We start from the raw sequence: 115343 nt of genomic DNA, 5'->3' as shown, positions 1-115343 counted from the left end.
AATGGTCGGCGAACCCGGCTACGACTACAACGTCCTCGCGAGTTTCGCAAAGAACAAGATCAGCTATATCGCCAAGAACACGAACGCGAACACCATCACGCACTTCGTGTCCGAGAAGTCGAAGAACCTCGACAAGTGCCTGAAGGAGCTGAAGGAGCATTTTCACGGAGCGCAGATTTCGACACGCGAGGTTGCGATCGTCAGTGTGATCGGCACGAACATGAAGCTGCCGGGGTTCCTGCATCGCGCCGCGAAGGCGCTGGCCGAGTCGAAGATCAACGTCCTCGCGCTCGACCAGTGCATCCGGCAGGTCAACATGCAGTTCATCATCGACCGGGAAGACTTCGAGACGGCGCAGAAGGCGCTTCACCGCGAACTCGTGGAGCACGAACAGATATAAGGAGAGCGGGCAATGGAAATCTTCGCCGGATCGGTATGGGGCGCATTTCTTCTGACCACGCTGGCCGGGCTGGCCACGGCGGCAGGGGCGGCGGCGGCCTTTTTCACCCGGCGGACCAACACCCGCATGCTTTCCGTGGCGCTCGGCCTCTCGGGCGGCGTCATGGTCTACATTTCGTTCGTCGAGCTCCTGGCCGGGGCGAACCTTTCGCTGCGGGAGGAGTTCGGCGGCAAAACCGGCGCCTTTCTGTCGATGGGGGCGTTTTTCGGCGGCATGCTTCTGGCCGGCATCATCGACCGGCTTGTGCCGGAACCGGCGAACCCGCACGAAACCAAGTCCGTCGAGGAGATGGACAAACAGAATCCGCCCGACTACGCGAAGCTGCACCGCGCCGGAATCCGTTTTGCGGCCGCGATCGCAATTCACAAGTTCCCGGAAGGGCTGGCCGTTTTCGCGGCGAGCCTGAGCGGGCTTGAGCTCGGCATTCCGGTTGCGCTCGCCATGGCGCTGCACAATATCCCGGAGGGAATCGCTGTGTCGGTGCCGGTCTATTACGCGACCGGCAGCCGGGCCAAGGCGTTCTGGTACGCGAGTCTGACCGGCCTGGCCGACCCGGCCGGGGCGCTGCTCGGCTATCTGGTGCTCGCACCGTTCCTGACCTCGGCGGTGCTGGAGATCATCTACGCGGCAGTGGCCGGAATCATGGTTTTCGTGACCTTCGACGGCCTGCTGCCGATGGCGCACAAGTACGGGGAAGAGCATTGGTCGCTGTACGGGCTCGTCGCCGGAATGTTCCTGATGGCGCTCGGGCTCGCGGTGGTGTGAGAAAAGAAACAACCTTTCTGAAGGATAAGACAATATGAGAATGAGTCAACTGGTGGGGCGCCGGATCAAGGAAGATCCGAAAGACGCCAAGACGGTCAGTCACAAATTCCTGATCCGCGGCGGCTATGTCCGCCCGGTCTCCGCCGGGATCTATTCGCTGCTGCCGGTCGGCAAGCGGATCGTCGCGAAGATCGAGAAGATCATCCGCGAAGAGATGAACCGCGTCGACGGCCAGGAGGTCCTGATGCCGGTCGTGCTGCCCGCCGAGCTCTGGCAGGAGTCGGGCCGCTATGAATCGGTCGGTTCGGAGCTGCTGCGTTTCAAGGACCGCAACGACAAGCCGATGCTGCTTGCGATGACCCATGAAGAGGGCATCACCCATCTTGTCCGCACCGAGATCAACAGTTACAAGCAGCTGCCGGTCATGCTTTACCAGATCCAGACCAAATACCGCGACGAGGCGCGTCCGCGCGCCGGGCTGATCCGGGTCCGTGAATTCACGATGAAGGACGCCTACAGCTTCCACACCGACCAGGCGGATCTTGAGAAGTACTATGTCCGCTGCCACGAAGCTTATGTGCGGATCTTCCGCCGGCTCGGCATGAAGAACGTGCTGTCGATCGAGGCGAACTCCGGCATGATGGGCGGCAAGGTGTCGCACGAATTCATGGCGATCTGCGATTGCGGCGAGGATACGGTCATCACGAACTCCGACCATTCGTACCGCGCGAACCGCGAAATCGCGGTCGCGGCGTGGAAGTTCGACAAGGGCGAACCCCTGCCGCTCGAAAAGGTCCATACGCCCGGCGCCAAAACCATCGAGGAGGTGGCGGATTTTCTCGGTGTGAAAGCGGAGAACACCGGCAAGGCGGTCTTCTATCAGGACGCCCGCACCGGAGAACTCGTCTTCGTGCTGATCCGCGGCGACTTCGAAGTGAACGAAACCAAACTCGGCAACGCGGTGAGGATTCCGGAGCTGAAGTTCGCGGACGACGCGGCGATTCTCGCGGCCGGCGCGGTTCCGGGCTTTGCCAGTCCGGTCGGCATCGACGGGAAGAAGGTCCGAATCGTGATCGACCGCTCCGCCGCCGAATCCGGCAACCTCGTGGTCGGCGCGAACGAGACCGGTTACCACTATAAGAATTTCAACTTCGACCGGGACATGGCCGGAGCCGAGTGCCTGGTCGCCGACATCGCGACCGTGCGGGAAGGCGACCCCTGCCCGCTGACCGGCGAACCGCTGGTGTTCTCGCGCGGCATCGAAGTCGGCAACATCTTCCAGCTCGGCACGAAATACACCGAATCGATGCACTGCGAATACCTCGACCGCGACGGCAAGGCGCGGCCGATGGTCATGGGCTGCTACGGCATCGGCGTCGGCCGCGCGATGGCGGCGGTGATCGAGCAGTCGAGCGACGAATACGGCCCGATCTGGCCGCTGTCGATCGCGCCGTACCAGGTGCAGATCTGCGCCGTGAATCCGGGCAAAGACAACGTCGGAGAAGTGTGCGAAAAACTTTATGCCGACTTGCAAGCGGCCGGAATTGAAGTATTGTATGATGACCGCGGCGAAAAGGCCGGCTCGATGTTCAGCGACGCGGACCTGCTCGGAATCCCGTTCCGGCTGGTCGTCTCGCCGAAAACGCTGGCGGACGGGCAGGCGGAGTTCAAACTCCGCGGCAGCCGCGATGCGGAGCGGATCGCAGTCGAGGAGGCGATCCCCCTGCTGAAACGGAAAATCGAAGCAGAGAACGCAAAGTATCTCTGAAGAAAAGAGGAGGGTGGCAGCATGTGGAATTATACCGATAAAGTAATGGATCATTTTCTGCATCCCCGCAATGTCGGGGAGATCGAGAATCCGGACGGGGTCGGCGAGGTCGGCAACGCGGCCTGCGGCGACGCCTTGAAACTCACATTCAAGCTCGATGACCAGGGCCGTATCGCGGACGTGAAATTCAAGACTTTCGGCTGTGCGAGCGCGATCGCGTCGAGCTCGGCGCTGACCGAACTCGTGAAGGGCAAGACGCTCGACGAAGCAGCGAAAGTGACGAATCAGGAGATCGCCGAAATGCTCGGCGGCCTGCCCGAAGCGAAGATGCACTGCTCGGTCATGGGCATGGAAGCGCTGCAGAAGGCGATCAGCAACTACAAGGGCGAGGCCAGTCCGTTCGAGGATGACCACGAGCACGAGGGGCGCATCGTCTGCAACTGCTTCGGCGTGACCGACGTGAAGATCCTGAAGGTTGCGAAGGAGAACAATCTCCACAAGGCCGAGGACGTGACCCACTACTGCAAGGCGGGCGGCGCCTGCGGCGCGTGTCTCGACGACATCCAGCACCTGCTGGACGATATGTGGAAACTGGAGGCAGCCAAGAAATGATGAGCATCGACGAATTGCGTCAGGCGGAAGGCGAGCTCAAGAGCCGGATCGAGCATCTGCACGAGTTCCTGCACATCGACGACCGCAAAGCCGAGATGGCGGAACTTGAAGCGAAAATGTCCGCGCCGGATTTCTGGAACGACAAGGAGTCCGCGCAGAACACGGTCTCCCAGCTCTCCGCCTGCCGGAATTTGCTCGAGCCGTTCCGCAAGCTCGAGTCGGAGATCGAAGATTACTCGGTCGCCCTCGAGCTGGCCGGCGAGGACGAAGAGTTCCTCAAGGAGACCGAAATCGCCTACCGGAGACTGCTGAAGTCGCTGGACCGGATGGAGATCATGAGCTTTCTCTCCGGCAAGTTCGACCGGAACAACCTCTACTTCTCGGTGCATGCCGGTGCCGGCGGCACCGAGTCATGCGACTGGGCCAGCATGCTGCTGCGCATGTACCGCCGCTTCTTCGAACGGCGCGGCTGGAAGGACGAAGTCATCGACCTTCAGCCCGGCGAAGAGGCCGGCGTCAAAAGCGCGACGCTGCATGTGACGGGGGAATTCGCCTACGGCTATATGAAGGGGGAAAAGGGCGTGCACCGGCTGGTCCGCATCTCCCCGTTCGACAGCAACGCGCGGCGCCACACGAGTTTCGTCTCGGTCGACGTCTTCCCGGAGCTCGACGACGACATCGATATCGAGATCGATGAAACCCAGCTGCGGATCGACACCTACCGTTCGAGCGGCGCGGGCGGCCAGCACGTGAACACGACCGACTCGGCCATCCGCATCACCCACCTGCCGACCGGCATCGTGGTCTGCTGCCAGAACGAGCGTTCTCAGCATAAGAACCGCGCCACCGCGATGAAGATGCTGAAAGCCAAACTCTACGAATACGAAGAGGAGAAGCGCCGCAGCGAAGCCGACGCGATCCGCGGCGAAAAGATGGAGAACGGCTGGGGCAGCCAGATCCGCAGTTACGTGCTGCAGCCCTACCAGATGGTGAAGGACCTCCGTACCGAGGTCGAAACCAGCAACACGGCCGGCGTGCTCGACGGAGAGATCGACGAATTCATCGAAGCCTTCCTGAAAGCGAAAAAGTAAGGGAGCGCTGGGCCGGAATGAGAATCTACCGCTACTGGGTCGAAAAATACGGAGAGATCCGGATGCCGAACGGCGGCGTGCCGCAGCCGACCCGGGTGTACGGCTATTCGAACGAGTCGCCGGAAGAGGCCGGACGGCTGGCGGACCGGCTTCTCGCCGACGTGCAGAAACGGATCGACGGCGGCCGGGTCGACTGGGAGTACGACTCCAAGCCGATCCGCGAAGAGATCGTGCGGGAGCTGTCGCCGCAGAACATCGTCACGCGGAACCGGTACGGCGCAGAAGTGCTGAATTCGGAGAATCTGGTCTTCGTCGACATCGACGGTTTCCGGCCGGTGCCGCTGCTGGCCGGGCTCGGCCTTCTGCTGGCCGGCAGGCGGCGTCCGGCGCCGGAGGAGTGGGCGCTCGGCCTGATCCGGAAAGCCGCGGCGCGTCCCGAGTACGCCTCCTGCCTGATCCGGGTCTACCGGACCTGCGCCGGCTTCCGGCTGATCGTACAGGGGAAGGGCTTTACGCCGGGTTCGCCGGAAACACGGAAGCTCATGCGCCGGTTCGGCGCAGACTACCTCTATGCAACGCTCTGCGACGCCCAGAAGTGCTTCCGGGCGCGGCTGACGCCGAAGCCGTACCGCATCCGCCATCACGGCCGCAAATTCATCTGGCCGCGCCCGCCCGAACACGAAGAGGAGACGGCGGAGTGGCTCGCCGCCTACCGGCGGAAGTCCGAACCTTACGCGGTCTGCCGCTACATCGAAACCCTGAACGGAAACGCCAACGTCAGCGATCCCGTAATCCTGTTCCACGACGAAGCAACCCGCGCCCACAGCGGCGGAAAACTGGCTTGATTTTCATGAAACAATTCTGTCGGCACGTCCGGGAAAACACCGGAGCAAACGATCTTCTGTTCGGTTTCATCACCGATACGCACTTCGAAGAGAACAGCGACCTTCGCGGCTACGGCGCGAACTCCCTCGCCCATATGCGGAACTTCGCCGCGGCAGGGCGGGAATGCGGTGCCGCATTCCTGATCAATGCGGGCGACATGAGCAACGGCAACCGGCCGAGAAAGCAGACGCAGCGTGAAATCACGCTCTCCGCCGAAGCGATGCGCTCCGGCGGGCTGCCGGTCTGGTTCGCGCTCGGGAACCACGATGACAACACCTATTACTGCAAGGCCGAACCGGCCGATGCATCGAACGGCTTCAGCGGCGCGGAGTGGCAGGGCCTCGTCTATCCGGACGGCTTCCCGGCCGGAACCGTCGCGGCGCCCGGTGTCAGCAACTGTTTTTACGTCGACTTCCCGGCACAGAAGATCCGGCTGCTGATGCTGAACACGGTCGACCTGCCGTTTTCGCCGCGGCCGGACGGAACGCTCAAATACTACACGATCAACGACCACGGTTTTTCGAAGGCGCAACTCGAATTCGTCGCACATACGGCGCTGGACTTTTCGGAACTGCCCGGCTGGGGGCTGCTGGCGGTCAGTCATATGAGCCTCGGCTTCCTGCCGAACGGCGAAATCATGGTGAAACTGCTGAATGCGTTCCGGACCGGACGGAGTTATCGCTCCTCCGCCGCGGACGTGAAGGAGTGTCCGTTCCGATTCGACCGCCATCCGTGCTTCCCGTCGCCGGCCGATCCGGCCGACCTCGTCCATACGGTCGAAGCGGACTTCACCCGGCAGGGGCCGCGCGACTTCATCGCGCACCTGTACGGACACGAACATTTCGACGAGGTCCGGACCGGGCGCGGCTTTACGGAGATCAGCTTCCTCTCCTCGCTCTGTTACCAGAACGAAACCTTCGCCCCGAAGCGCGAATTCGGGACGGAGAGCGAAGACGCCTGGAGCATGGTTTCGATCGACCGCGCAGCGCGCCGGATCAAGGTGTTCCGCCGCGGCGCGGGAGAAGATTTTTCCGCCGCCTACTGACCACCGTCCCCAACCGGAGGAGAAGGAGAAACGTGAACGGGCAGCGATTCATTTCCACTCCGGTTCCGGCCGCGCCGCAGCCCTGTTCCCCGTGGCTGCGGCTCGCCCACGATTTCCCCGTGGAGGATTCGGTTCGGCTCTTTGCGCAGCCCTGCCTCGGCGACCATGCGCTGCACTATTTCCGGGAGGGCTCCGGCAGCTATGAACTGCGCGGCGAAACCGTTCCGATCCGGCCCGGAATGCTCTTTTTCGTACGCCCCGGCGAAGGTTACCGCTTTACGCTCGACCCCGGCGTGCGGGTGCGGATGTACAACCTGCATTTCGACCTGCGGGAAAACGAACGGTCGTACCGTCCCTTTCCGGTGCCTCCCGAAGCGTGCCGCAATCAGGAGAAGTACCCCGAAACACTGCCGCCGTACCAGCAGCTCGCCAACCGTCCGGCCTACGAGCAGTGCTTCCTGCGGCTGCTTGATGCGGCTTCACGAATCGGCGTCGAAGCCGAACTCGAACGGAAGTCGGAACTGCTGAAGCTCTTCGCCGTCCTGCACCGCAACCTGTCTCTGTCGCCGGGGCGGGCGACCGGCGAATTCCACCGCCGGGCGGTCGAAGCTGCCATCGCAGAGCTGTCGAAACATCTGTCCGGAAATCTCCGCATCAGCGAACTCGCTTCGCGGGTCGGCGTCAGCCGCGCCCTGCTCTGCCGCATCTTCCGCGAAGCGACCGGGGAGAGCATTCAGCGCTATTTCGTCGAGCGGAAGCTTCAGGCGGCGAAATCCGACCTGCTTTACTCCCGGCTCGAAATCAAGGAGATCGCCGCGAAATACGGCTTTGCGGATGTTCCCCACTTCACACGCCGCTTCCGCCAGATCACCGGAACGACACCGGGCCAGATTCGCAAAAAATAGACGAACAGACAAGAATCTGGCATTTTCGCCAAAGAAATTTCCAGGTTGCCGCGGTATTCTATCATTGCACACAAAACCATGGAGGTTGCAATGAATCCGCGTCAACAGCTTCTTCTCCGGAAAATCAAAGAGAGAAACGGCTCCTTCCCGTCCGCGCCCAATCCGATGCTCCGCGACGCGGCACGCTTTCTCGCCTTCACGCCGGAGCGTTCGCTCAGCCAGATTCGCGCCATGACCATATACGAATCGGCAAAACTTATGCCGCTCGCCTTCGACCCGGATTCCCTGCTGGCGGGCGAGCACTTCAACCACTTCTTCGGAGACGACCGGGACGGCGGCGACGAGGAGAAGCAGCGGCAACTGGATGAACTCGGCGACTTCCGGCTCGCGGAGCTCCGCGAAACCGCCCGGCAGCTGCGAAGCTGCCGTTCCGCCGTCTCCCCCGGCGAAAGCACACCGGGAAGCCGGACCGGCATGGCCGGCGGCTGGCCCGCCCTCCCCGCCGGAACCGGCGGAGCAGCGCCGGTCTTCACCGCAGTCGGCTGGGTCGAAAACCACTCGGTCCGCGACTACGGCTTCCTGCTCAAGCATGGTTTCGGCGGGCTCCGGCGCCTGGCCGAACGGCAGCTCGAACGTTTTCCGCTCCACAATTGCGACTATGTCCGCCGCGAGAACTTCCTGCGTGCCGCCCTGGCGGTCTGCGACGCGGGACTCCTGTTCGGACGTCGCCACGCCGAGCTTGCCCGCCAGGCCGGAGCTGCCGAAACCGCCCGGAACTGCCTCGCGGTCGAAACCGGCGCAAAAAGCTTTCCGCAGGCGGTCCAGCTGCTCTGGCTCGGCCACCTGATCGCCTGCGCGGACGACGGCATCAACGCGAACTCGATCGGGCGGCTCGACCGGCTGCTCCAGCCCTATTACGAACATGACCGGGCGCAAAACCTCATCACGCGGGAGGAGGCGGTCGGCTGGATGATCGAACTCGCCGTCAGGCTCTACCTGCCCTACGACGTACAGGCGATCACGCTCGGCGGAGTCGATGCAGACGGGAAGCCGGCGCTCTGCGAAATGAGCCGGATCATCCTCGAAGCGACCGAACGGTTCGGGGAAATCCGCGACCTGTCGGTCCGGATCACCTCACAAACGCCGGACGATTTTCTCATGCAGTGTGCGAAACTCGTGCTGAAGGGCGGCGGCATCCCGTTCTTCTTCAACGACGACTGCTTTATCCCGGCGCTTGCGAACCGCGGCGTCGCGCCGGAGGACGCCCGCAATTACGCGCCGATCGGCTGCGTCGAACTGACCATTCCGGGCAAAGCGAACAGCCATGCGGTTTCTGGTTGGTTCAACCTGCTCCGCGTTCTCGAACTGACCCTCTTCGGAGGCTGCGATCCCCGGACCGGGGAACGGCTGCTGCCGGAGTCGCCGGACCTGGCCGGCATCGGCTCCTGGGACGAGCTGATGCGCAGGCTTGAACAAAACATCGAATATATGGCGTCACGCATGGTCTACCACTGCCGGCGCGAGGAGCGGAACCAGCGCCTCTTCGGCTCGCTGCCGGCCTTTTCGCTGCTGACCCCGTCCTGCCTCGAACGCGGGCGCGACATCACCGACGGCGGCGCGGAATACAACTGGCACTCCATCTGCCTGCTCGGCGTGCCGGACACGGCCGACAGCCTGGCCGTCCTGAAGCGGCAGGTGTTCGAATCGCGGCAGCTTCCGGCCGAAGTCCTGCTCGATGCCCTGAAACACGATTTCTCCGGCGGTGAAGCCCTGCGCGGCCAGCTGCTGGCCGGAACGCCGAAGTACGGCAACGGCGACGACGAAACCGACCGGATCGCCGCGGAGCTGTCGCGCAGCTTCATCGCGCTCATGGACCGCTGGAGCGAAAAGGGGAACCGTCTTTTCGTGCATCTGTTCAGCTTCTACAACAACGTCTATTTCGGCGAAGCCGTCGGCGCCATGCCGGACGGGCGGCGGGCGGGGGAACCGCTCGCCTACTCGCTTTCGCCGCATCAGGGACGCGACCGGGAAGGGGTCACCATGCTGCTGCGGTCGCTCGCGAAGCAGCCGCACCGCGAAGCCGGCGGCGCATCGGCCGCGATCATCGACCTGCACCCGAGCCTGTTCGAGGGTTCAAACGGTGCCGGGCGCTTCATCGCGCTGCTCAGAAGCGCGCTGGCCATGGGCGTCGGGCAGATGCAGTGGAACGTCGTCTCGGCCGAACGGCTCGAACAGGCGAAGCGGGACCCGGAGCATTACGGCAACATCCCGGTCCGGGTCGCGGGCTACTCCCAGCTGTTCAGGCTGATTCCGCCCGAGATCCAGGACCACCTGATCGCCCGCACCAAGCACCGCGCCTGACGGAGATCAGCCGAGCGTCAGCGTCTCGCCGGGACGGATCACGCCGTCCTTTCCGTCGCAGGTGTACCAGACGGCCGTGGCGGACGGGTTCAAAACCATGCGCCCGTCGGCGGAGGTGACGAGGCTCCGGATCGCCGTAAGGTAGCGCCAGACCTCGATATTCGTCGCGTACCAGACGTTCGGAAGATTCGCCATCATGCGGCAGAACTCTTCGATGTCGCACCAGTTGTTGTCGTTGTCGAACTCGTAGGCGTGTCCCCAGATGTACAGGAGCGCGAGCGGATAACGGTCGTTCTGGCGGAAGGCGTCCCCCTTCTCGAGCATTTCGCGGTGGTGGCAGGTCGCATCCCAGGCCATGAACTCCTGCGGGATGCCGAAGCCGCCGCTGGTCCGCGTCGAACGCGAGTAGACGATCCCGCAGCTCTTCGCAATGTCGATGACTTCACTGTTCCAGGTGCCGAACGGATACGACATGCCGATGACCGGATAGCCGCAGAGCTCCTCGAGCCGCCGGCGGTCCTCGTAAATCTCGCGGGCGACTTCGGTGCGCGGCAGCCGTTCGAGGAACGGATGGCTCACGGTGTGGCACGACACCTCGTGGCCGGCGTAAAGCGTCTTCACTTCGGACGAAGCGACGCGGTTGCCGGAGTCGAGAATACCCGAGTTGATATGGAACGTTCCCCTGATTCCGTTCGTATTGAAGAGTCCGATCAGGCGGCGGTCCTGTACGACGCCGTCGTCATAGCTCATGGTGAGCGCCTTAAGCTTTCCCTCCGGATACAAAAAACGAATTCCCATTTCTCTGCCTTTCTGTTTGCGGAATTGCGCACTCCTTAGTATACCGTGACCCCGGCGGAATTGCAAGAGCGTTTTTCGGCCGGAATCCGGGAAATTGTCCGCTCAAACAGCGTCCCCGACTTGATTTTTATGAAAATTCGATTAAATTCAGATGAACAATAATTAATTTTCAGGCGGGATCAGAAAGGGATCGCATGATTCGAGAGTCAGGCAACCTCAATCCCGGGCAGTTGAAACGCCGGGCTCTCTCCGAAATGCACATCCGTTTCGGTTCGAGCTGGTTTCACTCGGAGCCCGGATTTCAGGCGGTGAAAAAAGCGTTTTTCGAGGCGCCGGAGCTGTTCGCCGGCGGCGAGGTGATCTGGAAAACCCGCAACAAAGCGGTCCGCAAAGTTACGCTCCCGGCCGAATACGGCGGCATCACGCTGGCCTTCAAGGACTACGCCGGCATCAAGCCGCTGCGCTATGCGCTGCGCTGTTCGAAAACCGCGCTCGAAGCGGCGAACTACCGGGCCTTCACCGCGCTCGGCATCCCGATGGCAACGCTGCTTTTCGCAGGAGATGACCGAAGGAATTTCCGCCTGAACCGTTCGTTTCTCGCCACCCGGTTCGCGGAGGGCTACGTCGACGGACGGGAGTTCCTGCCCGGCGGCAGCCTGCGCGGAACGCCCGAACAGAAGGAGTTCATCGACCGGAATCTGGTCTACGTCGCGGGGCTCCATTCGATTCACTGCTTCCACAAGGCGGTCCGGGTGTTCAACTTCCTCTGGAAACCGCTCGGGGACGGAAAAATCGACATCGTCTGGATCGACGTCGCCAGTTGCCGTTTTCTGTCGGTTCCGGGCTGTGTGTTCAGGAAATATATGGTGAAAGACCTCGCTATGTTCTTCCGCGATCTCGAACTCCCCGACGAGGAGTTGCGCAATGCGCTCGAAAACTACCGGAAACACAACCCGAACTGTGCGCTCTCCGGCAACGGGCTCTTCGAAGCGGTCCGGGCCGAAGCGGCCCGGCCGCGCTGAAATCCGCATACGCAGCACCGTTTACAGCTCCAGCAGCATCCCGTCACAGGCGATGACCAGACGGCCCCCGAAACGGTTCACCAGCTCCGGATGGGGCGGAACCGCGGCATGGGAGAAGTGAAGGCCGATCCGGGGGACGGAAGAACCTGTCGCCCTTCCCCGGTGCGGAACAGCCGGCCGCCCGGCTTCGTTACGCAGTGATGACCTGAATGAAGATGGTCGCCATGATGACCGGCGCGACGTAACGGACGAGGAGCCCCCAGAGCGTCAGGACGGTCAGACCGGAATTGGCGGAGTCCATATACCGCGGCTCGCCGCGGAAACCGGAGAGCAGCGTGATGAGGTTCTCGTCCGCAAACCCGTGCGTTCCCTCGCGAAGCTCGCGGCCCGCCTTGCGCGCGCCCCAGATCCAGCCGACGAAAATCACGGTCAGCAGCCCGAGCAGCGGCAGCATCCAGTTGGAGGTCAGCTTGTCGAGCAGGTCGAACCAGGAGCCGGTCCGGACGTTGAACACGTTCCGGACGAACCGGTCCACGCCGGGCAGATTGTCCCAGTGGTTCGTGCTGTAACAGGTCAGGAACCCGAGCAGCGTGATGCCGGCGTAGGTGCAGAGCACGGTCGGCACGCGCCGGAACTTGAACTGGTCCATCAGGAAAGTCACGCCGCTTTCGAGCAGCGCCGCCGCGCTGGTCAGTGCCGCAATGGTCATCATGAGGAAGAAGAGTCCGGCCCAGACCCAGCCCATGCCGCCCGGAATCCGGTAGAAAGTGGCCGGCAGCACGTTGAAAATCAGCCCCGGCCCGGCATCCGGTGCGAGCTGCATGGCGAAGACGGCCGGAAAAATCGCGAGCCCTCCGAGCAGCGCGGCCGCAGTGTCGAGCGCGACGACCCAGACCGCCGTGGAGAAGATGTTCTCATCCTTGCGCAGATAGCTGCCGTAGGTGATGGTGATGCCCATGGCCAGGCTCAGCGAGTAGAAAGCGTGGCCGAGCGCTTCCAGGACACCCGCCGTACTGAGTTTCGAGAAATCCGGATTCAGGAAGAAGCGGATGCCCTCCCGCGCGCCGGGCAGCGTCACGCCGCGCACGATCACGGCAAGCAGCAGGAAGAGCAGAAGCGGCATAAGCACCTTCGAGCAGCGTTCGATCCCCTTCCGGATGCCGAAGATGATCATGCCGGCAGTCATGGTCATGAAGATGACCAGTTCAAGAGCGATGCGGCCCGGCTCCGTATCCTGGTAATTGCGGAACACCTCCGCCGCCTCGGAAACCTGCGTGAAATGGAGTCCGCCGGAAAAGGAACGATAGACGTAATCGACGATCCAGGCGCCGACCACCGCGTAATACGACAGAATGATCATCGCCGTGATGAGCGACAGCAGCCCGACCGCCGCGAAACCGAGCCACAGGAAAAGCAGCGCGGCGCCGAAGAGAACCGCCGCGAAGCCGTAATGTCCCGCCCCCGCCAGCGACAGCGACCCGAGCAGCAGCAGGACCGCAATGGCGTCCGCCATCCGGGAACGCTTGACCTGAAGGGCTTTGAACGCCCCGTACGGATTGCGCCCGGTCTTGCGCCCGATCGCAATCTCACAGAGCATCAGCGGCAGCCCGAAGAGCAGGATGCAGCCGAGATAAACCAGCACGAACGCGCCTCCCCCGTTCATGCCCGTGATATACGGAAACTTCCAGATGTTGCCGAGTCCGATGGCGGACCCGGCGGCGGCGAGAACGAAACCGAGTTTGCCGCTCCAACTTTCGCGCGTCTCCGTATCCATTGCGTCGCTTTCCTGAGTTATGGGTTCAACAATAAAAATCCCGATACTATACCACCGGCGGCGGCGCTTTTCAATTTTCTCCGAATCTTTTTTGCAGATAGTTCCGCCGCGGTGTATAGTAAGCGGACAGTCAACTCAGGAGGAGGACTCTGATATGGAAATGGATGCTCTGAAGGCTCTGCTCAACAACGACGACCGATTCTGCCGCTACAACGGCATGCGGATCGACGTCCTGCGCCTCGGATATGCGGAGGCGGTGATGGACATCACCGAAAATTCCCTGAACGGCCTCGGCATTGCGCAGGGAGGCTCGATCTTCACCCTCGCCGACCTCGCGTTTGCCGGGGCGGCCAATTCGCACGGCTTCCGTACCGTCGGTTTGAATTCGAACATCAACTTCATCCGTCCCGGCGTGGGCAGGCAACTGCGCGCCAAGGCGACGGAGGTCAGCCGCGGCCGCCGCACCTGCGTCTACCGCGTCGAGGTCTTCAATGATGACGGCAAAATCGTCGCCCACGGCAGCTCAACCGGCTTCATCACCGAAGAAAAATTTTAAGAATCTGCCGACGAATCAACCGAACACGCCGCAGGAACCGGAAAGGGCACCCGCCCTCTGTCCCCGGGCACAGGGCGCCGGACCGGCCTGACGCTGTCCGCCCGGCACGGATAAGAGGCCGGGCGGAAATCAGACAGTTCGTGCCGCGTCGCCGCGCTTCACCAGAAGATGTGGAGCGGACGGGGCAGCCGCAGCACACACCCGTTCGGCGTCAGCCTGCCGCGGCCGTCGCAGTCGAAGAAAAACACAGTATCGGAGAATTCGTTCGCCGCGCCGAACCACCGGCAGCCGGGCAGGAAGTTGATGTCGCGCGGACTCGAGCCGCCCGAAAGCACCAGATCGAACGGCTTCATGCCGCCCTTTCCGTCGAGCTCGTAAACCGCAATCGAATCGTAGCCGCGGTTCGAAACGAAGAGAAACCGCTCGTCCTGCGAAAGCCGGATGGCGGCGACCTTCGTCGCCCCTTCCTGAAAGCGCGGCAGCGTGGTGACCTTGCCGATGACCGTGAAAACCCCGTCGTCATAGGTCAGCGAAGTCACGCTGTTGCCGAGCTCATTGGCCAGATAGGCGATCCGTCCGGACCGGTCGAAGACCAGATGGCGCGGCCCGTCGCCGGGCGTCATTTTCGACACCTTCGGGTTTGCGGCGTCGATTCCCCGACCGGGGTCGAGCCGGTACGCATACAGCGCATCGACGCCGAGGTCGATAACCACAAGATACTTCCCGTCCGGCGTCATATTCGTGAAATGGGTGTGCGGCCCCTCCTGCCGCGAGACGTTCGGCCCGCGGCCCTCGTGGCGGACCAGCTGCGTCCGTTCGACGATCCGGCCGTCCCCGTCGAGCCGGAATTCCGAAAAGTCCCCGGTCGAATAGTTCGCGCAGTACAGGAACTCCCCGGCCGGATCGGTGATGACGTAGCAGGCGGATTTCCCGCCCGAAGCCATGCTGCTCAGAAACGTGAGCGCGCCGTCCTCGCCGACCGCATACGACGCGACGCCGCCCTGCCCGTCGATGATGCAGGTCGAAAACATGAATTTACGGTCCGGCGAAAAAGCCAGATAGTTCACCCCCGGCATCGGCGTGAAGCCGACCTGTTCCGGAACGGCATTCTCCCGCATCCGGTAACGGTAGATTCCGCCTTCCGGCTTCTCCGACATTGCTGCGATATAAAACTGCGGCGTCATTTCGGTACTCCTTCCCCGTTTCAAGCCCGGACAAAGAGAACGGCGGGAACGGGAAACCGGCCGGCGCCGCCTCTCTGCCGCATACCTTACTGTTCGAGAACCACCCGGCGGAAATTCTTTTTGCCGGCCCGCAGAACGAACGAACCGTCCGCAAAATTCTCCCGCGTGATCTTCGCATTCACATCGGTCACCTTCACATCGTCAATGCTGACCGCACCGCCCTGAATCAGACGGCGGCCGTCGCTGTTGGTTTTGCACAGTCCCGCCAGCACCAGAAGCTTCGGGATCGAAAGCCCGGCCGGGTCGTCGAGCTCCGCCGCCGTCACCGCCGCGGTCGGCAGCTCGGCCTGCACCGAACTGCGGTCGACCTTCGCAATGCCGCTCGTCGTCTGAACTCTGCATTCGGGGTCCGCGAAACCGAAGCGGGTGCCGGCGGTCACAAACGCCTCGCGCGCCGCCTCTTCGCCGTGGGCGAGGCAGGTCGCCTCATACGCGAGAATCTCCTTCGCGCGGTTGATGTTGCCGGCCGGATCGCAGATCCGCCTGATCTCGTCGACCGGAAGCGGGCTGAAGTAAAGCATGAGCTTCTCGACCTGCGAATCGTCGGAATTCCGCCAGAACTGGTAGTAGTCGAACACGCTCGTGCGATTCACGTCGAGCCAGACGTTGTTTCCGCCGGCGGTCTTGCCGAACTTCTCGCCGTTGCTGTCCATCAGCAGCGGAATGGTCATGCAGTGAACCTCCCGGCCGAGTTTGCGCCGGATCAGCTCCGTCCCCGCAACCATATTGCCCCACTGGTCCTGGCCGCCCATCTCGAGCTTGCAGCCGAAATCGCGGTTCAGCACCATGAAGTCGTACGCCTGCAGAATCGAGTAGTTGAATTCGAGGAAGGTCAGCCCGTCCTCAAGGCGCGACTTGACCGATTCCTGCGCCATCATGCGGTTCACGCTGAAAATGGTTCCGACCTCGCGCAGCATATCGATATAGCCGATCTTGCAGAGCCAGTCCGCATTGTTCACGAAATGCGCTTCACCGTTCTCGGTTCTGATGAAACGCGAAAGCTGCTTCTGCAGACAGGCGACATTTTCGGCGATGGTTTCGAGCGTCATCATCGGTCGCGCAGTCTTCTTGCCGGAGGGGTCCCCGATACGGGCGGTCGCGCCGCCGACCAGCACGATCGGAATATGCCCGGCCTTCTGCATGAGGCGCATGGCCATGACCGGCAGCAGATGGCCGACATGAAGACTGTTCCCGGTCGGATCGAACCCCACATAGAACTTGACCCGCTCGGTGCTCAGAAGTTTCTCGATCGCTTCTTCGTCGGTCTGCTGGTAGCAGAAACCGCGTGCCTTCAGTTCCTGAAAAATGTTCATCGTATCCATCTATTTCCGTTAAACGTTGCCCCGACGCCGGACGGGGATAAGGACTTTACTATAACCCATTCTCGCCAAAGTGCAACAGCCGGGGGGCAAGAAAGGCGGGAAAAAGCCTCCTCGCCGCCCGCCGCCGTCAATGGCCGATCGTGTGCGCCAGGCGCGGAATGCGCCGGCAGGCGATATGATGCACCGGCTTGCCTTCGTCATTCCATCGCTGCTCGAAATCGCTCCGGATTCCGGCCAGGTCGGCGATCGCCTCCGGCGCTTCGACGAAAAGCCCCGAAGAGGCCAGGACGCCGCGCACGGCCGTGTAATACGGTTCGTCATCGCTCGAAAAGTGAAAAATCCCGTCCTTTTTCAACACCCTATGCAACTGCGAAACAAAATCGCTGGTCAGCAGCCGGTGGCCGCTGTGCCGCCCCTTCGGCCACGGGTCCGGGCAGAGCAGATGCAGCCGGTCGACCGATTCATCCGGCAGCATGAAAGCAACCAGATGGCGCGCCTCGGTCCGCAATATGGTCATGTTTCCGATTCCCATGCGGCGGCAGCGCTTCACAAGCTTGCGCAGCCGCCCGACCATGACGTCGGCCGCCAGGATCTTCCGCTCCGGATAACGCTTCGCAAGTTCGGCCGTGTAGGAGCCGACTCCGCAGCCGAGGTCGAGTTCGACAACCGCCGCGGCGGCGAGCTCCTCCGCCGGATACAGCTCCCAGGTTCCGGTGAAAAAGCGGATCTCCGCATCTTCGGGGTGGTTTCCGATCCGGTCAGATGGCATCACGGTTCTTCGCCCATTCACGGATTTCATTTTCAAACTTCGGGAATTCGAGCCCCATCATGGTCTCGGCGAACTTCCTGAAATAGAGCGTCATCGCTTCGCGGAACACAATGAGGTTCTGCACGCGCTCGGCAAAGATCTCATCCTCGTTGGTCAGCGCATCGCCTTCCGGCAGCTTGAACGAGCCGAACGCGAACTGGTCCGCATCAAAGGTGCCGCTCCAGACCTGCTTCTCGCGGGTCAGGCTCAGCTTCGCCTTCTTGAGCTTCTTGCCGACCGCAACCGCGGCCTTCGCCTCGGCGCTGCGAAGCGGGGAGTCGCCCTTCTTGACCGTGGTTTCGCCGGCGCCCTTCGCCTCGCCCTCGTCCGCAAAGGTCAGCGGTCCTTCGATCAGGATGTCGAATTCGCCGTACTGCGGATGCTGGAGCTTGCCGATCGTCTCGCTGTAAAACCAGAGCCACATCAGGAAATCGCGGCCGATCGCCGGCTCCGCGCCGCTCCCGGGCAAATTCGCGATATTCAGTACGGGGAAAGTCGCCTCGGTGATCTGGAACGCCCGTTCCAGCATGAGCCCCGGCGTCAGTTGCAGAGGCTCGAGCTTCGTCGCCTGAAAAAAGTTGTCGATGAAAAGATCGATCTGGGTCCGGCTCGTGGCGCCGACGAAAAGCAGTTTCTCATTCGGATCGAGCACCATCGGAATCCCGGAAAGCGCCGGCGGCATCTTCTGGATATGCTTCTCAAGCGCCTCCTCACGGATCTGCTTCTTCATCTTGGCCGACACATATTCGAGCTCGTTGGCCCTCATGTAGGCCTGTTCCTCGCGCTTGCAGATCGCGTTCAGCAGCGCCCCCGGCATCTTGCGGACCGCCTGGCGCAGCGTCAGGAAGTAGCAGCCGCCGAGCTGCGCCGACGCTTCGTCGATCGTCGTATCGAGCAGGTGATGACCGGTCACCCAGCCGAACTGCGGCTCCGAATCGACCGAATCGAGCGGACCGGCCTTTTTCGCGGCGAACAGCCCGAGCAGATCCTCCGGCAGCTCCCCGCTGAGTTCAAACATTGAAAAAGTCACACTACCGCGTTCAAATGGCATAAATCCGTATCCTTTCAGCGCCGCACCGGCGCACTGTATTCGTTACTGCCGCACGTGCGGCTGCATCCTGTAATAATTTCCGCCGAGTTCGAAGGTTGCGAACTCCGCCGCCTTGCGCGGATCGAAGAATCCGGCGACGAAAAGATCGAGGTAGGCAGCCTTGCGGGCCAGGTCGATCCGGCCCGAAAGGCCGCCGTCCTTCAACGGCAGCACCCAGGCGAAAAATCCGGCCTCGGACGGGTTCACCCGCCACTCGCCGCGCGGCTCGAGCCCGAGCTTCTCCGCAAAATCAAGCGCGAATTTCCGCAGCGCCTCCGAACTGCCGATCCACGGCGCCCGGCATTCGTAGATGTCGATCGACGCCGACAGCGCATGCGCCCGGCTCGACAGGAACCGCTCCTCCCACGACAGCGAGAAACGGCAGTTCCGCCCCTCGATGACCGGAACGAGCCGCTCGACGCCGTTATTCCCGACGATGCCGCGGTTCATGACGCTCGAGACGATCCACTGCGCGGATTTGATCCCTTTCGCAATGACGTCGATCGCCACCTCGAAATCGACCTTGTCGCCGCAGGTGAACAGATCCACCGCGGCGTAATCGTGCTCCGGCCAGGCGTGAACCGCGAAATGCGATTCCGAAATCACCACGACCCCGCTGACTCCCTGCGGCTCGAACTCGTGAAAGTTCGCGTCGATCACCGTCGCGCCGGACTTCTCCGCCGCACGCAGGAAAACCGTCTTGACCAGCTCCGCATCGGCCAGCGCCTTCGGATCGCAATCGTAAAACTCAACCGTCATGTGACGTCCCAGGGCGAAACCGCCCTCGCAGCACGTCCCCGGACACCGCTCCTCTATCGATGTGTTGTCAGCCATTTCCTCTCACACCCTCCGGCGGTCAACGCTGGACCAGTTTGGGATCAAGCTGGCACTGGGTCATGAACTCCTCTTCGAAAACACCGATGGAGAGCTCGCGCTTCATATTGCCCAGGCTCGAACGCAGCTGCTCCTTCTTCGACTCGAAATCCTTCATGTCGGCCGGCGTGCGCTTCAGCAGGATCGCAAGCTGCGGGCCGCCTTCGGCCGGAAGCACCTTCGACACCTCGTCCACATTCAGCCGCATCGCGGCGCCGGCGGACGGAAAAAGCTCCATCGGCGGAAACTCCCCGGCCGGGGAGAAACGAAACTCCCTGATCGTGCAGCCCTTGAGCTCATTGAACGCCTTCAGACGGGCAGTGCCGTCCTCGATCGCGGCGAGCGATTCCTCAGCCTTCGCGGCCGCCTCAGTCGCAAGCCGGGTCGCTTCGGCATTGCGGTAATCGGCGGCAACCTGCGCGGAAACCTCGTTGAACGTCGCCGCCTTCTCCGGAATCCGCTCCCGGGCCAGACCGACGAACACGCTCTCACCGGCCGCCACCGGGTTGGTCACCCAGTGGTTATCGAACGCGGCGATCAGATTCTGCAACAGCTCGGGGGAGCTGATCTTGCCGATTGCCGGCGCATTGAAGTCGACGAGACCGGTATCGACCACCTCGGCTTTCTCCTTCGCGGCGAGCTTCCGGAACACCTCGGCCCGGCCGTCGCCGGCTTCGCTGACCGCATCGTACGCGGCCGCAGCAAACTCATACGCATGCCGCATCGCAAGATCGCGGCAGGCGGCCTTGATGAACTCGGCTTTCGCCTCCTTTCTGCAGGCCTCGAACTCCGGCATCTTGCCGTCCTTGGCGAGCTTCACGAAAAGCTGCGGGCGGGTATCGAAAAATTTCTTCACTTCGGCATCGGTCGCCTTCGCCTCGGCCTCTTTCAGATAGCGCGCATTCGGGAACTCCACCAGAAACGCGGCGACCTTGCCGGAGATCCGGTAGTTCCCGGCGTGCTCGTCGAAATAGGCCTTCATCGCGGCCGGATCGTTCTTCACATCCTTCAGGTAAGCGTCAGTGCTGAAAATTGCCGTTTTCACGTCGTACTTGACGTTGTCGCGGCGGTAGAACGCCTCAAGCTCGCCGTCCGTGACCACCCGGTTATAGCCGAGCTGGTTCTGCAGCTTCGCCGACAGGAGAACGCCGCGAAGCGCCTCGACGAACAGCTCATCACTGCCGCCGGCACGGACCAGATTTTCCTTGAACTCCTTGTAACGCGCCGGGCTGTACTGTCCGTTTTCCTGGAAAACCGGGAATTTCTTCACGAAATCGATCACCTCCGCATCGCCGACGGCCAGTCCCTGCCGCCGCGCCGCGACCTCCAGACAATAGCGCTGGAACGCCTCGGAGTAATCCATATCCCGGCCCATGCTCATTCCGGCCCGCGCCAGAACATCGTTTTCGCGCCTGATCTGTTCGAGATCCCCGAGGGTGACCTTCTCTCCGAACGCCGTACCCACCGTCATGCCGCTGCCCGAACCGAAGCCGTCACAGCCGAACTGGCCGGGCGTCAGGAACCCCATGAACGAAATGATGATCACAATCGTAAATCCGCCGAACAGCCAGCGGCTGTGCTTGTGAAACATGGTGTTGAGCTTTTTGATAATCATCTTCGGGGCCATCCTTCTCTTGGTTTAAAATGAACGAATTTATTCCGTGATTTTTATTTTCATCTGAGCCGGGCGGATCTCCTTCACATCCAGCCCGTCGCCCTTCAGGAAACAACCTGCCGAGACCTCGTAGATTCCCGGCTTGTCGATATGCGAAATGTCGAGATAGGGGCGGACCTCGCCCGGAAGCAGCGTCGAAACCGACCCGGCCAGGCCGCGCACGGTGACTTCAACCCGCGACGGCCCCGGAAATTCGGTCTTGAACGGCTTGCCGCCCGGCTGGGTCAGCAACACAACCGGCAGCGACTGGAACGTCCGCTGCTCGTAATTCCGGCTGATGTCGATCTGGCAGGTGACCTTCTCCGGAGAGATGGAAGTCCCGGCCGGCGGTTCGAGCGTCGCAACATACTCGAATCCCTCCGTCACCGCTTCCGAAAGCGGAACCGGGCGGGTCGACACCGATTTCAGGTCGCGGATCAGCTGCTCCGGCCCGGTCACCCGGACCGTCGACGGAATGCAGCTGGCCAGCGAACTCTTGTAATCGTTCGAAAGCCGGTTCGAAAACGTGACCCGCACCGGGACGTCGCGCGTCATGCGCTGCTGCAGATTCAGCGTGATCTCCCGCGGGTCGGCCTGAATGACCCGGACGCCGAGCGGAGAGTCGAACTCCTCCGGCTTCAGCGTCAGGATATACGGCTTGCCCGGAATATAGCGGTTATAGTCGACCTGCGCGCGCCCGCGCAACGCGGAAGGCGACACCCCGGAATTGCGGGTGCTCTTGACTTCAAGCGTCACAAAATGCGGCTTCGGATCCACATCCATCAACTCCGGCGGCAGAATGATGTCGACCGGCACATTGTCGACCTTCTGCGGCGCCCGGATCTCGTTGTAAACGTAAAAATAGAGCAGCAGCGCAAAAAAGAGCGCGATGAGCTTCCGCCAGAAATCGCGGCGGACGAGCATGTAAAGCCAGTTGAAAACGGAACGGCGGCGGCGTTTGTCCATCACGCACCTCCCTTGCCGGGGGTCTTGTCCCGCCGGTCGGCCTGTTCCTCGAGCATCTGGACGGTTTCGGCCAGATCCGTGTCGTCCTGTTCGAGAATGATGAGCTTTTCGAGATAATTCGCCAGTTCTTCGCCGGTCAGGTCGCGGTGAAGAACGCCGCGGCAGGCGACGCTGATCGCGCCGGTTTCCTCCGACACCACCACGGTGACGGCGTCGGTCTCCTCCGACACCCCCAGCGAGGCGCGGTGGCGCGTGCCGAGCCGGATCGAGATATTCTCCGCCCGCGTCAGCGGCAGAATCGCCCGCGCGGCGACGATCCGGTCGTCACGGATGATGACCGCCCCGTCGTGCAGCGGCGAATTCGGGTAAAAGATCGACTCGAGCACCATCGCATTGACCTTGATATCGAGCCGGACCGAGTCGTCCACCAGATTCTGCAGCCCGATCCGCCGCTCGATCACCATCAGCGCGCCGCATTTCCGGCGCGACATGTTGACTGCGGCATTCACGATTTCGGTGATGATCTCACGCCGCCGCTTGCCCTGAAAGAAGCTGAAACTGCCGAGCTGCGCGAACGCCCGGCGCAGCTCGGGCTGGAAGATGATGACGACCGCCGCGCCGAGCGTCCCCCAGATGCCGGTCAGCAGCCAGTTCAGCACGTCGAGATTCAGCTTCTTCGACAGCAGCGTCAGCACCAGCAGCAGAATCGTGATTCCGGCCAGCACCGACGCGCCGCGCGCACCGCGCAGATAATGCAGCGTCTTGTAGATCACCACCGTCAGGATGAAGATCTCAAGAAACATTTTAAGGTAATCGATGATTACCGCATTCGGCACTGAAACGAGCGTATCCAGCATGATACCCGTCTTCACCTCTTATAACGATATCGCATCTCCGTTCAACGGAGCTTATCCCAGACACTCAAAGCGTCGCTCACCTGCCGGACATCGTGCACCCGCAGGATTTCGACCTCGCGGTCCGCCAGGTAGAGCGCCGCGGCCACGGTTCCGCCGAGCCGCTGCATCGGGTCCGGCTGCTCGAGGAAATTCCCGAGAAACGATTTGCGGGACATGCCGGCAACCACGGGGCCGAGCTGGTGCAGCTCGTCGATCCGGCGCAGGATCTCCCAATCCTGCTCCGGCGTCTTCGCAAATCCGAAGTCGGGATCGACATAGATCTTCTCATCGGCCACGCCGGCGGCCAACGCCTTCGCTTTCGCCCCGGCCAGCTCCGCGACGACAGCCGCGACCGGATCGTCGCCGTAGTCGTGGAACTCGGAATTCCTCATATTCTGCGGCGTTCCGCGCGAATGCGCGATGATCAGCGCCGCATCGGACGCCGCGACCACGTCCGCCATATCCGGCGAAAAACGCAGCATCGAAACGTCGTTGATCATGTCGACGCCGCAATCCAGCGCCGCCCGGGCGACCCCGGCCTTGCGCGTATCGACCGACAGAATCGCCGACGGGCGCAGCTTCCGGAGCTCGCGGAGCACCGGAACAACCCGCAGCGACTCCTCGTCCGCCGGAATCACCGCCGCGCCGGGGCGGGTCGATTCCCCGCCGATGTCGAGCAGGTCGGCCCCCTCGTCCAGAAGGGCCAGCGCCCGGTCCACCGCCGTCGCCGGCGAAGAAGCGCCTCCCTCGCTGAACGAATCGCCGGTCACATTGACGATTCCCATCAGCAGCGGACGCGTACGTTCATGCATAATTTCATCGAGACGGGGCATTACTCCTCGCTTTCTCCCGGCTGCTCCGGAACGTCTTCGCCCGGAACTGCCGGTTCTTCCGGCATCGCTGCCGCTTCCGCCAACACATTGTCGGCCTTGTTTTCGATTTCGCCGTCAACCGTGACGGCCGTCTTTTCGATTTCAACCTTGACCAGTTTCGCGACGCCGGTGATCCGGTCGCCGTTATTGAGGTTCATGATCCGGACCCCCTTCGACGCACGGCCGACCGTGCGGATCTCGCTGGCCGGAATGCGGACGAGCTGTCCGCGCTCGGTGGTCAGCAGAATCTCGTCGTCGTCGGTCACCTGCACGACGGCAAGCACATGCTCACCCTCGCGCAGCTTGATGTTCACGACCCCCTTCGCTCCGCGGTTCGTCTTGCGGTAGGTGCTGACGAACGAGCGCTTGCCCATGCCGCCGTCGGTGACGACCAGCACCTCGGGACCGCTGCCGAAGACCGGACCTTCCTCGTCCGTCTCGACTTCGACTTCGACTTCCGTTTCGGTTTCGCCTTCCTCACCGGTCATTTCGGCTTCGGTATAGACATGCTCGCGGATGACCTCCATGCTGACCACGGAGTCGCCGTCGATCTTGAAGCGCATGCCGGTCACGCCGCGGGCCGTGCGGCCCATCGGGCGGATCTGCTCGTCGTCCTGGTCGAAGAGGCACGCCATGCCGAGCCGGGTAGAGAGCAGAATCTCGTTGCCGTTCTCGCTGATGCCGGCGCCGATCAGGTCGTCGTCCTCTTCGATGACGAGCGCGCGCAGCCCCACGCGGCGCAGGTTCTTGAACAGCGCAAGCTCGCTCTTCTTGATGTAGCCCCTGCGCGAGGCCATGACGATGTATTTGTTCGGGTCGTCGAACTCGTCCGGAGAGACGGTCAGCATCGCGCAGATCTTCTCGCCGGGCTCGACCTTGATCATGTTCACGATCGCCTTGCCCTTGCCGGTCCGCGAACCCTCCGGAATCTCATAGACGTTCAGCCAGTACATGAAACCGCGGTCCGTGAAGAAGAAGATCAGATCGTGGCTGTCCGCATTGAACAGGTGCTCGACGTAATCCTCCTCCTTGGTCTCCATGCCGATGATGCCCTTGCCGCCGCGGTGCTGCGTGCGGTAGGTGTCGCTCGGAACCCGCTTGATATAGCCGGTATTCGACACGGTGATCACGCAGCTGTGGCGCGGAATCAGGTCCGCGATGTTCAGGTCGGAGTCGTCGACCGTGATTTCGGAACGGCGCGGGTCGCTGTACTTGTTCTTGATCTCGATCAGCTCCTCGCGGATCACGCCGAGCCGCATGTCGCGGCTGGCCACGAGCTTGCGCAGATAATCGATCTTGACCTGAAGCTCGTCGAACTCGGCCTGAACCACTTCGACGGCCAGACCGGTCAGCTGGTGCAGCCGCATGTCGAGGATCGCGTCGGCCTGAATCTGCGTGAACGCGAAGCGGGCGATCAGGTTCGTCTGCGCCTCCTGCCGGTTGCGCGACTCACGGATGATCTGCACGACTTCGTCGATGTTCGCCAGCGCCTTCAGCAACCCTTCGAGGATGTGGGAACGCGCTTCGGCCTTGTTCAGATCGAAAATCGCGCGGCGGAGCACGACTTCGAGCCGGTGGTCGATGTAAGCCTGCAGCACCTGCGCGAGGTTCATCGTGCGAGGCCGGTTGTGGTCAACCACGAGCATCGTGCAGCCGATCACGGTTTCGAGCTGGGTCTGGCTGTAAAGCTGGTTCAGGATCACGCTGCCCATCGCGCCGCGCTTGACGCCGATCTCGATGCGGAGACCGACGCGCTTGCTCGACACGTCGGTGATCGAAGAGATGCCGGTGATGCGCTTATCCTTCACGAGTTCGGCGATCTTCTCGACGAGCTGCCCCTTGTTGATCGCGTACGGAATCTCGGTGATGATGATCTGCTCGACGCCGTCCTTCTCGATGATGTCGGCCTTCGCGCGCAGCTTTACGCTGCCGCGTCCGGTCTGGTAGAACTGGCGCATCGAATAGCGGCCGCGAATGATCGCGCCGGTCGGAAAATCCGGGCCGGGCAGGTACTCCATGAGCTCGTCGACCGTCGCCTTCGGATTGTCGAGCAGACAGACCGTCGCGTCGATGACTTCGCCGAGGTTGTGCGGCGGGATGCTGGTCGCCATGCCGACGCCGATGCCGGTCGTGCCGTTGACCAGAAGCTGCGGGAAGCTGGCCGGAAGCACCTCGGGCTCCTTTTCCGACTCGTCGAAGTTCGGGATCATGTTGACGGTGTCTTTTTCGATGTCGAAAAGCATCTCTTCGGCGAGGCGCTCCATGCGGCACTCGGTGTAGCGGCTGGCCGCCGCCGGATCGCCGTCGATATTGCCGAAATTGCCCTGCCCCTCGATGAGCGGAGCGCGCATCGAGAAATCCTGCGCGAGGCGGACCAGCGCGTCGTAAATCGCGGAATCGCCGTGCGGGTGGTATTTACCCATGACCTCGCCGACCACGCGCGCGCACTTGACGGTCGCGTGAGACTTGCCGAGGTTCAGCATTTTCATCGCGTAGAGAATGCGCCGGTTCACCGGCTTCAGGCCGTCGCGCACATCCGGGATCGCCCGCCCGACGTTGACGCTCAGCGAATACTGCAGATATGCAGTATGCATGATGTCTTCAATATTGACGGGAATGTCCCTGGTCTCGAAATCGCTCATAACTTCTTCCTGCTTCCATATATGAAATTCGTTGCAATCACGTCATCGGCATCAAATGGAGTAATATACAGCGGCACACCCGTTTTGACAAGCGTTCCGCCTTGATTTGCAAAGGAATATCTGCATTTTTTGCGCCCGCGCGCGCCTTCGCGCGGCCAAGCGGCTGGAGTACATGCGGTTACCCGGCCCGCTCCCGGAGCCTTCCGCCTTTCGGAAAGCCGCTCCTGCGCGGGCCGGCAGGTCAGGACTTCCGGCCCGCGTAAGCAGCAAGTTCGCAGTACGACAGCGGACCGCCGAAGATATCGAGCGCCGAACCGACCGTGTAGGCGATCCGCCCCTTTCCGGCCCGCTCGATCTTGCCGATGTCGCCGAAGTTCGCAATGCCGCCTGCATAGACGCACGGAATCGGGCTCTCCGCCGCAAGCAGCGAAAGCAGCTCCTCGTCGATGCCGGCCTGCTTGCCTTCGACGTCAACGGCGTGAATCAGGAACTCGCAGGCGAAATCGCCGAGAAAGGCCAGCGTATCCGCATGGATCGCGGTCGAAGTGAATTTCTGCCAGCGGTCGGTCACGATATAATATTTCCCGTCTTCGCGGCGGCGGCAGGAGAGGTCCAGCACAAGCCGCTCCCGGCCGGTGATGTCGAACAATTGCTCGAGCCGGTCGATCCGCAGTTCTCCGTCGGAGAAAATGAAACTCGTCACGATCAGCTGCGAGGCGCCCGCCTCGAGCCACTCCGCCGCATTATCGCAATTCACGCCGCCGCCGAGCTGCAGGCCGCCCGGCCAGGCCGCCAGCGCGCGCTTCGCGGCCTCGTCGTTGCCGGGGCCGAGCTTGATGACATGCCCGCCGGTCAGGTTGTCGCTCCGGTAGAGCTCGGCGTACCAGGCGGAGTCGTGCTCCGCCACGAAATTGGTCCGGGGCGACGAACCGGAATCGGTCAGCGTGGAGCCGACGATCTGTTTGACCTGTCCGTTGTGCAGGTCGATGCAGGGGCGGAAAAGACTCATTCGACTTCAGGCTCCAGATGATGCTCGATTCCGTCCGGAACCGAGACGTTGAACTGATACGTTCCGCCCTCCCGGCGCCAGCCGACCGAGATCCGGCCGTGCGGCGTGTCGTGGAACATGCGGAACCAGTCGAGCTGCGGAACCGGGTGCGGCCGCAGCGTCACCGACGAAAATCCCGGGTGCGCCTCGTCCGGCACCAGGCCGCCGAGGTAGCGGAAGCACCAGGCGCTCACGTCGCCGAACATGATGTGGTTCCGCGACGCCTCGCCGTGCCAGTTGCCCCAGAGCGTCGTCGCCCCCTGCCGCAGCCAGTGAATCCACCCCGGATACTCCGGCTGCATGAAGAGGCGGAAAGCGGTTTCGACGAACCCGGCATCGGCCAGCGCGCGCGGAACGGCGCGGCTGCCGAGAATGCCGAAATACGGCTTGTATCCGTTGTCGCGGACGATCCGGGCCAGCCGCTCCGCCGCCGCGGCGCGTTCCCCCTCCGGCGCGATGTCGAACACGAGCGCCATGCCGAGGGCGGTCATTTCGTCATGCGCGAAGCTGCCGCCGCCGTTGTTGTACCTCGCATTCAGCGCAGCGCGCATGCACTCCGCCCGCGCGTCGAGCATCGCGCCCTCCCCGCGCCCGAGCCGCCGCGCGAACTTCGCGGCCAGCCGGTTGCAGTGCATGAGGTAGGCGCTCGAAGTGAATTCGACCGGGGCGATCTTCGCATTGTCGACATGGTTCCAGTCGCCGAGCCCGAACGCCACGAGGTCGCCGGAGGCGCGCGATGCGGCGTAATCGAGATAGCGCAGCATGCCGTCGAAATGCTTTTCATAGGTGCGCCCGCTGCCGGTATACCGGTAAATCAGCTCCGGAATCACGAAAAACGCCGCATCCCAGGCCGGGCCGGAACCCCAGTTGTACCCCCAGCCGCAGGCCGGGGCGATGCCGGGCAGCTGGCCGGACGGGCGCTGGCAGTCAGCCAGCGTATCGAGCCACTGCTCGAGGCTCGAAGCGGCGTCGAAGTTGCAGAGCCCGGTTTCGGCGGCAAGCTGCGTATCGCCGGTCCAGCCGTTCTTTTCGCGGTGCGGGCAGTCGAACGGAATCCCGACGAAATTGCCGCGGTAGCTCTCCTGCACGGCGCGCTGCAGCGCATTGAGTTCCGCATCCGGAGACTCGAAATTCCCGGCGTCCGCAAACGAGGTGTGGACGAACTCCGCCGTAACGGACTCCAGCTCGGGCTCCCCGTCGATCTGGCAGTATTGAAAGCCGTGGAACGTGAAACGCGGCGCCCACTCCTCAACGCCGTCGCCGCGCAGCGTGTAACGGTCGCACTGGTTTTCTCCGGAGAGCACGAATTTGCCGATGTGCTCCTTGTCGACGCGCCCGTCCGGAAACAGCCGTTCGCCGTAGCGCAGTTCGACCGTGTCTCCGGCCTTGCCCCGGACGCGGATGCGGCACCAGCCGGAGAGGTTCACGCCGAAATCGGCCACCGCCCGCGTCGGGGAGAGCCGCTTCAGCGCAACCGGCCGGATGACCCGCATGACCCGGCAGGGCGGCGAAGTCTGCTCCTCGAGCACACCGCCCGGAGGCGCGAGCGGAACCGGGACCTGCCATGTCGAATCGTCGAAGCCGTTCTCCGCCCAGCCCGCCATTTCGAGCCGCGCGTCGTAATATTCGCCGTTCCGCAGGGAGTTGAAGGTGATCGGCCCGGCCGTCGTACACCTCCAGCCGGCGGGTTCGCCGGAGACGAGCTCCGCGCCGCCGCACCGCAGATGCAGCGCGAATTTGCACCGGTCGCGCCAGGCCGCATGATCGAAATTCCAGACATCGGCGTCGACATGGTCATACCAGCCGGTGCCGAGCACGACGCCGACGGTGTTGCGCCCCGGCTTCAGGTACGCCGCGACATCGTAGACGACATAACGGGCGCGGAGATCATAATTCGTCACGATCGGATCGAGCACATGGTCGCCGACCTTCCGGCCGTTCAGGCAGACCTCGTACCAGCCGAGACCGCAGATCGCCAGCGTCGCGCCGGCGACCGTCTCCGCATCGAATTCGCAACGGAAATACGGAGCGCCGCCCTGTTCCGCCGCGCCGAGCCACTTCACCGGTTCAAAATTCATTTACATCCTCAAAGTTCCGGCCATTTCCAGCCGTCCAACGCCTGTTCCGCCTGCGAAAACGGGCGGCTGCCGAAAAAACCGCGATGCGCCGACAGCGGCGACGGATGCACGTTCTCGAACACCCGGTGGCGCGACTCGTCGATCAGCGGCCGCTTCGCTATCGCGAAATTCCCCCAGAGCAGAAAGACAACCGGCTCCGCCCGCCGGTTCAGCGAGCGGATGACCGAGTCGGTAAAACGCTCCCATCCGAATTTCCGGTGGCTGCCGGCCTCGTGCGCGCGGACCGACAACACGCTGTTCAGCAGCAGCACACCGTTCGCCGCCCAGTTCCGCAATGATCCGGAGAGCGGAATCTCCCGCCCGAGGTCCGACGCATACTCCTTGAAGATATTGCGCAGACTCGGCGGAAACTTCACGCCCGGCGCCACCGAAAACGCCAGCCCCTCGGCCTGCCCGTCGTCATGATACGGGTCCTGCCCGAGCAGAACCACGCGGACCGCTTCGGGCGGCGTGAGGCGCAGCGCGGTGAACAGCTGCCCTTCCGGCGGAAACACCTGCAGCCCGGCCGCGCGCTCCGCGGCAACCCGTTCGAGGGTCGCGTCGAATCCGGCGGAATCGAGCTCACCGCCCAGGAATTCACGCCATGCGCACGGCAGAGCTTCCACGGCAGCCTCCTTACAGATTCAGCATGCCGCCGGCGAGGATGATCCGGATGTCCTCCGCCGACAGGCGATGGTTGAAGACGATCTCCTTCTTTGTGCCGTCGGCCTTCGTGAGCTCTCCCCGGACCGGTTCGCCCGGCCTGAGCTGCCCGCGCAGGCTGTGGAAAACCAGCGAATCGTTCTCCCCGATCGAATCGTAGTCGGCCGGATTCGCAAAGACCAGCGGAACGATGCCGAAATTCACGAGGTTCGCGCTGTGAATCCGTTCAATCGCCAGCGCGGCGACGACCTTCACGCCGAGATACATCGGGCAGATCGCCGCATGTTCGCGGCTCGACCCCTGCCCGTAGCTGTCGCGGCCGACGATAATCCCGGCTTTTCCGGAATCGCGGACCGCCGAAGCCCGTTCGGCGAAAGTCGGCCTGCCCGCCTCGTTGAAGCACTCGAAGACGACCTTCGCATAGACCGGAATATTGCTGCGGTGCTTCAGATGGATGCCGGCCGGCATGATGTGGTCGGTCGTGATTTTGTCGCCGACCTTGATGACCACGACGCCGTCGAGCTCGTCCGGCAGCGGCTGGTTGACCGGCGGCGCGCCGATGGTGCGCTTGCGGACGATCTCGCCGGAACCGCCCGGCAGCTGAATCATATTGTCGTTGATCTCGAACACTTCGGGTTCAACCACGTTCGGGTATTCGATTCCGGCGGTGCGGGGGTCGGTGAACTCGCCGGTGAGCGCGATGGCGACGGCGGTTTCGGGGCTGACCAGGTAAGCCTGATCGCCCTTCGTGCCGGTGCGCCCGGCGAAATTCCGGTTGAAGGTGCGGACGCTGACCGTGTCGTCGGCCGGGCTCTGTCCCTGCCCGATGCACGGGCCGCAGCCGGTTTCGAGAATGCGCGCGCCGGAGGCGATGATGTCGGCCAGCATGCCGTTGCGGGCCAGCATCTCGAGCACCTGGCGGCTGCCCGGCGCGATCGAGAGCGTGACCGATTCGGAAACCCGGCGCCCCTTCAGCGTCATGGCGACCATGGCGAGATCGCGGTAACTCGAGTTCGTGCAGGAACCGATGAGGACCTGTCCGACCTTCGTGCCGGCCAGTTCGCGGACCGACTTGATGTTGTCCGGGCTGGAGGGGCAGGCCGCGAGCGGCTCGATCTCGTCGAGCCGGATCTCGATGACCTGGTCGTATTCGGCGTCCGGATCGGCCGCGAGCGGAACGAAATCCTTCTCGCGGTCCTGCGCCTTCAGGAAAACGCGGGTCGATTCGTCGGACGGAAAGAGGCTCGTCGTGACGCCGAGTTCGGCGCCCATGTTCGTGATCGTCGCGCGCTGCGGCACGGTCAGCGTCGCCACGCCGGGGCCGAAGTACTCGACGACCGAGCCGACGTTCCCCTTGGTGGTCAGGATCGACAGGAGCTTCAGGATCACATCCTTCGCGGCGCACCACGGCGAAAGCTTCCCGGTCAGCTTCACGCCGATGACCTTCGGGTACGGAATGCGGAACGGCTTGCCGGCCATCGCAAGAGCGACGTCGAGCCCGCCCGCGCCGATCGCCATCATGCCGATGCCGCCGCCGGTCGGGGTGTGGGAATCCGACCCGATCAGCGTCTTGCCCGGCACGCCGAAGCGCTCGAGGTGGACCTGGTGGCAGATGCCGTTGCCGGGAGGCGAGAAACGGACGCCCTTCGCAGCCGCGACGCTCTGCAGATACAGGTGGTCGTTGCGGTTTTCGGGGCCGTTCTGCATCATGTTATGGTCAACGTAGGAGACCGAAAGCTCGGTTTTGACGCCGGGAACATTCATGGCCTCGAGTTCGAGGTAGGCCATGGTCCCGGTCGCATCCTGAGTCAGGGTCTGGTCGATCCGGATCGCGACGGGCTTGCCGGTTTCGCGGCTGCCTTCCACAAAATGCGCTTCGATGATTTTCTGAACAACGGTCCCTCTGGCCATGGCATGAACTCCTGTGAGAAAAAATTGTAACGGGCAAAATCTCAAGTCCGTAATATATCGCCGGATCGTTTTTTTCGCAAATTCCCGCCGGCTTTTCCCGTAAAAAAATAAAATCGTCTGACTATAAGAATGCCGCGCGCAAATATCTCAGAACTCTTCCGGAAGAGACTGTCGGAAACAGCCGGACTCTTTTCCGTGATAAAAAGATCGGTTCCGCACTTGTTTTCCACAAAGTTTCGTACTATAATAAACAAAACGAAACATCAACCGCTGGAGGATTGCCATGAATCTGATCACCATCCCGCCCGGACTGGAAACGGAGAGCTTCGTGCTCGAAGCGGACGCCTTGCGCCATGCGCCGGAAATCCTGCGCAAACACTGGGGTGCCGGCCCGGATGCGTGGATCGTCGCGGACGAAAACACCTGGACCGCCGCCGGAGAGAAGCTCAACGCCATTTTCGAGGAAGCCGGAATCGGGCGCTGCGCGCCGTATCTGTTCCCCGGCAGGCCGATCCTGCACGCGACGGTCGAACATGTCGACGAACTGCTGGCCGCATTCCCGGAAAACTGCGTGCCGGTCGCGGTCGGCGGCGGGACGGTCAACGATCTGGTCAAACGCGCCTCGGGGGTGAAGGGGGTCCGTTACTGCTGCGTGCCGACCGCTCCGTCCGTGGACGGTTACACCTCGTACGGCGCGGCGCTGAACGTCGACGGACTCAAGAAAACGCTGCCCTGTCCGGCGCCGCTGGCGATCGTCGCGGACACCGCCGTGCTCGACAGCGCGCCGCCCGAAATGTTCGCGGCCGGTTATGCGGACCTCATGGCGAAAATTCCGGCCGGAGCCGACTGGATCGTCGTCGACCAGCTCGGAATGGAGCCGGTCCGGCCGGACGTCTGGGAGCTGGTACAGACGCCGCTCCGCGACAATTTATCCGATCCGGCGGATGTCAGGCGCGTTTTCATGGGGCTGGCGGCGACCGGATACTCCATGCAGCTCTACCGCGACTCCCGCCCGGCCTCCGGCGCGGAGCACCTGATGAGCCACATATGGGAGATGGAGAACCTGACTTTCAACGGCGACTCCGTCTCGCACGGGTTTAAAGTTTCGGTCGGCACGGTCGCCTCGACCGCACTCTACGAAGCGCTCTTTTCGCTGACGGAGAAAGAGGCGCGCCGCTATGCGGAACCCGGACTGCCGCGCGCGGCCCGCGAAGCGGAAATCGACGCGCTGCTGATCCGCGGCTGCTACGGTGCCGAAGCGAAGGAGATCGCGCTGTCCAAATTCCTCGAAGGGGAGAAGCTGGCGGAACGGCGGGAACTCATCTACCGCAACTGGAATGCGCTGAAGGAACGGACGCAAAAGCAGCTCTATCCGCTCGCGGAACTCAAAGCGATGCTGAAAGCGGCGCACTGTCCGGCGTCGCCGGCGGAGATCGGGCTGGAGAGCGGTCAATACGTTCACGGCGTCGCGGCGGCTCAGCTGATCCGCAAACGCTACACGATCCTCGACCTCGTCTACGAACTCGGACTCTCGAAAGCGCTGCTGGCCGCACTGTAGAAAACAAAGCAACCGGGTTCGGGGCCGCCCGGTCCCCACAGGGTTCCAAGGGGCGCGGAGCCCCTTTCCCGCCGCCTTTACGGATGGGCAGACCTGCCGCGCTCCGCTTTTATTTTCCGCCTCATTTCTCCGCCCGCCGGCTTGCAAATGCCCGAATGCACGGTATTTTTACTTCAATCAACCTTCAATCACGGGGATGCTGTCATGATTTCGTGCGATATCGAGAGAAAATGGAGTTCGAATTGGATTTCCGCCGGTTTCTGTCTCAACAACTGGCAGGCTCCGGCCCGGCCCGCACCGTATTTCCGCCGGGCGTTCGAATGGGACGGCCGCGGCGAAGCCGTCGTCTATCTGTGCGGACTCGGCTATTATGAACTTTACCTGAACGGCGAAAAGGTCGGCGACCATGTGCTCGATCCCGTCGTCACCCAGTACGACCGCCGCGCCCGGTATGTAAAGTACGATCTCAGCAGCCGGCTCCGGAAAGGCGCGAACACCTTCGGCGTCATTCTCGGCTCCGGCTGGTACAACCTGCTGACCTCCGAAGTCTGGCACTTCGACAAAGTGTCGTGGAACGACTATCCGAAGCTGATCCTCGAACTCGAAATCGACGGCAAAGTCGCCCTCCGCACCGACGAGAGCTGGAAATGCCTGCGCGAAGCGGGGCCGATCACGTTCACCCAGCTCCGCAACGGCGAATTCTACGATGCCCGGAAGGAGATTCCGGGCTGGTCCGAAAACAGTTTCGACGACTCGGCCTGGGAGAAGGCGAAAATCATCCCGGGTCCCGGCGGCGTCCTCACCGAACAGGTCATGCCTCCCTGCCGGGTGACACGGACTCTCAGACCGGCGCGCGAACTCAAAAGCCGTTCCGGCGGCATAATTTACGATATCGGCCAGCCGGTCGCCGGCTGGGCGCGCATCCGGGTCAGGGGGGAGCGCGGCGCCGTCGTCCGCCTCCGTTATTCGGAACTCATCAACGACGGCGAAGACGACATCGACCAGTCGAACATCAGCAGCTTCATCCTGAGCGGCGAAACCCAGACCGACCGCTACACCCTCAAGGGCGGCGATGAAGAGGTGTGGGAACCGCGCTTCGTCTACCACGGCTTCAACTTCGTCGAGGCTGCAGTTGAAGAGGGGACAGCCGAAATCGTCGCGCTTGAGGCGAGAGTCGTCAGCACCGGCTTCACATCGATCGGCTCCTTCGAATCATCGAACCGCGAGCTGACCACCCTCTTCGAATACACCCGCCGCAGCTTCGTCGGGAACTTCGTCGGAATTCCGACCGACTGTCCGCACCGCGAAAAAAACGGCTGGACCGGCGACGCATCGCTCGCCTCCGAAACCGGGCTCTTCAATTTCGACCTCGCGTCGTCCTATGCGGAGTGGATTCAGACCATCGCCGACGTGCAGCGCCCGAACGGACAGCTGCCCGGCATCATTCCCTCCGGCGGCTGGGGCTTCAACTGGGGTTCCGGTCCGGTCTGGGACAGCGCATTCATCCTGATCCCCTACAACGTCTACCTCTACACCGGCGACCGATCGATCATCGAACGGAATTACGGGCAGATGCGGCAGTACATCCGTTTCCTCGAAACGCTGGCGGACAACCGCATCATTGAATTCGGCCTCGGCGACTGGTGCCATTACGACCATTCGCGGATCGTCGATACGAAGGTCACTTCGACTGCTTACAGCTATTGCGAAACGGTCACCGTCGCCAAGTGCGCCGAGCTGCTCGGCCGCGACGGCGACGCCGCCGAACTGCGGGCGCTGGCGGCCGAAATCCGCGAGGCCTTCAACAAAGCGTTCTATCACGGCGGCGGCACCTATGCGAAGGGGGAACCGACCGCGCTCGCGCTCGCGCTTGAATTCGGCCTCTGTCCGGAAAAAGAACGCTCCGCAGTCGCGGCGAAGCTGGCCGGACACATGGAAAACCGCCGCTGCCGGGCCGATTTCGGCATTGTCGGCGCAAAGTTCGTTCCGCGCGCGCTGGCCGCGAACGGCTATGCCGACACGGCCTGCCGGATTCTGACCCAGCCGGATTTCCCGGGCTGGGTCCACTGGCTCTCCCGCGGAGCGACGGGGCTGTGGGAGAACTGGGACGGGCAGGCGTCGCGCAACCACATCATGTTCGGCGATATCGCGGCGTGGATGATGCAGTATCTGGCCGGAATCGTGCCGGACGAAAAGCATCCGGGATTTTCGGAAGTCACGCTCCGGCCGCTTCCGGCCGCCGGCGTCGACAGAGTGAAGGCGTCCCACCGGGCGCCGTCCGGACAGATTTCAGTCGAATGGGAGCGGGACGGCGGCGAGTTCCGGCTGACCGCCCGGATCGGCGACGGCGTGCCGGGCCGCGTCGAGCTGCCGGACGGCAGCAGCCGGACGCTTGCGGCCGGAGAAAACCGCTTCGAATGCGGCCTGCCTTCGGGCGCAAACAAATAAAACTCCCCGATCCGGGAAGCCGGAACATCTCCGGATTCGTGGCCATCCGGCCCTGAATCCGGCTGACGGCGCCCCGCTTTCGGACAAAATGTCCGTTTTCTGTTCATTTGACGCGCGCCGGATCGGCAGTTTGTCCGCAAACCGGGTCCGGCCGCCTGCTGCTGCCCCCCTGTTTGCGCATTTCCAGCGGCGAAACCTGATTGCCGCGCCGGATGAAGCGGGAGAAGGAGCGCGTCTCGGCAAAGCCGCACCGCTTCGCAACCTCGCCGACCGGCAGACTCGTCCCCCGCAGCAGCGCGATGCCGTGCGCCATGCGGTGATCCATGATGTAGCGCCCCGGCGCGCACCCCATCTGTTCGGAAAACACCTTGGTCAGCGTCGACCGCGCCACCTTGAACTCGTCGCAGAGCATCCCGACCCCGAGCTGCGGATTCGACAGATTCGCCACGATGAACTCAACGCAGCGCTGCGTCAGCACTTCCGAACGCAGCCCGCCGGCAACCCGGCCGCCGGCATGCGCCAGCGCCTCGAGGACAAGCGCCGCCATCCGGCGGATCTGCAGCGGATCGGAGTCCCCGATGTTGCGCTCAAGCTCCGTAAAAAGCCGCTCCGGATACGCGGAACTCGGATGCTGATGCCGCGGGTAGCGGTAGGAGAGCATGACCGCCTCGGCCAGCGGCCCGTCGAAGCAGAGCCAGCGCAAATTCCAGCAGTCGCAAAGTGAACGGCATTCATGCGTCTCCCCCGGCAGATAGTAAAACACATCCCCCGGCTTGATCGGGAACGCCTGCTCGAAAAGAACCAGTTCCCCGACCCCCTCCACGCCCCAGAGCACTTCGACAAACGGATTCACGCCTCCCTTCTTCACCATCGTCTGACTGCGCAGAAGCCGCGAAATACCGGTCCCGTACGCATAGAACGGCTGCGGCACCGGCGGCAGTTCATCGATGTTGAACCGGTAATACATAGAGAGGTCCATCTGTCGCATCGCTCCTTCCCTGATCGGTCATTCCGGCAATCCGCCTTCCCGGTAATTTGATCGCCATCTCCGCAAAAATCAACCCGGGACACCATTTTTTTCGATAAATTTTTCCTGGCGATGTTGGCACTTTTTCGTACAGATTGTCTATTGCATATCGGAGCCGTTCCGGGTATAATTAATACAGAGTTCAAAACAGCTCGCATCCGGACGGCGCCGGACGGAACGAACCCGCAAAAAAAGGAATGGAACATGAGAGACAGATATTTTACGCTGATCGAACTTCTGGTGGTTATTGCGATCATCGCCATTCTCGCTTCGATGCTTCTGCCCGCCCTGCAGCAGGCCCGGGAACGGGCGCGCACCACCTCCTGCATGTCCAACCTGAAGCAGGTGGGGCTGTTCACCATGCAGTACACCATATCCAATCACGATTACCTGCCGTCCGTACAGTATGCGAACGAAACCTGGGCGCGGCTGCTGCGCAAAAGCCAGGGCGACACCCAGAACCTCGGCGGGACGGCCGCCGCGAGCGGCTGGTACGACGCTGCTTCCTACAACGCCTACAAACCCTATCGCTGCCCCTCCGTACCGGAAGGGAAAAGCAAAAATTACCGCAATACGCAGCTCGAAGTCTACGGCATGAACGCGTGCCTCACCGGAGCATGGAGGAATTATGCGGACTGGAACAACACAAACCCGCAGATCTTCTTCGTAAAAATCACCCGGCTCGGAAAAGTTCCGAACGCCGGCGTGCTTGACTGGTGCCCGCAGGGCTCTCCTTCGAATGTCATGATTATTGCCGACAGCGCCACTGGAAATCCCGGCGACGAGCTTTGCAGCGAGCAGATTTTCTGGGTGGGAACAAACAACCAGAAAGTCATTCTCCGCCATGCCGGACGGGCGAATATCCTGTGCGGTGACGGCCACGCTTCAAGCACCGGATTCAATGATTTGCGCCCGTATGCGGTCAACAGCAGTTTGAGCATCTTCGACGCGAATAAAGCCGACCTTCCTTTCTGATCAATCAATACAGGAGAACTACCACCGATGAAACATTGGCTCTGGAGTATCATTGCGCTCTTTTCTCTGCTGACCGCCGCCGCCGGCCCGTATGTGGTCAGGGAGGGGAACGACTGGAGGAAAATCCGTTTCGACGTGACGAAGATCAGGGAGGGCTCGATTCTCGACTTCGGCAAGGCCCTGAACCACCACCGTCCCGCCGGAAAATACGGCTTTCTGAAAGTCGTCGGGGATCACTTCGAGTTTGAGAAGCTGCCCGGCGTAAAGCAGCGCTTCTTCGGCGTCAACCTGAGCGAAGCCAGCAGCATTCCGCCCAAAGAGGACGCCGCGCTGCTGGCGGAGTCGATCGCCCGCGCCGGCTACAACTCGGTCCGGCTGCACCACTACGACAACCTCATCGTCAGGAAGGACGGCGGCTCGACCACCGAACTCGACCCGGAAAAGATCGACCGCATGGACTACCTGATCAAACAGTTCAAGGACCGCGGCATCTATGTGACGCTCGACCTTTATTGCAGCCGGATCGTTTCGGACAGGGAACTGCCCGAAGTCTTCCATCCGGTCGGCCACTGGAATTACAAGAACGCCGTCTATCTTGTGGATTCGGCCAGAGAAAACTTTCTCGCCTTCGCGAAGAATTTCATGACCCATAAAAACCCCTATACCGGCCTGACTTACGCGGAAGACCCGGTGTTCTGCTTCATCAGCACCCTCAATGAAAATCGCGTTCTCGCAGACTGGAACCCGAAAAACCACGGCGCGCGCGGCTGGCAGTGGGAAGGCCTTTTCGTCGAATGGTGCAAAAAAGCGGGCATTCCAAAGGAAAAGCAGTCCGATCTCCGGTTCCGCCAGCGTTTCCTCCAGGATTTCCAGAAAAAACATTCCGCGAAAATGCGCGCCGCGCTCCGCGCCATCGGCATCCGCACGCCGCTGACCGATCAGAACAACGGCCCCGAACCGCTTCTGAACCTGACGCGCCTGAACAACGACTACATCGACATGCACTACTATATCGGCCATCCGGAGATCACAGGCGACAACTGGAGGCCGCCCGTCAAATGCCGGCAGGCCGGCTGGGTGGAGCTGTTTCAGGAAGAAGATGCCTATTCGAACAAACTCGGCGGATCGCGCATCTGCGGCCGCCCCTACACCCTGACCGAGCTGAAATGGTGCAAACCGCTGAAAGCACGCGGCGAAGGCGGGGCAATCTCCGGTTCCCTGGCCGGGTTTCAGGATTGGGATGCGCTCTACACCTTCCAGTGGGCATGGGGCGGCAAGGATTACATGAAGGAGTCGTGGGGCGGTTATTTCGACCTCTACGGCGACCCGATCTCCTACCTGTCGGACCGGATGATCCATCTTCTTTTCCTGCGGGGAGATGTTGCCGCCTCAAAAGTTTCCGCAACGCTCGTTATGCCGAAAGATGCGGCCGGAATCGATCCGGAAGCGAAAGCGCTGCCGCGGCTTTGCAATGCACTCATGCTGGTGGCAAAACTCGGGAATTCCACCCGGGTTCCGGCCGACGGAAGCTATTACTGGCACCTCGGCTCGAAACCGTCTGAACAGAAACTGGTCAGACAGCTTGAAGGCGCGCCGGTCGGCGGCAAAGGAGTGTTTGATCCCCGGAACTGCCACTTCATCAGCTCCACCGGAGAACTGGAACTGATCGGGAAAGAGAATCTCTTCCGGGTCGCCGCCCCCCGCAGCGAAGCGCTGGTCTTCGTCGGGACGGGCGCCGGCAAGGCAGACGTCCTCTCCGTCGAAAACCGCACGCCGTACAGCACGTTCTTCGCCTCCTCGATGGACGGGAACGAGCTGCGGAATTCCCGGAAAATCCTGTTTTTCCACCTCAACAACGCCGCCCACACCGGCATGACCTTCGGGGACGAGTCGATGGAGCTGCTGAACTCCTACGGCAACATTCCGCACCTGGTCCGCCGGGCGGCCGGAGAGGTCGCGCTCAACCTCGGCGCAGGCGGCGCTCCGAAGGTGTATGCGGTCAACCTGAAGGGAGAGCGCCTCGGTGAAGTCGCATCGACATTCGCCGACGGCCTCCTGAAGTTCACCGCCGACACGGCCGGTCTGAACGGCGAAGCCGTCCTCGTCTACGAAATCATCCGTTGACGCCGCGGCGGAAACCCGGTCACAGGCCGGCGGCCTCCGGGATGCCGGTGTCTTTGTCGAGCGCCTCGTAAGCGGCATTTCCGGCCGCCTCGCCGGTCTGGTTCATGGTCACCATGACCCGGACCGCGCCGTAGGCGCCGGTTTCGGCGTCGATCATGCGCCCGGCCGAAATCAGGTTGTCAAATCCGGCCGGAATCAGGCTGCGCAGCGGAATGTTGTAGCACTCCGGCGCCGGTCCCTCCGGCCGCCAGCGGGTCGCCTCGTTCTCCCGGTCGGGGCTGATGAACACCTCGGTTCCATCCAGATAAAGGAAGCGCGTGCCGGGCGGGTTCTGGCTGTGAACGTCGACCCGGTAGGTGCCGCGCGCAATCGTGTCGGGGAACTCCCGGCCGTAGAGGACATCGTCCGTGGTCAGCCGGTAAAGCGACCTGATATGCCGCGTATCGCGGATGCCGATCAGCGACGGCAGCGCCTCGAGCACCGGCCGCGGCAGGCCGTGCCCGGCCACGATGTCCTGAATCGCGCGGATCTGGCGGCGCCCCTCGATCTCGCCCGCGGTCAACTCGGCGGGGTCCGATAAATCCGCGTCCGGAATCTTGGTTCCGGCCAGCATGAAGGTGTTTTTCCCGGGAGTCGGACACCCCCAGATCATCCCCTCCGGCATGCGATAGCGCTCCGCCTCCGCATGGATCCACTTCCCGAGCTCGAACATCCCGACCTCCCGCTCCGGCCAGCGGCTCATCTTCGCGCAGGCGGTCGGCGGCTGAAGCGACGGATTCCGCCACATTTCCGCCCCGGCGGCGGCACAGATGTCGCCGTCGCCGGTCGCATCGACCAGATACTTCGCCTTCAGGACGCCGAGCCCGCCCTTGCCCGCGACGAGGAGTCCGGCCGGGCGGCCGTCCGCATCCCGCCAGACGTCGACCGCGCGGGTGTGCAGGAACGGCAGCACACCCGCCTCGACCACCAGTTCGTCCAGCTCGATGGCGAGCTCCTCGGTGTTCAGCCGCGCATACCAGCTCGGGTCCGGCCCGTCGGCATAATCGACCTGTCCGCGCCGGTCGAGCCGGTGCAGGATCTCGTCGGTCATGCCGGCGATGATCTGCCGGGAATAGTCCAGATTGAAAATGCTGTGCCAGTAACAGACCTGCGAAGCGGTCGCGGTTCCGCCGAACCGGTTCTGCGGCTCGACCACGGCGACGCGCGCGCCGCGCCGGGCGGCGGTGACGGCGGCAAAGACGCCGGTGCAGCTGCCGCCGGCGACGCAGATGTCGGCCTCCGCCAGAACCGGAACGGAGCGGGAAGGCAATGTCACGATATCCATCGTATGTTCTCCTGTAATCCCCGGTTTTGCGGTTCCGGGAAACGGTTGATCCAGACAACGCTTACCATATCCCGTCATTCCCGCAAATGCAAGGCGGGAGGCAGCGCAAACAGGATTTCCGCCTTCCCTTCGAACACCGGCCGCGCCGAAGCGGCGAGCGCGAAGGTCTGCCCCGGTGCAAGCGCAAGGCGCTCGCGGCCCGCCGCGACGACCGCCGTCCCGCCGAGAACGGTCCCGGCCATGAAGCAGCCGAGCTCCTCCGGGCGCGTCCAGCTGCCGTCGAGCCGGAGCTCGAGCGAACCGAAGAAGCCGGTCTCCCCGCGGTCCAGCAACTGCCGGAGAACCGTGCCGGACGACTCCGACAACACCACGGGCGTCCGCCGCACCCGCCGCAGGAGTTCCGCCTCCGGGAGCGCTTCGCAGTGAAACACGCCGAGCGCCTTCTCCGGATCGAGCCCGCCCCAGCGCGCCCGTTCATCCAGCCGGGTTCCGCCGCAATGCAGCTCCGGCTGAACGACATAATCGGTCGGCTCCATGATCTCCTGAACGAATACGCCCGAGCCGATCGCATGCGGCAGCCCGCCCGTGATCAGGTAGACCTCCCCCGGCACGACCGGGCAGCGGTGCATCATGCCGACCGTCCGTTCCATGACGCCCGCGAGCGCCTCCCGCCGGAACACCTCGTAATCAAACGACTCGTTGAACCCCATCAGCAGATACGGCTCCTCGCCGTCGATCTTCCGGCCGCCGATGACGATCCACGCCTCGGTCTTGCCGTACTCCGAACCGAACAGCCGTTTCGCCGCGGCGCGGTCCGGATGCGCCTGCACCGGCAGCCGGATCGCCGAGTCGAGCAGCTTGGTCAGGAAACCCGGCGCTTTTCCGAACCGGGCGACATGAGCGGGGCCGAGAATCTCCTCCGCCTCCTCCCCGAGCAGCCGGTCGAACGGCACACTGCCGCCGTCCGGCAGCAGAACCCGGCTCACTCCCTCGCCGGGACGGCGCGGTCCCTGCGCTTCGACCGTCGAAGCGATCCACTCCTCCGGGCAGCCGCCGTCCGCCGGAGCTTCCACTCCCTGCAGCCGGTCGATCTCCGCGCCGCCCGCATACACCCTCCCGACCCGGTTCGGGGCAAATCGAATCAATTTCATTTTCCCGCGCGCCTCCGCTTGCATTCGTTTCCAATGGCATTATATTATAATACCATAGACAGCAAACTGCAAGCCTTTCATAACGGAAAGAGAAAAAATGAATACGGCGGATGCGATTCTGAAGGATGGACTCCGGAAGCTCGTCGACGGCAAGCGGCGGCAGCTCCGGGTGGACGGCTGGTTTTACCTGCAGGAACTCAGGATGCGCGAGCGCGAGACGATGCGGCGCGGCGGAACCGATCCGGACGATCCGGCTGCTGCCGGCGAACTGCTCTGCCGCCTTGCGGAGAAGATGACGCTGTCGATCCCGGAAGGCAGCGCTCTCGCCGGAACGCAGGACGACGCCTTTTCGCCGAGCTACGCGCTGATCAACCCCGCGTTCCGGGTCCAGTCGTTCGCGGGCTACTGCGACCCGCTGGCGATCTACGACGACCTCGAGCCGACGCCGGAGCTTCCGCCGGAGCGGATCGAGGCGGTGCGCGGTTACTACCGCGAAACGCCGTTCGTCCGCGACCTCAAAGCCGTATACGGCAGGTTCGAGACGCTGACTTCCGAAGTCGCCTTCTTCATGGAGCCGGTGACCGGGCACATGATCCCGGATATGCGGCCGATCCTCTCCGACGGGCTCGAAGCGTTCCTGAAACGCGGCACGCCGGGCGGCTATGCGCCGGTCATGCGCCGGGCCGGAGAAGCCGTGCTGATCCTGGCCCGGCGTTATGCCGGACTCGCCGAAACGCTTGCCGTGCAGCGCGCCGCCGATCCGGACGAGGCGGCCCGGCTCGGCCGGATTGCGGAACTCTGCCGCCGCGTGCCGCGATACGGGGCCCGGAATCTGCACGAGGCGCTGCAGAGTTATCTGCTACTCTGGCAGGTCATGTGCCTCGAACAGGCGCCGAACCCGTACGCATTCTCGGCCGGCAACCTCGACCGCGTCTTCGCGCTGTATCTCGGGGAAACGCCGTTCGAAGAGGCGGTTGCGCTCTTCGAACACCTGCTCGCATTCTACATGGTCGGCGCGCGCGGCTGGGCCATCTCGCAGAATATCCTGCTCGGCGGGCGCGATATGGACGGGAACGACCTCACGAACGCCATGACCGGCGTAATCCTCGAAGCGTTCCGCCGCTCGAACCTGCCGCAGCCCGCACTGTCGGTCAAAATTCACCGCGGCACACCCGACTCCCTCTATCGCGCCATGGGAAAATTCTTCTTCATACCGGGTCACTCGACGCCGTCGCTCTTCAACGACGACATGATGTTCGAGCTGCTGGCCGCGAAGGGAATCGCGCCGGAAGACATCCCGGACTGGGCCGTGGCCGGCTGTCAGGAACCGCTCATCATGGGCAGGGAAAACGGCAACACGACGAACAGCTGGCTGAACCTCGGCAAGGTGCTCGAACTCGCGTTGAACGACGGCCGTTCGCTGCTGACCGGCCGGAAAATCGGCCTCTCCGCCGCCGAACTCGGCTATACGTCGCCGGAGGAAGCCGCGCACGACCTGGAAAACGCCTTCTTCCGCCAGCTCGACTTCATCCTGCCGCGCATGGAGGAGGCGGCCAACTGCTGCACCCGCGCCATCGGCAGATGTCCAACCCCGTTCGGTTCGCTGCTTTTCGGGGGACTCGAAAGCGGCCGGGACATGCGCGACGCCGAACACCCCGGCACGCGCTGCAACGGCAGCGGCTGCCTGATCCACGGGCTCAGCGTCGCAGCGGATTCGATCGTCGCGGTGAAGCATTTTCTCGCCGAGGAGCCGGGCGGCTTCGAAACGCTGCTCGCGGCGCTGCGCAGCGACTTCGCCGGCGCGCAGCTCCTCCGCGCCCGGCTGCTCGGCTACCCGAAATACGGCGCCAACCGGCAGGAGCCGGACGAAACCGCCGTGCGGGTCGCGGCGCGGGTCTGCGAAAAGGTCTCGGCATTGCGAAACCCTTCCGGAGCCCCCTTCATGCCGGACTTCTCGACGCCGAGCACGCACCTGCTCTACGGCTGCTGGGTCGGCGCGACGCCGGACGGCCGGAACGCGCGCACCATGCTCGGCTACGGCATCGATCCCCGGCCGGAGGCGGTCTCCGCGGAGCTGACCGACCAGCTGCTTTCGGAACGGAAACTCCCGTTCGGACAGATGACCGGCGGCTACGCCTCGCACATCGGGCTTTCTCCGGCCATATTCGCCGACACGCCCGATGCGGAGGCGAAGGGCATCGCCCTGCGCGACCGGATCGTCCGCCCGCTCTTCTCCGCCGGGAAGGAGGGCGCCGCGCCGTACTACGTCTACTTCAACATCGACAGCGCCGCGCACCTGCGCCGAATTCTGGCTGATCCGGAAAAGCTCGTGCCGTCCGGGATTTACATCATGCGGATTCACGGAACGTTCGTGAACTTCCTCGATCTGTCGCCCGCCATCCAGGAAGATATCGTCCGGCGGCTGGAAAGGAGCGAATGCGCATGAAGGAGCAGGAGCCGAACCGGACTGAGCAGCTCCGGCTCTTCATCGTCGGGGAAATTCTCTCCGGGCAGTTCGAACCCGGCGCGAAGCTGCCGTCTGAACGCGAACTCGCGGAGTCATCCGGCGCGAGCCGGGTGACCGTGCGGCGCGCCTACGATCAGCTCGAAGCGGCCGGAATCATCCTGCGGAACCGGCCGCGCGGCACCCGGGTGGCCGATTCGTTCCGGGCGCACCCGGGTCCGCTCGAAAGCATCGGGCTCATCACGACGCTGCCGCACGACTTCTCGGGCCGGTTCGTCGAGGCGGTCAGCCGCCACGCCCGCGCCGCCGACGCGCTGCTCGTGCTCGGCATCCCGGAGCCGGACACCGGCGGGGAGCAGCTCGCCATCGCGGTCAAGATGGCCGCGCGCGGCGTGAAGGACCTGATCATCTGGGGGGCCGACCGGTCGTTCGATTTCCGCGTCTTCGAACGCCTCCGGATTCTCGGCGCGAACATGACCTTCTTCGACCAGGTCGTGCCGGGTCCGTTCGCGGATTACGTCGGGCTCGACAACCGGGCCGCCCTCGAAGCCCTGATCGGACAGGCGGCGGCGGACGGCGCCGCACACTTCCGTTTCCTGACCCGGTCCGACCTCAACGTCGACACGAATGCCGAGCGCGAAGCCGCTTTTCTCGACATCATGCAGAAGATCGGAACCTCCTTCGACATCGTGCGGCTGCCGCGCACCGGCGGCGCGTTACCGCCGTTCCCGGCGGCAGCACCGGCCGCCTGCATCTGCGTCAACGCGCCGCTGCTGCAGAGCGTGTTCCGCGCACCGCTGCCCGGCGTGCGGCTCTACTGCGTGGACCGCCCTCCCTCCGTGCCGGGAACTCCGGTCACAGGCTATCGCCAGCCGATCGACGCCATGGCGCGGGAAGCGGTCGATTCGCTCCGCCGGCAGCGCAAGGGGCGCGAGCCGGGACAAGTCAGACGCTTTGCGGGGGAGCTCGTCACGATATGAGACTCTTCGCACGGGGATGGTCCGACCGCCGGGACGGGCCGGGGCACCGCCGGATCTATTATCTGAAGGGATGCAACCTCGCCTGCCGCTGGTGCGCGTCGCCGGAGAGCATCGCCGGGAGCGGCGAACTCCTGTTCCGCCCCGAACGGGCCGCCGGAGAAACGCTCGGCGGCTTCTGTCCGCACGGAGCAATCGACGGACAAATCCTCGACCGAACCCGGTGCCGCAGCTGCCCCGACACGGCGTGCCGCCGCCTGCGCCACCCGGCGCTCGAGTGGTGCGGCATCGACACGACGCCGGAGGCGCTGGCCGCCGAACTTGCGGCGCTCGCCGGAAACTGGGGGGATTTCGGCGGCGTCACCTTCGGCGGCGGCGAACCGTCGCTTCAGGCCGCCGAGCTCGCGCCTCTGCTCCGCACGCTGCGCCGGAACGGAATCCACACCGCCTTCGAATCGAACGCAGCGACTGCGGCCTTCCCGCTCCTGGTTTCCGAGGCGGATCTCGTCATCGCCGACCTGAAATCCGGCACGGCGGAGACGTTCCGGGCCTGTACCGGCGGCGACTTCGGCACGCTGCTCGCCAATCTCGCCCGCGCGGCGGAAGAGGCCGATGCGCTGCTGCTCCGCATCCCGTTCGTGCCGGGCTGCAATGATGCGCCGGAAGAACGTTCCGCAATGGCCGGAATCCTCGACACGCTGAACCGGAGCCGCCGCAGGGCGAAAGGGGAACCGCTCGCGGTCGAAGTCCTGCCGTTCCACCATTTCGGCGACCCCAAATACCGCGCGCTCGGCAAACCCTGCCCGATGGAAAATGTGCCGCCGCCGTCTCCTGAAACCGTCGCCGGCTTCGAGCGGGAACTCGCCGGAACCGGCCTGCAAATCGAAAGGAACTGACCGGATGATACTCGGAATCGACCTCGGAACCACCAAAACCGCCGCCGTACTGTATGACCCGGCAACACCGGCGGAGAGCCGGGCGGAATCCGCCGTCCACCATGCGGCGCTCCCGGCCGCGCCGGGCCGGGCCGAGCAGGATATGGAGACGCTCGTCGAATCGGTGCGTAAACTCCTGAACCGGTTTTCCGTGGCGAAGCTGGCCGGAGTCGAAGCCGTCGGGCTCACCGGGCAGATGCACTCGATCCTGCTCCGGAACGAAACGGAGTGTTCTCCGGTCATCACCTGGCAGGACCGGCGCGCCTCCGAAGCGGGCGAACTCAAACTCCTCCAAACGGCAAGCGGCCTCCCGCTCGCGGACGGCTTCGGCGGAACCACGCTCGGCTTTCTGCGCCGGAGCGGCGAACTCGCCCGGTGGCGGCACGCCGCGACTCCGGCCGGTTTTCTCGCCATGCGGCTGACCGGGAAAAGCCGCGCCGGAATCGACCCGAGTTTCGCGGCGTCGTGGGGAATTTACGACCGGACCAGCAGCGGCTGGAACCGGGCGGCACTCGCCGCGCTCGGCATCCCGGAACAGCTTCTTCCGGCACCGTGTCCTTTCGGGACTCTGGTCGGCAGGACGGCCGGTTTCGCGCCGCTGCCGGACGGGATTCCGGTGTTCACACCGCTCGGCGACAATCAGGCATCAATCGCCGGAAGCTCCGAAGACCCGGAGCGGGAAGTATTTGTGACCATCGGAACCGGGGCGCAGCTCTCCATCGTGCTGACCGCTGCCGAAGCCGCCGCCGCGCCCGCCGCGCCCGGCGTCGAACTGCGGCCGTATCCGGGGAACCGGCTGCTGGCGGTGACGGCTCCGCTCTGCGGCGGCCGGGCCTGGAGCTGGCTCGGCAAAAGCGTGAACGGTTTTCTCTCCGCGCTCGGACTGCCGCTCTTCCCAGAAAACGAGCTGCTCGACCGGCTCGACGTGCTCGCCTCCGAAGCCGCGCCGGAATCCGGAATCCGGGTTGCCCCCTCCTTCCTCGGGGAACGCTCCACGCCGGAGCGGCGCGGCAGCATCGGCGGAATCACGCTCGACAACTTCACGCTGCCGAACCTCGCCGCCGCCCTTGCCGACGGCATCGTCCGGCAGCTGGCGGAACCGATGCCGCCGGAACTCCTGCGGAGCCGGCGGCGGATTGCCGGCTCCGGCAACGCGCTTCGTCTCTGCGCCTCGCTCCGCGCCCGTCTCGAAGAACAACTTGAACTGCCGCTCGAAATACGCGAAACGAAGGAGGAAGCCGCCGCCGGGGCCGCGAAATACGCACACTCCTGCCTGAAGTCAAAACCCTGAAGTCCGGTAAGACGCAGCAACAGCCGTCATTTCCGGGCGGATGCCTGCGGCGGGGAGACGGCGCGGGAGGCGGAAATCGCCTCCCGGATTTTCTCGCTGCCGGCATGCACAAGGGCATCTTTTCCGAAAACATCCTTCAAAGAGGCGTCCGCCCCGGCGGCCAGCAGCAGCCTGACCAGTTCGAGGTTGCCGCGCTTCGCCGCGTACATCAGTGCGGTCTGCCCGAGAATGTCGCAGGCGTCGATCCGGGTGCCACTGCCCAGTATCAACTCCGCTCCCCTTTTTATCTCTGGAATTGACGGAGGCCCCATGTTTCAGCAACATCAGAAAAATATAACAGCACAGGACTTCTTCAACAAATCAGGCATATTGTCTGTTGTGTGCCAATAAACGATATCATGCCCTTCAATGGGTAAGATCCCATGGCTGACCATGCGGGCATATTGGTTTCACAGCCGTGAATGCCTCGAATTGAGAATCCAGCAACTTCCCGATATTTCAAGCGTAAAAAAAATTCTGAGTTATGGTAAAATCCGTCGAAGAGATCAATTTTGTATTTTTTACGTTTTGACGCTTGACTTTTTCTGAAATTTCATTCATAATTAATAGCAACAAAGGAATAGTCCAATTTAAAAAAAATTAAATAACGCCAATTGGATTGAACCAATTACAATCCGGTAACAGAACTCAATCAGAAGGAGCCGCGAATCATGAAATGTATCGTTGCGCCACGATCCTGCCATTCAGAAAGAAACCAGGGCTGCAGATTTACATTGATCGAATTGCTGGTGGTAATTGCGATAATTGCCATCCTCGCGTCGATACTGCTGCCTGCGCTGAACCAGGCGCGCGCCCGAGCGAATGCAACCGCCTGCCTGAACAATCTCAAGCAGATCGGCCTGGCCGATGCACAATACGTCAACGATTATGACGGGTGGCTCTACGGCCCGGACTTAAACGCACTGGAACCGGGAACTGGAACTATGGAAGGGCCGTGGACGCTGGCGATGATCAATCTGGGGTATTTCCCTCAGCAGCAGGATAATCGAAAATGGATGCTCAGTTGTCCGTCGCTCAATCCATACGGAATCTATCACTCCTCCCGCTCTTATGCCAAGCGCGGAATTGAGGCCGCCTACAACAACAACAAAAACGCATACTGGTTCTATGCCGGCACCTTCCGCTACAAAGCCGCCAATGAAGGCGATCAGGAAAGCGAACTCAACACCGTTCAGAATACCACGGCATCGGAATTCGTAACAACTTTCGACAGTTGTCAGTATACGGGTGATCAGGGTTATACCCAGTATTTCATGGCGGCTTATGACTGCTTCGGACTGAATCACAATCTGCGCGGGAATGTGCTTTTTTACGACGGCCATGCAGAAAGCGGACGGAGAAAATATAAGGTGTTCAATAGCGCCCGTGATCCGAACGGGACTACCATCGAACTTGCAGATTAAAATTCAAGAGGCCGAAGTATGGAATCGATGCTTTCACCTCAATCTTCCGTTGCATTGAAGGCTTCGCTGCGGAAGCATCTGCAGACGCTTGAAGTCGGGACCCGGCTTCCTCCCGAACGCAAACTTGCCGAGCAATATGGCTTCAGTCGTGCTACCATGAGCAAAGTTCTGGCGGAACTTGAGACGGAGGGTCTCGTCACACGGCAGGTCGGCCGTGGAACGTTCGTGATGCCTCGCGATACAGTAGCGATCCCCGCCTTTACGCCGACAGCCCAGCGGGAAGTTCTGCTGGTCTATCCGGATTTCTTCTCCTTTGAAATCTGGAACGTGATCCACCACCTCGAGCGAATCGCAATGCAGCAGGGGTTCCGGCTGAATCACCTCCGGATTCAGCCGGAATCGGAACTCGACTTGCTCTTCAAACTCACAGAACAAAACAGCAACATCCAGGCAGTCATCTTCATCGCCGGTATTCCCCTGCGCCGCTCAATACTCGAACGCCTGAACGGTCTGGGCTTGCCGGTTGTGTTCATCGGCAAAATCGAGCATGTAGAACTCTACCGGAATTGTCACAGCGTGTACGCCAACCACTTTCTCGCCGGTTACGAGAAACTCGAAATATTATTGCGCAACGGACATCGCCGTATCGGACTCGTCAACAACGAACCGCCAACCCTCGCCTTTCAGGAGAACGTCCGGGGACTGAAGGAAGCCGCGCGCAACTACAAACTGCCGTGGCGCACGATCATCCAGCCGGACAGCAAAATCGAATACTGGCAGGACTCCATGGAAAGCGGCTATGTCCAGACCCTAGAAGTCATGCGGAGAAATCCTCGTCTGACGGCGCTTGTGGTCGACACGACTTCCGGTGCAATCGGCACACTGCGCGCACTTTACGAACTGAATCTGCACTGCCCTGACGATGTCAGCATCGTGACCGCCCTCGCTCATGCCGGAATCGAATGTTACACCTGCCCAAAGCTCACAACCCTCATTACCCCGGTGGACCAATTGTGCCGGACCGTGACGGAAATCATTTATGAGGGGGGCGCCCCGACCCTGCGGGAATACCGAATCGATCCGGTGCTGATCGAACGTGAAAGTATCCGCAATCTCAATGGAAAGGATGTTTCATGAATCCGATCCACTTGATTCTTCCTGCCGTTTTTGCGATGATCGGCATGCAGCTTTCCGCCGCCATCCCCGACGGAACCTTTCCCTGGTATACCCTTCAGGCCGAGGACGGTACAACCAACGCCAAAGTGATCGGCCCCTCTCGAAAAGCCGGAACCTTCGCTTCGGAATGTGTCGGACGTCGCGGCGTAAAACTGAACCGGACGGAAGATTATGTCGAATTCACTGTGCCGGCGCAGACAAATGCCATCGTAATCCGCTACGCAATTCCGGACGCGCCCGGCGGCGGCGGGATCGAATGCACGTTGAGTCTGTATGTCGACGGCAAACACCGCCGGGATCTTTCGTTGACCAGTCGCCATGCCTGGCTCTACGGCAGGGAGTCCGAACCAGTCAACGACCCGGCCGCACTCAAATTCCCCGGCGGAACTTCGTTTCACTTCTTCGACGAAACCCGCGCCCTGGTCGGCGAAATTCCGGCCGGAGCAAAGATACGGCTCCAGAAGGATTCAGAAGACACGGCGCTCTTCTACATCATCGATCTGATTGAATTGGAACAAGTCCCCCCCCCGCTTCCTCAGCCCGCAGGATCACTCTCAGTTCACGACTTCGGTGCAATAGGAGATGGCATACAGGACGATACGGAAGCATTCCAGCGCGCGCTGACCCAGGCGGAAACGACGGGAAAAACTCTTTATCTGCCGCCGGGCGAGTTTCGGACAAGCCGGGGGTTTCGGGTCAGATCCGTCATGATTCAAGGAGCCGGGATGTGGTATTCAACCATCCTCAACCGCCGCAGCGACCTTACCGTCAGGAGTCCCGGCATCGGATTCGGTGTGCTCGGAACGAGCGTTTTGCGGGATTTTTCGATTTTCGGCGACGGCACCTGCCGAAAAGATGAAGAGTTTGCGCTCTGGGGAACCTGGGGGAACGGATCTCTCGTCGAAAATCTCTGGATCGAGAAAACTCAGGTCGGCCTCTGGTCCGGACGTGACAACGAGCCGGTCTCGGAGAATCTAACCGTACGCAACTGTCGATTCCGTAACGTATTCGCAGACGCGGTGAATCTCTGTGCCGGAACTCGGAATGCCGTGGTCGAAAATTGTCATGCTCGGGGAACCGGAGACGATGCCTTTGCAATCTGGTCCGCACCGCACGGTCTCGGCCCCTGCACTGGAAACGTCTACCGCAACTGTATGGCGGAAGCGCCGTGGCGCGCCCGCTGCTTCGCGATCTTCGGAGGTGTCGATAACCGGATCGAAAACTGCCTCGGACGCGACACTCTGACTGACAGCGGCCTCAATCTCTCTTCACAGTTCGATGCCTGGCCTTTTGGTGGAACAACCGTTGTGAAAAACCTGCTTCTTGAGCGGTGCGGCGGCTGGTTCTGGGGCAATCGCCCCTACGGTGGAATTTTCTTTCAGGCGGCCAAACGGGACATCTCCGGTACGATCCTCCTCGAGGATGTCACTGTACGGGACAGTTCGGCGGCCGGAATCTCCATCAGCAATGGCGAAAGCCGTCTTCAGAACATCATACTGCGGAATGTCCAGTTTGATGGTGTCGGCGACTTTGGTATAGACGTATTTCCACAGGCTGTCGGCGAAATCCTGCTGGAAAACTGTTCCTTCGAGTTAAAGGGAGGTGCGCCGCTGCGTCAGCGTTCTCCTCAAACGTTTCAAATCCAAAACCGGAAGTGAGACATCCTATGGATAACCGCAACCGCGCGGGACAGCTGACCCGCGAATCTTTCAACTTCCCCAGACTCAGACCTTGGGCCCAGGAAAGCTGCGCTCCATTCCATCCGATCCGGTGCCGTATATTCCATGGCAATGTTCTCCTCGGGCTGCATGCACCCGCCGCAGGAAAACCGACGATCTATCCGGAAACCACAGGCGAAAACCTGAATCTCGTCAATACGCCAGCGTATCGCGTCCGAAACCTGGACAGCCAGTTGCAGAAATCATTGCAGAGTCTGCTCGGCTCCGAACCTCCCGTATCCGGTGGAACAATGAGCGGGAACGGTATAAAATTCCTCGGCGAACGCCGCACTGAAGGAAATGCCGGAATCCGCCTCCCCAGCGAAGTGGAGCAACTGCGGAACGGCCCAATCTCTCCGGACGGCAGAACACATTGCAACGATAACCAACCGCACCGGCGGTTTCCCGCCGGCAGACTCTTAATTTCCATCGAACACGGAAACGGGCGCCCCATTGAGCACGGCGCCTGCTCAGACGAAACAATCAAACAGACGGCCACCGCGTTCCCAGCCTATCCCTACGGGCCCGAACGGCTCACTTCCACCCAGGACACGACCATAAACAATGATCAGTTTTTCTTTAAAGAAAGGTTATGAATTCATGAATCGAATTTCCGCATTCCGAACCGCCGTCTGCCTGACGGCCGCCCTCACTCTCTGGCTGCCGCATACCGATGCCGCCCCGTTGCCGGGGTTATCCAAGAAATCCTACGGCGCGTTGAAAGATATCCCGGTGTTCATTCAGGAGTGGCACTTCTGGTGGGGATTCCCCTATCCTGACCGGCAACAGACTTTCTCCCACATGGACAGTACTCTGACATCGGAAAAGGAGCCGTGGCGGCTATTCTGGAACCGCAACGGCTATCCGTTCCCCGGTCCTTACGACTCCGCGAATCCCGACATCATGCGCTGGCAGATCCGTTGCATGAAGGCCGCCGGCTTCGAGACCGTCGCCGCGATGCTCCACCCGGAATGGAGTGTCGGAATTGACTATATCCAGGAAGAGAATTCGAATCTGGTCCGGACTGCTCTCGATATCGCGGCAGAAGAAAAGTTCCCGATCTTCTTCATGGATGAAGTCGCCTTCCGCAACGGTTCTCCGGCCCAGAAACCGGAGGTGATGGTTCAACGCTTCGTCCGCTTTCTGAAACTTTACGGGAAACATCCCGGATTTTACCGGATCGACGGAATGCCGGTCATCTACTTCCAGACCTTCGGCATGGATATCACACCGGAAGAGCTTGAAAAAGTGTTCGACCGAGTGGAGGAACAGGCCGGCCCTGTTCACTGGATGATCTTCGGCGACGTTGCCCGATTCGGCCATCTGGCCAAACTCCGAAGTATCGTCTGCGGCGCGAGTCTGCACCGAAAGAACGTCACAACCCGGAAGTGGCAACTGGATTATCAGGATCCTGCCCCGATCTTCGCTGCCGCCCGGAAATTCGGCAAAAAAATCGCCGATATGCAGTACGTGAAGTTCGACGGCACCAGCCAGCCACTGCGTCAACCCGGAGTACTTGCCTATGGACTCGGTGGCAGGCGACTCGAAAAAACAATGCTCCAATCGTTCCGATTCAACCCGGACTTCCTGATGGTGAGTTCGTGGAACGACTGGGAGGAAGGAACCACCATGGAACCCGGCTGGGATTTCGACGGCTTCACGAACGATCCCTATCTCTACTGCCGGGTCATCGCCCATCTGAAAGGAAGGGATTTCACACCGCCGCCGCCTCCGCCGAAGACGAGCGTCCACCCGACAATCCACGAAAAACTTGGCTATGGCGACGGCGCCGGCCCTCTCATCGAGGCGGTCGATCGCGGACACACCCGCGGCGGCACGCTGACTGTCACCGTCCGTGATACGGTCTCGGAAGTGACCGGGCTGGAAGTTGTCTGGGAAGGCGATCTCTACTGGAAAGCACCGCAAACCGAAAACGCCCGCGCCACAGGAAATCTGACCATCGCCTCAGGCCGTCCCGGAAAATCCAGACAGTTACGCAACGTATTCAATTTTACGCCTGGACGAGCCGTAGACGCCGGTAATACGGCCCTCACGTTCCACGCGCCGGAACTGAAAACGCTCGAGGATAACTTCCACCTCGGCGTCGCAATGGCGTTCCGGCCCGAACAGCCGTTCGGAAAGCTCCTCGTGACCCTCCCGAACAAAACCGCCGTGAAGCGGCTCGAACCGAAGGGAGCCACGGAAGAAAACTACATCCTCAACTTTACCGCACACGCCCGGAGCGATCAGTTCCCGAAAGAACTCTGGGACGGCTGGCGAACCGTCGTCGGCGCGAATCCCCGCCCCGTCGATTTCAACAAGGGAGCATTGATACTGAAGGCGCCGGGACAATACCTCGGACAAATCTCCATTCTCGGAGAGCCGAAGGAGGAACGAATTCTGCATGATGGAGTTCCAGTTCCCGGTTCTGACGGGAGACACAAGAGATTCCACATCGTCGTCCCGGATGAGATTCTCGACCAGCCGGGCGCAAGCTTCGTCTGGCTTCGGGCCCTTGATGCGGCTGGAAACTGGGGCAGCCCCGTGCTGTATGCGTTTCCGAACTATGAGGTGTTCGTTCGAAACACCCCGGACGAGGAATTGAAACCGCTGAAAATTCCCGGCGCACTTCTCGCCTCTAATCCAGCCTCATCCGAGGGTTGGAAAGGGGATCTGAAAGTTGATCAAGATACATCATTCGGTACGATCTTCCTGATCGGCAACGGCATGGCCGAAAAGAATCTCTCCCGTCCGCTCACTGGAAGTTTCGAACTCTCGTTCGAGGCACTCCATCTGGAGTATCAGCGGCTGCTTCTCATCGGATTACTCGATAACGACTCCCGAAACGGACTCATCACGGCTTGGGATTCCGCCGCAGCGGACGCTCTCGACGGAAACGGCCTGGCTGGAATCCGCCTTATGCGCGAGGAAGCCCCCGTCACTTGGGGAAAAACCGGTGTCATCCTCGACCAGAACAATGCCGGACGTCCAGCCGTCGGCACGAAAAAAATGGCGAAGTTCGTACTGAGCTACGATGAGGCCACACATCGCGCCGTCCTGACGGTTGACGGCAGGAAAGTTGCCGAAACCACACTGAAAGAGCCGCTCGGAACGCTCTCGAAAATATATGTCCGCGGAAACGACACCCAACTGTTGAACAATTTCGTCGTACTCCCGCGCAAATGACGGTTAGGTCTGACTTCGAACCGCGAACCGAAGCGGGAACGACAAATCCCGCCCCGGTTCAATTCGCCGGAGAGTGCGGTCCTCATCACGTTTTCCGGCAAACAACTCCTGCGAAATACGTTGTTCACAATCAACAAATATATGATAATCAAACAGATCAAGTCATTTTTTGCCCCAAGCAACGGCTGCGGCTGCTTTTCCGCCGCTTTCCCGGAATTCGCGCGGAGACATTCCGGCGAAATTCCGGAAACGGCGGGAGAAATAGTTGCTGTCTGCAAAACCGGTCGCTGCTGCGACCTCCGAAATCGGCAGCCGGGTGTTCAGCAGAAGCGCCCGCGCATGCCTGAGCCGGACCCGGTTCAGGCAGTTGACCGGCGATTCGCCGGTTCCCTTCCGAAACAGGCGGTAGAGCGTAACTTCGGAGACCGCGGCCTGTTTCGCCATCTCCGGCAGCGTCAGCGGCCGCATGTAATTCTGCTCGAGAAAACCGAGCAGCCGTCCGAGCCGGAACAGATCCGAACACGCTTCCCCCACGGAAACCCCGGAAAAGTAATCGGCCAGCAGACTGACGATCCCCATGAAAATCCCGAGCGCCCGGAAGCGGTGTCCCGGCTTTGCCTCCGCCAGCGCGTTTTCCAGCCGGTCGATCTCGCCTCTGACCCGGTCGAGGGTCTCCCGGTCAAGCTTCAGATGGCGGTAAGCGCCCCCGGGCAGGACATGTTCCGGTTCAAGGACAAACAGCGCCTGGTAGCCGGGAGATCTCTCAAGGTCGCAGAGCGGCAGCAGTTCCGGCGCGTACACGAGATTCACGAGCGAAAAATCGGCGACCGCCTCGTAGGAGTGGGCCGTGCCGGGACGGATCAGGAAAACGTCGCCGGCCGCAATCCCGCAACTCCCGGCCGGAGTCACGTGCATGCAGGAGCCGGAAGTCACGATCACCAGCTCGAAAAAATCATGCTTGTGCATGCCGCGGCTCCGGCGGTGATCGTAGCGGATGACCCGCAGCGGAAAGCCGTCTGTCCAGAGCGAGCGCCCGGTTCGACACGGAATTTCCGCACCGGCTCCCGAAGCGGCAACCGTTTTATGTTCGGCGCAATCCATCTGCCTATCCACTCCCATGCACATTTCCGGAAACCATTCGTTTTCGCGGTTTGAAATAATTGTACTCCTTTTTGAAAGAAAATTCAAGGAGATTCCTCCCGTTCCGGCTATATTGATCAGCAAAACAATCACAGGAGACTCCTCGATGACGGAAAATTTTGCCGAACAATTCGCCGCGCCGGGCACCGAATACCGCGGGATCCCGTTCTGGAGCTGGAACGGGAAACTCGAACCGGAGAAGCTGCGCCGGCAGATCCGCAGCTTCCGGGAACTCGGATTCGGAGGATTTTTCATGCACTCCCGGGTCGGCCTCAAAACCCCGTATCTCGGAAAAGAGTGGTTCGACTGCATCCGCGCTTCGATCGACGAGGCGAAAAAGCAGTCGCTGACTCCATACCTCTATGACGAGGACCGATGGGCCTCCGGAGCGGCGGGCGGTTTCGTAACCCGCGACCCGCGGTACCGGGCCTGGATTCTCTACTTGCGCATCCACTCCGGAACGGCACACCCGAACAGCTTCGGCTTCTGGAGCGCGCGGCTCAACGGCTCCGCGGCATACGGCCTGCACCGCGGCGCGCCGGCCCCCGGCGAAACCGGATTCGAGCTGTTCGCCGAGGAGGAGCCGTGTTCAGACTGGTTCAACGGCTTCACCTATCTTGACATGCTGAATCCGGAAGCCGTAAAGCGTTTCATCGAAGTCACCTACGAACGTTATTACCGCGAACTCGGAGCGGATTTCGGCAGCACCGTCCCGGCCGTTTTCACCGACGAACCGCACTATTGGCGCTACGGCAACGGCGTGCAGCTGCCGTACCCGGACAGCACGACCGCGGCATGGACTCCGCGCCTGCCGGAACTCTTCCGCGAACGGTTCGGCTACGAACTGGCCGACCACCTGCCGGAGCTCTTCTACGACTGCCCGGACCGGCCGCAGTCGCCGGCCCGCTACCACTACTGGCGGCTGTTGACCGAACTCTTCGTCGATTCGTTCTCAAAGCAGGTCGGCGCATGGTGCGGCCGGCACAACATCGCGCTGACCGGACATCTGCTCTGGGAGGATGCGCCGTCGACCCAGACCCGCTGTGTCGGCGCTTCGATGCGCCACTACCCGCACATGCAGATTCCGGGCATCGACCAGCTGACCGAATATGCGCAGCTGTATGACGCCTGCAAGCAGCTGTCGAGCGCGGCCCGGCAGTTCAACCGCCCGCGCCGCATCAGCGAAATTTACGGCTGCACCGGCTGGGACATGAGCTTCGCCGGCTACAAGGCGATGGGAGACTGGCAGTATGCGCTCGGCGTCAACATGCGCTGTCTGCATCTTTCGTTCTATACGATGGCCGGAGAAGCGAAACGGGATTATCCGGCCTCCTTCTCCCGGCATTCGAGCTTTGCGAAGGTGCTGCGGCATCTCGAAGATTACTTCGCCCGGCTCGGCGTGATCCTGAACCGCGGCAGCGAAGTGCGCGACCTGCTCGTCATCCACCCGGTCGAATCGGCATGGACGCTCATGAACCGCGATTTCACCGCCGCCGCCGCGTTCGACCGGAAGCTGGCACAGCTCCGCAACCGGCTGCTCGACCTCTCGCTGGATTTCGACTACGGCGATGAAGAGCACCTTGCCGCACACGGCTCCATCGACGGCAGCCGCCTCAGGCTCGGCAGCGGCGTTTACAAAGCCGTACTGCTGCCGGAAATGACGACGATCCGGCGGAGCACGATCGATATCCTGAAACGCTTCATCGCCGCCGGAGGAATCGTAAGTTCCTGCGGCGCAGCTCCGAAGCTCATCGACGGCGTCCCCGGCTCAGAGGCCGGGGCGTTCTGGCGCGAACTGCCGGGCGGCATCGCACCCATCGAACCGGCGACACGCCGGATCAGCATCCGGTCGAGAGACGGAAAACGTTTGAAGGGCGTACTTTACCAGCTCCGCGAGTCGGATGAATCCATCGACCTCTTTCTCTGCAACACCGGCTTCTCCGCAGAGGTACCGGACGAGCACCACATCCGCTGCTCCGAACGGAAGCGGGAGATTGATTTCGCTGCGATTGAAGTAGTTACCTCCAGGAGCGGATTCTGGTACGAGCTGATCCCCGAAACAGGTGCGATCCGCAAGCTCACGGCGGAAAAGGTTGCCGGCACCCATCGGTTCACAACATCATTCAAAGCATTGCAAAGCAAAATATTCCGCCTCTCCAAATCCGCCATTCCGGGAGCGGTGGCAGCCGCCCCCTTCTCTATCGCGGCCTCCGTGAAGCTGGAACCCGCCGAATGGCGGATCACACGCGACGAACCGAACGTTCTCGTACTCGACCATGCAACCTGGCAGCTCGGGAACGGCACGCGGCACGAACGCGATTTCATTCTGCGCATCGACGACGCCATCCGACGCGAGCTCGACATCCCGATACGCGGCGGACGAATGGTTCAACCCTGGGCGCGCCGCCCGGAAAAGCCGCTCGGAGCCCCGCTCGAGCTCGAATACGAGATTCAAGTCAACCAACTTCCGGGGAACGACTTGCATCTCGCCATCGAAGAAGCGGAGAGTTGGGAGCTTGAACTCAACGGTTCTCCGCTGCGCCCCCAGACCGACTGCGGATTCTGGATCGATGAATCAATCCGCAAGCGCTTGATTCCGAAAGACAAACTTCATGCCGGACGCAATAATCTGAAACTCCGTCGGGAGTACCGCTCCGACAGCGCCGGACTTGAGTCGATCTACCTGCTCGGAGAGTTCTGCGTCGAAAACGACGCCGTCAGCGCCGTGCGCCATACTCTTCCGGCCGGGGACTGGTGCGGACTGGGATTTCCGTACTACGCCGGAAATATGACATACCGCACCTCCTTTCGCCACAACGGGAAAGGCCGTGTGCGGCTGCTGCTCGGGGAACACGCGTCGACCGCACTGCGCATCCTGCTCAACGGCGAAGAAGCAGGCGTCCTCGGCTGGGAACCTTACGAACTCGAATTGGAGGACCTGCGGACGGGAGAAAACGAACTCGGCATCGAACTTGTCGGTTCGCGCCGGAATGCGCTCGGACCGTTCTTTCTTTCGAATCCGCACCCTTTGCGCTTCGGCGCAAACGAGTTCCGCGAATACGCCCACCCTGAATACCGGAACCTGACCCCGTACGGACTATTCACGCCCCCGATGCTCCTGATGCAATATCCCGGCTCCTGACCGGATCAGGGAAATCACATGAGAAATTCGATTATTTCCGGACGGCCGTTGCTTTTCCCCTTCGTCCGGGATATGTTACAATGAACCTCACACACAGGAGTTTTTTACGATGACCAGATTTCTTTCTCACCGGGGGGAATCCGACGATGCCCCCGAAAACACGCTGTCCGCTTACAAACTCGCCATGGAGCGCGATTCTGACGGCATCGAACTCGATATCCGGCTCACCGCCGACGGCGAAGCTGCATGTGTTCATGACGAGACCATCGAACGCGTTTCCGGCGTGAGACTTGCGGTTTCCGATGCCACGCTGGCCGCATTGCGGCAATACCATCCGGTTCCGTTGCTTTCCGAAGCGCTCGCCGTCCTGAAACCCGGCAAGCAGATGCAGATCGAACTCAAGGGTCCCTGGCCGCAGCTGCAACCGGTCAAAGCGGTCCTCGACCGCCGGGGCGGCGACCGCAAGGGGCTCGCGCTGAGCTCGTTCGATGAGGAAACCATTCGCGCGGCCGCAGACGTCTTCCCGGAGCTGCCGCGGCTGCTGCTCACCGATCTCACACGCCGCTTCGGCCGATTTCCGGCCCCGGAACAGGTCGTCGCCTGCCTGCATTCCCTGCGCTGCACCGGCATAAGTTTCCTGGCGACGGCCGAGGCGGACGCCGCCTTCGTCGAAGCGCTGCACAGGGCCGGGATGCGCGTCGTCTGCTGGGGCGTCAGGTCGGACGAACTCGGCCTCGCCATGGCCCGCATCGGAGTCGACGCAATGACCTGCAACCACGCCGTCGCACTCCGCGCCGAGTATCGGAAACGCATTGCGGGCTGATCCGGCCCGGTTGCCCGTTCCCGCAAATTCCCGCAAACCGGTTGTTTTCCCCGCAGGCCGGTTTTATGTTAATTCGGTGAACCTCAACCAATATGGAGTACTGCATTGATGAGTCCGAAACGTCCCGATGTCGGCTGTTACTATTTTCCGAACTATCACCGCAGCGAACCGCGCAACGCGGCCGTCCACGGCGAAGGCTGGTGCGAATGGGAGCTGGTCAAGGCGATGACGCCGCGTTTCCCGGGCCACCGCCAGCCCAAAGTGCCCGTCCTCGGCTACACCGACGAAGCGGACCCCGCCGTTATGGCGAAGAAGATCGAAGACGCCTCCTCGCACGGCATCGATTACTTCATCTTCGACTATTATTACTACGACGACGGCCCGTTTCTCGAAAACTGCCTGAATGACGGCTTCCTGAGATCCCCGAACGTCGACAAGCTCAAATTCTGCTTCATGTGGGCCAACCATGACTGGCTCGACATCCACCCGAGCCTGCGCCGGAGCCGCCCGCTGCTCTGGCCCGGCAAGGTGACGCCGGAGACATTCCGCCGTCTCTGCCGCCGGACCGTCGACACCTATTTCCGGCATCCGTCCTACTATAAAATCGACGGCGCGCCGTATTTTTCGATCTATCACCTCGAATGCCTGCTCGCCTCGTTCGGCAGCGTCGAGGCGACGGCCGCCGCGCTGCGGGAATTCCGCGACATGACGAAAGCGGCCGGCTTTCCGGACCTGCATCTGAACATGGTCGTCTGGGGCCAGCCGGTCCTGCCGGGAGAACGCGAACTGGCCGACCAGCCGAAAGTCGTCAGGAAGCTCGGCTTCGATTCGGTCACCAGCTATGTCTGGATTCACCATATGCGGCTCGGCGACCGGCCGGAATTCCCGTACCGCAAGGCAATGGAGCTCTATCTCGAACACTGGAAAAACATGTGCGCCTCGTATGATCTGCCGTACTACCCGAACGCGACCGTCGGCTGGGACCCGAGCCCGCGCACGATCCTGAGCGAAAAGTGGACGCCGAGCGGCTATCCGTACACCCCCGTCCTCTCCGGCAATACGCCGGAAGCCTTCGAAACCGCCCTGCGTGAAATCCGCGACGGCGTCGCCCGGACCGGCGTATCGACCTTCAACATCAACTGCTGGAACGAGTGGACCGAAGGCAGCATGCTCGAGCCTGAAGCCGAATACGGCTACGCCTATCTCGAAGCGGTCAAGCGTGTATTCGACCGTGTGCGCTGATCCCGGATCGAGCGCCGCAACCGTTTTTCCCGAAAATCCGGTGCGGCCACTTGAAAAAAAGCACCTCCGGCACTAGTTTATTTTCGATCGATTCATCATTGCCGGAGGTGCCTTTTGAGAAGTGATACGTTCCTGATCCTGTTCATTGTCTTCATCGCCATCATGACCCTCTGGCCGCTTCTGCTGCGCCGTTTCCAGATACCGGGCGTCATCGCGCTGCTGATCGCGGGCATGCTGATCGGGCCGAACTGCCTCGATCTCGTGCGGATGCTGGCCGACACCTTCAGCTTTCTCGGCGGCAAGACCGATGTGGTCGTCCAGAACTTCGACTCGCTGATCAGCTCATTCGGTTCGCTCGGGCTCGTCTTTCTCATGGCGCTGGCCGGAATGGAGGCGGATTTCAAGCTCATCAACTCGGCGCGAAAACCGGTTGCCGCACTCAGCATTCTGACCTTCCTGCTACCGGCCGTCGCCGGATATTATGTCTACAGCTATTTCCGTCCGGACGATTTCCCGGGAAAGCTGCTCTATGCGAGTCTCTTCGCGTCGCACTCGGTCGGCATCGTCTTCCCGGTCATCCGCGAACTCAAGCTCACGAAAACCCGTTTCGGCGCGTCGGTGCTGATTTCGACCGTGATCACCGATATCGCAAGCATCATCCTGCTGGCGGTCAGCGTCCAGATGAAGCGGCAGTCGCTCGGCGTCGCCGCCGCAAACGGGAACCGGACGCTGTCGCTCTTCGACTACGTCGATCCGGCCATGTTCGGGAACTGGTTCACGCCGCTCTTCCTCATCATCGTGCTGGCCTACCTGGCCGTCTCGGTCTACGCGGTCTACAAGCTCGGCAAATTCCTGCTCCGGCTCTTCAAGCCGGGCGAGGACATGCTGATCACGATCCTGCTGCTGGTCATTCTCGGAACCGTGCTCTTCGGGGAATTCCTCGGAGTGAATCTCGTGGTCGGCGCATTCATCGCCGGGCTCGCGCTGTCGCGGCTCGTAAAGGAACACCGCGGTTCAAACGGGCCGCTGATGGAGCGGTTCGAAAGCATCGGCTACGGACTGCTGATCCCGTTCCTCTTCATCTCGATCGGCATGCAGACCGATTTCCGGGCCTTCGGCGACGCCGGAAACTGGCTCATCATCCTGTTCACGGTGATCGGGCTTGTCGGCAGTAAAGTATTTTCCGGCTGGCTGGCGATGCGCGTTTCGGGGTTCAGCGGAACCCAGGGGCTCTGCGCCGGACTCATGACCGTTCCGCAGCTGTCGGCCACGCTGGCCGCCGCAGCAATCGGCAAGGACCTCGGCATGATTGACAACAACTTTTTCAATGCGATCATCATCCTGTCCATCGTGACCACGCTGCCGGTGCCGACGCTGGTCCGGTTCATCATCGCCAGGACGAAGATGAAATTCACCGAAGAAACCGAAGAAGCCTATCCCGTGCCGGATGAAAAGCTGCAGGACGAACTGCTCTGACCGCCCGCGATACTGCCTGCCGAATCGCGGAAGTCGAAGGAGGACGCTCCGTCCTCCTCCGGCACCGCGGCTAAAGATAGAGCGGCATGCTCCAGGCGCAGCAGCCGTTGCGGTCCCGCAGCTGAAGCCGCAGATAGTTTTGCGGATTGCAGCCGCGAAGATCGAAATGAACCTCGGTGACCTCCCTTGCCGGAGATCCGGGTCCTGCTTCATCCGGCACACAGCCGCAAAAGCCGTTTGACTTCGAAGTCATCAGGATCGCTTCGACGCAGGGGGAGAATGCAGCTTCGAAGATGCCGCCTTCGCAGCGGATGCGGTATAGTTCCGGCCCCTGCGAGGAGTAGAACGAACCGGTTCGCAGCGCGTCAAGCAGTGAATCCGGCTCCGAGTTTTCGGCGCAGATGACGGTCCATCCCCGGAACAGGTCGCAGGAGCGGTGCATATCGTCGACCGCGAGCGCGGAACAACGGCACCCGGCATCAAGAAGTTCGTCCCAGATCTGCATGTTGTACGCCTTGCCGATATAGCGCGTGCTTGTATTGTAAACCTCGATGCCGCAGACGCCCTTGAGCGTCATAAGCTCGGCCGCTGTGAAGCCGCACCAGTACGGATGCGCTTCGAAAACGATGCCGCCGGCGGCGTTGACTGCGTCGACCGCCTCCTAGCCGGAGGCGTATTCGGCCGGAAACTCCTCCGGCACACCGAGTGAAAGCAGATGCCACGGAATCCCGCGCGGTCCCTGCGGATGAATTTCGATGCCGGGAATCAGAGTCATGCCGCAGCTGTCGTAACATCCGACCGGGTGGGTTTTGCGGTGATCGGTCAGGGCCAGAGCCCGGTAACCGTGATCCGCGTAGCGCCGGATAACCTCCTGCGGCGGAAACTGCCCATCCGAAACAGTCGAATGCGTGTGCAGACCGGCCTTGAACGTTTCGAGCGTCTTCCCGTGAAATTCGATCATGTTCAGCACCTTTCCTGTAAATTGAGGAGGAAGTTCCCCGTTCAGCTGCCCGTTTCGCGGATGAAATAGAAAGCCAGCAACGCGGCCGTTTCGCCGGAGTCATTCTCGGGTGCGTGGGGGAGAGCGCCGTTGAAGAACAGGCAGTCTCCGGCAGTCAGTTCGATCCGGTCGCCCCCGATCCGGTAGGCGAAACTGCCGCTCTGGACGTACAGCAGCTCGTCGGCCTCGGTCGATACCATCTCACGGACCGGACCGGGTGGAATCGTGACGAATAAAAGTTGCATATTGACGGCCGAAAGAGGGGCTTCCAGAATCATCTCGTAGGTGAGGTTCCGCCCTTCCTCCCGTTCAACCGGGCTGCGGTCGGCCGGCCGGACCAGCAGCCATTCCGATTTTTTTCCGGCGGTCATCCCTTCGAAAAGCGCCGCAAGGTCGATCTGCAAAGCGGCGGCGATGCCGACCAGGACCGGAAGCGAAGGAATCGTCCGGAAATTTTCGATTTTCGACAGCAGCCCGGCCGTCAGCCCGGTCCGGTCGGCCAGGGCCTGCAGCGTCATTTTACGCTCTTTCCGGATTTTCTTGATTCTAGTGCCGAGCACAATCAGCTGTTCCCGCATAACCGTCTCCGTTTCTGATAATATATTGATTTGAAATCAAAATACAAAATAAAATTTGATAAATAGTAAAATAAAAAAGGTAAATTCTACCCGGTCAGTAAAATCTGGACGTCCAAACCGGACAACTTCGGATTTTCCCGCGCAGCTGCTATTCGGTCTGGACGCAGCCGTCCAGATACTTCAGCTTGGCGGGGGAACGGAGGTTCTCGATGATTTTCGCCTCGATCTGCCGGATGCGCTCCCGGGTCAGATTGAACCGTTTGCTGATTTCGACGAGCGGCAGACACGGCTGTCCGAAAAGCCCGAAGCGCAGAATGATGATCTGCTGGTCGCGCTCCGGCAAAGTCCGCAGCATTTCGTACAGTTTCTCATAGAGCAGATTCCGGGCGAACTCGCGCACGGGATTGGCGGAACTGTCGTCAGCGATGAGATCCTCAAGCATGGCGCCGTCCTCGCTGTTGGCGATCGGAGCCTGCAGCGAAATGGTCTGGCAGGACATTTTCTTGATCGCGCTCACGCGCGCGACCGGCATTTCAAGCATGGCGGCCAGCTCCTCCACTTCGGGTTCGCGGCCGTTGGTCTGAATGAACCGCTGCTCCGCCCAGGTCATGGAATTGATCGCATGCACCATATGGGCCGGAATGCGGATTACGCGCGACTGTTCGGCGATCGAACGCGAAATATTGTGCTTGATCCACCAGCTTGCATAGGTGGAGAACTTGTTGCCGAGCCGGAAGTCGAATTTTTCGAGCGCGCGGAGGAGCCCGAGATTGCCTTCCTGAATCAGGTCGTTGAACGGCAGCCCGCGGTTGCGGTATTTCTGCGCGATGCTGATGACAAGCCGGAGATTGGCCTCGATCATTTTCTGGCGCAGCTCCTGCAGTTGCTCGTGGGTATCGAGCAGCTCCCGGATGTACCCGGTGAATTCGGTGAGGGTCATCAGGAACCGGTCCTCAAGCATCTGGAGCCGCTGGCGGTTGACCGGTCCCGGCGTGAATTTGATCCGGCTGTCGAGGTTGATGCTGGGCTGGAGCACCTTGACCCAGTCGATGATGATCTGAAAATATTCGCCGAGCTGGTCGCCGGAGACATCGAATTTGGAGAGGATGCCGGCAAGTGCTTCGCGGCGCGCCGGATAATCCTTGCTCCTGGATTTGAAGGCGGCCGCCAGCTCTCCGTGGCTGCGCTTGAGCTCTTCGCGCCAGATGGAGAGCTGGGAAAGCAGCTCCCCGGAAGAGATCTCCTCTTTACGCAGCGACGACGGCTGAAAATAGTCGGCCGGGTCGGAATTCGAGTTGAGGCATTCGTCAAGCAGCCGGAGATGCTCCTGCGTCACAAACCCGAATGCGTGCAGCTGTTTGCGCATGGTCCGGGTCACGGCGTCGATCTGATTGCCGAGCTCCTCCTGCTGTTCCGGCGGCAGGGGCGGCAGCTTGCCGATCTGCCGGAGATAACTGGAAAGGGAGTCCGCGAAATCATCGGAGCCCATTTCGGGCAGCGAATGCGCGTTGACCGAAGGTTCCGGAACCGGCGGCTTCTCTCCCCTGTCAGCTGAATTCATATTGCTCATAATCCAGAAATATCCGGGCTTGAATCGGATGAACGATCCGCTCCAGGCCAGTCCTTTGTTCTGTCCGCGCCGAAATTCCGGCACAGAATTCAATCCGTACATTGTTACTATAATGCAGAAAAAAAAAACTTCAACTTTTCCGATGTCCTCCCGGCTGATTTTGCTCTCATTTTGACGGTTTGCACCGGGCAAGCCCGACGAAACCGGCCCAAAGGCCCGGAGCGGTCCCGGAAACCGTTGGAAACGCTCCAGCCAGTCACCTGCCGGAAGCGGAATTTTCGGAAACTCCGTTAAAAATCACGTTTTTTTCTTTTCCGCGCCTTGCAATTTCTCCGATGATTACTATATTATAAACTGTCAGCTCCGGTGACCCCGGGGATGATGCTAAAATGGGGCTGTAGCTCAGTTGGCTAGAGCGATACGTTCGCATCGTATAGGTCATGGGTTCGACTCCCACCAGCTCCACCATTTTTAAGCTCAAAAACGGGGATTTTTCCCCGTTTCTTCCCCATAAAGTTCGCGCATCGGACTTTTGTGTGCTATATTGCGCCATAATCTGCCAAAACAGGTTATCAGAATGAACGCAGGAAGCAGGATCAAAAACCGAATGCAGAAACTTCGCGGAACACTTAGAAGAAAAAATGCCAAAGGCTCTTTCTACTATCGACTCACAGTAGCCAATGGTGTACGAAAAGAATTTGCGTTGAAGACAACCGATGAACTCGAAGCACTTCAACGTGCAGAAGAGCTGGATTCCATCTGGGCTGCACCAACAATGGATGTGGCTGCCGCTCAAATCAACGCCATGAAAGGTTTTTCCCGACAAGCTCAAATGTTGCCGCTTTCAGAAGGATGGGCCAAATATGAAATTCATCCGGAACGTGCAACTCCGCATACCGTCAGCGAACAACTCTCTTACAAGACAACGTATGAAGATTTTGTTGCATTTGTTACAACTCCAGGAAAGCATCATACAGTCATTACCTCTGTAGCAGAATTGAACAGCAAAGTCGCAGAGGAATACGCGAGCTTCCTGAAATCCCAAGCACAAGCTGTTGATACCCATAATCGTAAAATCAAGCGTTTGCGGAAGATATTCGACTGTCTCAAAGACTATTACTCCGGAGAAAATCCGTTTCGATCTAAAACATTGTTACGCAATGCCAGAGAGGAACAGGCCACCATTGTAAGGCGACAGGCGTTCAGCAAGGAACAGGAGCAGCAGCTCCGCGAGGTTCTTGCTGACGACCAGTACCATGTCATGAACAAACCGGAAATCCGTGTCATCTACTACATCGGCATGTTCACCGGGCAACGTCTGAAAGACTGTGTGCTGCTGCAATGGCAGAACGTCGATATGGAACGCAGGCGAATCTGGGTAAAGCAATTTAAAACCGGTAAAGAGGTGACCATTCCGATGGCCGCCGAACTCCATGCTGTACTCAAGGAAGCGCAGGCCTGGAAAGAGGGTCAATATGTCTGTCCGAAATCCGCTGCACGGTATAATAAGGTGGATCGAAACGGAAAGAGCGTAGGAGTCAATCTTATCAATATCGATGTTTTACGTGTGATCCGCTGGATCGGCTTGGAACCGTCGGTTGCTGTTCCCGGACGCAGTAAAAAGATGACGGTATATGGGTTTCATTCTCTCCGTCATGCATTCGCGAGTTTCTGTGCTGAGGCTGGAGTTCCCAAGGCGGTTCTGCTTTCCATTCTCGGGACCGACTCTGAAATCGCAGACAAATATTACACCCACGTCGGAGATGCTGCCCAACAGCAGGCGATTGATGCGGTCAGCGGAACCATGAACGGCAAAAGCGACCGAGATAAAATCAACGAAGCTTTAGCTGTTTTAAAAAATAACTTTGATATCACTCCTGAGTATCGAGAGAAACTAATCCAGATTTTGAGTTAAGTTTAGATGCAGAACCAACGTTGCGTGATTTCAAAAAATCCCGCAACGTTTTTCCTTGACTGTTTTTCCAACAACTCAAGCCGTTACGTTTATATCCGCAGACTAACCAGGCCGCCAAAGAAGGAGAATGGACTTCTGTTGTCTTTAGGACACGATAACAGCCATCGGCAGATTTTCGGAGCCGCTTTTCTCGGAGCTTCTTTTGAATAAAATTTGAAATGGCCCAATCCTCAATGGCATCAACTGTATTTGCCAATTTTGATCCCTTCATAAGGTAACAGCAATTTTTTTTGATATTCCAAATAAGGGTTGCTGAGTTCCCCTCTTTTTTCTTGCCGTGGTAAAGGTAAAAAACGTTCTTACATCCTAGCAAATACATGGTATCTAGACATACCGTTTTCATTTCGCGATTGTCAATTAGGTTTTCATCATGACACATATCTTCCGACATATAGGATTTTCTAATAAAACGGTAGTATCGCTGACATAATGCACTCAACTCTAAATTATTCGGTTGCCGCCCGTTGTGAGTTGCAATAAAGTAGCTCTCTAAGGCTTTTTTTACTGGAACAATTTTGTCTGTTTTTGAAAAAAGATGGTTTTGATATATTGAGATAAATTTGAACTCTTCTGTTTCTGGATGATCATAAATAACAAAGCCAGATGAAAATATGGCCTCTGCTTCACTGTCTGTATCGTATGGATTCTTATTTTTGGTTGATTCTATATTAAAATCATGATAGTGTTTGCTGCTTATTGTTGCGATACTATCTGAATAAACTGAAATATTTGAACTGATATCCCAGTCGTTGGGATTTAAGGCTAATCTTTCTTGTATTTCTTCTTCACGCCTGTTTACAACTTTACATCTGACCTGATCGCGATATAATACATAATCTCCACTGTTATCAAAATGTTCAGGGGAATATTTTTCTGCAATCTTTTTTTGCCAAGAAGATAAGTGCTTCCAAAAAATATGATAATCTGCACGTTTTTCTGCATAGCGTTTGGCAAAATGAAAATTTGTATCCATACGGTTCACCCAGCGGGTATCAACGGGAATAATCAACATGTTGGAAGCCACTCTGGCATCTGGGCAATTTAACCTCTTTTTGAATTCTTCAAGTTCCTGTTGGATGCGAGCTGAATCCTTTGCTTTTTTGAGTTTTTTTTGTTTTTTATGCTTATATAAACGATAATCCGGAAATTGCCCAGTCAATATACTAGCTTTTAATAACAAGTTATAGTCTTTATCTGCTTCCGCAAGGAGTCTAATCATTTTGATAAATTCAATGATTGTGCTATATGACGCAAATGGGGCTCTGCACATACACTGTAAGACCAAACGAAAAAGTGCAGGATAGATCCCATGCTGATACGAAATATATTCTACATTGGAGATCAGACTGCGAATCTCATTTAATTCTTCTTGTTTCATTTTTTTTAAATTTTTAGAGTATTATTCAGAGTAATTCTTATTGCTTGTAATATAATGTATTCATGCTTAAAAGCAAGTAGAAAATCTTATTTTATATCGATTTATGACACTATTGTCATTCTCCGGATTTGTGGTATAATTATTGCAAACCAGGAAAGGCACAAAGATGAAAGAATTTCAGAATCAAGTATTACGACCGCAGACGGCACGCTTAGTGTGCCGTCTGGCGAGCGTACTGCTTGATTCAGGAACGATTACGGGGGAAGAATACAATATTATTTCAAGAAATCTCCACGCTCTTGCGAAAACAGGGGAGTTAGCTCCTGCGATAGCCCCGAAACTACTAACTCCCCAAGAGGTTGCTGAGCTACTTTCTATTAGCTATTCGCAGCTGCGCTCGCTTGAGAAGGAGGGGACTTTTCCATTTAGTCGGAAATTGGTTGGGAATAAGACGGTACGCTATAGAAACACTGACATTTATGATTACATAAATGCTTCGGATACAAAAGAAAAACAAACAGAAGGAGAACAGTAATCATGCAAGAGTATCAACCCATCATCGAGAAATTTGGAGAACCATTCCCCACGGAGGGACGGAGAAATCCCCGCGTCAATCCTATTTTCTTCGCAGCAGCCTTCCAGCAAGACACTCAGGTAAAATATTTCCATGATGTTGGCTGGTTAAAAATGAAAAATGGTCGATGGCATAGCACATCTTCGGCCGCCATCAAGATTGCGATTCGCGATCTAATTCTACGGCTGATGCGATCAACCTCTAAATCATGTTTTTCACAGATAACGCCTGGCTTGCTGCATGAAATTATGCAGATGGTTCAACTTGAGAATGGGGCCGAGAGATTCCCGCCACTTGATCCAGATATCATTCCAGTTACGAACGGGATTCTTTACTGGGAATCTGTAAGCCAAGAGTTGAAATTTCGAGATTATAATCAAGAAGACATGATTCTTGATTCCCTAACCGTTCCCTATGTCCCGAATGCAAAAGCGCCATTGTTTGAGGAAAAAATCCGGGAGATTATTCCGGATGCGGATGACCGACGAGTTATTCAGGACTACCTAGGGGCCTCGCTCTTTCCTGCCAACCGGACCAGAAAGTTCCTGCTGTTCCAAGGCGAAGGAGGGTGTGGGAAGAGTTTACTGGTTCTACTGATATCGAAAATACTTGACCCTAAACGGGTATTCGATCTAAATTTCAGAACTATTTCCAGCCCTTTTGGTTTTTCAGACTTGACGACTCAGACCCTGTTGACGGCCTCGGAAGCCATCAGTGGAGCCTTGTGTTCTTCTAGAGGCGAATTCGTCAAGAAAGCTGTTGGCGGAGACTATTTTCAGACGGCCCAGAAATTCGAAAACCTTAAGAAGAAACATCATGGGACCTTCTCGTTGATTATAGTTACTAACCACAAAATGTCGGTAAAATTTGAAGGCAAGGGGCAAGAATGGAAAGACCGAATGCTGCCGATTTTGTTCCATCACCATATTCCTGAAGAAAAACAGGATCGAACTCTTGTCGATCGCCTGCTGGCGGAAGAAGGCAGCGGTATTTTAAACTGGATTCTTGATGGAGCAAGGCATGTACGGAGCAACAATTGGCGGATTGAGCTGACCACAACGCAGAAGGTTCGTCGCGACAAGCTGGTGGATGAGATTCGGTCGATGGACATGTTTGTCTGTAACTATATCAGACGTTCAGCAGGCAATGAATTCTCTTCAAGGTCGGCTTATGCCACCTATATCAGACACCAGAGAGACCTGGGACTTGAGTTCCTTGAAGAAGCTGCTTTTTACAAGCGTTTTGCAAAGTCCATGGGGACGGAATACGATGCCATCGGCTCTAATTCCATCCATGGACAAAAGATTCGTGGCTACAAGGGCTTCGAGTTACTTGACTGAAAAAAAGGTACATATACGCGCGTATATAAAAATTGCAAAAACGTGTATTTCCCGTCGTTGCCGTCGTTTTTCGATGGCAACGGCGGATAAACTCAAACAAAATGGAGGAAACCATGCTAACAGAAACAGAAGAAAAATTCTTCACAGATCGTTTTGAAAAAATGAGTTTTGCCCGAACAGGCAATGATCCAAAAGAGGAAATTATTGAACCGGAGATTGTCGATGCCGTTCCTATACCATCTGCAAGTTCTTCTGAGCAGAAAAACGACTCTCTCATCTTAAGCTTTCAGCAACGATTCCATGTTTCGCCATTTCCGTTGACTGCGGAAAAACTTGAAATCATCGTCAGGGCCATCGACTGGGAAGGACCGCAACACCTGGGTTTCTTTTACCCGGTTGAATTACGTAAAGAATGTGGAATACTGATCCCATACCCGATCCTGCATTTTTCCGATGTCGGATTTCAAAGGATGCTTGCCACGTGGAATTGCAATTCCTGTTTTTTCAAATGCCAGGCAATCGGGACCGTTTTGAACTTCTATTATTATCTGCAATCCAACGGGAGAAAATAAAATGTGGATTACCAAACAGACAGAAAATGCAGAACAGATCAAGTTGACGGATGCTACTTCAAAAGTTATTATTTGGGCGATCAATCATGCTGATTCACCTGAGATTTCAAGATTGGGAAATCTGACACATATCCCCTTCTTTCAAGGTTTTTCCAATTCTGACGGTACGATTCTTGTGGATACAAGCACATCGGGAATAACGGTTTCTAGACAGAAAAAAACATTGAGTTGTAACTATCCTGTAATGCAATCGGCCTCCCCCATGCTTCCGGTTCCATCGTTATACAACATCACTTCTTGGGAATTTCAATCCATTCTTCAAGAAATACTCGGAAATATTGATTACATTGCTTTAGCACAGAAGCTCGGTCTCAATCAAATTGATATGGATACCATTTCAGGCAAACTAATCCGTTCTCATGCAGAATCATCCACCCTACAGACATGGATTGTGGCGGAAACTCCATTACCCCTCTATAATGCAAATGGAAATCTCAAAGCCCTATACTGTCACGCGGGGAACGGGGTTTTTGAAGTAAAATGCTTCAAATACAATGACCTTCCTGGCGAATATCCATTTTTGTTCAAACCACGCCAATCCGGTGTTTGGTTTTCCAAATACTGCAACTTCTCCTCCAATCCATGGCAATTTTCCACATCAATTTACATCGCACAAGCCAATCCTGGTATGGGGTGGTTTTGTACTGCGGATGGAGCCGATAAATTGGATTGGGAAATACTTCGCCACATGCATTCTGAAATCATTTTTCCACACTATCAATCAGACCCCCTTTTTAATCGAACTGCTTTGTCTGAAATATTGCCAATTCTTACCGAAGCAAAGCGGCATAACATAAAAATGCGAGTACGCCAAGTCAAAGTTCGAGAAATGAATCCTATGGATTTTTACAGGGGTGAATGGGTGGATGATAATGAGACCACCATTCTTGAAGAATCAGAGCTGAAAAAACGTGCATGGGAACAGGGGATCAAGCTTGATCCGATCTGGTTTCCGAAGCCCTACGAAGTTACCTTGAAGCAAAAAAAATATAACGGAAATCTTCCGTATTTCTGGCCGGCTGGTTCTATCGCATTGTTTGAGTCGAATAGAGCTGATCTTTTCATGAGAGAATTGTTAAAATATCTTTCAGAAAAAACAAAAGAGAATCGGAATATTGTTGTTGTAATTCCCAATGGTCAAGATGGATATATTCAGAAGTTTCTCCGTTGTCTGGAAAAAAATACGGCGATCACGATTGTCAATACAGAAATTTTGAAGGATGACTTGGAGTTCGAGATGAAGCTGCGTGAAAAAAATGCGGATGTCGTTTTTTTCTACGCAGTCAATGATGACTTCAACAAAGAGTTTGAGCGCGGGATTGGCTTGGCAATACAAACCGAGCTTCCGATAGCGATTTTCTCGTTTTCGAAAGAAGGCAATAGCCCTCTGTGTGAAGTGGCAGATCACACCTATATTGTGGAGGGCAATAACCCTGCAACAGGATTTCGTGTGGAGAATATGGAAACGGGCGAAATCAAAAAATATCTTTTTGAGCCTAATGGCGATGTGCGCATAGAGCCCGGAACAGAAGAAGATATGGTTGAATAAAATTTCTGTCGAAATATCGTTTCATCCCCGGTTACGTATGGTAGCCGGGGATAATTTATATCTTTTGAGAAACTCCATAGCTCCGCTGATGTGGTATTCGTTCATTACAGAACTGTGGTTCTGTCAGATTCAGAATCCATTGATCCAGATGTTCCAGCATTTCTGTTGAATTGTTTACTGTGATACGGATGTTGTCAATCTGTTCGACAGGTGACATGGAATGAGATGTCCAAAGTCGCCTGATTACAGACAGGAGATCGGCAAGGTCGTATCGTCCGTATCCATCGCAGATGAAGAGGAAGAGGATATAGTGTTTTCCATATGGATCATAATGCCAGCAGTAAGTCGGGATGAATGCTTTCCGATTCAACGTGATCTTAAGAGAGTTCAGATATTTGGAGAACTCACCTCCGTCTATCGCATGGAACCGATAGATTCCAACAGATGCGGATTCGTACTTGGCAAGATAACGTTCGATGATGTTGTGGATGACGCTTTGCAATGGATGAGATTCAGTCATGGCATTTCTCCTTGATCGTGGTTCGTTGAGCTCAAAAACACGGTGTCAGAGTTATTCTCTGCATAGGATTGCCACATCCGAATCTTCTATGAAAAGGGTGTGAATTGTTCGTTGATTCCCTGCGTCAACAAATGTATTTCACGAGTTGACTGTCACTCTTTCCCTTCTGTAAACTTGCTGTTTTTCCTTGTCTGCTCCTCCAGTTCCAGAAGGAATTTGTCATAGTCGGAAAGAAATTGACGATCTTGAATGATGCGGTATTTTTCGAATTCGGTTTCAGCATGAAGTTTGGCGATTTCCGCTGTAACCTTTCCGGCATCTTTCAGAAGACCGTATTCAAACATCTCAATAAATGCGTTCAGACGTTGTTCCCAATCGGCCATGGTAAGCGGAATCTTACGGATCGCCATGTTTTCAGCGAAATCCAGATAAGCGGTTACCATCCGGTTCAGTTGAGCCAGTTCCTGTTCGGTGAGATAGTTTTTGGCGATTACGACATCCGACTTCCGTATCTTGCCGTCCGGAGCATCCTGCCATGTTGTCAAGCCCATATGAGTCTTGTCGGCATTGGCGCGTGAAACAATCAATTCCGCTGCGGTATGACCGTGAACAGCAAAGTGCATTTTATTCTGAACGGTTGCATAGAAGCGTTTCGTTGCAAGCGCGGTGCGGTCGTAATCAATGGCAGTTGCATAAAGATCGGTGATTTTCTGATAGAATTTACGCTCGCTGGCACGGATTTCACGAATCCGTTCCAACTGTTCATCAAAATACTTGTCAGTCAGAAAAGTCCCTCTTTTGAGGCGTTCGTCATCCATGACCCAACCTTTGATCGTGTAAGTCGAGGCAATTCCATTAACCCATTTTCTGAATTGAACCGCACGCTCAGAATTGACTTTGAAACCGACGGCAATAATCATTTGAAGGCTATAGTGCTTGACGTCCCGTTCAATGGTTCTCCCGCCTTCAGACTGAACTATTCGAAATTTTCGAATAGTTGCTTCTTCCTGGAGTTCGCTGTCCTCGAAGACTTTCTTGATGTGGTAATTGATGGTATTCGTTTCCACATCGTAAAGGAGAGCCATCATACGCTGTGTGAGCCAGATATTTTCATCCTCATATCGAATTTCAATATTCTGCGGTTCATTTCCAACAGAAGCGATATACGTCAAATATTCCGCTGCCGCACTTCTTACTGTCGGCGGCTGAGTTTGTTTCTTACAATTTTTCATTACGTTGTCTCACACGAAGATTCAAGCTAATTACTTGAAACGGAACCGTTTCATGATAAAATATATCACTCAAGACAACGTTTACAAATCCACCCCCGACTTTCCTTATGAAAAGCGTGTATGATGAAGACAGAGAAATCGTGTATTTCATTCCAGTTTCACGTATATATAACCACGTGACAGCAGGCTGAAGAGATCGGTCTGAACCTTATCAACGGCCCTTCCGGTCTTTCGGGATCGGAGGGGCTTGTTATTTTCAACATCACGGAGGTTGTGTATGAAGATTGAAGTGAACAAAAATGAATTGGAAAGAGCGTTGATCGCGCTCGGAAAACTGATCAGCCGGATGTCTCCGATTCCGGAGCATAAATCCCTGCTGGTTGAATGCAAGGATGGCAAGGTCTGTTTCAGCACCCGTTCTCCAGCTGAACAGATGACGTTCCGAACGGCGTGTGCAGGTGAAGTCGAGTTTCGCTGTATCGTGGGATTCGATGAGTTCCGGGATGCGGTTCGCGGATACCGGAACAAGGTGCTGGAGATCGAGGACAACGAAGGAATTCTGCGAATCGGGGAAAGAACTCTGTTTCCGAAGTCCGGTGTGGAATGGCGGGTTCCCGATGAGGATGAACACTGCTCTATCAGCGAGCTGCCGAAGGAGTTTGTCGCTCTGTTTGCTGCGGCATCTCCGCTTGTTGACCGGAACAACCCTCGCAAGGTCTTGCAGGGGATCAATCTCTGCCGGGAGGGAATCACTACGACCAACGGCAGGGAGCTGCTGAACATCTACGTTCCGCTGAATGTGGATGACTTCACGATACCGCTTCCGTTGGCTCTGATGCAGACCAAGACAACGGAAGCCGGTACGCTCTGCACGTGGACGGACAGAACCGGGAAGATGTGTCGCATCGAAACGGAACACTGGGTCTGGTATGCGGAGGGGTTGGAGGGGAACTATCCGAACTGGAAACAGGTCATCCCCTCGCAGAAGGCATTGGTCCGTTCGGTATCGTTTCTGCCGGAGCGAGGGCAGCAGCTTGAAATCTTCCTCAAAAACGTTCCCGATCTGCCTCCGCATAATCCTGTGGAGCTGTACCAGAGCAAACCGGGGTATTTGAACATTCTCGCTGGCGAGATGCACACCAGCATTGCGGCGGAGTTCATCGGCAACTGGAACGATGTTTCGATCAAACTCAACAAGCACGCGCTTCTTCGGCTGCTGTCGGAGGGGCATACGAAGATAGAGGCATGTGACGGACATTTCCCGATCCTTGCAACCGGAGGCACGGGACATTATATCACGATACCGTTATATCAGCCGAAAACTCAAGAACCCAAACCCATTCAAACTCAAACGGAGGAACCCAAGATGGAAAACAATGAAATGAGAGTCGTGTCCGCCCCTGTGCAGACGGTCGTTCGTAACCCGGAACCTGTTTCCGAAGCGGTCGATCCGATGGAGGAGCTGAATCACGGAATCGACGAACTGCGCGGCAGGCTCAAGCTGCTGCTCGATGAAACAGGCGTCCTGACCCGCAAGGTCAAGGAGGCAGTGCTCAAACAGAAACAGAAGGAACGGGATTTTATCCTCGCCAAACGCGCCATCGAACGGATCAAAATGGCGATCTGACAGTCAATAGACCAGCAACAGCAGAACGCTCCGGACAAGGCAATTCCCTGTCCGGAGCGTTCTGCATTATAAAGAAAGCGAGAGAAAAATGCCGAATTGGGTAACATGCAAATTTCAGCATATCAGCGACATGAACAAGTTCAGAAACGTTGCCGTCAATCCAAAGACAAACCGTATCGACTTCAATATTCTGCTGCCGATGCCTGAAACGCTGAATATCTCATCACCGCAGCATGACAAGCTGCCTTCGGGATTTGTTTTCCCGGAGATTGTAAATTCGACTTTGGATACATTCTTGCAGCAATGTCTGGATAAGGGCATTTCTGTGTCAATGGCTTTGGCTCACTATAATCGCCAGAAGTTCGGTTTCCCGGACTGGTATGATTGGCGGGTCAGCCATTGGGGAACAAAATGGAATGCGGACAACGGGGAAGAGGCAGGGGACTGCTTGCCAGAGTTCCAAACCGCATGGAGTATGCCTGAAGGCTGGCTGAGAGCTTTGGCGGAACATGTGGATTTCATTCTGCTTTACGCGGATGAGGATATGGGGCACAACTGCGGACGTGTCAATGCTCTCCGCGGAGAGATTGAAATTGAAATGCCTGAACATGAGGCGGAGGCTATTGCTCTGGCCTACTACATCCATTATGGCGATGATGGGAAGGAATTGCTGACCGATGCCAGTATGGATGTATCCAGCGATGAAAATTACCGGAATGCAGTACAGAACTATAACAGCTATATCAACAACTGGGAATGATCCCGGAAAGGAGAAGTCAAAATGTTGAAACTCAATGCGTCGTATTCCAAGAAGGTTCCTGCCGGGGAAGAGTATTCGAGCCAGAGCTATCATGCGTCGGTCGAGGTCGAACTTCCGGACGGGTTGACACAGGATCAGTTGCAGGCTCGGATTCACGAAACGTTCGATCTGGTACGGAACTCGGTTGAAGCGGAACTGCACGGAAACGATCCCCGTAATTACGGCACTTATCCGGCTTCAAACGGGCCGAAAAACGCTCCTCAAGGCAGGAGGGCAGGAGACCGTCAGAACGATGGTCCGGCGAGCCCGAAACAACTCTCGTATCTGCTTGATCTTGCCCGTCAGCGTGGCGTGACTCCGCAGCAGATCGCAGCCCGATTCCAGGTTCCGGATGTGCGTCAGTTGTCCCGTCAGCAGTGTTCCAATCAGATCAACGAATGGAGGGCTGCGTGATGGCGACCATTGACGAACTGCGGAAGGAACCGCACTGGTCGTATTCAGCATTGAATACGTACCTCAACATCTGTCAGGCGCAATACTTCTACCGTTATGTGGAACAGGCCGAGGTCGAGCGGACTTCGGTCTGCTTTCCGTTCGGCAAAGCGTTTCATGCGGCCTTGACCGCTCAGGCATGGGAATGTATGATGGGAAACTCTCTGCGGCAGGATGAGCTTGTGGAGCGTTTCTCGGAGGCGTTCAGGATCGAAGCCGAAGCTACCCCGAACCTGATCTACAAGGAGGGTGAGAACTTCGATACAATAATCGATCTTGCAACGAAAATGCTGGATGCGGCGTTGGCGAACTGGACGGACTACTACACGATCAAGGGAGTCGCGCAGGCATTCAAGGTTGATGTTCCCGGTCTGGACAAGCCCCTGATCGGCGAATACGACCTCATCGTTCAGGATGGACGGGATGTCTGCATCGTGGACTGGAAAACCTCGGCGAGTCGCTGGTCTGCCGGGAAAGCTGACCGTGATTTACAGGCGACCGTGTTCAGCTATGCCTACGAGAAGCAGAACGGCACGGCTCCGCTCTTCCGGTTCGATGTGATCACCAAGACCAAGAATCCGGGTTGTGAATCGCACTACACCAGTCGCGGTTTTCACGACTTCCGGCGTTTCGAGGCATTGGCGAACCGGGCGCAGGATGCGATCAACAAAGGCGTGTTCCTGCCCAATGAAACAAGTTACGCCTGTAGCGAGTGTCCGTATCGGGATCGTTGCAGACAGTGGCATCTGAAGAAATGGAGGTGAGATGATGGGATTGACGATGTGTGAAGGGAAGTTCGTCGGACGTGACGAGATCGCAATGGTTCCGACTCCGACCGCTACCGCGAGCTGGAAGCCTGTTCCGCACAGCGAGGTGATCGACGCTGTAACGGATGTCGTAAAGGCGCATCGCTGGACGATCCTTGAGGAACAGTATGGTTTGGCCCGTGACGGACAGCGGATGTTCGGCATGATCCGGATCAACAAAAGTTCGAGCATGGAGTGGAGCCGCTGCATCGGTATCCGCAACAGTCATGACCGCACAATTGCGGTTGGTCTGTCAGCGGGGATCAATGTCCACGTGTGCAGTAATTTGTGCTTCGGAGGAAGTACGGTTCTGAAGCGTCGGCATACCTCCCGGATCGAACTGAACGGTCTGGTTCTGGAAGCCGTGAACGCTCTGGAACTGGAGTTTTTGACTTTGGAAAATGTAGCAGAGGAGTTGAAGATCGATGAACTCAATGATGATGAAGTTCGTGCTTCGCTGGTGGTGGCGGCGGAACGTCAGGCGATTCCGTCGTGCGATATTCTGAGTGTCTGGAAGGAGTTCAAACATCCCCGGCATGAGGAGTTCGCCGAGCCGACCCGGTGGAGTTTGTTGAACGCCTTCACCGAAACAGCCAAGAAGTACAGTCCTGCCCGTGCCGACCAGTGCTACCGCAGCCTGACCCGACTGTTCGGACTGGACGGTAAACCGGCGGAACTCTGGAAAAGATAGTCCACGGGTATTCTCCCTGGCACGCCCTCTGTCGGAAGTGGTGCAAACGACAGAGTACCTCGCACCCCGGCGGCTTCGGTCGCCGGTTTTATCAACTGAAAGAAGGAGTCGTTACTATGGCGAAAGTCTTTTGTCCGAAATGTGCCTCGATTGCGAACCCGCTTCATCGCGCCAGTACGGTTGGAACCGCAACCGGGATTACCGCAGGAGGGGCCGTTGTGATTGTCGGCATGGTTCGCGGTGCCCGTGCCGGAAGCGCGTTGGGAGTTGTCGGTACGACCATCGGAGCTGTCGCGGGAGGTATCTTGAATCTCCTCTGGGGTGTCACCTCCGGAGGTCTGCTCGGCGCTCAGGCTGGCAAACTGATCGATGAAAATGTAATCGGATTGTATCACTGTCCCAAGTGTCATCTGCGATTCAAGGCATAAACCTGACCGGGGCACTCGCTATGAGTGTCCCGGTTGACAGAGTGTTCTTTTTTTGATTCATTCAGTATCTTCCGTTCTGCGTTTCTCAAGGTAGGCGATCTGATCGGGACGCAGTTTCGACTTGGCAAACCATATCGGAGGCGGGTAAGGAATCATTACCATGCGGTGGATCAGATAAAAGCCATTGATACTGGTAATTACACTTCTCTGCATTCGATATGGTTCCTCACTTTTCCACCAGGAGTCAAACCGCAGTTGAGCCAGCTTCTTCGGTTCGAGTCTGTACTTGAGTCTTGTCGTAAAACAATTCCTGTCTTCCGCTACGGGTAATCGCATGGGAACTCTCCTCTGTCATTTCTTTATTACGAAGCTCAGGATTCGGATGGTTGCACCGGGAAACTTTGCTTTGAGCTGATTCCTTGCCATGGATTCGGTCAAGGCATTGTTCAACGTTACGGTGCCATTCGTCCAGGCAGACTTTCCCCTCTTCATCTGGTAGCGGACAGTATGGGCAACAGTCTTGCCATAGGATGCCGACAGAATGCGAATCTGTCCGTTGGGATGTCTGGCTGCAAGCTGGCCGACCATCATGGATTCAGTGACCGCTCCTCTCAAGGAAGCGTTCGTTGTCGTCCATGAATTGTAACCGTCCATCTTCAGTTGATACTGTACCTTGACCGTGACATCCGCAGGAACGATTTCCCGTCCCGCCATTACAGGCGAGATGCAGCCCAAGAAGATTGCAATTGTCGTGAGTGCTATGGTAACTCTCTTGCTCATATACCACCATGCTTCAGTTATGTTGTTTTGATCCAATGCGGTTCATCCTTTCACCGAAACTCAAATTATTTCTACTGAGTTCATCGCCTAATGAATGTCCGTAATTTATCCAGTGTTTCAGGTTTCAATTGACTCTTGAGCCAATTTCAAAAGTATTGGCTCTGCAGAAAAAACAAAAAATGCAAATCTCGAACATAAAAGTCTCTGATATTCCCTCGTATGGAAAACCTCCCGGTTCAATGAAGGCGCTTATGCGCCATGCAACCAGTCCGCTCCTCTGGGGCGGTTTCATGTTCTTTGTTTTTCCAATTTTCACATTCGGCTCGTTCACGAGTCGTGTAAGGTCGAACGTAATACCCCGATAGCGAGATTATATTGTGGACATATTCAAGGTGATCTTCTGAAGTTGAATTTTTATGATTTTTAAGGTAAATAAGCTCCGGTTGTACGGATTTCACGTTGAAGCGATTCGGCAGGGAGTGCCCGAATCTCTCCATCGTCTTTTGCGAGAGCAGCGGCACATCCGGCAGCAACTCCGGTAATCATGCAGCAGGGCATGACCCGCAAACTGGCCTGCACGGGACGTTCTGCGGAAATACAACGTCCGGCGACCAGAAGATTGCGTACCTTCCGGGCGATCAATGCCCGGTATGGGATGCCGTAATTATCTCCGGGCTCATAGCTTGAATTGCATTCATCCATACGTTTGCCGACATTCAGTTGTTCCTCGGGATTCGTGCTGGATGCGTGAATGTCGATCCCGTAATAAAAACAGCCGATGTCATCCGAGAAATGACGTTTTTCCAAATAATCACTCAACGTCAGCTGATATTCCCCCAGAATGCGGCGGCTTTCACGAATCCCCAGCAATGAAGCGGTCGCCGTCAAATCGGATTTTTCATAACCGGGAACATATTTGACATAAAAATCGTGAATGATATTGGCAACCCGGCGACCTTCCGTATAGCAATGGGAACGTTCCGCTTCATCAAGAGTGTTGACATCGTAAATATGCCCGAGATTGCCGGAACCGGAACCGTTGCCGTATTCGGAAATCCCGATGATATGATGTTCTGCCAGCGGAATTTGCTGCTTATGTTTTTTCCAGAGGGGGATTGCTCCTTCGCCGCGCTGTTCGGCCTCCCGCATGGCTTCGAGATCGATATTGGAATATTGAACGCACAGCGTGGGACTCATGGTTTTTCCCTGCGCGTCGCCAAGCTCAAACGGCACTCCTGCAGCAGCAGCAACGATTCCGTCGCCGGTCGCATCGACCCATACTTTGCCGCAAATCTTCTTCAACCCCTGCACGGTTGCCACCGCGACGGCATTCAGAGTGTCCCCATTCATAATGGTATCAGCGACTTTTACATCGAAGAATGTCGTCACTCCGGCCTCGGAAAGTTTCTCATCGTAAACTTGTTTCAGAATTTCCGGATGAATATGTTGCCAGATGAAATTGATCTTGCTTTGCCCCATGCGGCGGCACATTTCGCTGATGATTTCATGGCAGATTCCGGCGGCAACTAAATTTTTGCGATCACTCATGTGAATGAAAACCGGTACCAGTCCGGCTGTGCTCATTCCGCCGCAGCATCCGGTTTGTTCCAGTAAAATGACCCGGGCGCCGCTTCGGGCCGCCGCCAAGGCCGCAGCGACTCCGGCGGGACCGGCTCCGCAAACGACGACTTCCGCTTTCGCGAGAACGGGAAGATCAAGATCGGTAATCATTGGTTATATATCCTTTGGGTTGAATGTGTGCAAATTTTTCATCACTGCATTCCGGGTGTTCGGAACCAAACAGGAATACGTGTTGGAAAGATCCGTCTCGGAATATTGTGCATTTGCACTCAAACGAAACGTTTTCCGGTAAATCCGGGAATGGGACTTCCAGAGAAAAACGGTATTCCTTATCAAGCCGTTCCATCCGGTAGCGGCTTTCCGGCGCTTCGCAATAAGTGTGCGACAACAACCGGAAACCGTGTCGCGCCGCCTGAGACGGCGGAAAAAAATATTGAGTGATCCGGCCTTGATTGGAAAGAAATATTTCAAAACAGGAGCCTCTCCACAAATCCGGATGGATTTGGCTTTCCGTTTCATAAACGATTCCGTCAAGCCGGAAAAATTTTGCTGTGGAAGTTGCTGTTATTTCGGCAATTTTTCTGCCGCTGCTGACGAATTGAAATACCGGAGAATGTGTCAAATCCACCGTTCTCTTACAATCATACGGCCAACTGCGGCGCCAGTTGCGGCAACGGACTTTGAATGCGGACAACTCCGCCGGCAGAACTGCGGGAATCGTACGAATTTCCTCCGGTTGCAACACAAGACGGCAATCCGGATTGCCGGAAAGAGTCAAAGTGTTGCTCCAGGTTTTCTGACCGCAATTTTTCAAAGTCAGAATGCCATCCCCTGGGAGTTCGGTTCCATTCGCCCGAATTTCCGGCAGCTGTCTTGGCGTGAATTGAGCGACCAGACGGGGACGGGGGAAATTCAATTTTTTCCTGAGATTCTTCAAGCGGTTCATCACCGTTTTCGGCAGCGTGCCATTGGTTTGATTGAACGGCACATCCCATGTTATCATGCCGCCGCCATCGACAACGTTGGCGGTCATCGAAAAAATCTCCTGTGCCGTATACTGAAGCGGACCGTATCCCCAATCCGCCCCCAAGTGTGCAAGGACATGATAGAACGCTCCGGCTTGACAGGGCTCAAAACAACTCCGCCAGACCGGAAAATCGGTTTCGCCGGAAGTAAAGTCTTCTTCTGCGGTAATGGATATCGGTTCCGGAAAAACGCCGGGATTGACGCAAAAACATGCTTCCGGATTGCCGCGCCGAACTGCGGCCGCCAACGAGTGAAAATTAGGTTCTTCCGGAAAATCATACATTTTATCCCGGTAAAAACAGCCGTCCAGCCACCAGCCGGAGACTTGACTCCCCCAGCGGCAGGACCATTCGGCAATGACTTCCTCCCATCTGCGCTGAAACGTACCAAGTCGGCTGTCCGGATCTGCAAACGGACTCAAAGCATTCTGACGGGCGGGCGACCACAAATGGAAATCCCATTCGGGAATGCACTGAAGCGATTTCATCGCCTGATCGTCCCATGCCGGTGCATGCGTCGGCAAATAGACCATAAGCGGGATTTCGTAAAAACGCAAGGCCGCAGAGAACTCCGCAACCAGATCCCGGTGCGAACAATGCGAATCCTGCCCGGTGCGTCCCGTCCAGCGATCCAACGATGCGTTGGGCGAACAATACCAGCCGGAATTCTGCCCGAGCGTTATGCCGCAATAGCCAGCTTCAAGTTCGGAAAGTTGCGTGGCAAGAGCTTCGACATCAAACCGTTCCACTCTGGCATTCCAGCTCGATACCGTAACGGGGGCGTGCGCGTTTTCTCGTGACAGAAAATGCAGAAACACGCCCCATTGTCCCCGCCGGAAAAGAGCGGTACGCTCCGCTTTGCGCGAGATATCAGAGCTGATCGTAAACATTGGTGCAGTCAAGCTGTTCCAGCTCGGTTTTATTGAGCGTCCTGACACTGCCGTCGCCGAACCAATTGTTGGTTCGCCTGTCGTGCCGGATATGCGCTTTGTAATTTGCCCATTGGCCATCAAAACTGAACAGCGCATGCGGAAGTGTCTGCGGCAGTTGACTGACATCGATCGAGTCCGTATACAAAATGAATTCTCCCGGAGAACGTTTTTTCCCTTCGATTATCTGAGTGGATTGTTCAATATTGGCAATCCGGTAAACGCGCTTGAAACGCTCGGACTGCAGCACATTGGTTTCACGCATTCCGTAGGAATAGGTCCAATCATTGGCGGGAAGCGGCAAGGATGGACAATTGACGAGTTTGAAGGGAGTGTGACGTAAATATTTTCCTTCCCGTAAAGTCCAGCCCCACATTTTGTAGGTGTCGCCGCCCTGCCAACGCGGCGGCGCATAGCCCTTGTAATCGTCCGCATAGAGCAGTGTCGCGGTACCGACCTGTTTCAGATTATTGACGCAGGAAATGGCATTGGCCCGGTTCCGGGCTTTGTTCAATGCCGGCAGCAGCATGGCGGCCAGAATCGCGATGATGGCAATCACCACCAACAACTCAATCAGCGTAAATTGGGATGCGGAACATTTTTTCATTTTTTTACTCCTTTTTTAATGGGGGTATTGAAGATCATCTTAAATACAGCTTTCCATATTTTTCCGGGGTTTTATCCGGATGAATACCTTTGAAAATACGCAATCCGTGACGTCCCCGTGGGGCACCGGGGGCCGGTTCGGGATCGACATCGTTCAGCAGCGCGGAAAACCCGATTTCGCTTCCCGGAGCAGGCATTGTATTCAAGCCGAGACACTCCCAGGGAAAGATCAGTTCGTAAATACTGCATCCTTGTTCCCTGCTGAAATTCACCTGAACGCGTTCTTCGCTCACATTATCCAGCAAAAGCGGATCATAAGAGGTGTGCCGCCAAACGGTAATTTTTTTGTCTTTGCCGGACGAAACGGCGTATTCCAGCACTCGGTGTCCATTCAGCCCGAATTGCGCATTGGGTTCCCACGGTTTCGCGGAATCGGGATCGAAGGCGAACTGCAATGAATCCTGTTGCCAGATCTCCGATTCCGATTTATCATTGCAATGCTGGTCATCCCGGATGACGACCCTGAAACAGAGTCCGACCGGAGAATATGTCGTTTGCAGCGTGCCGGAACACTCGTTTGCATCGAAGGCGGCAACTTCATTTTCTTTCTCCGTGAAACCCGGAAATTTATTCCATGAAAATATCGGAACCGAACTCCAGTCCACAGTTTCCCCTGATTGCCGTAACGCCGCAAGCAGAGCGATATCCAATGTTTCCACTGCGGATCTCCGCCGCGTCGCACTCTCGACAAAAAGCTTCAAAGTTCCGCCGTTGGCGGCAATATGTTCGGGAATGGTCAAACGGCAGGGAATTGATTCGTCCGGAACGGCGGTCTGCAGATCTCCCGCGAGCTGACAACCGTTAAGTTCGCCGTGAATGGTAATCTCGACAGACACATCCAGATTGGAACGGCAGGAAAACTGAACTTCCGGTGCTTCGCCAGACTGCCAGATTAACCGGAGATCGGAGAGTTCCAGCGCACCGGGGATTTTGACGGGACATCCCACCCAGCGGCCATTCTGCCGCCCCAGCACCAGAAAACGGCCGGTAACATTTTCCGAATCGCAGAACAAAAATCCGTCTTTCTCGCTTAACGGAGGAAAGACCAAAGGCTGTTCCAGATGATGTTCCAGTTGATTTCCGGTCAGCAATTTCTGTTCCGGGAGAAAATGAATATCGAGCATGCCGGAAGATTTTTTGCCGTAGAGATACAGAAGATCGGGACCAATTTCCAGCACGTTTCCGGCAGGTACGATCTGCGGGCGGCCGACCACGTCATAAATCCGTTCCACCGGAAATGGAACAGGAAACTTCTGCTGTTTTTCCGTGCTCCAGACCGTCGCCATGATTTCGTCGTTTCCCGCGTCGAAAACACACAGATAGATTTCCGGGGAAAACGCCAGCCGCACCCCGCGTCCGGTAACTCCGCCCAAATGCCGGAATGCCGTCGCCAGTGCCGCCGCGCCGGGACGGGGAAAGCCGCGGGGATCGATCAGACTGAACCCCTCCTCGCCGGGGTTGATGTTGCGGTAAAACAGCGTGAAGTAAACACATCCGGTCATCCGGGTGGTTCCCATCAACGCAAGAGAACGGGCAACATATTGTTTTTGGAGATTTTCACTGACCGGTTTCTGCCAGCCACCGATGTTCGTTGTCCAGCCGAATTCCGTATAAAAAAGCGGCATTTTCTGTTTGCCGATAGAGTCAAGATATTGTTCCAGTTCGTCGATGCGCCCGATAAATTCACGTTCCGGGGCGGTCCCATCTACATAGGGATGGATATTCAGGCCGTCGACCGCTTCAAACAAACCGAGCGCGCCAAGTTTGCGAAGCAAATGCAGATTGACATTACAAAATGCCGGCCCCAATACAACCGTCTCCGGCTTGACGGATTTTACGGCATTTCGCGTGTCTGCGTGCCACTGCACGAAGTCACTCCATGAGCCGCGCCATTTTCCTTCAGGTTCATTGAATACAGTGTAATAGGCGGGGAAATTTTCCCGATCGGCAAAAAAACGAATGACACGCCGGTATTCTTCCCGGTCAGTCGGCATCCAGATCGCATTTTTTTCCGCCGAAACAGGCTGGAGAAAGCCGGGGAGATCGCCAACCGTGTAAATTTCATTTTCCGATTCCGGTGCAACGGGGAAATACCGCCATTCCGGAGCCATGACCAAGGTTCCGTCAGTTTGTTTGCGCATGCCGGAAAATCCCGTAAAAAACCACCCCCACCGCCCGGAAACGGCGCGCTTCAGTCCGTCTCCGGCATTGATGGAAACAACGCCGTAACGGGATCTGTTACGAAGCGTTTCCGGGAGAACCGGGCCGACGACTGCGACGCTCCCGTGTGTAACGATGCTTTCCACGCCATAACGGGCCGTGACCCGGATTCGGTAGAAACCAGGCGTATCCAGCCGGATTTGTGTCGGACCGTTCAGCAACGAAGAACAGATGTTCCGACCATATTCATCGCTCAATTCAATGGTTCCGCCAGTAACCTCCTGCGGACGGAACGGAACTACTGAAATTACAGCGTTGTTTTCCGGAACAATATTATTCTCAAAACCAGTGGTGATTTTAGCTTCGGCCGACGGCAGTACCGTAATAATGACCTCACTGATCTCCATTACTCCGGTCGCATCGCCGTCGGTTGCCAGATAAAGCTGGATACCGGTCTGGCGGGAATCGAAAGTCCACTCCCCGGCAACGGTTTCAAATTGTTTCTCCCGGGCAAGTTCCGGATAAGGCGGCGGAAATTCAAGCTGGCTTCCTGCGGAAAACAAAGGTTTGAGCTGAAGTCTTCTTCCTTTGAAATCCACTGCCTTTGAACGAACCTCAACCCGAAGTCTTGCACGTTCTCCGGCTGCCAGACGCGGCAGCGGAAGATTACGGAAAAAAACGCTTTTTCCTTTGGGTTGCACTTCACCGAAATCGATGGTCATTGCTTTGCTGTTCGATTTGCCAAGTTTGACGACAGCGGAATTCGCGCTCCAACCGGAATTGTTTTTGTCAAATTCGCTTTGGTAGATTAGCTGACCGTTCTCGGGAACCACTTCAGCCATAGCATCTTCCGAAAAAGGCAGAATTTCCAGCACAATATCGTCCAGCATCAAACATCCCTCGGCATTGCCGTCACAGACAAAATAAAGTGTTGCGCTTAAATCCTCTGCACCGATCGGCCATGCTTTGGTGAAATAGGTCATACCGTCGGTTTTTCGTGGAAGCTGCAGAGCAACTTCGCTGAAAATCTGACCGCCAGAACGCCCCAGCAGAACCTTCAAATCCAACCGGGAAGCCTGAAGTTTTTCCGCTTGAATTTTGCCGGAAACCCGTAAAACGGCTTTGCCGGAGAGTTTGGGCAGTCCCACTGGCGGAGAAATTGCCATTTTTCCTGCGGCAGCGGCGGAAGTCAGCTTCAGTTGCATAGCTCCCGGTACGGATTCTACCGCCATTCCCGGTTGACTGTTCCAGCCGCGCACACCTTCCGCTTCAAACCGGAAAGACCGGAGCGTTTCGGCGGATACCGGAAAATCAGCCCGGAAAACCAGAAGCATGAAAAGAATTTGAAAATATTGTTTCAAAACACTCCTCCCTGTTATGGTTAAATGCCAAAGGATTTCCATACCGGTTCCAGATCGACCACGGATTTTTGTTCCGCTGCCTGCTGGATCGCCAGTGCCGTTGCCGTACTGAGCATTCCCTCGCGTCCACCGCATGCGGGAAGTTTGCCGGAAATGCACATGTCATATGCATCGCGCATGATGACCAGATCGCCGCCCGCATGCCCGATGGAAGTTTCATATTTCCACGAATGTTCTATCGGTTCATCAATCCGTTTCAAGCGAACGATGCCGGAGAAAAGCTCGACGATCAACGTCCCCACCGTTCCCGAAATATACATGCGCCGCTCCGGGAGAGCATTGGAAATCGTTGCCTGAAACTGTACCCGGACGTTGTTGCGGTATTCGAGAATGGCGACCTGATTGTCAAAAATATTTTTCTCGGTCAGAAACGGATTATCGGAGTCATCGGTTTCCTCCCACGTGGAACGGAATACCTCGATCCCGTCGACGGGATCGAGGTATTTTCCGTATTGCTCCGCATTTTCCGGTCGGAAGAAATCACATCCGCCGAAAGAAGCTACTTTGCTTGGTACATCGCCGATAAACCAGCCTAAGAGATCCAGATCGTGACAGCATTTTTCCAGAATGTGCGGACCTGCGATTTGGGAAAAACGGCGCCAGTTGCACATGATGTAGGAACCGTGTCTTGGATTGAGATTTTCATTGGCATCCACGCTGATGATCCGCCCGATCTTCCCTTGATCCAGCAACTCTTTGACCTTCCGATAAATCGGTGTGTAACGCAATACGAATCCGGTTGCGAAAAATTTCCCGGAAGCCCGGTGTGCTTCCAATACCCGGCTGCAATCCTCCAGCGAAGTGACCAGCGGTTTTTCACTGAAAACATTTTTCCCAGCGGCAAACGCCCGAATGATGTGATCCGCATGACAGGCATTGGGCGAGAAAACGGCTACCAGATCCGTTTCAGGGCGTTCGATGGCAGCCTCGGCGGAAGTGCAGATTTCCGGGTGAACGTTCCATTCTGCCAAGCGTGATGCAACTGCTTTCGGATTGGCGTCATAAATAGCGGTCAATTCCACTCCTGGAATTTTGAGTAATCCATGAAAGATTTGATGGGGACGCATTCCTGCCCCTACCAGTGCAACGCGTAATTTATTTTTCTGCATATTTTTTCCTTTTTCTTATAAACGAACTTGCATACCGTTCGTTGCTTATCTATATTTTACTCTAAAAAAAGAGAAAAAAGAATGGATAAAAACGACTTTTACCATGACAAATAATTTTTCAGAAGATATATGGGTATACCCCCCTTTATTTGCACCGTCTCCGCTTCAAGAACAATTAGGTTTGCATATTTGCGAAACGGCTGCGGGCAATATCTGCAAAGAAACATTTTGCGGAAAATTCCGATATTTTGAATTTTACAGTTTGGTGCATATGTATGAGGGGCGGGGCAAACTGTATTTCCCCGACGGCAGAACACAAAACGTGGAGCCCGGTGATGCCGTTCTGACTCCCCCCGGGATGATTCACTGGTATTGTGCCGCACGGGGGCATTGCTGGATGGAAGATACCATCTGTTTTCGAGGAACGATTGCAGACGGATTCGCGGACGCGGGGATGCTGGAGCCGGGAATTTTCCATCTCGGACCGCACCGGAGACTGCTGCCTCTCATCACGCAAGGAAAAGATCCTGCTCCGGATCAGCAGATCAAAGTGCATATTGCGCTGATCGATTTGCTGGGAGAAATTTTTTTTGCCCGCCGTCACCAGCCGACAGGCACGTTGCGCTCAATAAAGAAGTTGCTCTCTGCTGTTGCGGCTGATGTCGGACACTGGTGGACGGTGGAGGAAATGGCGGACATGTGTCACTTGAATATTGATTATTTCCGCCGTGCATTTAAAAAAGCGACAGGTATGTTGCCCAAGACGTATATCGACCGGATGAAGATCAATCACGCCGCAGAATTACTGGGCAAACCTCAACTGACCATTCATGATGTCGCCCGCAAACTGGGGTATCAGGATGAATTCCATTTCAGCCGCAGGTTCAAACAAATCATGGGATATTCTCCTCAGACTCACCGCAATCGGCTTTTTAAGCGCAACGGATTCTGAGTCCTGGGAAATAGTAAAACGCAAAATACTGATTCTTCTGCACTTTGTGAAAAAACAGTCGCTGCATAGCCGGAACCCCTGCGCAGTCAAGCTGCAATCCGGCATAAACGGGAGCGCTACTCCCGCCGTCCTTTGGACGGACTTTATTCCGTTTGCGGCTTGACTGCTTCGGAAACCCGGCTGAAGATGTTTTGGGTTTCAAGATCAAAACGTTTATCGGCACCAGCGAAAATGCGGTTCGGATTCAAGTTTGGACAGCGCTTATCGCTATTTTGCTGACCAAGTACCTGAAGTTTTTGTCGAAAGCGCAATGGCATTTTTCAACCCTGGTCACTTTCCTGAAATGGAATCTATTTGTTTACCGCGACTTGCGCCAATGGCTGGATCAACCATTTACCAAACCACCGGAGCCGGAATCATTTCAACCAGAGTTCGCTTTTTAGGACAGCTGATTTACAACAAAGGGGGGCTACTTTTGAGAATTGGTGTGAAATAGATGAAAATGAGGGGGCGTAATCAGAAAATTACGCCATTTTGAAAATTGTTAGGACAGGTGTGGTGAAGAGGCTCTTTTTTTCTGCAAACAGCAGGAGTTGTTTTGACGCATCAATGTTTTCATTTTACCGCTTCTCAACACTCTCTTTGCTTCATAAATATGTTTACGAGCGACAATTTTCAGAAAAAAACGCCTGCGAAAGATCATGCCCGCCTCACTGTTTTTCCAGGAATAACCTTCCCAGATAATAACAAGCCCTTACATGTTGATTGATTTTGTATGCTTTATGAAAATATTCCCGGACGTCATCGTACTCCCGCCTGAAAAAATATATCTGCCCGAGACTGAACAATGCCGAAACATTCCGGGGATTGATTGCAAGAATTTTTTCATACCATTCCTGCGCTTTGCAGGAATTCTGAACTGTTCCCATTCCATTGAAATAAAACCATGCCACGGCCAACATCGCATCTTCGTATTCCATTTCCGCTGCGCGTTTTGCCCATAAAAAAGCTTTATAATCATTTCTTTTTACTCCTCGTCCCAGACTGTACGCGATGCTTAAATTGTAATACACAATCCGATTTATGCCGGAAAGAGCCGCCGCCGCCGTCCAATAAAATGATTTCCGAAATGATTTTTTGACTTCTCTGCCTTCGTGATACAGCCACCCCAATGCCACCTGGATTTCACTGTCCCCGTCCCGGGCTTCCTGAATCATGTTCTTTATTTTGCTGTTCACGGCTCCTCCCATAAGCGACATTTCCCCCCGGCTCAAATTCCGTGCGGCGACTGCATTCCCAGTTATAACGGGCATGATTTTCGCTTGTTACCAATTCCTCCTGTCAAACTCTCGGTTGAACCGGTCCAGCGTTCTGATCAGAACATCAAGCGTCGGCTTTTTGTCTTCTCCGGCCTGCTCAAGCAATTCAAACTTGAAAAAATATTCCATGTTCTGTTCTCCAAATAAGATAGCATGGAACATTTCGATTGAAAATCATAATATTTGAATGACGGATTTAATTAACCGAAGAGAAAAGTATTAGTAGGTTTTACAATTTATTCAACCCGTTTTCCCGCGACTTTCAGCACAGACTCCCTCAAAAATGAAATCTTCGCCTTCGTAAATAAATGTTTATCATCATGGGCAATTTCAAAGAGAATAAATTTTGAATACATTTATCATTATGATATTTGATACGATAGAATGCTTCTCCGATAACAATGGCCGGAGAAAGCGGCATATCAAACCCAGGAAGCCGTAACGGAAGTCTTTATCGGTCTGAAAACGAACTGTAAAAAATGTGACCTTCTGCCGACTTTGTTTCCGGAGGGCCGGAAACAAAGTCGGCAGAACGGCTGAATCGCCATCTTGATCCGTCCAGTGGCACGTTTGACAGGGTGGATGTGCCGTTTCTTCCGGTTCTAGCCGGGCTCGGTCTGGGGGGAATCTTGTCTGTCCATGCGCCGGTTTCGTCGAACGGCAATTGGAGTTTACCGCACAGTTCGGCGCTCCTTCAACACTTCAACGCACTCCCCCGTCGTGAGGACGACATCCTGACGTAACGGTCCGCATCGCCCGGAGCGGAACGCCGGGGGGATCTCCGCTTCCGTCCCGAACGCATGTCCGGTGGATCGAAGCGATTACGAATGGTTTTAATCCCCCGATCATCTAACGAAATATGCAAGTCAAATTTTTTGAGTTCCCCCCGAGAGCTTCATATAAATGGAGATGATTCGATAAATTGTATCAAATCCGGTGAAAATTATCATAGCAGGAAAATTTTTATGCAGTACAATAATAGTATCGACCGTGACCGTTCGATGCTGAATCGTCGGATGAAATGCGATTTTTTTGAAATATCATATTTAACACAGCACCATTTTAAGTTTTGGTGATATATTGAACCAAAAGATACCATGTATAGGTGACAAGCAATTGTCGGAGTAGAAAAGAACTCCTTTGTCAAGTAACTTTGAATAACCAAACCTTCCAAAGTACAGAAAAAGGAGTTCAAAAAATGCAAAGAAAAGGTAACACGATCAATCGCGATAGTCAAGTCGTAAATCAGATAAGTGTCGGCATTGATATGGGAGGCAGTCTGTGGGCGACGGCCGTTCAAGACTGGGGAGCAGGAAAAATGAGCTATTACGGGCTGAAAGACAAGGATAATCAGAGCAAAGAGGAGCGTGCGTTTGAACTGGTTTCGAAATTGCTTCAGAGCGGCAAACGTGTAGATGTTTTCTACGAAGCGGGCCGCTATGGATACTGGCCGGCTCGTAAACTGATCGCTCTTGGGGCCACCGTTCATATCCTCCCGATCAACAAACTGAAAGTGGTGATGAGTGGCAAGACGATCAAAACGGATAAACTTGATGCGAAATTTCTTGGAGGTTTGCATCCGTCCGATCATGTTCCGAGTGTTTACATTCCGACGTTGAAGGAGGAAGGGCGCCGGGATGCGGAACGGGAATGGACTCGTATCAAAACGTCAATAGAGCGTGTAAACTCTCAGATGATTGCTTTGATCGAACGAACTCCGTTACCGGGTTTTAAATCTCATCAAACTTCAATCGAATGGTGGAAAGCGGTTTCAAGATGGTCGAAACTACCGGAATGGAAGGGATGCCCCGAACTGTTGCTGCTTCGCTTTCCCAATCTGATTGCCGAACTGGAATTGTTCGAAAAAGAATTGGCCGGTTGGAAACAAATCATTCGGAAATTCCAGGAACGTGATGAAGAAGCAGCCCAAACAAATAACAATGAGGATTCTACCTCTGCAACAGTCAGGAAACTGCAACAGTTCAAAGGTGTCGGTGATCGCTTATCCCGCCATTTGCCTTGGGAGATCGGAGACTTTCGCCGATTTGGTTCCGGGAAACAATTTGCTGCGTTTTTCGGCTTGACGCCATGCCCATATTCCAGCGGGACAATGAGACGTGATCAGGGGATCAGCAAGGCCGGTCGAAAGAGTCTGCGAAAGATGGCCGTTGAATGCGCCTGGCTATGGTATCGCTGGCAGAAGGATAGTTGGCTGGTGAAAAAATGGGCGGATCGCCTGGAACAAAAAGGGCGCATTCGGAGAACTGCAATTGTCGCTCTCGCTCGTCAGTTGATGGTTGCTTTGTGGCGATATGTGGTAAAAGGTGAAGCCATAGAGGGAGCTATTATAAACAAACCAATTGAAGTATAAGCATATGGTGAATCGACTCGTTCTTTTTCCTGAGTATCGAATGATGCCGATCAAAAGGTTGAGAAATTCACCACCACTTTAAGGAGAGTAAGAAAAGAGATTTTTGAACATAGAGGCTGTTCGACAAACTTCTTGGTTGCGGATGACATCCGACACCTTAAGACTGAGGCCTCGAATTCACACGTTTTTCGTATGTGGCATATTATCGGCGGATGTCTGGAACGTCTGCGGTCGATAGAAGGTTGGGAACGATTGTTTACCCGCTGCCGGAGTGAAGTGCAAAAGAGTTTCTTGAACTGACAGAATCAATAATAATCAAGCAGGAAAAGTTGATAGCAGTCAACAACCTATGGATACATGGGTAAGGGAATATCTGCTCTGAAAGTAAAATTTTTCATAGAAAAACGAGAAAAGTTACAAAAAAGACTTGACAAAACCTAACATAGAAGGGAAAATGATGAAATCACAAGCTCGTTGCCGGTTTGTATTTACCGGCGGCTCCGGCGCCGCTTCCGGTCGGGGTAACCCAATTGCGGGAGGCTTGTTCGGCTCCCTCGGGCATGAATACGCCAGGATTGTTTCCGAGCCGGTTGCCGCAAATTATCCGGAGTTGAATATCCGCTTCTCCAAGCGGGAAACCGCCGGCGGCACTTCACGCGATCTATGCGTTCGCCGGGAACCCGAAGTACTCATATCGGTACCGGGGCGGAATTCAATCGTGAGCGGCGCCAATGGCGGCCAATGGCGGTTGGATGTGTCACAAATGACCGAAATGGAGGAGAAGCCCACCGGATACGAAGAGAACTTCGAACAGATGATCGTTACCGTCCGAAGAATTGCTCATGACGGAATTTTGCTGTTGGTACCGCACTTTATCGAACGAAATCCGCAGGGAGGCATGCGGCGGCGAATGGCGCGATACTGCGATATCGGTCGGCGGCCGGCTGTAAAACATCAGATTATATTGATTGACACTCAGACGGTGTTTTGCGGTCTGCGGAAACCTCAGCGCAGCTTCTGTCCGGCATGGGTACGGGTTCATCCGAATTCCCCCGGTCGCGGGGCAACAGCACATGCTCTCTTGCAGGCGTTTGATTTTTGTTTCAATCATTAACTCATGAAACGGAGGATTCTTTTATGCCGTATGTCGATACATTGCGCTGCAATTTCTTAACCGAACCGGCTGCCATAGAGCTGACCACGCCGATTCTCTCGTGGATGTTTCGCCAGTCGGGGTGCGAACGCGGCCAGAGTGCCTTTCGCATTCGTGCCGCTTCTTCTCGAGAAAAACTGCTGGACGGAGAATGTGATTTCTGGGATTCCGGTGTGCAGGAGAGCAGTTCCCTTCACACCAGTTACCTCGGTCTCGGACTCTCTCCGCGCCGTCGAGTGTTCTGGACCGTTGCCGTGCGCGATCGTAACGGCAATTGGAGCGCGGAAGCCGCCCCGGCCTGCTTCACCGCCGGGATTGCCGCCGACGCCTGGCACGGCGGCTGGATCGGTGGATTTCACCGATTGCGCGGTCGTCTTTCTCTTCCTGCCGGGGCAGAACGTGTCACTGTTTATGCCGCTTCTCCCGCGATGTTCGAATTTCACTTGGACAGCCACCGGGTGGATGCTCCACTGCTCCAACCGGCGGACACGAACCATCCGGCCCGCATCGGTTACGCCACTTACGATGTGACCAGCGCCTGCAGGAAGGGAGGGATACGGGAGTTTGAATTTCTGTTGGCTCCGGGGTGGCAGGTACTCGGTTTCCCGCGACGACCGGACGAGGAGTACGATCTCCGGCTGGCCGCGCGTATTTTTCTGGATTTTCCGGATGGTTCGGCACGGGAATTTTCCAGCGATGCAACCTGGGAGGGAACCGACGATTCTCCGATCCGCACTTCTCACCTTTACCACGGTGAACACTACGACGCTCGTCGGGAATTGGCGGCACCACATTGGCAGCCCTGCCGCCTGGAACCGGATGAAACGCGTCGGATTTCTCCACCGGCTGCGCCACCGATCCGAGTCGTGCGGGAGCACCGCTTTCAAACGGTTGAAACGATTCGCCCCGGGATTCACGTCCTTGACTTCGGAAAAAACCTCGCCGGATGGTGCCGTCTGTCCTTCACGGAAACGGTGCCTGCTGGCCGGGAGATCGAACTGCGGTTCGGCGAGTTCCGCAAGGCGGATGGGTCGGTTGATTTGAGCACCATGCGACTTGCACGTTCCACTGACGTCTACCACTCCCGTCCGGGGAAACAAAGTTGGCGTCCCCATTTCACCAGCCATGGTTTCCGTTTCGTTGAAGTCATCGGCTGGGATGGTGTTCCAACCCGCGATCAGATCGTCGCGGAGGAGGTGCACAACGACCTGGCTGCCGGCGGGCACTTCCATTGCGGCGACGCCGCCGTACAGCAGGTGTTCGATGCCATGGTGTTGACACAGGCCGCCAACTTCCACGACAAACCGACCGACTGCCCTCAACGCGATGAACGCCTCGGCTGGCTCGGCGGCGGCCACGCCTCTCTGCCCGGCTGTGCCTACAACTTCGATGTACACGCATTCTATCGTAAGTGGTATCGCGATATCCTCGACGGAATTGATCCGACGACCGGGGAAAGTTTGTTCGGACAAACTCCGAACGTCTGGGCACGCTGCACCGGGATGCCGATGCATTATGCGCACTACAGCATCCCCTGGAAACTTTTTCTCTATTATGATGACCGGGAAGTGATTGCGGAATCCTACCCGCTGCTCAAGCGCAACCTTTCCTACCTGCGCACCTGGAAACACGACGGGCTTTTTACCGATGAACTGAATTTAAATTATGGCGATTGGCTGGCCAGTGAATTTACCCCGCACGAACCGGTGGATCACGCTCTCTATTTCGCCGCACTCAAACGGATGAAATTTTTCGCCGAAGAACTGGGAAAGAGCACCGATGCCGCCGAATTCGCTGCCGAAGCGGAGGAGGTCCGTGATACCTTCAACCGTGAATGGCTCTCCGAAGCCGGACATTACCTCCAGAACCCGCACGCGTCACAGGCGTTGAATGCAATGGCTCTGGTTCTCGGACTGGCGCCGGAGGAAAAGCGGTCGAGTGTGGCGGCATTCCTGCTCTGGAACGTCGAACACGAGCGCGGTTCGATCATGGCCACCGGCGGCTATGTCGGAATGCAGTTCATTCTGCTCGCTCTCGAACAGCTCGGCCGTCGCGACCTTGTTCTGGCGATCTTCCGGCGCCGCGAATACCCTTCATGGGGGTATATGCTCGAACATGGCGCAACCACTTTGTGGGAACGCTGGGAGTGGCGGATGTCACCGGAGATGAACGGTCACAACCAGTTCGCGCAGGCTGCATGCGTCTATTTTCTCTACCGTACCGTCGCCGGGATCAGTTGGCCGATGCCGGAACACGGTGATCGCGTCATCCACCTGATACCGGATGCCACCGACTGTGATGTGGATTGCGCGTTTGAAACACCGTGGGGGAGGGCCGCCCTGCAAAGAACCGGCCGCGATGTGACCGTGGAGATTCCGTCCGGCGTTCATGCTGTCGTTGACTCTGCCGGCTGGTGCGACACCGCCGGGAAAAAACGGTTCGGTTCCGGGGTGCGCAAGCTGGTGAAATCATGCTGAACGCCTTGTGCTGGTGTGTCGTTGCCGGAGGTTTTATTGCTCTCCTCGGCATCTTATACGACCTGGTCAATCGCCGCGGTGTCGATCCGGTTGCATTCAATCTCTTCGGGGCGCTTTTTCTGCTGCCGGCGGTACTGGCGGGGATAAACTGGGGTGCGTTGCATCCGGGGGAATTGTTTGAGGGGGCACGGGCGGTACTGCTATGGAGTTCGATGGTGCTCTCCGGCGGTCTGATGTGCGTGGGGGTGATTGTGCTGATCGTCGCGATGAAGCGGGGAAAGCCTGAATTCGCCTGGACGTTCAGTCAGTGTTCCATGGTCATTCCGTTTCTGCTCGGAGTACTCTGTTTCGGCAACGTGATGCACTGGAGTAATTACCTGGGGCTGATTTGTGTCGGAGCCGGTATCGTGCTGCTCGGGCGGAAGCGAAAGCGGCGGAGCGGAACGGATCTCCGGAAACCGCATCGACTTTCCCATTGGTTTCTGCCGGCGGCGGGGGCGTTTCTCTTCATCGGGCTGAGCCAGTTTCTTTTTTCAATCCCCTCTTACTGGACGGAATGGAGCGACGAGGCCCGGATCCGGATTCCGATGCAGGCGCTGGGCGGACTGGCGGCACTTTTCTGCTGGAAAGGGCGGGTGTTCTTTCAACGCTGGGATCGACGGACCGTGTTGTTTGCCGCACTGTTTGCTCTGTTGACCTACGGCGGGCGAGCTACGCTCTACGCATCGCTTGACCGTCTCGCCGCGTTTGGAATGGCGCCGATCGGCTATCCGATCTGTCAAAGCATCGGAATCGTCGGAGTTGCGCTTTACCTCGGACTCTTCCGGCGGGAACTGACGCGAGATGCCTGGCTCTTTCTGCCTCCGATTGTAGTGGGACTTTTTCTGCTGAGCCGGGTCAACTGGTGGTGGTGATTGTCTTCAACTTGGCCCGGTATTCGGTCGGAGTACAGCCCTTGTAGCGGAGAAACTGCCGATTGAAGTTTGACAGATTCTCAAATCCGACGGAAAAGGCGATCTCGGTGATCGGCAACCGCTGGTTGTTGAGCTTGTTGCTGGCGATGTTTACGCGCAACTCGTTGACATACGAAAGGTAACGGCGTGAGAACTGCTTGCTGAAATAACTGCTGAAAGCCCCTGGCGACAGGTGAGCGACTTTCGCCATCCGTGCCAGTGATAACTTTTCGGGGGAGGCGATATTGTCATGAATGTAGTGGAGCACTTGGCGACTGCGTTCGTCGGATTCGGCCACCGACGCCTCCGATGAAAGTTTTCGTCGTGGAATTCGACTCAGGAAATCGAGGATATTGCACAGGCAGAACACCTGGCCCACCTGATCCGCTTCAAAAAAACGATCGAAAAGCGGAATCAGTTCACGTACCGATTTCGCGGGGAAGACCACGCCGGCGCTTGAATCGTCCAGCAACTGCTGAATTTCAACAAACACGGGCTGTCGAAAGAATTCCGGTCCGGCGAAATCGGGCAGAAACTTGATGTTCCGTATCTTCAAATCGGAGATCTCCTGTTGTTCGACGGCGGCGTAGCTGTGAGGTACCATGCCGCCGACCAGTGTCAGATCCAGCGGCGCGTAATTCTCTATGCTGCTGCCGACACAGCGGACGCCCCGGCCGGCTTCCACCAGCGAAAGTTCCAATTCCGGGTGAAAATGATACCAGCCTATGCCGCCGTCTAAAATAACAGAGGAGGATATCGGAACCGCAACTGAAATGATTTTTTCGTAGGAAGCCTTCATTTTTCCGCCTTTTTATGAAAAATGTATTACTTTTTCCGAAAAATGCAATGGCAAAAATAAAAAAATCCAGTATAATTTTAAATAGAAAACAATTGAAGAAAGGCTCTTTTATGAAACTGACCACACTGGCGGAACATCGCGAGTATCTGCATGAAATTGTCCGCTTGAAACTTTGGTTTCTTCATTCTTATCTGCTCCGCCACCCCGGGGAGACATTCCGGGAGGCGTTGCGTGAACGGGTGGATATTTACCGCAAAACCATCTTCAATCCGGGGCTGCTCAATCCGACGGCCGAAGAGATCGATTTTCAGGCGCCGGGCTGGCAGGCGCTCGAAACCGCATTGGAGGTGTGCTTCCGCGCCGCTGGAAACGATGTCGCGCGATTTGAACATGAGGGATTCGAACTTCTGCGCGACGCGATCGACGCCCGTGCCGCTCGTGACTGGATTGATGTTTCATTTATTGACGGTTATCAGTGCGGCAGTCTACGTTACGAGTACGGAAAACTGGAGAAAGACACCGTCGATGTTCACATCGCCAACGCCCGGCGGCCCGGCTCGATGTTCGAGGAGCCGGAATACCTCGGGCACTGTTTCCTTGAATTGATGCGGGCTGCGGAATGGAAGTTCGGCTGTCGCCGGTTCCGGGTTTTTTCGTGGCTGAACTCCTCTTCGAAGTGGCTGACCTACTTCCCTGCCGAGTTCGCCGCCGATCGCGGTCCGGCAATGACCGATATTCGCTGGCATTATGGGTTCTGGGGGCAGTTCATTGATGCGCGCGGCCTCTTTCACCACAAGAACGCGGAATTTTTCCGGGCTAACGGTATCATGCCGTATGCGACGCGGGAGTCGTTCTGTTCCTTCGCTGCGATGCGGCAACACCTGCGTAACCGGTTTCAGCTTATGGATTGACTGGGAGCGACGAACATGAAACAACCGAATAACCTTATCCAAGTCAGGCGCCTCCGGTTCTTTCCCGCGATGGGAAATCGTACTTTTCGATCTTCCGCAATCTGCAGCAAAAACATCGGTCCGGCGCCGCCGGCGGAATTCAGCCGCCATACTCCGGCACGCCCCGCAGAAAACGCGGAGAAAGGAGGCGGCGCTACGTTTGTCATGAGTGATCGTATTTTCCGGTTGAATTTGATCCGTGAGCCGAGTCATTATTTCAACACCATTCACAGAGAGGGTACCATGAAACAGAAAAAAAGCTTTACATTGATTGAATTGCTCATTGTTATCGCCATCATCGCCATTCTGGCCGGAATGTTGTTGCCGGCGTTGAACAAAGCCCGTCAGGCGGCCCGTAAAACTTCCTGTATTTCGCAACTCAAACAGGTGATGGCGCAAAATATTATTTACGCCAATGATTTCAACAATTTAATTTTTGTGGAGAATCCAAGACCGTGGGGCTACAATTCCTATCCTTTCTTCATGACGATCGGAGCCGCGAACGAGTTGTCCTCCTACGCTCTGGCGCGCAAGTTGTTCGTCTGTCCGGAGACCAATGACCCGGCGGCTAACTTCACCAATCCGTTTGAGGGTACCTTGAACAGTTCAGTCTATGGGATGCTGGATGAAGTCTACAACGATGAGAATCACCCGAGCTACGCCAGTTCCTGTTTCATCTCCAGCAATGGTTGGAATGGTTACAGTTTGGGTAAAATGAGCCGGCCGTCGATCACGGTCATGTATGCGGACAGCGCACAGGGAACCCCGACCTCTACTGTAGGCTGGTACCGTATGCGGGTATTCAATACTGCACTGAGTACAACCGGAATCTACCTGGTCCACAACAATCAGGCCTGTGTCGCCTACGCCGACGGCCATGCTGCGGGCAAGAGCAAGGAAGAACTTTACGCCGAAAGCAACATTCAGCGCTTTGTTAACTCCGGTTTCGGTAATATTTATTTTACAAAGAATTATTAATTTGACGCAATCCTGGAGAAGCTTAGAATGCGATTGTTACGTAGCTTTACTGTACTGCTTTCCATCGTTGCCTGGAGCGCCAACGCCTGGTGGGTCCCCTACCAGAGTAATCCGGTCACGGTCACGAAAGAACAAGGGGAAATTCAGATCGGTCACCCTGAACAGCCTGACTGGATGTGGAAAACCAATGACAACGTTTCGTTTCTGTTTATTCCCGATCGGGGCAATCAATTCTATGTGGAGAAAAGTAACGGTAAACCGGGCAGATTTACGTTGGAATTCAATTTCAGTCAGGCGTTGAAGAGCTTCGTCTTTGTCACTCCTGAGTGCCGCGGCGTCGATCTGACCGCCGGAGAGATCGTTTTCGGCTACAGCATCAACGATGATTCCGAGGTAAAGGAGCTCGCCGGAATTACCCGGAATACTCCCGGGTATACCGAAGGCGCGACGATGGCGGCGATCAACTGTCCCGAGGTGAACTTTTCGGAAGCTCAGGACGTGCGTAAACTTACGTTGCATTTCCGAATCGATGGCGATGTCAAATATATGATGTTCGCCGGTCCGGTCAAGCAGGGGGCGTTGATCAACTACACCGTTTACAATCGTATCCCTCTGGAGTTGCTGCCGGACGCGACACGCGTCGGAAACACCTACTACATCGACACCCCGCCGCATCTGATAATCCGGGTTCCGGTACGGGGGGTGACGGTGTTCGACGAAACCCGCAACCGTGAAGCCGGAATCTGCCGTATGGAAGTTCAGGATACACAGACAATCGCCCGGCTGCCGATCGGCCTGCGTCCGGGGATCTTCCGGCTTCGAGTGTGGAACTCCAACGGTGAACTGCCGGAACTCGAACGCCGGATTGCGCTCGTACAGCGTCCCCGTGAGCTTTCCAACTCGCAGCTCCTTAACTCTCCGTTCGGCATGGTGCGCATTGAGGTGGACGGACGCTGGAATAACATTGGTCCGTCGCTGGATTGTCCACTGATTGGTGAAATGATCGGCATCCATCAGATCCGCGGCGCGGAATGGGCCTGGTGCAACACTGCTCTCGCTCCCGGTAAGTTTGCCTGGGACGATCCGGAGTGGTGGAATGCCTGGCAGGAGAAGGTTGATCACTGGAAAAGCCATAAACTCGTACCGCGCCAAAGTCTCTCCTGGACGCCGGAATGGGCTGTCGATCACGCCCGGGTACGCCCCGGGACCTGGAGCGGCCACTATCCGCCGAAAGACGAATTCCTGCCTGACTACGAAGAGTTCTGCCGGGAAACCGTCCGCCGTTCCGCCGGCGCGCGTGAATACGAAATCCGCAACGAGCCGAACAACGAACCCAGCGGCATGTGGAAAGGAACCTTTGAGGAATACGTTGAACTCTGCAAGGTTTCCGCCGACGCGATTCATTCGGTCGATCCTGAGGCGAAAATGATTCTCGGTACAACCGCCGACGCCGACATCGGATATATTGCCCGCTGTTTTAAGGCCGGCCTTTCGCCGTATTACCAAATCATCGACATTCATCCATACCCGCATACCCGGCAGGCGCCGGAATTGTTCCTGCTCAATAACATCAATGCCTTGCAGCGTTTGATCGAAAAATATAACGGCAATCAGGAGATCATTTTCAGTGAAATCGGTTGGCCGACCCAGCAGTTTGACATCTCCAGTTACGAACGGGTCAGCGAATTCGAGCAGGCGTGTTTCTACAGTCGTCTGATGTTGATCAGTCTTGCCGGTGGTGTCAGGCAGGTCTACTTCTACACCGTCGCCGACTTCGGCACCGATCCGGCGAGCGCCGAACAGAATTTCGGCATCGTCCGGAACGATTCGACGCCCAAACCGTCGTTGTCGGCCCTCAGCGGCACGGCGCGCCACTTGGAGGCGGCACGGTTCCTCGGCACGCTGCCGACTCCGGTCTCCTACTTCGTCTGGGCATGGAAAAACCCGTGGCAGCCGGAGGAAATTTTGTTAACCGTATGGGCCGATACGCAGGCGATCACCGAAGGAGTGGTTCCTCTGGAATTGCCGGGAATACTCGCCCAGGCCGAAGATCTCTGGGGCGGAGCGCCCGATGCCGACCGCGTCTGGGTCAAAGACGGAAAAATCCACGTACAGCCCGGAGCCGATCCGCTTTTTCTCTACGTGAAAAATTTTCCTGAAAATAAGTTGCAGCCGTTGCCGAAGACACTCCGGCCCGGTCGGACTCCGCGACGAGCCACCGCGCCCCGATGCGAAACCCTGCCGGAAAAACGGGAGGATATGGCATATACCACCAACTATCCGTTCGGAGCGCTGACCCTCGGTTATGCGGGATTGAACAACGACGGAAAAATGATCGATCAGAAGAAGCCGGGCAGTGAAACCTCATTCTCCGTCGGCTGGAACGATCAGGAGTTTCTGCTCAACGTCCGGATCAAATCGGATAAGCCCTTCTCCAACCAAAAAAACGGCTGGGATGTCTGGGAGGAAGATTCAGTCCGCCTTTTTCTCTGTCCCGATGCCACCACGTCCTATCTGACCGGAGATCACTATCAGATCGGCATTGCGCCGGAGACGACCGGTCACGGCCCGGCCGGCGCCTTCGTCATCAGTTACGGCAACCGCGTCCCGGTCGGAGAAGCGATTCCGGGGGCGCGGGTTGAAGCGAAAAACGTCGAGGACGGCTGGTTGATGAAAGTGGCAATTCCGTGGAGCGCTTTCGGGACGGTTCCCGAACCGGGGGATGTCTGGCGCTTTGACCTGATCTCTCCCAACGGGATCTGGAACAGCCCCGGAGACGACAAGTGGCACAATGCCGGCAACTGGGGTGTGTTGGAGTTTACCAGGTAACTGTTCCGGCCCGGTGAATTTTCAGCCGGGCCGTTTTTTTCAGAGAGCTTATGCGACAAGAACAGATTAAAATTCTCGCTGAACGCTGCCGCCTTTTTCTTCAGCGTACCGAACCGGATCTTCTGCAAGCGGAATTCCCCTGTCGGGCGGAGTTCGCCGTCAGCGACCGGATGGTACCGTGGCGGGAACGTCTTTCATTGCCTTACCGCCCGATTTCCGAAGGGGAGTTCTGGGGACAGGCCTGGCAGAGTGCCTGGTTTCATCTCCAGGCTGAACTGCCGGAAAAGTGGGCCGATCAGCCCGTGGCGTTACGCCTCAATCTTTCCGGGGAAAATCTGCTGTTCGACGCCGACGGCGTACCGGTCGCCGGACTTACCGCCTACAGTGTACTCAACCCGGAATACACCAAGGAATATTTTCCGCTTCCTGATGCCTTTCGCCGCAACGGAACGTTCGATCTCTGGCTGGAAGCCGCCGCCAGCTCCAACTTCGGCGTCTATCTCGCCGAAGATCCGCATCGGCTGACCACCGAAACCCGCGGATGTTTTGCCGCCAGAGTGGAACGGATGCGTCTCGGATTGTTTCGCCGTGAACTCTGGCACCTGCGCATCGAATTCAGCATACTCTGGGAGTATTATCAAGCGTTGCCCGAGCATGATTACCGCCGCCGGCGGGTGCTGGCGGCCCTCAGCGGCGCAATCGACCGGTATGCCGACGATCCTGACGGCGCCGCTGGAGCCCGTCAGGAACTCGCGCCAGTGCTGGCGCTCCCGGCGTTGCATTCCGCGCCGATTGCCTGCGGAGTAGGACATGCGCACATCGATACCGGCTGGCTTTGGCCGGTATCGGAGACGATCCGTAAAAGCGCCCGCACCTTCGCCAACCAGCTTGATATGATGGACAAGTACCCGGAATACACGTTCGGGGCCTCCCAGCCGCAGCATTACGCATTCGTCAAGCAATATTATCCGGAGCTGTTTGAGAAGATTCGCCGCCGGGTGTCGGAAGGCCGCTGGGAGCTGCAGGGCGGGATGTGGGTGGAAGCCGACTGCAATTTGATTTCCGGCGAATCGATGATCCGCCAGTTTCTCCACGGCAAGAACTTTTTCCGTGACGAATTCGGAATGGAGGTACACAATTTGTGGCTGCCGGATGTGTTCGGTTATTCGCCGGCGCTGCCGCAGATCATGAAGAAATCCGGCTGCGACTTTCTCCTGACGCAGAAGATCTCCTGGAATCAGTTCAATACGTTTCCCTTCACCACCTTCTTCTGGAAAGGAATCGACGGCAGTGAAGTGCTGACCCACTTTCCGCCGGAAAACACCTATAACGCCTCTGTGACGCCGCTGGAACTGATTCCGGCGCAAAATCGCTTCCAGGAGTCCGAATTGTTGCCGGAGTTCCTCAGTTTGTACGGCATCGGTGATGGTGGCGGTGGTCCAAAAGAAACACACATCGAACGTGCCCGCCTGTTGCAGAACTTCGAGGGAACTCCCCGGTTTCGTTTCGGTCGGGCGGATGAATTCTTCGAACGCCTCGCCGGCACGGAAGCTGTGACCCGGCGGCAACTGCCGGTCTGGTCCGGTGAACTTTACCTTGAATTACATCGCGGTACTTTGACCAGTCAGGCGCAGATCAAGCGTGATAACCGCAAGTTGGAGCAGTTGTTGGCGGCGACGGAGTTCCTCTGTGCAATCGGGCCGTTGTCCGACTATCCGTCTTCCGCTCTGGATGCGGCGTGGAAGAAACTGCTCATCAATCAGTTTCATGATATTCTGCCCGGTTCAAGCATCACTCAAGTTTACGAGAATGCGCGGCGGGAACACGCTGAACTTTTCGCCACCTGCCATCACCTGATTGATCAGGCCGCCGGGAAAATTTCTGTGGAAGCGCCGGATACCTTGTCGCTGCTGAACACTCTCTCCTGCACCTTCCACCACGCCGTAGAACTGCCGCCGGAGTGGCAAAACTGCGAGATCATCGATGAACAGGGGCGCCCGGTATCGGTTCAGGGGACGCGTGCCACCGCCATCGTTCCGCCTTCCGGCTTCACAATCTGGCACAAACGTGGTTCCGTTTCCGCGGCGCCGCTGGTCGCGGTTGATGAGGGACTGGTTCTGGCGAACGATCTGGTCCGGTATGAATTCACCCCAGCGGGCGAACTGCTCAGTGCCGTTGATTTGGAAACCGGTCTGGAAACCCTCCGGCCCGGCGAATGCGGCAACGTTCTGCGCCTCTACGTTGATCGTCCCAATGCCTATGAAGCGTGGGACATCGATCTGTTTTACGACCACGAAAAAGTCGTGGCGCCGGAACTGACGGCACGACCGCGGCGCGAATCCGGTCCGGTTGAAAGCACCCTGCAGTTCGCCTGGGCCATCGGGGAACACTCAACGATTCGTCAGACCATCCGGCTGGAACGGCATACGAAACGGCTCGATTTTGAAACCGCCGTCGATTGGGCTGAAACACGTAAGATGCTGCGGGTCAACTTCCCAGTGGCAATTGCCACTGATTCTGCCGCCTGTGACATTCAATACGGTTATTTCCGGCGGCCGACACAGGAGAACGACTCCTGGGATCTGGCAAAGTTCGAAGTCTCGTTTCATCGCTATGTCGATCTGTCGGAGCCTGGGCGGGGCGTCGCTCTGCTGAGTGACTGCAAGTACGGTTGTCGGGTGAATAGAGGAAACCTCGACCTCGCGCTGCTTCGTTCTCCGAAGTATCCGGATTGGGAGGCGGATCGCGGTCATCGTGAATTTACCTACTCTTATCTGCCGCACCGCGGCGAACTGGTCGAGGCGCCCGTGATGGCCGAGGCGGCGCAGTTAAACCGGCCGCCGCTGCTTTTTCCGGGGCGGCGTTTTACCGTCCGTCCGCCGTTTTGCGTCACTGCCGGCCGCGTGGCGCTTGAAGTGCTCAAGCGGGCGGAAAAATCTGATCACCGGGTCATTCGGCTGGTGGAAATTTCCGGCGGCAGCGGCAAAGCACGTCTGACTACGGAGCTTCCCGGGGTTCGGCTGGTCGAGTGCGATCTTCTGGAATGGCACACCGGCCGGTCTTTCCGCTTTGAAAACGGGGAGTTGGAGTTGCTGTTCCGCCCCTTTGAAATCAGAACGTTTTTGGTGATACAGGATAGGATCTCATGAGTCTGATTCAATGTTTGATCGTCATTGTCCCGCTGTGTCTTGTCTCAGGCATGGCACTCTATTCCCGGCGATTTATCCGCGGCGTGGCGGATTTTCTGGTTGCCGGGCGAGTTGCCGGGCGTTACGTACTCTCCGTTGCCGGAATGATAGATGGGTTGAGTGTTTTTACGTTGGTCGCCATGTGCGAGGCCAACTATCAGACCGGATTTGCCATGAGTTACTGGAATAACATTCTGTTGCCGCTGGGGATTTTTCTCGGCCTGACCGGTTATCTCAATTACCGGTTCCGGGAAACCTGCGCAATGTCGATGGGACAGTTTCTCGAAATGCGTTACAGCCGTTCCTTACGCATCTTCGCAACGTGTGTTCGCTGTTTCGCTGAAATGCTCACCAACTGCATCGGTCCGGCGGTGGCTGCGCGTTTCTTCATCTACCTGTTGGGATTGCCGATGGAGTTTCAACTCTTCGGCCACACGGTTTCGACTTTCGTCATGCTGCTAATTCTCTGCCTGTCGCTGGCGGTCGGAGTGATTCTCGCCGGTGGACGGCTAGCGTTGATCATCACCGACTGCTTCCAGGGATTGATGAGCTATCCGATCTTTGTGATCATCGCGGTATTTGTTTTTACAAATTTCTCGTGGTTTCATGAGATCGCGCCGGTGATGGGAGACCGTATTGCGGGGGAAAGTTTTCTGAATCCGTACGATATTTATAATTTGCGTGATTTCAATATGTTCGCGCTGTTCGTTCTGGTATTTGGCCGATTCTTCGACGGAGTCTGGCTGGGGAACGATACCAGCGGCGCAGCGCGGACGCCCCATGAACAGAAGATGGCAGGAATCCTCGGGCGCTGGCGTGCAGGGTACAGCACAACGATGTCACTGCTTCTGGTGATCTCGGTCATCACGCTCCTGAATCATGCCAAATTCTCCTCCGAGGCGCACCAGATACGTACCGAATTGGTCAACCGGGTAGCCGAAGAGATCGTGCCGTCGCAGGAAACCCGTGTTGAGCTCGCCCGTCGCATCGGGGAACTGCCGCCTCCGATTCACCGCATCGGCGAGGAGGAGCCACTTTCCCGGCGACGGAACCTTGATACTGCCTATCTGACCACGGTTTCCGAGGTATTGCACGCTTCTCCAGGGGTCAGCGAGGAAAACGGCAATCAACAGTTTCAGAATTTCCGCAGCATGTACAATCAGATGATGCTGCCAGTTACGTTGAAAACCATGCTGCCGCCGACGTTGCTGGCACTTTTTCTGCTGCTGGGAATTTTGCTGATGCTTTCGACGGATGATTCATTGATGTTCAATTCGGCTTCGGCGCTGATTCAGGACCTGGTGGTGCCGTTGTGCAAAAAACCGCTCCCGCCGGAAACCCATGTAAAATTGTTGAAGCTGATGACCATCGTGGTGACGCTAGTCTTTTTCTGGGGGTCGATCTACCTTTCTCAGCTCGATTTTCTGAACTTGTTCATCACGATCACGATTTCGATCTGGGGCGCCGGAGCCGGAGGGGTCGTCACGTTCGGGCTGTACAGCCGCCGCGGCACTACAGCCGGGGCTTATGCTTCGATTCTGGTTGGCGGCCTGGTTTCCGGCGGTGGAATTCTAGTGCAGCGCAACTGGGCGGACACCGTCTATCCGACCCTTTCCGGTTGGGGCATGATTCCGATGCTCGACCACGCGCTGACGGTGGTTTCTTCCCCGTTGAATCCCTGGGTCGTATGGGAAATGAACCCGTTGAAGTTCCCGATCAATTCGATGGAAATCTCCTTTCTCGCGATGCTGCTGGCAATTGCCGCCTACTGGCTGGTTTCGCTGTTGACCTTCAGGCAACCATTCAATCTCGACCGGATGCTTCATCGGGGAATCTATAATCTGAACCCTGAGAAAATGGATGTCAAGCCTCGGTTCTCCTGGCACGGCGTGTTTCAGTTTCTGGTGTCGATCACACCGGACTACACCTTCGGAGACAAGGTCATCACCTGGTTTGTCTTCGGCTATTTTTTGATCTACAAATTTCTGATTATGTTTGTGGCGGTGGTGGTGGTCAATTTGTTTTATCCTTTGCCGGATCAGTGGTGGAGCATCTATTTTTTAATCAATTCGCTGATTGATCCCTGCATCGTCGGGATAATCACGACGGTCTGGTTCATGATCGGTGGAATCAAAGATCTGCGCCGTTTATTCTGCGACCTCGCCGTCCGGCGGCGGAATCCGTTGGATAACGGAATGGTTGCCAATAACGTTTCACTATCCGATATTGCGGAATTCGAAAGTCTGGAACAAAAAAAACAATCCTGAAATTTCTAAAACAGGAGGAAATTATCATGCGACATGTAAAAATCCATTTCTGTCTGGTCACGATTCTGCTGCTGTTCGGCGCCATCGATGTATCCGCGGAATTGTTCGCCGGCTCCATCTTCAACGACCACATGGTTTTGCAGCACGGCAAAGCGATCGAAGTGTGGGGCATTGCCGATCCGGGCGAAACGGTCAGGGTTCAGTTTGCCGGTCAGGAACAAACCGCGGTAACCGACGGAAACGGCTACTGGGCAGCAACTCTTGCACCGTTGGAAATCAATCGTACCGGAGAAGATTTGACCATTGTCGGAACCAAAAAAACCATCGTGCGGCACGATGTCGTCGTCGGTGATGTCTGGCTCTGCAGCGGCCAATCCAATATGGAGATGTCATTTGCGTGGGGGCTCATGGATGGCAATCGCTTTCAGCAAGAGGCAAACCACCCGCTGATTCGTCACCTGAAGCTGACAAAACGCAAGCTCAACACGCCGGATCGTTCGCTTTACATCGACCGGGAATGGCAGGCTTGTACACCGGCGAGCGTTCAGGAACTTTCCGGGGTTGGGTATTTTTTTGCGTTGGAGTTGTCGAAACATCTCGATATTCCGATTGGTTTGATCGACGCCAGTTGGAGCGGCTGCCGGATCGAACCGTTTTTTGCTCCCGGCGCAGTAGATGCTGAACCGGGTTTGGAATATATCAAACAGGAGATCGCCCAATGTGACACGCGTACTCCGGAAGGCAAGCGTCGTGCTGCCGATGTTATGGAACAGATCAAGAAGTGGTATGACCTGGCACAGCAGAGTACTCCTGCCGATCCGCACCCGGGCGTACCTCCACACTTTCCCACGCTGCTGGATGTCAGTTTTCGTCAACCGCTGACCCAGTATAACGCAATGATCGCTCCCATGACCAACTTTCCGATTAAAGGGGTGATCTGGTATCAGGGCTGCAGTAATAACGGCGACTCCGATTACGTAGAGAAAATGCGGGCGCTGATCAATGGTTGGCGGCGTGCCTGGAATGACGACCTGCCGTTCTATTACGTGCAGTTGGCGTCTCTGGGAGGTCCTCCGCCGGATCCGGCGGGCGGGGAGGGATTTGCTGACATGCGGCGGCAGCAGCGGCAGGCGTTGAGCATTCCCAATACCGCGATGGTTGTTACCATCGATATCGGTCAGTGGAACGATATCCATCCGAAGAATAAATACGACGTCGGCAAACGGCTGGCTCTGGCGGCGTTAAATCGCACCTACGGCATCCCGATGGCGGACTCCGGCCCGAACTATCGATCGATGCGCATTGAGGGGAACCGGATCCGGATCTTCTTCGACCATACTGACGGGGGCTTGAAAGTCGGGACAAAAGACGGGATCAATCCGGTTGTTTTCTCCTCGGAGACTAAATTGAATAACTTTGCCATCGGTGACGATCAGGGGAACTGGGCGTGGGCGGAAGCCTGGATTGAAGGTGACAGTGTTGTGGTTTCATCTTCGGCAATCGCCGCTCCGACCAAAGTTCGTTTCGCTCATTGCGCCTGTCCGCCGAACTTCAACTTTTACAACGGCGCTGGTCTGCCGGCAGTTCCATTCTGCACCGATTTGCCGTAGAACTGGTGACGGGGTGCCAGATGATGTAATGCACCCCTTTTTTCAAGGGCTGCATTACGTAGAAGCAGTCAAAAAATGCAGATTTCATTTTTTGAGAGTTCTTTTATACCACCCGCTCTTCTTTTATGCAGCAGACGCCTGAAACCATCTTTCGTATTCGTAAGGCGTCATGTAGCCTAGTGATGAGTGAGGATAATCCTCATTATATTCTTTTTGCGTGTATGCCCAGTGAGCCCCATGGTGAGGGGAGATATCGCGGAGAGCTTTGGAAAAAAATTAGAGTTAGGAGAAAATGATGCCGTCTGGCGGTCAAACGCCAGATGGCATCACCTTTTCCTGTTCTAATCTTTTCAAAACTCTATCGCCGATATTTTCCTTTACCATGGGGCTCACTGGGCATACACCGCCGTTATCTGCTGCCGGCAGCTCCGCTGTTATTCGGTTGGACGGCATACGGGCTTCTGATTCTCTACCTGCAATATCGTTCCCGCATTCCGGCATGGTGTTTGTGGGGTACCGGTTGCCTCGTGCTGACCGTCCTGTTTTTTGATGGAATAGCACCATCGCTGAAAAACTATTATTCCAAACGAAAACACGGAGAACTTGAAGTGATCGCTCAGGCAGTTCCGGCGATTCGAGCGAGCTACATCGGACCTGCGACGGATCAGGTCCCCGCTCATCGACAGATCTATCATTCGCACCGGCGACCAGTGGTCTGGAGCGAGTTTCCCGCCGTCGCTTTCTTTGTCGGGGGACGTTCCGAGCCGTCGCCCTTCTGTGATGCTCCAGATTTTTGGATTTTGCGTCCTAATGAACCGAAACCGCCGCACACGCGTAAGTTGCTTGAAATGAACGCAAATGGTTTTCGTTATATCCTTTATCAGGCAGAGAAACCATGAAATCGGAACGGCTTATCGCATTGTTTTCCTGCTGTCACTGTTGTCGTTGCAATGTATGCGTTCTGGCCAACCCCATCTGGATTTGAGGCAGGCCGCGTGGTATGTTCTTCCCTGAACCCGAGCCAGAGAAGAACGGCATGGGACGCGAAGGACGTGATTATTGGGAGGCGGAACTGTCAATACCAGATTCTTCTTCAAATTCAAGTCCCGTCAAGACTTTTTCGACTTTTCAAATCACATCGTTGCAATTACTGAAAGAATGTTCGCCTTGGCAGTGTTAAACTGCCTTCAATCCCCCCACCTGAAGACAGTAGAACAGAGGGACGCGAAACAGGCGGTTTGAAGCTCGAAAGTCCCTGTTCCAGCAGGAATAAAAGTTGACGTTTTCGACTTCAGCATGACAGATGGCAGCTCCTCCCTGAAGACAACCGGTCTTCAGGGAGGAGCTGAACTCATAGCAATCTCGCCGTCCATGCTTGAAAATCACCGGACTCGCTGTATAGTAAGATATTGGAGGATATGACAGTGAAAAGATTGACCAGTTTTACATACTCTTTTGAGAAACTCCGTAATGGAGAATGTCTCTATGTTGATAAGACGGAGTCCATCTGGAAGTTGATTCAGCCAACTCAGGAGGGATACTTCCTGTCACGTCCCCGTCGTTTCGGAAAGTCCTTGACGGTCTCCACTCTCAAAGCGATCTTTGAAGGACGCAGGGAGCTGTTCGACGGCTTGGCGATCTCAAAGAAAGAATACGACTGGAAACCGTATCCGGTCATTCATTTGAGTTTCGGCGACTATAGCGTTGTCTCCGATCCTGTGAAAGAATTGCCAGAGTATTTGCAGACCAAACTTCAGGAGATCGCATCCGCTTATTCTATTACGTTGACGAACTCGACTCCGGGACTTTGCTTTGGGGAATTGATTGATGAACTGGCAAAGAATGACCAGGTGGCAATTCTCATTGATGAATACGACAAGCCGATTCTGGATAATATAACAAGTTCTCAAATAACACAAGTCCAGAGAATCTTAAAAGGATTCTTCAGCGTTCTTAAAGAACGCAATGCCAAAGAACGCTTTCTGTTTATTACCGGTGTCAGCAAGTTCTGTCACGTATCGCTGTTCTCGGACCTCAACAATTTAACCGATATTACGATGCACCGCGACTATGCGACCATGTTCGGTTATACGCAATCGGAACTGGAACACTATTTCAGTGATCGGATCGAAGCGACTGCACAGGCTCAGAATGTCCCGGTGGAGGAGCTGAAACGGAAGCTCAAGGCGTGGTATGACGGCTACTGTTTCGAGGAGACTTCGGAAACGGTCTACAACCCGGTGTCCATAGCGAAGTTCTTTGAGAATGACGGCAAGTTCGACAACTACTGGTTCGCTACCGGAACGCCTTCGTTCCTGATGGAGCTTGCCAAGAAGACCGACTTCAACTTTGAGGATGCGGTATCGAGAGCGGTTCCTGGTGTGACATTCGATGCGTTCGAGATTCCCAATATCGACCCAGTGACGCTGCTGTTGCAGACAGGGTATCTGACGATCAAATCCAGCGAGATTCGTTTCAACAAACGCTGGTTCTGGCTCGACTTCCCGAACGAGGAGGTTGCCGAATCTTTCAGCACCTATCTGCTGAACAGCTACGTAGGCAGAACACAACGGGAGGTCAGCAGCTTCTCCGCTGATCTGGCGACCGCGTTCCTGGAGGGCAATCTGAATCAGGCGAGGAAGGTTCTCGAATCGTTCTTCGCCGGGGTGCCTTATACGATCCACAAGAAGAGCGAAGCGACATTCCAGACCGTCTTCTATGCGATTTTCCGGTTGCTCGGATTCAATATCGAAGCGGAGTCCTGCACGAATGACGGTCGGATCGATGCGGTTGTCCAGACGGACGATCATATCTATCTGTTTGAGTTCAAGCTGGACGATGACGATACTGCGTTGTCGCAGATCAAGGACAAAGCCTACTTCAAGA

Annotated in this window: 88 protein-coding genes, 1 tRNA gene and 3 pseudogenes (1 of these 92 running past the window's edge); 55 read left to right on the top strand and 37 right to left on the bottom strand. The window is 57.1% G+C overall.

The window, feature by feature from the left end; translation table 11 throughout:
- From FYJ85_RS12245 to FYJ85_RS12205, 9 genes and pseudogenes are all read left to right on the top strand, one after another.
- Positions 1–400, top strand: the final stretch of a protein-coding gene (locus tag FYJ85_RS12245) for an aspartate kinase (RefSeq protein ID WP_106053466.1). The gene continues 1010 nt to the left of window position 1, outside the view; 400 of the gene's 1410 nt are visible here — the last part of the coding sequence; the start codon falls outside the window, past its left edge; the stop codon is at positions 398–400.
- 12 nt (positions 401–412) lie between these two features.
- Positions 413–1225 carry a zinc transporter ZupT gene (gene zupT, locus FYJ85_RS12240; protein WP_106053467.1) on the top strand — a complete coding sequence of 271 codons (813 nt, stop codon included), beginning with the start codon at positions 413–415 and terminating at the stop codon, positions 1223–1225.
- A 34-nt stretch (positions 1226–1259) separates the two neighbouring features.
- Positions 1260–2993, top strand: a complete 1734-nt coding sequence (locus tag FYJ85_RS12235) for a proline--tRNA ligase (protein WP_106053468.1) — start codon at positions 1260–1262, stop codon at positions 2991–2993.
- A 21-nt stretch (positions 2994–3014) separates the two neighbouring features.
- Positions 3015–3575: pseudogene (gene nifU, locus FYJ85_RS12230) on the top strand (Fe-S cluster assembly protein NifU); the annotation flags it as partial.
- A 29-nt stretch (positions 3576–3604) separates the two neighbouring features.
- Positions 3605–4696 (top strand): peptide chain release factor 2, encoded by a 1092-nt coding sequence (prfB, locus tag FYJ85_RS12225; RefSeq protein WP_106055721.1) that lies wholly within the window; start codon positions 3605–3607, stop codon positions 4694–4696.
- Positions 4697–4713: 17 nt separating this feature from the next.
- Entirely contained in the window at positions 4714–5541 is an 828-nt protein-coding gene (locus FYJ85_RS12220) for a hypothetical protein (RefSeq protein ID WP_154418877.1), read from the top strand.
- A 5-nt stretch (positions 5542–5546) separates the two neighbouring features.
- Positions 5547–6626 (top strand): metallophosphoesterase family protein, encoded by a 1080-nt coding sequence (locus FYJ85_RS12215; RefSeq protein ID WP_154418875.1) that lies wholly within the window; start codon positions 5547–5549, stop codon positions 6624–6626.
- A 32-nt stretch (positions 6627–6658) separates the two neighbouring features.
- Positions 6659–7531: a helix-turn-helix transcriptional regulator gene (locus FYJ85_RS12210; RefSeq protein WP_154418873.1), complete on the top strand. Its 873-nt coding sequence runs from the start codon at positions 6659–6661 to the stop codon at positions 7529–7531.
- 90 nt (positions 7532–7621) lie between these two features.
- Positions 7622–9892, top strand: a complete 2271-nt coding sequence (locus tag FYJ85_RS12205; protein ID WP_206213150.1) for a pyruvate formate lyase family protein — start codon at positions 7622–7624, stop codon at positions 9890–9892.
- Between the two features lie 6 nt (positions 9893–9898).
- On the opposite strand, the gene FYJ85_RS12200 is transcribed toward FYJ85_RS12205, so the two are convergent.
- On the bottom strand, positions 9899–10690 hold the full coding sequence (locus FYJ85_RS12200; RefSeq protein WP_154418869.1) for a polysaccharide deacetylase family protein: 792 nt from the start codon (positions 10688–10690) through the stop codon (positions 9899–9901).
- A 194-nt stretch (positions 10691–10884) separates the two neighbouring features.
- Between FYJ85_RS12200 and FYJ85_RS12195 the strand changes: the two genes are divergently transcribed.
- Positions 10885–11712: a lipopolysaccharide kinase InaA family protein gene (locus tag FYJ85_RS12195; protein WP_106053475.1), complete on the top strand. Its 828-nt coding sequence runs from the start codon at positions 10885–10887 to the stop codon at positions 11710–11712.
- Between the two features lie 190 nt (positions 11713–11902).
- On the opposite strand, the gene FYJ85_RS23140 is transcribed toward FYJ85_RS12195, so the two are convergent.
- Complete coding sequence (locus tag FYJ85_RS23140) at positions 11903–13486, bottom strand: sodium-dependent transporter (protein ID WP_106053476.1); 1584 nt, start codon at positions 13484–13486, stop codon at positions 11903–11905.
- Between the two features lie 154 nt (positions 13487–13640).
- Between FYJ85_RS23140 and FYJ85_RS12185 the strand changes: the two genes are divergently transcribed.
- Complete coding sequence (locus tag FYJ85_RS12185; RefSeq protein WP_206213149.1) at positions 13641–14042, top strand: PaaI family thioesterase; 402 nt, start codon at positions 13641–13643, stop codon at positions 14040–14042.
- A gap of 158 nt (positions 14043–14200) precedes the next feature.
- On the opposite strand, the gene FYJ85_RS12180 is transcribed toward FYJ85_RS12185, so the two are convergent.
- The 14 genes and pseudogenes from FYJ85_RS12180 to FYJ85_RS12115 all read right to left on the bottom strand — a co-directional run bounded on the left by FYJ85_RS12180 (position 14201) and on the right by FYJ85_RS12115 (position 32148).
- Positions 14201–15226, bottom strand: coding sequence for a lactonase family protein (locus tag FYJ85_RS12180; protein WP_154418867.1), 1026 nt, complete (start codon positions 15224–15226; stop codon positions 14201–14203).
- 86 nt (positions 15227–15312) lie between these two features.
- Positions 15313–16608: a tyrosine--tRNA ligase gene (gene tyrS, locus FYJ85_RS12175; protein WP_206213148.1), complete on the bottom strand. Its 1296-nt coding sequence runs from the start codon at positions 16606–16608 to the stop codon at positions 15313–15315.
- Between the two features lie 127 nt (positions 16609–16735).
- Entirely contained in the window at positions 16736–17377 is a 642-nt protein-coding gene (trmB, locus tag FYJ85_RS12170) for a tRNA (guanine(46)-N(7))-methyltransferase TrmB (protein ID WP_235903184.1), read from the bottom strand.
- The gene (rdgC, locus tag FYJ85_RS12165; RefSeq protein ID WP_154418863.1) at positions 17367–18467 is read right to left on the bottom strand and encodes a recombination-associated protein RdgC; all 1101 of its coding nucleotides are present in this window, start codon (positions 18465–18467) and stop codon (positions 17367–17369) included. The genes trmB and rdgC overlap by 11 nt, the downstream gene beginning before the upstream one ends.
- A 453-nt stretch (positions 18468–18920) precedes the next feature.
- Positions 18921–19265, bottom strand: a pseudogene (gene speD / locus FYJ85_RS24425) (adenosylmethionine decarboxylase); the annotation flags it as partial.
- A 97-nt stretch (positions 19266–19362) separates the two neighbouring features.
- Entirely contained in the window at positions 19363–20994 is a 1632-nt protein-coding gene (locus FYJ85_RS12155; protein ID WP_206213146.1) for a peptidylprolyl isomerase, read from the bottom strand.
- Between the two features lie 39 nt (positions 20995–21033).
- Positions 21034–21999, bottom strand: coding sequence for a CdaR family protein (locus FYJ85_RS12150; RefSeq protein ID WP_106053482.1), 966 nt, complete (start codon positions 21997–21999; stop codon positions 21034–21036).
- Positions 21999–22856 (bottom strand): diadenylate cyclase CdaA, encoded by an 858-nt coding sequence (gene cdaA, locus FYJ85_RS12145; RefSeq protein WP_154418859.1) that lies wholly within the window; start codon positions 22854–22856, stop codon positions 21999–22001. Before cdaA ends, FYJ85_RS12150 begins: the two co-directional genes overlap by 1 nt.
- A 41-nt stretch (positions 22857–22897) precedes the next feature.
- On the bottom strand, positions 22898–23707 hold the full coding sequence (folP, locus tag FYJ85_RS12140; RefSeq protein ID WP_206213145.1) for a dihydropteroate synthase: 810 nt from the start codon (positions 23705–23707) through the stop codon (positions 22898–22900).
- A 20-nt stretch (positions 23708–23727) separates the two neighbouring features.
- Positions 23728–26409, bottom strand: coding sequence for a DNA gyrase subunit A (gene gyrA / locus FYJ85_RS12135; RefSeq protein ID WP_106053485.1), 2682 nt, complete (start codon positions 26407–26409; stop codon positions 23728–23730).
- Between the two features lie 241 nt (positions 26410–26650).
- Positions 26651–27418 carry a phosphoribosylformimino-5-aminoimidazole carboxamide ribotide isomerase gene (gene hisA / locus FYJ85_RS12130; protein ID WP_106053486.1) on the bottom strand — a complete coding sequence of 256 codons (768 nt, stop codon included), beginning with the start codon at positions 27416–27418 and terminating at the stop codon, positions 26651–26653.
- Positions 27415–29535 carry an alpha-L-rhamnosidase gene (locus FYJ85_RS12125; protein WP_154418855.1) on the bottom strand — a complete coding sequence of 707 codons (2121 nt, stop codon included), beginning with the start codon at positions 29533–29535 and terminating at the stop codon, positions 27415–27417. Before FYJ85_RS12125 ends, hisA begins: the two co-directional genes overlap by 4 nt.
- Before the next feature lie 8 nt (positions 29536–29543).
- A complete protein-coding gene (gene ung, locus FYJ85_RS12120; protein WP_206213144.1) occupies positions 29544–30200 on the bottom strand; it encodes a uracil-DNA glycosylase in 657 nt (218 codons plus the stop codon).
- A 10-nt stretch (positions 30201–30210) separates the two neighbouring features.
- Positions 30211–32148: an aconitate hydratase gene (locus FYJ85_RS12115; RefSeq protein ID WP_106053489.1), complete on the bottom strand. Its 1938-nt coding sequence runs from the start codon at positions 32146–32148 to the stop codon at positions 30211–30213.
- A 283-nt stretch (positions 32149–32431) separates the two neighbouring features.
- Between FYJ85_RS12115 and FYJ85_RS12110 the strand changes: the two genes are divergently transcribed.
- Together FYJ85_RS12110 and FYJ85_RS12105 are read left to right on the top strand one after the other, a co-directional pair.
- Positions 32432–33706, top strand: a complete 1275-nt coding sequence (locus FYJ85_RS12110) for a sn-glycerol-1-phosphate dehydrogenase (RefSeq protein ID WP_154418853.1) — start codon at positions 32432–32434, stop codon at positions 33704–33706.
- A gap of 204 nt (positions 33707–33910) precedes the next feature.
- Positions 33911–36154 (top strand): family 78 glycoside hydrolase catalytic domain, encoded by a 2244-nt coding sequence (locus FYJ85_RS12105; protein ID WP_158703992.1) that lies wholly within the window; start codon positions 33911–33913, stop codon positions 36152–36154.
- Between the two features lie 103 nt (positions 36155–36257).
- On the opposite strand, the gene FYJ85_RS12100 is transcribed toward FYJ85_RS12105, so the two are convergent.
- A complete protein-coding gene (locus tag FYJ85_RS12100; protein ID WP_158703993.1) occupies positions 36258–37133 on the bottom strand; it encodes a helix-turn-helix transcriptional regulator in 876 nt (291 codons plus the stop codon).
- Between the two features lie 252 nt (positions 37134–37385).
- Between FYJ85_RS12100 and FYJ85_RS12095 the strand changes: the two genes are divergently transcribed.
- Together FYJ85_RS12095 and FYJ85_RS12090 are read left to right on the top strand one after the other, a co-directional pair.
- Positions 37386–38156: a type II secretion system protein gene (locus FYJ85_RS12095; RefSeq protein ID WP_154418851.1), complete on the top strand. Its 771-nt coding sequence runs from the start codon at positions 37386–37388 to the stop codon at positions 38154–38156.
- 27 nt (positions 38157–38183) lie between these two features.
- The gene (locus FYJ85_RS12090) at positions 38184–40280 is read left to right on the top strand and encodes a glycoside hydrolase family 5 protein (RefSeq protein ID WP_154418849.1); all 2097 of its coding nucleotides are present in this window, start codon (positions 38184–38186) and stop codon (positions 40278–40280) included.
- A 19-nt stretch (positions 40281–40299) separates the two neighbouring features.
- On the opposite strand, the gene FYJ85_RS12085 is transcribed toward FYJ85_RS12090, so the two are convergent.
- On the bottom strand, positions 40300–41604 hold the full coding sequence (locus FYJ85_RS12085) for an FAD-dependent oxidoreductase (protein WP_106053495.1): 1305 nt from the start codon (positions 41602–41604) through the stop codon (positions 40300–40302).
- Positions 41605–41678: 74 nt separating this feature from the next.
- Complete coding sequence (locus tag FYJ85_RS12080) at positions 41679–42755, bottom strand: class I mannose-6-phosphate isomerase (RefSeq protein ID WP_154418847.1); 1077 nt, start codon at positions 42753–42755, stop codon at positions 41679–41681.
- Positions 42756–42852: 97 nt separating this feature from the next.
- Between FYJ85_RS12080 and FYJ85_RS12075 the strand changes: the two genes are divergently transcribed.
- The 4 genes from FYJ85_RS12075 to FYJ85_RS12060 are packed head-to-tail and all read left to right on the top strand — an operon-like array spanning position 42853 to position 48422.
- A complete protein-coding gene (locus FYJ85_RS12075; RefSeq protein ID WP_154418846.1) occupies positions 42853–45201 on the top strand; it encodes a pyruvate formate lyase family protein in 2349 nt (782 codons plus the stop codon).
- Positions 45198–46199 carry a GntR family transcriptional regulator gene (locus tag FYJ85_RS12070; protein ID WP_206213143.1) on the top strand — a complete coding sequence of 334 codons (1002 nt, stop codon included), beginning with the start codon at positions 45198–45200 and terminating at the stop codon, positions 46197–46199. The genes FYJ85_RS12075 and FYJ85_RS12070 overlap by 4 nt, the downstream gene beginning before the upstream one ends.
- Positions 46196–47092 (top strand): radical SAM protein, encoded by an 897-nt coding sequence (locus FYJ85_RS12065; protein WP_154418844.1) that lies wholly within the window; start codon positions 46196–46198, stop codon positions 47090–47092. Before FYJ85_RS12070 ends, FYJ85_RS12065 begins: the two co-directional genes overlap by 4 nt.
- A gap of 4 nt (positions 47093–47096) precedes the next feature.
- Positions 47097–48422: a sedoheptulokinase gene (locus FYJ85_RS12060; RefSeq protein WP_206213142.1), complete on the top strand. Its 1326-nt coding sequence runs from the start codon at positions 47097–47099 to the stop codon at positions 48420–48422.
- 26 nt (positions 48423–48448) lie between these two features.
- Here FYJ85_RS12060 and FYJ85_RS12055 read toward each other — a convergent pair whose 3' ends face one another.
- Complete coding sequence (locus tag FYJ85_RS12055) at positions 48449–48691, bottom strand: ankyrin repeat domain-containing protein (RefSeq protein WP_206213141.1); 243 nt, start codon at positions 48689–48691, stop codon at positions 48449–48451.
- Between the two features lie 441 nt (positions 48692–49132).
- On the opposite strand from FYJ85_RS12055, the gene FYJ85_RS12050 reads away from it, so the two are divergent.
- The 5 genes from FYJ85_RS12050 to FYJ85_RS12030 are packed head-to-tail and all read left to right on the top strand — an operon-like array spanning position 49133 to position 55965.
- On the top strand, positions 49133–49885 hold the full coding sequence (locus tag FYJ85_RS12050) for a prepilin-type N-terminal cleavage/methylation domain-containing protein (RefSeq protein ID WP_154418841.1): 753 nt from the start codon (positions 49133–49135) through the stop codon (positions 49883–49885).
- A gap of 18 nt (positions 49886–49903) precedes the next feature.
- On the top strand, positions 49904–51022 hold the full coding sequence (locus FYJ85_RS12045) for a GntR family transcriptional regulator (RefSeq protein WP_154418840.1): 1119 nt from the start codon (positions 49904–49906) through the stop codon (positions 51020–51022).
- Positions 51019–52719, top strand: coding sequence for a glycosyl hydrolase family 28-related protein (locus FYJ85_RS12040; RefSeq protein ID WP_154418839.1), 1701 nt, complete (start codon positions 51019–51021; stop codon positions 52717–52719). Before FYJ85_RS12045 ends, FYJ85_RS12040 begins: the two co-directional genes overlap by 4 nt.
- Before the next feature lie 8 nt (positions 52720–52727).
- Positions 52728–53375 carry a hypothetical protein gene (locus FYJ85_RS12035; RefSeq protein WP_154418837.1) on the top strand — a complete coding sequence of 216 codons (648 nt, stop codon included), beginning with the start codon at positions 52728–52730 and terminating at the stop codon, positions 53373–53375.
- Positions 53376–53379: 4 nt separating this feature from the next.
- Positions 53380–55965, top strand: coding sequence for a glycoside hydrolase family 71/99 protein (locus FYJ85_RS12030; RefSeq protein ID WP_206213140.1), 2586 nt, complete (start codon positions 53380–53382; stop codon positions 55963–55965).
- A 162-nt stretch (positions 55966–56127) separates the two neighbouring features.
- Here the strand turns inward: FYJ85_RS12030 and FYJ85_RS12025 are convergent, their stop codons facing one another.
- Positions 56128–57084: a helix-turn-helix domain-containing protein gene (locus tag FYJ85_RS12025; RefSeq protein ID WP_206213139.1), complete on the bottom strand. Its 957-nt coding sequence runs from the start codon at positions 57082–57084 to the stop codon at positions 56128–56130.
- A gap of 127 nt (positions 57085–57211) precedes the next feature.
- Here FYJ85_RS12025 and FYJ85_RS12020 point away from each other — a divergent pair, with 127 nt between their 5' ends.
- The 4 genes from FYJ85_RS12020 to FYJ85_RS12005 all read left to right on the top strand — a co-directional run bounded on the left by FYJ85_RS12020 (position 57212) and on the right by FYJ85_RS12005 (position 63788).
- On the top strand, positions 57212–60247 hold the full coding sequence (locus FYJ85_RS12020; RefSeq protein ID WP_206213138.1) for a glycosyl hydrolase: 3036 nt from the start codon (positions 57212–57214) through the stop codon (positions 60245–60247).
- Positions 60248–60356: 109 nt separating this feature from the next.
- The gene (locus tag FYJ85_RS12015; protein ID WP_154418829.1) at positions 60357–61070 is read left to right on the top strand and encodes a glycerophosphodiester phosphodiesterase; all 714 of its coding nucleotides are present in this window, start codon (positions 60357–60359) and stop codon (positions 61068–61070) included.
- A gap of 108 nt (positions 61071–61178) precedes the next feature.
- Positions 61179–62312, top strand: a complete 1134-nt coding sequence (locus FYJ85_RS12010; RefSeq protein ID WP_154418827.1) for a glycoside hydrolase family 99-like domain-containing protein — start codon at positions 61179–61181, stop codon at positions 62310–62312.
- 114 nt (positions 62313–62426) lie between these two features.
- Positions 62427–63788 carry a cation:proton antiporter gene (locus tag FYJ85_RS12005; RefSeq protein ID WP_106053509.1) on the top strand — a complete coding sequence of 454 codons (1362 nt, stop codon included), beginning with the start codon at positions 62427–62429 and terminating at the stop codon, positions 63786–63788.
- Between the two features lie 70 nt (positions 63789–63858).
- Here FYJ85_RS12005 and FYJ85_RS12000 read toward each other — a convergent pair whose 3' ends face one another.
- The 4 genes from FYJ85_RS12000 to FYJ85_RS11985 form a co-directional block, all read right to left on the bottom strand.
- Positions 63859–64365, bottom strand: a complete 507-nt coding sequence (locus FYJ85_RS12000; RefSeq protein ID WP_154418825.1) for a CehA/McbA family metallohydrolase domain-containing protein — start codon at positions 64363–64365, stop codon at positions 63859–63861.
- Between the two features lie 84 nt (positions 64366–64449).
- Complete coding sequence (locus FYJ85_RS11995) at positions 64450–64749, bottom strand: PHP domain-containing protein (protein WP_154418823.1); 300 nt, start codon at positions 64747–64749, stop codon at positions 64450–64452.
- 41 nt (positions 64750–64790) lie between these two features.
- Entirely contained in the window at positions 64791–65366 is a 576-nt protein-coding gene (locus tag FYJ85_RS11990) for a helix-turn-helix domain-containing protein (protein ID WP_154418821.1), read from the bottom strand.
- Between the two features lie 148 nt (positions 65367–65514).
- A complete protein-coding gene (locus tag FYJ85_RS11985; protein WP_177996507.1) occupies positions 65515–66927 on the bottom strand; it encodes a sigma-70 family RNA polymerase sigma factor in 1413 nt (470 codons plus the stop codon).
- Between the two features lie 400 nt (positions 66928–67327).
- Here FYJ85_RS11985 and FYJ85_RS11980 point away from each other — a divergent pair.
- A tRNA-Ala gene (locus FYJ85_RS11980) sits at positions 67328–67404 on the top strand.
- Positions 67405–67543: 139 nt separating this feature from the next.
- A complete protein-coding gene (locus tag FYJ85_RS11975) occupies positions 67544–68851 on the top strand; it encodes a tyrosine-type recombinase/integrase (RefSeq protein WP_206213137.1) in 1308 nt (435 codons plus the stop codon).
- Here FYJ85_RS11975 and FYJ85_RS11970 read toward each other — a convergent pair.
- Positions 68808–70289 (bottom strand): DUF4357 domain-containing protein, encoded by a 1482-nt coding sequence (locus tag FYJ85_RS11970; protein ID WP_154418816.1) that lies wholly within the window; start codon positions 70287–70289, stop codon positions 68808–68810. The genes FYJ85_RS11975 and FYJ85_RS11970 overlap by 44 nt on opposite strands.
- 166 nt (positions 70290–70455) lie before the next feature.
- On the opposite strand from FYJ85_RS11970, the gene FYJ85_RS11965 reads away from it, so the two are divergent.
- The 4 genes from FYJ85_RS11965 to FYJ85_RS11950 all read left to right on the top strand — a co-directional run bounded on the left by FYJ85_RS11965 (position 70456) and on the right by FYJ85_RS11950 (position 74384).
- The gene (locus FYJ85_RS11965; RefSeq protein ID WP_154418814.1) at positions 70456–70824 is read left to right on the top strand and encodes a helix-turn-helix transcriptional regulator; all 369 of its coding nucleotides are present in this window, start codon (positions 70456–70458) and stop codon (positions 70822–70824) included.
- A 2-nt stretch (positions 70825–70826) separates the two neighbouring features.
- On the top strand, positions 70827–72203 hold the full coding sequence (locus tag FYJ85_RS11960) for a DNA primase family protein (protein ID WP_154418812.1): 1377 nt from the start codon (positions 70827–70829) through the stop codon (positions 72201–72203).
- A 101-nt stretch (positions 72204–72304) separates the two neighbouring features.
- Positions 72305–72775 (top strand): hypothetical protein, encoded by a 471-nt coding sequence (locus FYJ85_RS11955; protein WP_154418810.1) that lies wholly within the window; start codon positions 72305–72307, stop codon positions 72773–72775.
- Between the two features lies 1 nt (position 72776).
- Positions 72777–74384: a hypothetical protein gene (locus tag FYJ85_RS11950; RefSeq protein WP_154418808.1), complete on the top strand. Its 1608-nt coding sequence runs from the start codon at positions 72777–72779 to the stop codon at positions 74382–74384.
- A 55-nt stretch (positions 74385–74439) separates the two neighbouring features.
- Here the strand turns inward: FYJ85_RS11950 and FYJ85_RS11945 are convergent, their stop codons facing one another.
- Both FYJ85_RS11945 and FYJ85_RS11940 read right to left on the bottom strand, forming a co-directional pair.
- The gene (locus FYJ85_RS11945; protein WP_154418806.1) at positions 74440–74904 is read right to left on the bottom strand and encodes a hypothetical protein; all 465 of its coding nucleotides are present in this window, start codon (positions 74902–74904) and stop codon (positions 74440–74442) included.
- A 152-nt stretch (positions 74905–75056) separates the two neighbouring features.
- On the bottom strand, positions 75057–76136 hold the full coding sequence (locus FYJ85_RS11940) for a virulence RhuM family protein (protein ID WP_154418804.1): 1080 nt from the start codon (positions 76134–76136) through the stop codon (positions 75057–75059).
- 277 nt (positions 76137–76413) lie between these two features.
- Between FYJ85_RS11940 and FYJ85_RS11935 the strand changes: the two genes are divergently transcribed.
- From FYJ85_RS11935 to FYJ85_RS11910, 6 genes are all read left to right on the top strand, one after another.
- Positions 76414–77763 (top strand): beta clamp domain-containing protein, encoded by a 1350-nt coding sequence (locus FYJ85_RS11935; RefSeq protein WP_154418802.1) that lies wholly within the window; start codon positions 76414–76416, stop codon positions 77761–77763.
- A gap of 130 nt (positions 77764–77893) precedes the next feature.
- Positions 77894–78523, top strand: coding sequence for a DUF1281 family ferredoxin-like fold protein (locus FYJ85_RS11930; protein WP_154418800.1), 630 nt, complete (start codon positions 77894–77896; stop codon positions 78521–78523).
- A 21-nt stretch (positions 78524–78544) separates the two neighbouring features.
- Complete coding sequence (locus FYJ85_RS11925; RefSeq protein WP_154418798.1) at positions 78545–78976, top strand: hypothetical protein; 432 nt, start codon at positions 78545–78547, stop codon at positions 78974–78976.
- Positions 78976–79779 (top strand): PD-(D/E)XK nuclease family protein, encoded by an 804-nt coding sequence (locus FYJ85_RS11920; protein ID WP_168963285.1) that lies wholly within the window; start codon positions 78976–78978, stop codon positions 79777–79779. Before FYJ85_RS11925 ends, FYJ85_RS11920 begins: the two co-directional genes overlap by 1 nt.
- 1 nt (position 79780) lies before the next feature.
- A complete protein-coding gene (locus FYJ85_RS11915) occupies positions 79781–80512 on the top strand; it encodes a DUF932 domain-containing protein (RefSeq protein WP_154418794.1) in 732 nt (243 codons plus the stop codon).
- 116 nt (positions 80513–80628) lie between these two features.
- A complete protein-coding gene (locus FYJ85_RS11910) occupies positions 80629–80940 on the top strand; it encodes a hypothetical protein (RefSeq protein WP_154418792.1) in 312 nt (103 codons plus the stop codon).
- Between the two features lie 57 nt (positions 80941–80997).
- Here FYJ85_RS11910 and FYJ85_RS23135 read toward each other — a convergent pair whose 3' ends face one another.
- The 7 genes from FYJ85_RS23135 to FYJ85_RS11880 all read right to left on the bottom strand — a co-directional run bounded on the left by FYJ85_RS23135 (position 80998) and on the right by FYJ85_RS11880 (position 90611).
- The gene (locus FYJ85_RS23135) at positions 80998–81153 is read right to left on the bottom strand and encodes a hypothetical protein (RefSeq protein ID WP_168963286.1); all 156 of its coding nucleotides are present in this window, start codon (positions 81151–81153) and stop codon (positions 80998–81000) included.
- A 138-nt stretch (positions 81154–81291) separates the two neighbouring features.
- On the bottom strand, positions 81292–81756 hold the full coding sequence (locus FYJ85_RS11905; RefSeq protein WP_154418790.1) for a hypothetical protein: 465 nt from the start codon (positions 81754–81756) through the stop codon (positions 81292–81294).
- 387 nt (positions 81757–82143) lie between these two features.
- Positions 82144–83451 carry an FAD-dependent oxidoreductase gene (locus FYJ85_RS11900; RefSeq protein WP_154418788.1) on the bottom strand — a complete coding sequence of 436 codons (1308 nt, stop codon included), beginning with the start codon at positions 83449–83451 and terminating at the stop codon, positions 82144–82146.
- Positions 83435–85216, bottom strand: coding sequence for a hypothetical protein (locus FYJ85_RS11895; RefSeq protein ID WP_154418786.1), 1782 nt, complete (start codon positions 85214–85216; stop codon positions 83435–83437). The genes FYJ85_RS11900 and FYJ85_RS11895 overlap by 17 nt, the downstream gene beginning before the upstream one ends.
- Positions 85197–85862 (bottom strand): DUF1559 family PulG-like putative transporter, encoded by a 666-nt coding sequence (locus FYJ85_RS11890; RefSeq protein WP_154418784.1) that lies wholly within the window; start codon positions 85860–85862, stop codon positions 85197–85199. The genes FYJ85_RS11895 and FYJ85_RS11890 overlap by 20 nt, the downstream gene beginning before the upstream one ends.
- Positions 85863–85896: 34 nt before the next feature.
- Entirely contained in the window at positions 85897–89442 is a 3546-nt protein-coding gene (locus FYJ85_RS11885) for a sugar-binding protein (protein ID WP_154418782.1), read from the bottom strand.
- A 20-nt stretch (positions 89443–89462) separates the two neighbouring features.
- Positions 89463–90611, bottom strand: coding sequence for a Gfo/Idh/MocA family protein (locus tag FYJ85_RS11880; RefSeq protein ID WP_154418780.1), 1149 nt, complete (start codon positions 90609–90611; stop codon positions 89463–89465).
- A gap of 103 nt (positions 90612–90714) precedes the next feature.
- On the opposite strand from FYJ85_RS11880, the gene FYJ85_RS11875 reads away from it, so the two are divergent.
- Together FYJ85_RS11875 and FYJ85_RS11870 are read left to right on the top strand one after the other, a co-directional pair.
- On the top strand, positions 90715–91563 hold the full coding sequence (locus FYJ85_RS11875) for a helix-turn-helix transcriptional regulator (RefSeq protein ID WP_154418778.1): 849 nt from the start codon (positions 90715–90717) through the stop codon (positions 91561–91563).
- Positions 91564–91754: 191 nt separating this feature from the next.
- A complete protein-coding gene (locus tag FYJ85_RS11870; protein WP_154418776.1) occupies positions 91755–92006 on the top strand; it encodes a hypothetical protein in 252 nt (83 codons plus the stop codon).
- Positions 92007–92273: 267 nt separating this feature from the next.
- Here FYJ85_RS11870 and FYJ85_RS11865 read toward each other — a convergent pair whose 3' ends face one another.
- Positions 92274–92813: a tetratricopeptide repeat protein gene (locus tag FYJ85_RS11865; protein ID WP_206213136.1), complete on the bottom strand. Its 540-nt coding sequence runs from the start codon at positions 92811–92813 to the stop codon at positions 92274–92276.
- A 1267-nt stretch (positions 92814–94080) separates the two neighbouring features.
- Here FYJ85_RS11865 and FYJ85_RS11860 point away from each other — a divergent pair.
- From FYJ85_RS11860 to FYJ85_RS11845, 4 genes are all read left to right on the top strand, one after another.
- Positions 94081–95253 carry an IS110 family RNA-guided transposase gene (locus tag FYJ85_RS11860; RefSeq protein WP_154418772.1) on the top strand — a complete coding sequence of 391 codons (1173 nt, stop codon included), beginning with the start codon at positions 94081–94083 and terminating at the stop codon, positions 95251–95253.
- Positions 95254–95707: 454 nt separating this feature from the next.
- Positions 95708–96367 carry an SGNH/GDSL hydrolase family protein gene (locus tag FYJ85_RS11855; protein ID WP_154418770.1) on the top strand — a complete coding sequence of 220 codons (660 nt, stop codon included), beginning with the start codon at positions 95708–95710 and terminating at the stop codon, positions 96365–96367.
- Positions 96368–96390: 23 nt separating this feature from the next.
- Positions 96391–98883 carry a family 78 glycoside hydrolase catalytic domain gene (locus tag FYJ85_RS11850; RefSeq protein WP_154418768.1) on the top strand — a complete coding sequence of 831 codons (2493 nt, stop codon included), beginning with the start codon at positions 96391–96393 and terminating at the stop codon, positions 98881–98883.
- Entirely contained in the window at positions 98877–99797 is a 921-nt protein-coding gene (locus tag FYJ85_RS11845) for a hypothetical protein (protein ID WP_154418766.1), read from the top strand. Before FYJ85_RS11850 ends, FYJ85_RS11845 begins: the two co-directional genes overlap by 7 nt.
- Here FYJ85_RS11845 and FYJ85_RS11840 read toward each other — a convergent pair.
- The gene (locus FYJ85_RS11840) at positions 99781–100635 is read right to left on the bottom strand and encodes an AraC family transcriptional regulator (protein ID WP_154418764.1); all 855 of its coding nucleotides are present in this window, start codon (positions 100633–100635) and stop codon (positions 99781–99783) included. The genes FYJ85_RS11845 and FYJ85_RS11840 overlap by 17 nt on opposite strands.
- 110 nt (positions 100636–100745) lie before the next feature.
- On the opposite strand from FYJ85_RS11840, the gene FYJ85_RS11835 reads away from it, so the two are divergent.
- From FYJ85_RS11835 to FYJ85_RS24535, 9 genes and pseudogenes are all read left to right on the top strand, one after another.
- Positions 100746–101546, top strand: coding sequence for a hypothetical protein (locus tag FYJ85_RS11835; protein ID WP_154418762.1), 801 nt, complete (start codon positions 100746–100748; stop codon positions 101544–101546).
- A gap of 15 nt (positions 101547–101561) precedes the next feature.
- Positions 101562–102563, top strand: a complete 1002-nt coding sequence (locus FYJ85_RS24045; protein ID WP_268878757.1) for a prepilin-type N-terminal cleavage/methylation domain-containing protein — start codon at positions 101562–101564, stop codon at positions 102561–102563.
- A gap of 27 nt (positions 102564–102590) precedes the next feature.
- Positions 102591–105392 carry a sugar-binding protein gene (locus tag FYJ85_RS11825; protein ID WP_154418760.1) on the top strand — a complete coding sequence of 934 codons (2802 nt, stop codon included), beginning with the start codon at positions 102591–102593 and terminating at the stop codon, positions 105390–105392.
- A gap of 50 nt (positions 105393–105442) precedes the next feature.
- Entirely contained in the window at positions 105443–108541 is a 3099-nt protein-coding gene (locus FYJ85_RS11820) for an alpha-mannosidase (RefSeq protein ID WP_154418758.1), read from the top strand.
- Complete coding sequence (locus FYJ85_RS11815; protein WP_154418756.1) at positions 108538–110847, top strand: sodium:solute symporter family transporter; 2310 nt, start codon at positions 108538–108540, stop codon at positions 110845–110847. Before FYJ85_RS11820 ends, FYJ85_RS11815 begins: the two co-directional genes overlap by 4 nt.
- A 26-nt stretch (positions 110848–110873) precedes the next feature.
- Positions 110874–112457: a sialate O-acetylesterase gene (locus FYJ85_RS11810; protein WP_154418754.1), complete on the top strand. Its 1584-nt coding sequence runs from the start codon at positions 110874–110876 to the stop codon at positions 112455–112457.
- Positions 112458–112777: 320 nt separating this feature from the next.
- Positions 112778–113356: a hypothetical protein gene (locus FYJ85_RS11805; protein WP_154418752.1), complete on the top strand. Its 579-nt coding sequence runs from the start codon at positions 112778–112780 to the stop codon at positions 113354–113356.
- A gap of 519 nt (positions 113357–113875) precedes the next feature.
- Positions 113876–114472: pseudogene (locus FYJ85_RS24540) on the top strand (AAA family ATPase); the annotation flags it as partial.
- Between the two features lie 42 nt (positions 114473–114514).
- On the top strand, positions 114515–115343 hold an 829-nt coding region (locus FYJ85_RS24535), incomplete at its 3' end, for a PD-(D/E)XK nuclease domain-containing protein (protein ID WP_476756248.1).

Source organism: Victivallis lenta, from assembly GCF_009695545.1.
In the GTDB taxonomy this organism is placed as follows: Bacteria; Verrucomicrobiota; Lentisphaeria; order Victivallales; family Victivallaceae; genus Victivallis; species Victivallis lenta.
Note: the sequence above shows the minus strand (reverse complement) of the source record. Positions and strands in the feature narration are given on the sequence as shown.

Excerpts from the sequence above, each read along its gene's own strand:
- zupT (WP_106053467.1), top strand. The coding sequence starts at position 413 with ATGGAAATCTTCGCCGGATCGGTATGGGGCGCATTTCTTCTGACCACG.
- FYJ85_RS12235 (WP_106053468.1), top strand. The coding sequence starts at position 1,260 with ATGAGAATGAGTCAACTGGTGGGGCGCCGGATCAAGGAAGATCCGAAA.
- prfB (WP_106055721.1), top strand. The coding sequence starts at position 3,605 with ATGAGCATCGACGAATTGCGTCAGGCGGAAGGCGAGCTCAAGAGCCGG.
- FYJ85_RS12220 (WP_154418877.1), top strand. The coding sequence starts at position 4,714 with ATGAGAATCTACCGCTACTGGGTCGAAAAATACGGAGAGATCCGGATG.
- FYJ85_RS12215 (WP_154418875.1), top strand. The coding sequence starts at position 5,547 with ATGAAACAATTCTGTCGGCACGTCCGGGAAAACACCGGAGCAAACGAT.
- FYJ85_RS12205 (WP_206213150.1), top strand. The coding sequence starts at position 7,622 with ATGAATCCGCGTCAACAGCTTCTTCTCCGGAAAATCAAAGAGAGAAAC.
- FYJ85_RS12200 (WP_154418869.1), bottom strand. The coding sequence starts at position 10,690 with ATGGGAATTCGTTTTTTGTATCCGGAGGGAAAGCTTAAGGCGCTCACC.
- FYJ85_RS12195 (WP_106053475.1), top strand. The coding sequence starts at position 10,885 with ATGATTCGAGAGTCAGGCAACCTCAATCCCGGGCAGTTGAAACGCCGG.
- FYJ85_RS23140 (WP_106053476.1), bottom strand. The coding sequence starts at position 13,486 with ATGGATACGGAGACGCGCGAAAGTTGGAGCGGCAAACTCGGTTTCGTT.
- FYJ85_RS12185 (WP_206213149.1), top strand. The coding sequence starts at position 13,641 with ATGGAAATGGATGCTCTGAAGGCTCTGCTCAACAACGACGACCGATTC.
- FYJ85_RS12180 (WP_154418867.1), bottom strand. The coding sequence starts at position 15,226 with ATGACGCCGCAGTTTTATATCGCAGCAATGTCGGAGAAGCCGGAAGGC.
- tyrS (WP_206213148.1), bottom strand. The coding sequence starts at position 16,608 with ATGGATACGATGAACATTTTTCAGGAACTGAAGGCACGCGGTTTCTGC.
- trmB (WP_235903184.1), bottom strand. The coding sequence starts at position 17,377 with ATGCCATCTGACCGGATCGGAAACCACCCCGAAGATGCGGAGATCCGC.
- rdgC (WP_154418863.1), bottom strand. The coding sequence starts at position 18,467 with ATGCCATTTGAACGCGGTAGTGTGACTTTTTCAATGTTTGAACTCAGC.
- FYJ85_RS12155 (WP_206213146.1), bottom strand. The coding sequence starts at position 20,994 with ATGATTATCAAAAAGCTCAACACCATGTTTCACAAGCACAGCCGCTGG.
- FYJ85_RS12150 (WP_106053482.1), bottom strand. The coding sequence starts at position 21,999 with ATGGACAAACGCCGCCGCCGTTCCGTTTTCAACTGGCTTTACATGCTC.
- cdaA (WP_154418859.1), bottom strand. The coding sequence starts at position 22,856 with ATGCTGGATACGCTCGTTTCAGTGCCGAATGCGGTAATCATCGATTAC.
- folP (WP_206213145.1), bottom strand. The coding sequence starts at position 23,707 with ATGCATGAACGTACGCGTCCGCTGCTGATGGGAATCGTCAATGTGACC.
- gyrA (WP_106053485.1), bottom strand. The coding sequence starts at position 26,409 with ATGAGCGATTTCGAGACCAGGGACATTCCCGTCAATATTGAAGACATC.
- hisA (WP_106053486.1), bottom strand. The coding sequence starts at position 27,418 with ATGAGTCTTTTCCGCCCCTGCATCGACCTGCACAACGGACAGGTCAAA.
- FYJ85_RS12125 (WP_154418855.1), bottom strand. The coding sequence starts at position 29,535 with ATGAATTTTGAACCGGTGAAGTGGCTCGGCGCGGCGGAACAGGGCGGC.
- FYJ85_RS12115 (WP_106053489.1), bottom strand. The coding sequence starts at position 32,148 with ATGGCCAGAGGGACCGTTGTTCAGAAAATCATCGAAGCGCATTTTGTG.
- FYJ85_RS12110 (WP_154418853.1), top strand. The coding sequence starts at position 32,432 with ATGAATCTGATCACCATCCCGCCCGGACTGGAAACGGAGAGCTTCGTG.
- FYJ85_RS12105 (WP_158703992.1), top strand. The coding sequence starts at position 33,911 with ATGATTTCGTGCGATATCGAGAGAAAATGGAGTTCGAATTGGATTTCC.
- FYJ85_RS12100 (WP_158703993.1), bottom strand. The coding sequence starts at position 37,133 with ATGGACCTCTCTATGTATTACCGGTTCAACATCGATGAACTGCCGCCG.
- FYJ85_RS12095 (WP_154418851.1), top strand. The coding sequence starts at position 37,386 with ATGAGAGACAGATATTTTACGCTGATCGAACTTCTGGTGGTTATTGCG.
- FYJ85_RS12090 (WP_154418849.1), top strand. The coding sequence starts at position 38,184 with ATGAAACATTGGCTCTGGAGTATCATTGCGCTCTTTTCTCTGCTGACC.
- FYJ85_RS12085 (WP_106053495.1), bottom strand. The coding sequence starts at position 41,604 with ATGGATATCGTGACATTGCCTTCCCGCTCCGTTCCGGTTCTGGCGGAG.
- FYJ85_RS12080 (WP_154418847.1), bottom strand. The coding sequence starts at position 42,755 with ATGAAATTGATTCGATTTGCCCCGAACCGGGTCGGGAGGGTGTATGCG.
- FYJ85_RS12075 (WP_154418846.1), top strand. The coding sequence starts at position 42,853 with ATGAATACGGCGGATGCGATTCTGAAGGATGGACTCCGGAAGCTCGTC.
- FYJ85_RS12070 (WP_206213143.1), top strand. The coding sequence starts at position 45,198 with ATGAAGGAGCAGGAGCCGAACCGGACTGAGCAGCTCCGGCTCTTCATC.
- FYJ85_RS12065 (WP_154418844.1), top strand. The coding sequence starts at position 46,196 with ATGAGACTCTTCGCACGGGGATGGTCCGACCGCCGGGACGGGCCGGGG.
- FYJ85_RS12060 (WP_206213142.1), top strand. The coding sequence starts at position 47,097 with ATGATACTCGGAATCGACCTCGGAACCACCAAAACCGCCGCCGTACTG.
- FYJ85_RS12050 (WP_154418841.1), top strand. The coding sequence starts at position 49,133 with ATGAAATGTATCGTTGCGCCACGATCCTGCCATTCAGAAAGAAACCAG.
- FYJ85_RS12045 (WP_154418840.1), top strand. The coding sequence starts at position 49,904 with ATGGAATCGATGCTTTCACCTCAATCTTCCGTTGCATTGAAGGCTTCG.
- FYJ85_RS12040 (WP_154418839.1), top strand. The coding sequence starts at position 51,019 with ATGAATCCGATCCACTTGATTCTTCCTGCCGTTTTTGCGATGATCGGC.
- FYJ85_RS12035 (WP_154418837.1), top strand. The coding sequence starts at position 52,728 with ATGGATAACCGCAACCGCGCGGGACAGCTGACCCGCGAATCTTTCAAC.
- FYJ85_RS12030 (WP_206213140.1), top strand. The coding sequence starts at position 53,380 with ATGAATCGAATTTCCGCATTCCGAACCGCCGTCTGCCTGACGGCCGCC.
- FYJ85_RS12025 (WP_206213139.1), bottom strand. The coding sequence starts at position 57,084 with ATGGGAGTGGATAGGCAGATGGATTGCGCCGAACATAAAACGGTTGCC.
- FYJ85_RS12020 (WP_206213138.1), top strand. The coding sequence starts at position 57,212 with ATGACGGAAAATTTTGCCGAACAATTCGCCGCGCCGGGCACCGAATAC.
- FYJ85_RS12015 (WP_154418829.1), top strand. The coding sequence starts at position 60,357 with ATGACCAGATTTCTTTCTCACCGGGGGGAATCCGACGATGCCCCCGAA.
- FYJ85_RS12010 (WP_154418827.1), top strand. The coding sequence starts at position 61,179 with ATGAGTCCGAAACGTCCCGATGTCGGCTGTTACTATTTTCCGAACTAT.
- FYJ85_RS12000 (WP_154418825.1), bottom strand. The coding sequence starts at position 64,365 with ATGACGCTCAAGGGCGTCTGCGGCATCGAGGTTTACAATACAAGCACG.
- FYJ85_RS11995 (WP_154418823.1), bottom strand. The coding sequence starts at position 64,749 with ATGATCGAATTTCACGGGAAGACGCTCGAAACGTTCAAGGCCGGTCTG.
- FYJ85_RS11990 (WP_154418821.1), bottom strand. The coding sequence starts at position 65,366 with ATGCGGGAACAGCTGATTGTGCTCGGCACTAGAATCAAGAAAATCCGG.
- FYJ85_RS11985 (WP_177996507.1), bottom strand. The coding sequence starts at position 66,927 with ATGAATTCAGCTGACAGGGGAGAGAAGCCGCCGGTTCCGGAACCTTCG.
- FYJ85_RS11975 (WP_206213137.1), top strand. The coding sequence starts at position 67,544 with ATGCAGAAACTTCGCGGAACACTTAGAAGAAAAAATGCCAAAGGCTCT.
- FYJ85_RS11970 (WP_154418816.1), bottom strand. The coding sequence starts at position 70,289 with ATGAAACAAGAAGAATTAAATGAGATTCGCAGTCTGATCTCCAATGTA.
- FYJ85_RS11965 (WP_154418814.1), top strand. The coding sequence starts at position 70,456 with ATGAAAGAATTTCAGAATCAAGTATTACGACCGCAGACGGCACGCTTA.
- FYJ85_RS11960 (WP_154418812.1), top strand. The coding sequence starts at position 70,827 with ATGCAAGAGTATCAACCCATCATCGAGAAATTTGGAGAACCATTCCCC.
- FYJ85_RS11955 (WP_154418810.1), top strand. The coding sequence starts at position 72,305 with ATGGAGGAAACCATGCTAACAGAAACAGAAGAAAAATTCTTCACAGAT.
- FYJ85_RS11950 (WP_154418808.1), top strand. The coding sequence starts at position 72,777 with ATGTGGATTACCAAACAGACAGAAAATGCAGAACAGATCAAGTTGACG.
- FYJ85_RS11945 (WP_154418806.1), bottom strand. The coding sequence starts at position 74,904 with ATGACTGAATCTCATCCATTGCAAAGCGTCATCCACAACATCATCGAA.
- FYJ85_RS11940 (WP_154418804.1), bottom strand. The coding sequence starts at position 76,136 with ATGAAAAATTGTAAGAAACAAACTCAGCCGCCGACAGTAAGAAGTGCG.
- FYJ85_RS11935 (WP_154418802.1), top strand. The coding sequence starts at position 76,414 with ATGAAGATTGAAGTGAACAAAAATGAATTGGAAAGAGCGTTGATCGCG.
- FYJ85_RS11930 (WP_154418800.1), top strand. The coding sequence starts at position 77,894 with ATGAACAAGTTCAGAAACGTTGCCGTCAATCCAAAGACAAACCGTATC.
- FYJ85_RS11925 (WP_154418798.1), top strand. The coding sequence starts at position 78,545 with ATGTTGAAACTCAATGCGTCGTATTCCAAGAAGGTTCCTGCCGGGGAA.
- FYJ85_RS11920 (WP_168963285.1), top strand. The coding sequence starts at position 78,976 with ATGGCGACCATTGACGAACTGCGGAAGGAACCGCACTGGTCGTATTCA.
- FYJ85_RS11915 (WP_154418794.1), top strand. The coding sequence starts at position 79,781 with ATGATGGGATTGACGATGTGTGAAGGGAAGTTCGTCGGACGTGACGAG.
- FYJ85_RS11910 (WP_154418792.1), top strand. The coding sequence starts at position 80,629 with ATGGCGAAAGTCTTTTGTCCGAAATGTGCCTCGATTGCGAACCCGCTT.
- FYJ85_RS23135 (WP_168963286.1), bottom strand. The coding sequence starts at position 81,153 with ATGCAGAGAAGTGTAATTACCAGTATCAATGGCTTTTATCTGATCCAC.
- FYJ85_RS11900 (WP_154418788.1), bottom strand. The coding sequence starts at position 83,451 with ATGATTACCGATCTTGATCTTCCCGTTCTCGCGAAAGCGGAAGTCGTC.
- FYJ85_RS11895 (WP_154418786.1), bottom strand. The coding sequence starts at position 85,216 with ATGTTTACGATCAGCTCTGATATCTCGCGCAAAGCGGAGCGTACCGCT.
- FYJ85_RS11890 (WP_154418784.1), bottom strand. The coding sequence starts at position 85,862 with ATGAAAAAATGTTCCGCATCCCAATTTACGCTGATTGAGTTGTTGGTG.
- FYJ85_RS11880 (WP_154418780.1), bottom strand. The coding sequence starts at position 90,611 with ATGCAGAAAAATAAATTACGCGTTGCACTGGTAGGGGCAGGAATGCGT.
- FYJ85_RS11875 (WP_154418778.1), top strand. The coding sequence starts at position 90,715 with ATGACAAATAATTTTTCAGAAGATATATGGGTATACCCCCCTTTATTT.
- FYJ85_RS11865 (WP_206213136.1), bottom strand. The coding sequence starts at position 92,813 with ATGGGAGGAGCCGTGAACAGCAAAATAAAGAACATGATTCAGGAAGCC.
- FYJ85_RS11860 (WP_154418772.1), top strand. The coding sequence starts at position 94,081 with ATGCAAAGAAAAGGTAACACGATCAATCGCGATAGTCAAGTCGTAAAT.
- FYJ85_RS11855 (WP_154418770.1), top strand. The coding sequence starts at position 95,708 with ATGATGAAATCACAAGCTCGTTGCCGGTTTGTATTTACCGGCGGCTCC.
- FYJ85_RS11850 (WP_154418768.1), top strand. The coding sequence starts at position 96,391 with ATGCCGTATGTCGATACATTGCGCTGCAATTTCTTAACCGAACCGGCT.
- FYJ85_RS11845 (WP_154418766.1), top strand. The coding sequence starts at position 98,877 with ATGCTGAACGCCTTGTGCTGGTGTGTCGTTGCCGGAGGTTTTATTGCT.
- FYJ85_RS11840 (WP_154418764.1), bottom strand. The coding sequence starts at position 100,635 with ATGAAGGCTTCCTACGAAAAAATCATTTCAGTTGCGGTTCCGATATCC.
- FYJ85_RS11835 (WP_154418762.1), top strand. The coding sequence starts at position 100,746 with ATGAAACTGACCACACTGGCGGAACATCGCGAGTATCTGCATGAAATT.
- FYJ85_RS24045 (WP_268878757.1), top strand. The coding sequence starts at position 101,562 with ATGAAACAACCGAATAACCTTATCCAAGTCAGGCGCCTCCGGTTCTTT.
- FYJ85_RS11825 (WP_154418760.1), top strand. The coding sequence starts at position 102,591 with ATGCGATTGTTACGTAGCTTTACTGTACTGCTTTCCATCGTTGCCTGG.
- FYJ85_RS11820 (WP_154418758.1), top strand. The coding sequence starts at position 105,443 with ATGCGACAAGAACAGATTAAAATTCTCGCTGAACGCTGCCGCCTTTTT.
- FYJ85_RS11815 (WP_154418756.1), top strand. The coding sequence starts at position 108,538 with ATGAGTCTGATTCAATGTTTGATCGTCATTGTCCCGCTGTGTCTTGTC.
- FYJ85_RS11810 (WP_154418754.1), top strand. The coding sequence starts at position 110,874 with ATGCGACATGTAAAAATCCATTTCTGTCTGGTCACGATTCTGCTGCTG.
- FYJ85_RS11805 (WP_154418752.1), top strand. The coding sequence starts at position 112,778 with ATGGCATCACCTTTTCCTGTTCTAATCTTTTCAAAACTCTATCGCCGA.